Raw genomic sequence first — 112330 nt, forward strand, 5'->3', positions numbered from 1 at the left:
GGGCTCAGCGCCTGCGGAACAGACGCCGCCGGCGCCGAGGCTCGGACTCCGACGGCGGGGTGGATGCCGCCGCGGCGCGCTGCCGCCGGCGCTCGTGCCACGCGGCGACCTCGGCGTCGACGTCGCGGGTGGCCGTCACGACGGGCGGACCGCCCTGGAGCTGGCGGCGAGCCTCGACCACGCGGCGGTTGAAGTCCTCGACGTGGGCGCGCACGTCGGCGTCGCGCGTCAGGGCGTCGAGGGTCTGTGTGAACTCGGCATCCTCGGTGCGCAGCATCAGCGCGGCAGGACCGAGGCCGGTGAGGCGCTCGTTCTGGATCTTGCGGCGGATCCACCAGTCGGGGTCGTGGTGATCGCCGAGGCCTTCCAGCGGCTTGCCCGCGCCGGGCAGGTCGTCGAAGTCTCCGCGGCGGATCGCCTGCTGGATGGCCGTCTCGACGTACAACGCGCGTTCGTGGGCGGTGGGCGTGCCGTGCGCGCGCGGAGGTGCATCGTCGGCGCCGTCCGCGGCGGGATTGTCCCCGGACGCGCGGGCCTCCTGCCCGATCCGGTAGCGCGCCGCCTCCAGGCGCGGGTCCTCGCTCATGCGTCCACGCTCTGCGCCGGCGTGCTCAGACGGCCCGGATCGTCGCCGAGGCCGGGCCGTGGAGCTGGCCGTGAAGCCGTTCCATGCGGGCGTCGAGAAGGGATGCCGACTCGGCGGCCTCCTTGAGCTCGGCGAGCAGACCGTCGGGAACCGCGCCGGCGTACTTGTAGTAGATCTTGTGCTCGAGGCTCGCCCAGAAGTCCATCGCGATCGTGCGGAACTGCACCTCGACGGCGACGTCGACGCGTCCCGACGAGAGGAAGACGGGAACCTCGACGATCACGTGCAGGCTCTTGTAGCCGTTGGCCTTGGGGTGGGCGATGTAGTCCTTCACCTCCCGCACGGTGATGTCGTCCTGCTGCGTGAGCAGGTCGAACAGGCGGTAGGCGTCCTTCGTGAAGCTCGTCGTCACCCGGATGCCGGCGATGTCGGTGATCGCCGCGCGGATCGCGTCGAAGCTGGGGTCGACACCCTTGCGCGTGATCTTGTCGACGAGACTGTCGGCCGACTTCACCCGGCTGGAGACGTGTTCGATCGGGTTGTAGTCGTGCATCAGCAGGAACTCGTCGCGGAGGATGCCGAGCTTGGTCTCGACCTCCCGCAGGCCGAACTGGTACTCCAGCAGGAAGCGCTGGAACTCGTCGCGCATCATCCGCAGCTGCTCGGCGGAGAACGTCGCCACTCCCTCGTCGGTCGAGATGGACAGGGGGTGCGAGATCGCTTCCATGCTGTCGACCGTAGCGAGCGCTCCTCGGCGCGGGCTGTGCGAACCGGGCGAATCCGGCCGAGCGCCAGACGACAATGGAGGGATGCCGTCGTCCACTCCGCCCGCCCGCTTCGGTGACCGCGTGCGGGCCGAGGCGGCCCACGTCGCGCGGAGCCTTGCGACGTTCGGTCCTGCGCGCGGACGGCGCTGGCCGCTGGCGCTGCAGGCGGGGCTCGCGATGACCGTGCCGATCGTGGTGCTCGCGGCATCCGGCTACGCGAATCTCGCGCTGCTGTCGGCGACCGGGGCGTTCGCCGTCATCTACGGCGGCTGGCTGCGACCGCGAGAGCGTGCACGCGTGGCGCCCCTGCTGGCGCTGGCGCTGTGGGTGTGCGCCGCGTCGGGCACCCTCGCGGCCGCAGGCGGCGTGCCCTTCGTGCTCGGCGGTGTGCTGGTCACGACGGTCGTCGCGTCGGCGCTGGCCGGTGCCGTCTCGCTCGGGCCGCCCGGACCGGTGTTCTTCGTGCTCGTGTTCGGGTTGTCTGCACAGATCACCTCGCCCCATGGGGGCGTGCGTGTCGTCGACCCGGCGGTCTACCTCACCATCGTCGCCGCGTCGGGGGTGTTCGCGTGTCTGCTGGTCGCCGCGCCGTTGCTGTTGCCGCGGTACCGCCGGGAGCAGCCGCGTCCGCTCGGCGAGCTCTTTCCGCTGCGGTGGTCGGCGCTCGCGCAGACGCTGACGCTGCGCGCCGCGATCGTGGGTGTCGCGGGAGTGGCCGCCGCGGTGGTCGTCGACCCGGCGCGCTCGTACTGGATCGTCTGCGCGGGGCTCGCCGTGGTCGGGCTGCCGGTGGGGCGGAGGGATGCGACGACGCGCGGCATCCACCGCACTGTCGGCACGGTCGTCGGCGGCGGGCTGTATCTCGTGCTGGCGTTCATTCCTCTGCCCGTCTGGGCGCTCGGCCTGCTGCTGGGGGTGCTGCAGTTCGCGATCGAGATGGTCGTGGTGCGCCACTACGCGCTCGCGCTCGTGTTCATCACGCCGCTCGTGCTGCTGCTGATCGGCGCGGCGACGGGCGCGGCGGAGACATTGCCCCTCGCCGTCGAGCGCATCGTCGACACGCTCGTCGGCGCGGCGGTGGGAACGGCGGCGGCGCTCGCGGTGCGGCTGCGGTCCGAGGACTGACGACGGTCGGCGACCCTGTTGTCGCGGCGCCGGGGGAGTTTCCGCGTATGCATATACTGAGAAATCACATAATCGAAGGTCGGGGGAACGCGGATGTCGGTGCGTCAGAGCCTGTTGGCGATCCTCGATCAAGCTCCGTGCTACGGCTATCAGCTGCGCGCCGAGTTCACTCGACGCACCGGAGCGGCCTCGCTGAACGTCGGCCAGATCTACAACACCCTGGAGCGCCTGGAGCGCGACGGACTGGTCTCCAAGGATGACGTCGACGCCGAGGGTCACGTGTACTGGCGCATCACGGATGCCGGTTCCGCCGCCGTCCGCGAGTGGTTCGACTCTCCCGTGGAGCGGGTAGAAACGACCCGCGACGAGTTGGCGCTGAAGGTCGCGCTCGCAGCGACCCTGCCCGGCGTCGATGTGCTGCACCTGGTGCGCGCGCAGCGCGAAGCCTCGCAGGGGCGGCTCGACGAGCTGACGGCGCGCTACGTCGCCGTGGATGGCGGCGACCCGGCATCCGTGGTGGCAGCGCTGCCGCTGTCGGCGTCGCTGTTCGCCGCCGAGTCGGAGGTGCGCTGGCTCGCACACGTCGAGGACAGGCTCTCCGGCCCGTCGTCCGTGTCGCTCGCGCGGGGTCTCTCGTCCGACCGGCCCAAGCGGGGGAGACCGGCGAAGGCCGCCGTCGCCGCGCGGTGAGTGGTGCTCCGCGACGTGACACGTCTCACGTCGCACGCGTGACAGGGCCCTCCTGATCCGTGGTCCCCGCGCCGCCAGGCTGGGGGGTATGACGACCGAGCCCGTGATCCTCGCCCCGCCTGACTTTGCCCGCATGTCGCCTTCTCGCGAGATCGAAACGGTGCTCTGCCTCGACGGCCTGGAGCGCTCCTTCGGTCTCGGCGAGCGCGCCGTGCGCGCGGTCGACGGCGTCGACCTCACCGTTCACCGGGGCGAGATCGTGGCCCTGCTGGGACCCAACGGCGCCGGCAAGACCACGACCCTCGACATGCTGCTGGGGCTGGTCGAGCCGACCGCGGGCACGGTGCGGGTGCTCGGGCAGCGGGCGGCGGATGCCGCGGCATCCGGGCGCATCGCCGCCGTCCTGCAGACCGGGGGGCTGCTCGGCGACATCACGGTGCGCGAGAGCGTCGAGGTGATCGCCTCGCTGCACGGGCGTGCGGCCCGGCGACGGGTGCCGCAGGTGATGCGGCAGACGGCGCTCGAGTCGCTCGCTCGGCGTCGGGTGTCGAGGTGCTCGGGCGGTGAGCAGCAACGGGTGCGCTTCGCGCTGGCGCTCGTGGCCGATCCCGACATCCTCGTGCTCGACGAGCCGACCGCGGGCATGGACGTGACGGCGCGCCAGCGGTTCTGGGACGTGATGCGAGCGCAGGCGGATGCCGGGCGCACGATCATCTTCGCCACCCACTACCTCGAGGAGGCGGAGCACTTCGCACGCCGCACGGTCGTGATGCACCGCGGGCGGATCGTCGCGGACGCGCCGACGGCGCAGCTGCGCGCGAGCCTCGGCGCCCGCACCGTGGCCGCGACCCTGCCCGCCGACGGCGCCGCGCGGCTGATCGGCGTCCTGGCCGCGACCGAGGGGATCACCGACCTTCGCGAGGACGGCGGGCGCGTTCACTTGCGCGCCGTAGACGCCGACGCCGCGGCATTCACCCTGCTGCGCGCCGGCGCCCACGACCTCGAAGTGACGGCCCCCACGCTCGAAACCGCCTTCACGGCACTGACGGAGGACTGACCCATGGCTCATGCGCTCACGATCTCGCCCACGATGCTGCGCGTGGAGGCGCTGCGTCAGATGCGAAACCCCTACACGCTCGCCTTCACTCTCGCGATGCCGGTGGGGATGTACCTGCTATTCGGTGCCGGTGCCTCCTACGGCGGGGCGTCCGCCGGGCACGGCAACGTCCGCTTCTACGTCATGGTGTCGATGGCGGCCTACGGTGCGGCGGTGGCGATGACCTCGGCGACATCGACGGCGGCCGTCGAGGCGGCGCAGGGATGGGGACGCCAGCTGGCCATGACCCCGCTGCGCACCGCCGGGTACGCGGCGACGAAGCTGATCACCGCGCTGGCGGCGGCGACGCTCGCGGTGGCGCTCGTCTTCGTGGTCGGCGCCGCCACGGGAGCGGAGGCGTCGGACGGATGGCGCTGGGCCGCCTCCGCGGTTCTCGTTCTCGGCGGTGCGCTGCTGTTCGGGCTCTACGGGCTGGGGATGGGGCTCGTGTTCCGTTCGGACGGCGCGGCGACGCTCGCCTCGATCTCGCTGACCTTCTTCGGGTTCTTCGGCAACGTCTTCATGCCGTTGGACGGCACGATGCTCGACATCGCCCGGTTCACGCCGATGTACGGTGTGGTGGCGCTCGCGCGCTGGCCGCTCACCGACGGCGTCCTCACGACCGGCCAGAGCGACCAGCCGTGGGCGATCGCCCTCAACATCGTCGTGTGGCTGGTCGCGTTCGCTGCGCTGGTCGCCGTCGGTGTCAAGCGCTCTCGCGCCCGTCGGTAGGGTCGAGAGTATGAGTCGCGAGGCAGGGCGCGTGCGGGAGCGGGGCGCCGACTCGGTGTGGGAACGCTACGGCTGGGTCATGGCCGTCGTCTGGCTCGTCTTCCTCATCTACCCGATTCTCGGCCTGCTTCGATCGCCCGCCGACGCCGGCTGGGTCGTCACGGGCTGGGGTGCGCTCGTCGCCTTCGTGCTCATCTACATCGCGGCCTTCCTCAACGGGATGAGCGGCGACGGAGGGGGGCTGCTCACACCGCCGAAGCCGATCCAGTGGGTGGCGTTCGCCGCGCTGATCGTCTGCGCCGCACTGACCATTCCGGCGGTGTCGGGCAATGCGCTGAGCTTCGTGCCGTTCGTGATGTCCTTCGCCTCGTACGGGCTGACCCGCGCGGCGCACTGGGTCACGGTCGCCGCGGGGATCGCCGTCGCGGCGGCGACGGTGATCCTGTTGCCGGACGGCGTCGACTATGTGGCGGTGCTCGCGATCATCGTGCTCCTGGCCACCGTCAACACCGTCACCACGGCGCTCATCGTCCGCTCCGTCCAGGCGCAGCAGCTGGAGGTCGAGCTCGCGACGAGTGAGGGGCGGGAGGCCGTCGCGCGAGACGTGCACGATCTGATCGGCCACTCGCTGACGGTCGTGCGCGTCAAGGCCCAGCTTGCGCGACGACTCATCGCCACCGATCCCGAGCGCGCCGACGCCGAGCTCGCCGACATCGAGGCTCTCACCGCGGAGGCGCTGTCGGGGGTGCGCGAGACCGTTGCCGGCATCCGCAGTGCGACGCTCGCCGACGAACTGGCGACGAGCCGTGACGTGCTGCGTGCCGCGGGCGTCGGGTTCGCGGTCGATGGGGATGCCGAGGCGCTCTCGCCCGCGCAGGCTCTCACGGCGAGCTGGATCCTGCGCGAGGCGACGACGAACGTCCTCCGTCATGCGGCGGCGTCGGCGGTGTCGGTGCGCATCCGCCCGGGCGGCCTCCTCGTGGCCGATGACGGGCGCGGAGTGCGTGGCCCCGAGGGGAACGGTCTGCGGGGGATGCGGGAACGCGCCGCCATGTCCGGCGCGCGCCTGTCGGTCACCTCCGCAGGCTCGGGCGGCACGAGGGTGGAGGTGACGTGGTGAGCGTCGCGGACGCGGACGGACGCATCCGCATCGTCCTCGCCGACGATCAGGCAATGCTCCGTGGCGCGCTGGCCGCGCTGCTCGACCTCGAGCCGGACATGTCGGTGGTCGGGGTCGCCGGCGACGGTGATGAAGCGATCCGCCTCGTCGAGGCGGTGCGGCCCGATGTCTGTCTCATGGACATCCAGATGCCCGGCCGTGACGGGATCGAAGCGACTCTCGGCATCCGCGCCGCCAGCCCGCGCACCCGGGTGCTCATCGTCACCACGTTCGCCCGACCGGGGTATCTTCGTGCCGCGCTGGATGCCGGGGCCGCCGGATTCGTCGTCAAGGACGCGTCGGTCGAGCATCTCGCCGACGCGGTGCGGCGGGTGCACGCCGGGCTGCGAGTGGTCGACCCGGTGCTCGCCGAGGCGAGCCTATTCGAGGGCGCGAACCCCCTCAGTGAACGCGAGCGGCAGATCCTGCGGCTCGCCGCCGACGGCCGCGACGCGCCCGCCATCGCCGCCGAGGTGTTCCTGTCGGCGGGCACCGTGCGCAACAACCTGTCCGCCGCGATCGGCAAGCTGGGCGCGTCCAATCGCGCCCAGGCCGTGCGCATCGCGCAGGACAAGGGGTGGCTGTAGCCGACGCGCCCTCGCTTCGGTTGGCGCTCGCGCCGGGAACGGCGGCGTCATTCCCGGCGGACGCGCCAACTGAACCGCTCGCGCGCGGCTCAGACCTCGTCGCGCCAGGAGTGCTGCGGCGACCAGCCCAGCAGGCGCTGCGCCCTCGCGGTCGAGAACAGCGAGTCGTTGACGCCGAGCTCGCCGCGGATCTCGACGTCGGGAAAGACCTCCGCGACGAGTTCCGCGTTCGGGCGGCTCATGACGGTGTCGCCGGCCGCGATGAGGAAGTGGTCGAAGCCGGCGGGGGCCACCTCGAGCGCGCGGGCGATGACCGCGGCGCCGTCGCGGGCGTCGATGTAGCTCCAGAGGTTCCATTTGCGCTGCGTCGCGTCGGCGTCGAACGACGGGAACTCCGCATAGTCGGCGGGGATCATGACGTTCGAGAAGCGCAGCGCGGTGACCGACACCTCGGGGTGCCAGCGCACGAGCTCCTTCTCCATCGTCTCCTCGAGGTGCTTCACCAGGGAGTAGACCGATTCGGGACGCGCGGCGTAGGCCTCGTCGACGGGGATGTAGGGCGGCGGCACGTCGAAGGGCAGGCCCTGCACCGTCTCGCTGGACGCGGTGACGATGCGGGTGATCCCGAGGCGGATCGCCGCCCACATCACGTTGAACGTGACGGCGATGTTGTTGTGGAAGGTCGCGACGTCGGAGCGGATGCCGGGAGCAGGGATGGCCGCGAGGTGCACGACCGCGTCGAGCCCGTCGTGCTGGTCGTTGACGGCCTGCAGCGCGTCGACGGTCTGCCCGTAGTCGGTGAAGTCGACCTGCACGAACCCGGCGCCGCGGGCACCGACGACGTCCATCCCCACGACCTCATGGCCGCTCGCGCGCAGCTCACGGACGACGACGGTTCCCAGCTTTCCGGATGCTCCGGTCACGGCGATACGCATGGTCCCGAGCCTAACTGCGCGCGAACCGTCGCAGCTGCGCGGCGCCGACGAGCCCGAGCATGAGGAAGAGCGACGCGAGCAGCAGTGACCAGCGGGTCGCGTCGGCGAATCCTGCCGACAGTGCTTGCACGGCGGCATCCGTCTGCGATCCCAGCATGCTGGCGGAGCCCTCGGCGCGCAGCTGTGAGATCAGGGTGCCCGCCGAGGTGCGGGTCGCGTCGGCGAGCTGGGAGGCTGCGGGGCCGGTGATCCCGGCATCCGTCAACGCTCCGGGGAGGGTCAGCGCGAGCGAGACCGACAGGGCGGCACCGGCGAAGGCGGTGCCCAGCGCCGTGCCGATCTGGCGGACGGTCGACTGTGTCGCCGACCCTTGGCCGCTGATCTCCACCGGCACATCGCGCAGCACGGTTCCGGTGAGCTGGGCCGAGGCGAGGCCGAGGCCGAGGCCGTAGACGACGAGCGGCAGCGCGATGAGCCACCCCGGCGTGGTCGCCGTGGCGATCGCGGCGAGGATCAGGATGCCGACGACTTCCAGGGCCAGACCGATCAGCACGGTGCCGGGGGAGCCGAAGCGCGCGGCGAGGTGTCGAGCGGCCGCGCCCGAGGCGAACGCGCCGAACGCCATGGCGGCCAGAACCAGACCTGTCTGCATGATCGACAGTCCGAGCGCCGCCGTGAGGTACAGCGGCAGGACGAAGATGATCGCGAACTCGCCGACGGCCACCATGGCGGCGGTCACGTTGCCCCACGAGAAGGTGCGCAGCGAGAAGAGGTGCAGGTCCAGCAGAGCGTCGCGCTGCACGCGCTCGCGGTGCCGCTCCCAGATGACGAACAGGGTGAGCGCGACGGCCGCGACCGCGAGGCAGATCGGCACGATCGAGATCGGCGCCGTCGCGGGCCACACCCAGCCACCCAGCCGCAGGTCGGCCGTGGGTGTCCACCACCCGAGGTCGGGTCCCTCGATGACGGCGAAGACGAGCGAGCCGAAACCGATGGCCGACAGGAGCGCGCCGTCGACGTCGGCGCCGCGGCGGAACCCGGCACCGCGCGTCTCGGGCACCGCCCACAGCGCGAGGGCGAAGACGATGGCGCCCAGCGGCAGGTTCACGAGGAACACCCACTGCCAGGAGGCGTATTGGGTGAGCGCGCCGCCCACGAGCGGGCCGATCGCTGCGGCGCCCGAGATGACGGCCCCCCACACCCCGAAGGCCGCGGCGCGGTAGCGGCCGCGGAAGACGGCGTTCACCGTGGAGAGTGTCGAGGGCATGATGAACGCGGCCCCGACGGCCTGCACGGCGCGGGCGGAGATCAAGGCGCCACCGGTCGCGGATGCCGCCGCCCACACGCTTCCGCCGACGAAGACGATGATGCCCAGAAGGAAGAGGAGCTTTCGTCCGAAGCGGTCCGCGAGCTTGCCGGTGGACAGCAGCAGCGCGGCGAGCAGCACGGCGTACAGGCTCGAGACCCACTGCGCGTCGGTCAGGTCGAGTGTGAGGTCGCGGATGATGTCGGGCATGGCGACGCCCACGATCGTCCCGTCGAGCACGATCATCCCGAGTCCGGCGGCGAGGACCGCGAGCCCCATCCATTCGCGCCGTGACGGCGCCGCGTCGACGATACCTTCAGCCATACTGAAAGTATGCACCCGAGGCGCCCGTGTTGTCCATGGGGTGGTGCGGGGCCTGTTATCGATAACCCGTCGAAACCGGTGTCCAAAGCGTGAGGGCAGGCTTGCCGCCCCTTTGTGGTACCGGTAACATCGCGAACGTTCCATCCGAACGGGATGTCGGGGGCAGTGTCGCTCACCCGAGCGCCGCCGTCTTCGCACAGACCGGACGACTCCCCGGACGGGGATTGGGAGAGCGTGCATGCCGGCACGTTCTCGCGATGCACTTCGCGTGCGCCCACCGTCCGAGGAGTCGTCGGAGTGTTCCTGACTGTGCACGGGCGGCGAAGCCGCCTCGGTCTGGAACGGCGAAAGTGTACACCCCGCGAGGCGTGCTCACACTGAACGTCGAGGCTCCTGCCGATGGGCGCACCGAGGTACCCAATCAAAGGAGTCATCGACGTGAGTCATCACAAAAAACCACCCACACCCTCTCCGCGGCCGGCGCTGCGCCGACTCGGCGCACTCGCCGGTGTCGGCGCGCTGGTCCTGTCGGCGCTCGCGACCTCGCCGGCGACGGCTGCAACCACGCAGCTGTTGAGCAATGGCACGTTCGAAGCCGGCATCGCCGGCTGGAGCGCACCGTTCGGCGGCACGCTTGCGGCCAGCAGCGATGCCCGGACGGGCACCGGGGCCATCCAGATCTCCGGCCGGACGGGATTCCAGTCCGGACCGGCCGCGACCGTGACCGGGCAGCTGAAGACCGATCGCTCCTACGATCTGTCGCTGTCGATCAAATACACCGGCACCCCGGCGACGCATAACGTCAACGTGACCCTTTGCACGGCCTCGCGCAGCGCGTGCGCGCCGGTGGTCGGTGGCACGGCGACGTCGGGTGAATGGCTCACGCTCACGAAGACCTTCACCCCGGCCGTCGACACGTACGACTACCTCTTCGTCGAGACGCCGTGGGACACGGCCGTCGCCTCCTTCGTCGTCGACGATGCATCGCTGACGGTTCAGAGCACGACGCCGACGACCCCCACGGTGCCGGAAGTGCCGGTCGTTCCCGGCAACCTGCTGCCCGACGGTCGCTTCGTCGACGGCTTCACCGGCTGGCAGGCTTCGCGCGGCGGCACGCTGACGCTGACGACGGATGCCGCGAGCGGCCTGAACGCGCTGAAGGTCACGGGCCGCACGAACACGCAATCCGGTCCGTTCGCCAGTGTCACCGGCAAGCTCGAGGCCGGGGCGGGCTACCGCCTCAGCGCGAAGCTCAAGTACACCGAGGGCCCCGACACCCAGCAGTTCAACTTCACCTTCTGCCCGGCCAACTTCAATGGCTGCGACGATCGTGGTCAGAGCTTCGCCAAGGGCGAGTGGGGATCGTTCTCGAAGGACTTCGTCGCCGACCAGCGCCACCCCGGCATGGACTGGCTGTTCGTCGAGACCCCGTGGAACTCCAACGCGCTCCAGGACTTCCAGGTCGACGAGATCTCGCTCGTCAAGATCTCGGACGCTCCAGCCGGCCCCGGCTTCACCTCGCTGGAGAAGGTGCAGACCAAGCCGATCGGTGACCACAACCCGCTGGTGGGCCACAAGTTCGGCGCCGACCCGCACCACCTCATCTACAACGGTCGCCTCTACATCTACTCGACCAACGACACGCAGCAGTACGAGGCGAACTCGAAGGACGCCAACGGCCTGCCGACGGCGTCGAACGGGTACGGGGCGATCACGACGCTGAACGTCATGTCGACGACCGACATGGTCAACTGGGTCGATCACGGATCCGTGCCGATCGCTCGCGAGGGCGGCGCGGCTCCGTGGGCGCGCAACTCGTGGGCGCCCGCGGCGATCGAGAAGGATGGCAAGGTCTACCTGTACTTCTGCGACAGCGGCACCGGCACCGCGGTCGTCGTCGGCGGCTCGCCGCTCGGCCCGTGGACCGACCCGGTCGGCAAGAAGATCATCCCCGACAAGGTGTCCCAGAGCTACATCAACAACGGCGGGTTCCCGGCCGGTATGTGGCTGTTCGACCCGGAGATCTTCATCGACGACGACGGCCAGGCGTACCTGTACTTCGGCGGCAACGCGACCATCGGCTCGGGTGCCAACGTCCAGGGTCCGCAGAACCCCAAGTCGACGCGCGTCGTGAAGCTGAAGGACGACATGGTCACCCTCGACGGCGACCCGGTCGAGATCGACGGTCCCGGCATGTTCGAGGCGTCGTCGATGTTCAAGCACGACGGAAAGTACTACTACTCCTACTCGTCGAACTTCCAGGTGAACGAGGTTGCGGGGCAGTACCCGTCGCGCGGCGGCATCGCCTACATGATGACCGATGACCCGATGAAGCTGCCGGCCTCGACGTACGCCGGTGTGGCCTTCCAGAACCAGGGCACGTTCTTCGGAAACGGCAATGGTGGCAACAACCACTCCGACATGTTCACGTACAAGGGCGAGACCTACTTCACGTACCACGCGCAGACGCGCGGGGCCGCGTGGGCGCAGGCGCTCGGCACGTCGGGGCAGACACAGGGCTACCGCTCGGTGCACATCGACAAGCTCGAGTTCAATGCGGACGGCACGATCAAGCCCATCGTCGGTACCCGCGCGGGCGTTGCGCAGGTCGAGGACTTCGACCCGTACCGCACGTTCGAGGCCGAGACGCTGGCCTGGCAGCTCGGTGTGAAGACGACGGCGACGACCCAGCCGTCGGTCGAGTTCCCGGAGCACAACGGCAACGGCAACATGGCGCTGTCCAGCATCGACGACGGCGACTTCGCGGCGCTGTCGAAGGTCGCGTTCGGCGAGGGCGCGGCGACGGTGTCGGCGCACGTGAAGCCGCTCGTCGAGGGCGCCTCGGTGCAGGTTCGCCTGGACAACGTCGACGGCCCGGTCGTCGCGACGCTGCCGGTCGACGGAGCAGCCGGCGCGTGGACCACGGTCACCGCCGATGTCACCGGCGCGACGGGCACGCACGACGTGTTCTTCGTGTTCGCCCAGCCCGAGACCGCGGCCGTCACAGCCGCGGGCCCGCTGTTCGAGGTCGACAACTGGACGTTCACGGCGGCGCAGGCGCCCGTCGAGAACGACCCGTCGATCGCCCTCAGCGTGGCCTCGGTCCGCGCCGGCGACGCGCTCACCGTGACGGGCAGCGACTTCACCGTGCCGCGCGTCGAGGTCGGCGTGGCGAGCACCTACCGGGCGCTGGCCCAGGCGGATGTCGTCGACGGCGCGTTCTCCGCACAGGTCGTCATCCCGTCCGATCTCGAGCCGGGAAGTCACTCCATCCAGGTGCGGGTCGACGGTGAGGTGGTCGCCTCGGCGGCGATCACCGTGCTCGCCGCCGGGGATGCAGGCGGCGATCCGGGCGCGGGCACCGCGACGCCGGCGCCCGCGGCAGGCGGCGCCAACCTCGCCGCGACCGGCGGTCAGTCGGGTGTGCTGTTCGCGGGCGCGTTCGCCGGAGTGCTCCTCCTGTTGGCGGGCGGGGCCGTGATCTGGCGTCGACGCCACCTGAGTCGCATCTCGGGTTGATCCCCTGAGCGTGCGGGCGGATGCCGAAGCGTCGGTGTCCGCCCGTACGCGCACGCGCGTAACCTCGCTCCCATGAGCGTCTCTCCCCTCATTGCGCCTTCCGAGCTGAAGGCCCAGTTGAGCACCCCCACCCCGCCGATCGTCCTCGACGTGCGCTACCGTCTCGATGCCCCTGACGGCCAGGAGGCGTACCGGCACGGCCACGTGCCCGGCGCCGTCTACGTCCGCATGGACGGCGAGCTCGCCGTTCACGGAGCGCCGAGCGAGGGGCGTCATCCCCTTCCGTCCCCGGCGGATTTCGAGCGCTCCGTGCGCCGCTGGGGAGTCGAGGACGGCGACACGGTCGTCGTCTACGACGACTGGAACTCGTTCGCCGCGGCCCGCGCCTGGTGGATGCTCACGGATGCGGGCATTCCCGCCCGGGTGCTCGACGGAGGGCTGCGTGCCTGGCGCGCCGCCGGGGGAGCCCTCGAGACCGGCGATGTGACGCCCACGCCGGGCACCGTGACGCTGCACGCGGGACAGCGCCGAAGGCTCGACATCGATGCCGCGGCATCCCTCGCACAGGGCGGTGTGCTCCTGGACGCACGCGCCCCGGAGCGCTACCGCGGTGAGGTCGAGCCGCTCGACCCCGCCGCCGGACACATCCCCGGCGCCCGCAACGCGCCGACCACCGAGAATCTGGATGCCGAGGGGCGCCTCCTTTCCGCTGAGGTGCTGCGTGCCCGCTACTCCGAGCTGGAGGGGCAGTCCGTCGGCGTGTACTGCGGCTCGGGCGTCACCGCTGCCCACGCCGTTCTCGCGCTCGCCGTCGCGGGCCACGACGCGGCTCTGTACCCGGGCTCCTGGAGCCAGTGGTCGAATACTCCCGACCTGCCGATCGCCACCGGCGACCGGCCCTGACACTACGATGTTGACGATGCCACAGACACCTGCCCCGACGACCGCGTCCGTTCCCGTCTCGGGCACCGACCTCACCCTCCGCCTCGGAGCCTACGAAGCGCACATCGCCAGCGTCGGCGCGTCGCTGCGTGCGCTCACCGTCGACGGGCGCGACCTGGTCGTGCCGTTCGCGGCCGACGAGGTGCGTCCCGGCTACCGCGGCGCCACGCTCGCTCCCTGGCCGAACCGCGTCGTCGACGGCGCGTACTCGTTCGGCGGACACACGCACGAGCTCGCGCTCAGCGACATCGGCCGCCCGAACGCGCTGCACGGCCTCGCGGTCTGGCTCGACTTCGCGGTCGTCGACCGCACCGAAGATGCGGTGACGCTGGCCGCCGTGATCGTGCCGCAGTCGGGGTACCCGTGGCGTGTGCGCGTGGAGACGACCTACCGGTTGAGCGCAGACGGCCTCACCCAGACGGTCGTGGCGACCAACGAGAGCGCGGATGCCGCGCCGTTCGGTACCGGTCCGCATCCGTATCTGGTGGCCGGTTCCGCGCCGCTGGACGCGTGGACGCTGACGCTGCCCGCCGAGCAGGTGCTCGAGGTCACCGACCATCAGCTCGCCCCGATCGCGCTCGCCGAGGTCGCCGGCTCGGAACGTTTCGACTGGCGTGCGCCGCGGGTGCTGGGCGAGGTGGAGATCGATCACGCCTTCACCGGTCTCTCCCGCGTGGATGGCGTGGCGACCGTGCGACTGGTCGACCCGTCCGGAACCGGTGTGGAGATGGTCTGGGACCAGGCATGCCCGTGGGTGCAGATCCACACGGCGGACCGTCCGCCCCTGGCCGACGGCAGCCCCGACCCCGGTCATCGCGCCGGCCTCGCGGTCGAGCCGATGACGTGTGCTCCCGACGCCTTCAACGCCGGTCGTTACGACTACGACGCGGGGCTGATCGTCATCCCCGCCGGCGGGTCGGTCTCGGCCTCGTGGCGTATCGCCGCCGTGGACGCCTGAGCGCAGCCGCCGCCCTCTCACGCCGAAGGGCCCCGACACGGATGCGTCGGGGCCCTTCGGCGTGAGATCGGCGACTCAGTTGTCGCCGCGGATCTCTTCCTTGATCTCGTTGCGCTTGTGGACGGAGTCGCGCTCGGCTTCGGCCTTCTTGACCTCGGCATCGGCCTTCGCCTCGTCGATCTTGTCGGAGACACGGTCGACCGTGTCCTCGAAGCCTTCCTTGATCTTCCGGCCGGCCGTCTCGGCCGCGTCCTTCGCGTCGTCGATGAATCCCATGGCGACTCCTTTCATCAGGTCAGACCTCCAGGCTAGGGAGGGTCGCCGCGGCTCGAAAGGGCTTGCCGCCGGTGCGGTGGCCGTGATAACCGGATCGAACCCTGGTGGCCCGATGTTCACGGCCCCTAGGATGGCGCCGTGAACAACACCGGCACTCTGGACCAGTGGCAGGCGGCCTTCGGCGGCGGCACCGGTTTCACCCTCTTCGTCGTCTACTACGTGCTGCTCGCCGTGGCGATGTGGAAGGTGTTCAGCAAGGCCGGATACCCCGGCATCCTCGCCCTCATCCCTATCGTGAACTGGTTCATCCAGGTGAAGATCGCAGGATTCTCGGCGTGGTGGGGGCTGCTGGCGATCGTTCCGCTCGTCAACGTGGTCTTCTTCATCATCGTGGCGATCCGCATCGGCCGCGGTTTCGGCCACGGCGCCTTCTTCTCGATCGTGCTGCTGCTGCTGTTCGCCCCGATCGGATTCTTCATCATCGGCTTCAGCTCCGATCGGTACACGTCGCCGGCCTGAGCACCCGTCGCGCGTTCCACCGCGGCGTCGGTCTTCCCTAGGATCGAGGGGAGGGGATGCCGTGGCCAACGAGAAGCGCGTACGCACCCGTGACGTGGTCGCGGAGGGGCTGTACATCGCGTCCGCTGCGACGCGGCTGAGTCTGAAGAACACGATCCTCGTCCACATCCTCGCCGAGGGAGAGGACTTCGACCTCGATCGGTATCTTCCCGAGGCCAAGGAGGCCCTGGAGACCCTCGCCGCCGAAGCGGAGGAAGACGCGGCACGCACCGAACGACAGCGCCGCGCGGCCCGAGGCCGCCACACCGACTCCGATGGGACGCACGACTATCGCAGCCGCGATGTGCGCAACCTGCGCCGCCGCCAGAAGCAGTCGCTGCACGTCGCCCACGAGCTGCGCCGTCGCGCCGACGACGCCGAAGAGCTGCGCAGGCTCGTCCTCGACGCGCGGGATGCCGCGTGGACGGAGGTCGCGGGCAACATCGATCGGACGCTGCGGATCGAGGCGGCGCGCCCCGACCTCGATCCCGACTACGAGCGCATGCGCACGGCGCGGATGCAGGCCCTGCGGCTCGTGGACCTTCCCAAACTGCGCGCCCATCGACGCAGCGTCGCGGCTCAGCAGAAGCAGCAGGGCCTCGATTCGTCACATCCCGATGCGTAGGCTAAGCTGGTCCTCGGCCCTCGAAGAGGTGCCGGAAACTGCGCCCGTAGCTCAATGGATAGAGCATCTGACTACGGATCAGAAGGTTAGGGGTTCGAGTCCCTTCGGGCGCACACTGTGTTGAGACAGTAACCAGAAAGGCCCGCTGCATGCCGCGGGCCTTTCTGGTTCCCTGGCGGCAGCGGCGATCGCGCGTGCGTGAAGAAGTGTGACGATCCCGGCCCCGGCGCCTGCGCGGCGACCTAACGTATCTGCGTGGCCACTTCCGCTCCCGCCTCCGTCCGCCCCGCCGGTATCGATCCCCGGGGTCCGCGCTTCGCGGCATCCATCACCGCCCTGCTTCTGCTGGCCGGTACGTTCCTCGCACTGCTCGGGACGGCCGTTCGCGAGGGCACGACCCTCGCCGAGCGGGTCTCGGACCCCGCGTTCGTTCTGCTGCTCGTGGTCGATCTCCTGTTCGTGTGGGGGTTCGCTGCTCCGCGCACGGCGCCGTGGGGTGCGCTGTACCGCGTCGCCATCCGACCGCGCCTGCAGCCGCCGGTCGACCTCGAAGACCCGCGGCCTCCGCGCTTCGCGCAGGTCATCGGCTTCGTCGTCGTGACGGTCGGCCTCGTGCTGCACGTGGCCGGCGTCGCGTGGGCCCTGCCGATCGCCGCGGCCCTGGCGTTCGTCGCCGCGTTCCTCAACGCCGCCTTCGGCGTGTGCCTCGGCTGCCTGCTCTACCTCGCGCTCGCCCGGGCCGGAGTGTTCCGCCCGCGTGGCGGGCTGCTCGGCGCCTGAGACCCCTCAGGTCACACCCGTCAGACGGGCGTGACGCGCAGCCAGACGAACCCGTGCGGGCGTAGCGTGACGCCCTCGTCGAGGTCGACGCTCGCGTCGTGCACGGGGTCGAACGCGGTGCGCTCGAAGCCCGACAGTGTGAGCGGATCGATCGTGACCTCGGCATCCCCGACGTTCGCCAGCACCAGGAGCGTCGTCTCGGGCCCGGGGCGCTGGTAGCCGACGACGGCGGCGTGCGGCGTGTGGAACGGGATGAGGGTGTTTCCGGCGAGTTCCGGGGACTGCTGACGCACCGAGATCAACTTGGTGAGCCGGCGGAACACGCGTCCGGCCGGTGTGGTGTCGTCGCCGCGCTGCGCGTAGGCGTCGCGCGGACGATTGCCGCGGTGCAGCCAGCGGGTGTCGCCCCGGCGGACAGGGTCGTCGGCGTAGGAGTAGTCGTTCAGCTGGGCGACCTCGTCGCCGAGATACAGCAGGGGGATGCCGCCGGTCGACAGGGCGAGCGCGTGCGCGAGGATCACGCGATCCTCCCCGCCGGGGTCGCCGGCTTCGATGCCGGCCAGGGATGCCGTCGTCCCGGTGACGCGGGCATCGCCGGTGGCGGGGTTCTCCTGGAAGGCGACGCCCCGTGCGAACGTGCCCTCGTGGCGGCCCGTGTAGAAGCGGTTGAGGAACTGCCGGTGGGCGTAGCCGTCGATGCCGAACTCCGCGGCATCCTCGTCGGCGAACGTCCAACCGATGTCGTCGTGACTGCGGACGTAGTTCACCCAGGCGGTGCCGGGCGGCAGCTCGTGGCGACGATCCAGCGCCTGCTGCAACAGCCGGCCGTCGCGGGTGGCGAGAGCCTCCCACGTCAGCGCCATCTGCAGCGGGTTGTACGACAGTTCGCACTCCTCGGGTGAGATGTAGCTGACCACCTCATCGGGGTGGACGATCGCCTCGGATTTGAAGATCATGCCGGGGGCGGCCATCGCGAGCACCGCGTTGAACGCCTGCAGCAGCAGGTGGGCTTCGGGCAGCGACTCGCAGGAGGTCCCCAGACGCTTCCAGATGAAGGCCACGGCATCCATCCGGAGCACCTCGACGCCCTGGTTCGCCAGGAACAGCATCTCGCCCGCCATCGCGCGGAACACGGCCGGGTTCGCGTAGTTCAGATCCCACTGGTAGTGGTAGAACGTCGACCAGATCCAGCGGCCGTCCTCGAGCTGCACGAACGAGCCGCGGTGGTCGTCGGGGAAGATCTCCCGCGTGGTGCGTTCGTAGGCGTCGGGCATGTCCCGGTCGGGGAAGATCAGGTAGAAGTCGGCGTAGTCGGGATCGCCCGCCACGGCCTTCTGCGCCCACTCGTGCTCGTTGCTGGTGTGGTTGAAGATGAAGTCCAGCACGAGTGAGATGCCCGCCATCCGCAGCTCCGCCGCGAGCTCGGCCAGTTGCGCCATCGTGCCCAGGCTCGGATTCACGCGCCGGTAGCTCGACACCGCGTAGCCACCGTCGTTGTCGCCGAGGGGAGCGTCGAACAGCGGCATGAGGTGAAGGTAGGTGAGCCCGAGCTCGCGGAACGAGGGGATCAGCTCGCGCACGCCGGCGAGGTTGCCGGCGAAGCGGTCGACGTAGCAGACACCGCCCAGCATGCGCTCGGACTGGAACCACTCGGGGTCGGCGGCGCGCTGTGCGTCGTGCACCTTCAGATCGAGGGGACGCGCGTTCCACGAGGAGGATGCCGCCGCCACCGTCGCCGCCAGCTGCTCCCTGCCGTCGGCACGCTCGCCGTAGAGGCGGGTGAAGAGCTCGTGCAGCCGCGGGAACTGCTCGTCGAACCGGGCGAGGAACGCGTCATCCACACGCCCTGCCGCCTCGCAGGCCTCGAGTGCCGCGCCGCGATCGGCGTCGGACGTGGTCAGTGCGGTCATGGTGCCCCCTCCGTCTCAGCGTATCGGGCGGGGCCCGACGGGGGAGGCGGCGTAGGCTCACAAGTGTGAGTGCGTACGTCTCGGCGTTCGACCTGTTCTCCATCGGGGTAGGACCGTCGAGCTCCCATACGGTGGGCCCGCTGCGCGCGGCTCGCGATTTCGCGCGCCGCGTCGCCGATCTGCCGACCCTCGCCCGCGTGGAGTGCGCCCTCTACGGCTCACTCGGTGCCACCGGCATCGGGCACGGCACCCCCGACGCGGTCGTCGCCGGCCTGCAGGGGTACGTGCCCGAGACCGTCGATCCGGCTCACGTGCGCGGCGCCTGGACCGACTGGTCCGACGGCGCCCTCCTCCTGATGGACGGTCGTACGCCGATCCCCTTCTCGCGGTCGGACATCGTACTCGCGCCGCGGACGCGTCTTCCCGGACACCCCAATGCGATGACGCTCGTCGCGCGGGATGCCGCGGGGCTCGCACTGCACGAAGACACCTATTACTCGATCGGCGGCGGGTTCATCCGGCGCGAGGGTGAGCCGGCGGTGGTGGCCGCGGCATCCTTCCCGCTGCCCTACGCGACAGCGGCGCAACTGCTGGACGTCTGCGATACGTACGGGCTGACGATCGCGGAGATCGCGCGCCGCAACGAGGAGGCGCTGCGGCCCGAAGCGGAGGTCGCGGCCGGGCTCGATGCCATCTGGGACGCGATGGCCTCGTGCGTCGACGCCGGGCTGCACGCCGACGGGGTGCTGCCGGGAATGCTGAAGGTGAAGCGGCGCGCGGGCGCGATCCGCGCCCAGCTGGAGAGCGTCGAGGCGACCGGGCGCGAGCTGCCGGGGGAGTGGCTCGGTGCGTTCGCACTGGCCGTGAACGAGGAGAACGCCGCCGGAGGACGCGTCGTGACAGCGCCGACGAATGGCGCCGCCGGCATCCTCCCGGCCGTTGCGATGTACTGGTGGCGTTTCCTCGCGGATGCCGGCATCGGAGCGGAGAACGCGGTGACGCCCTACGGCGAGCTCGTCGGCTCGGCGCTACTCGGGCTGCACGGTCCGGACGGCCGCGAGGCGGGTGAGGCGGCGCACGGGTCGGAGGACATCGTCGCCACCGCGCAGGAGCTCGCCGAGGCGAACCGGCGCCGCGGCATCCGTCGATTCCTGCTGACGGCGACGGCGCTCGGCTCGCTGTTCAAGGCGAACGCGTCGATCTCGGGAGCCGAGGGCGGGTGTCAGGCCGAGGTCGGCTCGGCGTGCGCGATGGCGGCCGGCGGGCTGACCGCCGTGATGGGCGGCACCAACCGTCAGATCGAGAACGCCGCCGAGATCGCGATGGAGCACCATCTGGGGCTCACGTGCGACCCGGTGGGTGGGCTCGTGCAGATCCCGTGCATCGAGCGCAACGCGATCGCGGCATCCACCGCCGTCACCGCCGCGCGCCTCGCGCTGCGCGGCGACGGCACGCACTATGTGCCGCTGGATGCCGTCGTGGAGACGATGCGTCAGACGGGCATCGACATGTCGACCAAGTACAAGGAGACCAGCGAGGGCGGACTCGCCGTCAACGTCGTCGAGTGCTGAGCGCCGCGCGCGCCTGCCGCGGTTCAGTTGGCGTTCGCGCGGGAAATCGCGATGTGATTACCGGTGCAAGCGTCAACCGAGCGACCGGTCACGCGTGCCAACCTCGGCGTGCGAGGGCGGCGCGGACCAGCGCGACTCCCCGCGAGGGATCGTGTCGGATGTGCGCGGCGCTCAGGCGCACAACATCCCAGCCGAGGTTCGCATAGTCGGAGTACTTCTCGAGGTCGCGCACCCACTGGCGACGCGAGGTGCGGTGGTGATCGCCCTCGATCTCGACCGCGACCCGGTGCGCCACGAATGCGCCGTCGCTGATGCCGAGCAGTCGACCGTCTGGCGCGCGCACCTCCACGTCGAGCTCGGGCTCCGGCAGACCCGTCCCGATGAGCGACAGTCGCCAGTCCGTCTCGAGCGGCGACATGCTGCCGGTGCGCAGCAGGGGAAGCGCGGCACGGAGCTTCGCGATTCCGCAACGGCGGCCTGCGGCGACAGCCGCGGCCAGATTCTCGGGTCCGGCGTGTCGAGCGTCGGGCAGACGCCGCCCCCATCCGTCGCGGGGCACGCGGATGATCGCATCACCGATCACCACCAGGTCTCGAATCGTGTGCTCGCGGGCGAGCATCGCCCAGGCGGAGGCGGGCGTCGCGACCGGAAGGCCCGCCCGGACGGTGGTGTGAACGAGCATCGGGGTGATCTGCACGGCGGTGATGCCCGTCCGTCTGAGGGCACGGTGTGGCGCGGGAACGGCGACGTCGAGGTCGGCGGATGCCGCGGCATCCGCGTCGGGGAAGGGGAGCCCGTGGATCGCGAGCGCCGTCGTCCCGGTGTAGAACGCATGGGGCGGCAGCACGAGTGCGTGGGCGCGGACGCGACCCAGGATGTTGCGCCGGGCGATCTCGTCCGGCGTGTCCTCGCCGTCCGGTGCGGCGCCGTCCGTGTCGCGCCGAACGCGGACTCCGCGGAAGGGTGCGTCGAGGTCGCGAGCCGAGAGGCGCCCGCGAGTGACGCCGGCCGTCGACGCGTCGGCGGCGGTGAACACCTGCGGCAATGTCGGCGGAAGTGGTCGGGGTGGGCGCGGCATCCGCTCATGCTGGGCCCATCTCCTGATGTCGTGGACACCGTCCGCCGGCTCGTGGAGAACTTGCGCTGTTACCGCACGTGGGGAGGAAGGGTTCCGTGTGCTGAATGGGCGGCGGCGCCGGAAACAGCGGTGCGGCTTCCGGCGCGAGGGTCATGTGAACGGCGCGCGATCGCGCACGTTCGCTGTGCGTGAACCGTTGGCACTCTCCTGTGTCGAGTGCTAATCTGATGCTAGTTGAGTTGATGAGGCTCAACTTTGACAGACCCTCACAGTGACAAAGGACAAGGAGAGAAAAATGGCCACGTATGACCCGTTCCGTGACCTCGACCGCATCGCGTCGGGCCTCTTCGACACGCGCCGGGGACCCCGCCGGATGCCGATGGACCTCTACCGCGACGGCGACCACTACGTGCTCAGCGCCGACCTTCCCGGCATCGACCCGGGCTCGGTGGACATCGATGTGGACGGCCAGCTGCTGACCATCCGCGCCGAGCGCACGCTGAGCGAGGGCGACGGAGTGAAGTGGATCACGCGGGAGCGTGAGACCGCGAGCTTCCTGCGTCAGCTCAACCTCGGTCAGGGCATCGACACCGACGGCATCGCCGCGACGTACAGCAACGGCGTGCTGACGGTCACGATCCCCGTGAGCGAGAAGGCGAAGCCGCGCAAGGTCCAGGTCGTCGCCGACGGCGGTGCCCCCACGATCCAGGCGCACGAGTCGGCGCAGGAGCCGCACCCGGTCGAGCAGTAGTCCCGGCCCGCGCACCCGCGCGCAACCGCCCCGTGTCCGCGAGGACCGGGGCGGTTCGCGCCTGCGCGCTAGTGTCGAAGCACCCACCGGAAGCACCAGCACTCGGAACGTCAGCAAGGATGCCGATGACCGCACCCCCCGCCGCGCGCGAGCGCGAGCTCACCGAACCCGTCTCCCTCACCCGCCCCGACGGCCGCCTCAATCCGGCGGCGATCGGCTTCGCCCGCTCGCCGCTCGTCGACACCCGCGGCATCGGAGGTGGACGCTTCGTTCGATCGTGGGGGCGCAACAAGAGGTGGGAGTACTGGAACGTCATGACGCCCACGCACATCGTGTCGCTCACGGTGTCGTCGCTGGACTACGCCGCCGTGCACGAGGTGTGGATCCACGACCGGGCCACGACGCGTTCGTGGGGCCGCAGCGTCACGGTGCTGCCGTCGCGGGAGGTGTCGCTGCCCGCCTCGCTGGGCACCGGCATCACGATCGCGCGGCACGCCGACCTCGCCGCCACCATCACGCCGGCCGAGCGCGGGTCGCTCTGGCGTCTGCACGCCGAGATCCCGGACGCGTCCTTCGACATCACGGTGCGCCGCCCGCCCGGACACGAGCTGCTGGCGGTCGTGGTGCCGTGGTCGTCGCGGCGGTTCCAGTACACCGTGAAGGATGTCGCGCTCCCGGCATCCGGTGTGCTGACGCTCGACGGCGTCGACCACGAGGTGCCGGCGGGATCGTGGGCGGTGCTGGATCACGGGCGAGGACGCTGGCGCTACGACGTGTCGTGGAACTGGGGCGCCGGGTCGGGAACCCTCGCAGACGGACGCAGCCTCGGCATCCAGGTCGGAGGACGATGGACCGACGGGACGGGCTCGACGGAGAACGCCGTCGTGCTCGACGGCACGCTGCACAAGATCTCCGAGCCCGTCGCCTGGGACTACGACCTTGCCGCGCCGCTGCGGCCGTGGCGGGTGCGCGGAGGAGGGCTGGATGCCGTGTTCACCCCGTTCTACGACAAGGCCTCCGCCATGAACCTCGGCGTGGTCTCCTCGCGCACGGACCAGTGCTTCGGCACCTGGTCGGGAACGTTCGCCGTCGACAGCGGTGCGATCGCGTTCGACGGTATCGAGGGATTCGCAGAGGATGTCCGCAACCGGTGGTAGCCGGGGCGGCACGAGACGGTCAGGCGCCGCGCAGCTTCGTCGTCAGCCGCTGCAACTGTGCCAGCTCGTCGTCGCTGAGCACCGACATCCGCTCGGCGATCGATCGGCCGTGCACCGTCGCGAGTCGCCGGAACGCGGCCGCGCCCCGTTCGGTTGCGCGGACGATCGCGCCACGCCCGTCGAGCGGGTCGACGCACTTGCTGATGAGGTCGCGCGCGACCATGCGATCGACCAGCCGCGAGACGCTCGGCTGGCTGATGAGCATGTTGGCGGTCACGTCGCGCAGGCGCGCGCTGTTGTCTTCGCCGCGGACGACGGTGAGCAGCACGTCGTACTCTGCTTGCGTCAGCTCGTCCTCGCCGAAGTCGTCGCTGATCTCGCGCAGGATCTCGTGCTGCGCGCGAAAGAGACTCTCCCACGCGGAGATGGCGAGACGGCGGTCGGTCATGGCGTCAACTGTAGTGCGCCACTCGCACGGCGCCCCATAGGCTGAAGCCCATGGGGCGCGCGCGTGCACGGATCGTCGGAGTCGCACTCGCGATCGCCGGTGTCGCGGTCGCGCTGGCGGCCGGGACAGCGAGCCCCGCATGGGCTGGACCGGCGACGGCGGTCGCACAGGTCGCACCCCCGGCATCCGTCGCGTCCGTCGCCGCGGCGGGGGTCGACGACTTCTCGTTCTCGTCGATGACGGCCGACTACACCCTGACGCGGGCCGCCGACGGAACCAGCCGGCTGCGGGTCGTCGAGACGATCGTGGCGCAGTTCCCGGATGCGGATCAGAACCACGGCATCCGCCGGCAGATCCCCGATTCGTACAACGGTCAGCCCCTCCGCCCCGAACTGATCTCCGTGACGGACGGCGACGGCGCGCCGCGCCCGAGCGAGGTGGAGGATCAGGACGGCGTGTTCTCGGTCGTCTCGCGGTCGGACGAGTTTCTGCGCGGCGCGCAGACCTTCGTCCTCACGTACACGCTCGAGAACGTGACGTGGGTGTTCGGTGACTCCGGCCTCGAGTTCTACTGGGATGTGAACGGCGTCGACTGGGGACAGTCGTTCGGCCGTGTGACGGCTCGGCTGCACCTGGACGCGTCGTTGGCGGCATCCCTGACGGGGCGCATGTCCTGCTATCAGGGAGTGCAGGGGGCGAGCACGTCCTGCGCGTCGATCGCGTCGACCCCGGATGCCGCGATCAGCGGTTCGGGTACGGTCATCACCGCCGTCGCCGACGACGTGCAGCCGCACCAGACCCTCACGATCGCCGTCGGGTTCGCGGACGGCACGTTCGCGACCTTCGACTCCGGATATCTGGCCTCCCCGTTCGGCTGGGGGCAGCTGGGTGCGGGGCTGCTCGCCGTCGGCGCGGGTGCTCTGGGTCTGCGTGCGCGGAGACGCGAGCTGGCCGATGAGCCCGGTCGCCCGACGATCATCGCGGAGTACGACCCCCCACGGATCGTCGACGCGCTCGAGAGTGCCGTGCTGCTCGGGCAGTCGTCGAAGGCGATCCCGGCGGAAGTGCTGGAGCAGGCGGTGCGCGGGTCGATCCGCATCCTGGAGTCCGACGGGCGCGGCTGGGGCAAGCCGAAGCTGATCGCGGAGCTCGTCGACCGGTCGAAGGCGGACGGCGACGGGATGATGCTGTTGGACGGACTCTTCCCGGGCGGGGCGCCGGGCGCGCAGTACCAGTTCGGAAAGCAGGACACCAGGTTCTCCAAGGTCGCGCAGAAGATCCTTGCGGCGGCCGAGACGGAGCTGACCGCACGCGGGCTGCGGCGGGCGGTGCCGCTTCGCGCCCGCTGGCTGCCGATCCTGCTCGCCGTCGCGGGTGCGGGACTGGCTCTGGGGTTGGGGTTCGTGGCGATCGCGGCCTATGTGCAGCCCGTCGTTCCGTGGACGGTGATCGGCATCAGCGTGGCGATCGCGGTCGTGGTGATCGGGGTGTGCTCCCGCAAGCCGCTGACGGCGCTCGGGGCCGAGACCCGCGATCATCTGCGGGGACTGGAGGAGTTCATCCGCTGGGCCGAGGCCGACCGCATTCGGATGCTGCAGTCGCCGGCGGGTGCCGAGCGCGTCGCGGTGGATGTGAACGACCCGCGCCAGAAGCTGGATCTGTACGAGAAGCTGCTGCCGTATGCGGTCGTGTTCGGCCAGGAGAAGCAGTGGTCTGCGGAGCTTGCGGTGCTGTACACGGCCGTGGGCGCGACGGGACCGTACTGGTACTACGGCTCCGGGGCCTTCGACGCATCGTCGTTCTCCGCCGGGATCGCTTCGCTCTCGAGCGCCGCGATGTCGTCGTCGTCGAGCTCGGGTGGGTCCGGCGGAGGCGGTTCTGCCGGCGGTGGCGGTGGCGGAGGCGGAGGGGGCGGGGTCTGAGTCGCCGCCTGAGCCGCCGTCTGAAGAACCGGCGTCAGGCTGTGTCGTCGTCGTCGCTGGTGTCGGCCTCGAGGATGCTGCGGAGTGTCGCCACGTCTATGGTGGTGCGCTCGCCGTCGATCCGCTCGTGCAGGAGGAAGGGCAGGCCCAGCTCGTCGAGGTAGGCGATGGTCCTCTCGAGGCGGGGAACGACGTCGATGTGCTCGCGCCCGAACAGGGTGGCGATGAAGAGCGGCTCGCCCTGCTGGATGCTGCGGCGCAGCTCGATCGTCGAACGGCCCGTGATCCGATACAGCGCCTGCAGGATCGCGCTCGGAAGGTCGGGAGTGCCGTCGATGGTCAGGGAGATGGCGTCGTCGGGCATGGTGACATTCCATCACGCGGATGGGGTCCTCCCCGTTGTGAATCAGAACGGTGGTGGTTCGAACACGAGCGTGCGCGCGGGGCGGTCATCGTGCACGCGCCCGGTGGGGCTGGTCCATTCGAGGGTGCCGTCCGCCCGTTGGCGGACCCGCCAGGCGGAATGGTGTTTCAGGGTGTGATGTCGTCGGCACAGGTGCGCCAGGTTGGTCACCGCGGTCGGGCCGTCGTGTTCGCGTGCGACGGTGTGGTCGACGTCGCAGCGGGGGAGCGGCTGGCGGCATCCGGGGAAGCGGCAGTGCTCGTCGCGGGCGCGGAGCATGCGCAGTTGGTCGCGAGACGGGCGGTAGCGGTCGATCGCGAGGACGGCCCCCGTCGTCGGGCTGGTGAACAACCGATCCCACCCGGCGGCTGTGCCCGCGAGTTGCCGCGCGAGGTCGGGGTCGATCGGGCCGTATCCGGTCAGGTCGGCCGCCGCATCCGCGGCGCCGAGGAGACTCATCGCGGGAATCGTGACCTGGATGCGGGCACGGATCGCATCGGCCGCGGCGATGCTCTCGCTGCTCGCCTCGGCGGTGGCGTGTCCGTAGAGCAGGAGATCGAGTGCGACATCGACGCGAACCTGATCCACACGTCGCGTGTCGGGAGCCTTCGCGGAGGCGGGCTCCGCGGTGGCCATGATCGTGTCGTCGTCCGCTGCTGCGGGGCGAGGTGCGTCGAGGACGGCGCGTGCGAGCTGTGTCAGGCGGTCGTAGACGCCGTGAACGAGAGGGGCTGGGCCGGTGAGTCCGAGCTCGGCCATACCGTCGTCGCCGTCGTGGATCCAGACACGGCGCTGGCGGCGGGCGTCGTGGTGGCGCTCATCGATCGGCGTCGGATGAAGGGCCTCGGCGAGGCGGCGGGCGATGGGCCGCAGTCTGCCGACCGTCTCGCGTTCGGCCACCGGCAGGACCGCCGTCTCGTAGGCGGCGCGGGCGTCGTCGTCGGTCAGGCGGGCCCCGGCATCCGCGATCACCGCCGCGTGCGCGCGGCTGATCCGTCCGCTCGTGAGCGCATCGAGCGTCGCGGGAAAGCGCGTCACGAGGGTCGAGGCCTCATCCATCCGCGACTGGATCGTGCGATCGGACTGCCGTGTCGCCGCGCCGATCTCGGCGGCGATTGACCGGATCGTAATGTCGTCCGGAGCATCGTTATCGGCGCAGGCGGCGTTGCGCTGCGTGAGTGCATGCTGCTGCGCCGCGTGCAGCAGCACCGCCTCTTCGGCCTGCAGCGACGCGATGCGTCGACGCCTGTCGACGAGGGCCTCGATGATGTCGCCGACCACCGCGCGCTCCTCGCGTGCGGTGGGGGACTCGGTGGTGGCCATGACTCAATTCTGCCCTCGACCTCCGACATCAGAGCGGTATAAGGCCTGGTCAACGGCGCATTGTGGACAACCCTCGGATGCCTCTGTCTGGGGAGGAATCGGCGCAAGAGTAAGGGCCGGTCGGAGAGGCTTCCGACCGGCCCTTGTCCCTTGCACCAAGAGTGTCCTGCAATCACATGCCGGTAGCTGCCACAGCAAAACAACTACCGTGCGAGCACTCTATAACGACCAGATAACGGCCACAAGGGGTTTCCGTTACCTTTTCGTGACTTCATACGAAAGTCGAAAGGTGCTGGCGTTTGCCGCGGCGCACGGCGACGGCGAAGCCCTGCGCGAGGGGGTCGCGAAGCGCCGCGATGGGACACTGAGCCATGCCCGTCCGCCCCGACACCGTCTGCATCTGCGGCTCCTCGCGCTTCGTCGCCGAAATGCGCGACGCGAACCGTGACCTCACCCTCCAGGGCGTCATCGTCCTCGCTCCCGGCGAGATGGAGGGCGCCGTCAGCGCAGAGCAGAAGGCCGTCCTCGATGCGCTCCACCGGCACAAGATCGATCTCGCCGACCGTGTGCTCGTCGTCAATCCCGGCGGCTACATCGGTGCATCGACGGCGGCGGAGATCGCCTACGCGCAGGCAGCAGGCACGCCGGTCTCGTTCACCGACCCGCCGGTGGATGCCGCGGGCACGATGAGTGCGGAACCGTGATCGCCGTCATCCCGTTCGAGCTCGACGGTGTCGTCCGCCACGTCGAACCCCGAACCGCCGGTCATGCCGGCCGCAGGTCCAGCAGGATGTCGGCATCGGCCGCGCCGGCATCGGCTGCCCGCATCACGGCTCGATGCTCCCCGTCGATCGGTCGGGGTGAATCATCGGCGATTGTGCGCGCTCGCTCGACGTCGTCGGTCTCCATGGCGTAGACGATGACCGGGCCGTCTATGCCCTCCAGGATCATCGCCGTCTCATGACGGATGCCTTCCGCCTCAAGTGAGGCGAGCGCCTCTTCGCGACGCGGACCGTCGACGGTGCGTAACCACTCCACAACGCGTTCGCGCTGGTCGGGATCGATGCGCCGCGCGACGAGATGGATCATGTCCCCACCTTAGGTCGCCGAACCCATCCGATCTCCGGCCCGTGCCGAACAACACAGGTACCCCGACCCCGGCGGCAGGAGATCATCGTGACCACGCACACCGGCCGGCGCGCGTCGCTCGCCCTCGCCGCCCTCGCTGGTGTCGTCAGCGGGGCGGTGTTCCTCGGCGTCGCCGAGGTGCTGGCCCTGCTCGTCGCGCGCAGCGCCAGCCCGATCCTTGCAGTCGGCGGCTTCGTGATCGACATCGTCCCCCAGCCCTTCAAAGAGTTCGCGATTGCGACGTTCGGGGCGAACGACAAGATCGCCCTCCTCGCTGGGCTCGGTCTCGCCGTCGTCATCGCCTCGGCGATCGGCGGGGTGCTCGAATACCTGCGCAGTCCTCTCGGCGTGGTGGTCGTCGCGATCGCCGGCCTGCTGTCCACCGCGGCCGTCGTCTCGCGCACCGGGGTCACGCCCCTGTCGTTCGTTCCTCCTGTGATCGGCGCGGTCGCGGCATCCGTCGTCCTCGTCCTGCTCGGTCGCCGCCTGCGGCGCTGGCGGCGCCCCGTGCCCACCACAGACGCGATCGACGCCGCCCCGGACGACGCGCAGGCCCTCGGCCGGCGCGGCTTCTTCCGCCTCGCAGGCGTTGCGGGAATCTCCGCGGTGATCGTCGGTGTCACGGCCCGCGTCGTGACGGCAGCGACCTCATCGGTCGACGCGATCCGCGATGCGCTGAAGCTGCCCGCACCTCGTCGAACGCTGACGGTGCCCGCCGGCGCCGAGCTCGACGTTCCCGGTCTCTCGCCGCTGTTCACGCCGAACGCCGACTTCTACCGCGTCGACACGGCGCTCACCGTGCCGGCCATCGACCCGTCGACCTGGCGCCTCGTCGTCGACGGCATGGTCGACCGCCGCGTCGAGTTGAGCTTCGACGATCTGGTCGGTATGGGCCTGGACGAGTACGGCATCACCCTGACCTGCGTCTCGAACGAGGTCGGCGGCGGACTGGTCGGAAACGCGCGCTGGCTCGGCGTGCCGGTCCGCGACATCCTGCGAATGGCAGGACCGCAAGCCGGTGCCGACATGGTGCTCTCCCGCAGCATCGACGGCTACACCGCGAGCACGCCGCTGTCGGCACTCACCGACGACGGGCTCGACGCGATCCTGGCGGTCGCGATGAACGGCGAGCCGCTGCCGGCCGAGCATGGCTTCCCGGTGCGGATGATCGTCCCCGGGCTCTACGGATACGTCTCGGCGACGAAGTGGCTCACCGAGCTGAAGGTGACGACGTTCGCCGCCGACGAGGCGTACTGGACGCCGCGGGGATACAGCGCCGAGGCGCCCATCAAGCTCTCCTCCCGTGTCGACGTGCCGAAGGTCGGCAACCCCGTCGCCGCCGGCCGTGTTCCCGTCGCCGGCATGGCATGGGCCCAGCCGACCGGGGTCGCCCGCGTCGAGGTGAACATCGACGACACCGGCTGGATCCCGGCAACCATCTCCACGCCGGTGAACGACGAGAGCTGGGTGCAGTGGATGTACGAATGGGATGCCGCGCCCGGCACCCACTACATCGCGGTACGCGCCTGGAACAAGAACGGCCAGCTGCAGGAGCAGCAGCGTGCCCCGATCGCCCCGAACGGCTCGACGGGGTGGCACCGGGTTTTGGTCACCGTGTCGTCGTGACCGGCGGACCCTGTGCTCTCGACCGCTCGCGGTCCACAATGGGGCCATGACGCCTCGCTGGACACCCCTCGCGATCACCTACCTCGTGCTGGCGGTGGTCGGACTGGTCGGCACTTTCGCCCTCAACGTGTGGTCCGTCGTGCTCATGCGCAACTACGTGCTCGACCTCGTGCAGTCCGGCCCGGCCGTCGGCTCGATCGGGGTGGACATCATGGTCGCCGCGATCGCCGGCAGCATCCTGATCATCGTCGAGGGACGCCGGCTCGGCATGCGCCGTCCGTGGCTGTACGTCGTGGTGTCGCTGGTGACCGCGTTCGCCTTCGTCTTCCCGCTCTTCCTCGCCTTCCGCGAGCGCACGCTCGCGAAGCGGGCCGTCGGAGAGGGCTCCGGCATCCGCTACCATTCTGAGAATGGTTCTCAATAAGACGACGTCCAGCCCGATCGGAACGCTCGCCGACACGACCGTTCCCGTCACGGTCCTGTCCGGCTTCCTCGGCAGCGGCAAGACCACGCTGCTCAACCACGTACTCTCCAATCGCGAGGGGCGCCGCGTCGCGGTGATCGTCAACGACATGAGCGAGATCAACATCGACGCCCGGCTCGTCGACGGTCCGCTCCAGCTCGCGCGCGTGCCCGAGAAGCTCGTGGAGATGAGCAACGGCTGCATCTGCTGCACACTGCGCGACGACCTCCTCGTCACGGTCGCCGAACTCGCCGAGGGCGGCCGCTTCGACACGATCCTCATCGAGTCGACGGGCATCTCGGAGCCGATGCCCGTCGCAGCGACGTTCGACCTCGACTTCGCCGCGGGGCGCGTGCTCTCGCGCGTGGCGCGCCTGGACACGATGGTCAGCGTCGTCGACACCTCCACCTTCCTCGCCACGCTCGACGAGGCGAAGACCCTCGCCTCCGAGGGCATCGGCGTGAACGAGACCGACAATCGCAGCATCGCCGATCTTCTCATCGACCAGGTCGAGTTCGCCGACGTGCTCATCCTGAACAAGACCGACCTCGTGGATGCCGAGGAGCTCGAGACCGTCCGCGCGTTCCTGTCGCGCCTCAACCCGCGGGCACGTCAGATCACCACCGCGTACGGCCGGGTCGACCTCGACCAGGTGCTCGACACGGGGCTGTTCGATCACGACGTCGCCGCCGACTCTCCCGGCTGGCTGCAGGAGATCAACGGCGAGACCCACACCCCCGAGACGCTCGAGTACGGCATCGGCTCCACCGTCTTCCGCGCCCCGCGTCCGTTCCACCCCTACCGCCTCGGCGCGGAGATCTCCACCCCCTGGCCGGGACTGCACCGCGCCAAGGGCTTCTTCTGGCTCGCCAGCGCGCCGCACGCCGTGGGCCTGTGGTCGCAGGCCGGCGTCAACGTCCGCTTCGAGCCGATCGCCGACTGGCGCGACTTCGACGATCGCCCCGGGCAGGAGATCGTGCTGATCGGCGTGGGCCTGGACGCCGCGGATGCCGAGGCGCGCCTGAGCCGAGCCCTGCTCACCGAGGAGGAGTTCGCCGCCGGACCCGCCTCCTGGGCCCGGCTGCCCGATCCGTTCGCCGGTTGGGCGCAGACGGGCGTCAACTTCCACGTGAAGCGGCCGGGCGTCGCGCACGGCCAGCCGCGTCCGGTGCGGGCGCAACCGCACGACCACGAGGGGCACGACCACACCCACGACCCGCGTCGCGGTCGGTCGCGATGACAGCCGCCGGGGCGGGGCGGGAGGGGGCGGCATCCGGCTTCTGGCGGACGTCCGCGGACGAGCTGGCCGCACGGTTCCCCGGTCGCCGGGAGCAGATCCGCGCGCTGCAGCTGGCCGTGCTCGCGCGGGAGCACGTGTTCCTGCTGGGCCCGCCCGGCACCGGGAAGACCGCCCTCGTGCGGGCCTTCACCGCCGGACTCGAGGGGCGGCTGTTCGAGCAGACGCTCTCGCGCACCCGTCCCGACGCGGCGGTGCTCGGTCCGCTCGACATCCCGGCGCTGCGCGACGAGGGCCGCTACCGCCGCGCCATCGAGGGCTACCTGCTCGACTGCGAGTGGGCGTTCCTCGACGAGATCGGCCACATCTCGCCCGACCTCGGTCACGATCTGCTCGCGGCGCTCGGCGATCGCGTCCGGCACGACGTCGACGGCGGACGCAGCACCCACGGCATCCCGCTGCACACCGCCTTCACGGCGGGCAACGCGATCCCCGCCGGCGACGGCACCGACGACGCCCGGGCGCTCTGGGACCGTCTGCTGGTGCGCGTGCCGGTCGACTACCTCTCCCGCACGGACGCGCACGCGCTGCTCACCGCCGACCCGATGCGGACGGCGGATGCCGCGACCCGCCCGCGCGTGCGCTCGCGGGCGGAGCTGGCGGAGGACGTCGCCGCGGTCGGCCGCGTCCGCATCGCACCCGACGTCGTGGATGCGGTGCTCACCCTGCGCGAGCGGCTCACCGGTGCGGGCGATGTGTTCTCCGACCGCCGCTGGCGTGCCGGCCTCGGGCTGCTGCGGGCCTCCGCGTGGCTCGACGGCCGCGATGATGCCCGCCCGTCCGATCTGCTGGCGCTGCGCTTCGCCCTCTGGGACACCCCCGATCAGCGCCCGGCGGTGCTCGCCGAGTTGGCCCGGGTGGCCGATCCCGCCCTCGCCGACGCGCTCGCGCTCGTCGAGCGCGCCCGCCTGCTCGCCGACGTCTGCCGCGGGCGGGCCGGCGAGGACGCGGCCACGCGGCGAGCGTGGGCGCGGGAGGCACAGCGCAAGCAGCGGGTGCTCGTCGAGGCCGCCCGCCGCCTTGCGCCGCGCGCCGAGGCGTCCGACGTCGAGGGGCCGGATGTCGACGCCGCGCTCGCCGAGGCTGCGCGGGCCGTCGCCGCACTCGCCGCAGATCCCGACGACGCCGGGCGCGCGGGCGGGCCGGTGCCGATCGCCCGTGCGCGGATCGCCGGGTGATCGACGCGCTCCGTCCCCACCGCCGCGTGCCGACCACGAGCGCGATCGAGGATGACTGGCTCGTCGAGGAGTTGTGGCCCGCGGCGGCGGCGCGCATCGCTCACGCCGTGCCGCCGTCGCAGCGGGAGCTCGCGCGCGACGTCTTCGGCTATCTCCTCCTCGCGGCGCCCCGACTGCGTGCGGATGCCGCGACCGTCGCCCCCGCGCGGGCGCGGAGTCTCGCGCGCCTCGCGGTCGATCCCCGGGTGCGCGCCGTGCGCACCCTCACCGTGGGCGATGAGCTCGCCTGCGCGAGCTGGGTGCCGCCCATCGTCGCCGAGCTGGCCGCGGCCGAGGGGCCGGACTCCGTCTCGCCGCGCCCCGCGGAGAACGGGGATGCCGCCGCCCGCGCCGGCGGCGCCGATCTCGGCGTCGATCCGCGACGTTCCGGCGCCGGCGACCTCGTGGACGGCGGCGGCGCACGCGGCGGGCGCGGGGCGTCCTCGGCATCGGCGGCATCCGCAGCGCCGGACGAGGAGCTGCTCGCGCGCCTCATCGGCGCGGACGACCGTGCGACGCTTCGCCGCCTCGTCGCGGCGTGCCGGCGCGGACTCTCGTCGCACGCCGGGTTCGTCGCAGCGGTGCGCGGCGCGCGCGCCGCCGCGCCCCTCACCCGTGATCTCGCACGCGTCGCCGTCGACGCGTGGGGCGCGCTGGCGACGACCGAGACCGAGGTCGGGCTGTGGCGACGCTGGTCGCAGGGGGGTCTTCCCAGCGGCATCCTGCCGCCCGCATCGCCGCCGCCGCTGATCGTGCTCGTCGACGAGTCGGGATCGATGCAGCTCCTCCTCGACGGCGTCTACACGCGCCGCACCTGGGCGCTGGCGACACTGCTCGCGTGCGTCGAGGAGGCCGCGGCATCCGGCCGTGAGGTGGTCTATCTCGGATTCGCGGGCGACGGCGCGTGCTGGCGGCAGGACATCCCGGGTGCCGACCCGGCCGCAGCCCGGGCGGCGGTGGCGACCGTGTGCCGTCACTTCTTCGGCGGAGGGACCGCGTTCGAGGCCCCGCTGGCGGCGGCGCTCGACCTCCTCGGCGAGCCGCATGCGCGCGGTGCGCGCGTGCTCATCCTCAGCGACGGCGAGGGCGACGAGGTGCCCGACGCGCTCGCGGCGCGCTGGCGGCAGACGTGCGCGCGCGCCGGCGTCCGGTGCTGGGGAGTGCGCATCGGCGGTGCGCGGGCGACGGCACTCGAGGCGCTGACCGACGCGGTCGCCGCGCTGGAGGACTTCGCGCGGGCCGGCGTCGACGGCCGTTACCCGGCGCTGTCGCGGGCGGCCGTCCGGTCGCGGGTGATCGACTGAGCCAGCACCTGGCCGCCGCTGGTCAGCAGCGCGCGGCGCCACGGGAGCGTCCCCTCGATCTCGATCTGGATCGACATGGACAGCACCGTCCGGATCACGACGATGAGGCCGAGGATCAGAGCGTCCTCGATCGACGGCTTCGAGGTGATGGTGCGGATGAGGTCGGCGGCCACGAGCACCTCGAGCCCCAACAGGATCGCCGCCCCCAGCGTGGTGCGCAGCACCAGGTAGGCCGCGTGCGCCCGCCGCTCGCGGCGGAGCGTGCGCCACGCCAGCACGACCGCGATGACGAACCCGGAGACCATGGCCAGGGCACCGATCACCTCGAACACGATCGCGATGACGGTGAAGAACGGCTCGATGGATGCGGACATGATCGCCACTCTAGGGGGGAGCCCCTCCGGACGCAGTGCGACGCCCCCGCCCGACGGGGGCGGAGGCGTCGCGCGGGGGGAGGCTTACTTGAACGCGTCCTTGACGTCCTCGCCGGCCTTCTTCACGTGGGCTTTGGCCTGCTCGGCCTCGCCCTCGGCTTCGAGGCGCTCGTTGTGCGTCAGCTTGCCGACGCCCTCCTTGACCTTGCCGCCGAGGTCCTCGGCCGCGTTCTTGATCTTGTCGTCGAGACCCATGATGTGTTCCCTTCTCTGGCCTTCTCCGGACTCCTGACCTCGACGCTACGAGGGCCGCCGGCGCGAGGGCAGTGGGTTGACGGGCTGGGATCGAGGGGGTAAACGGGCTACGCGCGATGAGTGACGGGATGCCGCAGCATCCCCATCGGGCGGGCGCCCGGCACCCCGGTGATCGGACGCACCTCCTCGAAGCCGAGCCGTCGGTACAGGCGCCGGTTGACCGGGGTGGACGACTCGAGGTACGCGCTCTGGCGCATCGCGTCGAGGGCGTCCAGGTGAGTCGAGAGCAGGCGTCCGCCGACGCCGCGGCCGCGGGCGCGTGCCGTCACGCCCACCTCGGCCAGGTACCAGTGCGGGGAGTCGGGGCGTTGGCGCTCCAGGTGCGAGAACAGCGAGAGCGCGCGGGGGATGCCGCGCCATCCCAGGGCGCGCACGAAGTGCGGCGCCTGCCCGACGAGACGTCCGAGAGCGCCGTGCCGTGCATCCGGGCCCTCCCACACGGCGACCCCGAGGATCGAGCCGTCCCCGTCGCGGGCGAGGTCGACGGTTCCGGTCGTGAAGGCGCCGGCCGCCAGCATCCCGTGGAAGAGGTGCGCGAGCCGTGTGCGCCGACGGCCCGGCGTCGGCACGATCGCGGCGAGCACCGGGTCGGCCTCGAAGGCTTCGGCCAGCACATCTGCGGCGGCGGGGAGGTCGCCGCGGCGGGCGGGGGTGATGGTGATCTCCGGCATGTCTCCTCCAATTGGTCCGAGTGGATAAAACTAGTATGAGGGGAACCGCCGGCCCCGACCCTGGAGGACGCTGTGAACGAAGCGCCATCGCCCCGCGCCTACCTGGGCGTGGACGATCGCCGCCGGCAGCTGCTCGACGCGGCGTGGGAGGTGATCCGCGACGGCGGCGCGACGGCGCTCTCGCTGCGGACCGTCGCGCAGCGCGCCGGGGTGGCGCACCGCGTGGTCACCTACGCGTTCGGGACCAAGAGCGCGCTCGTCGCCGCGCTGCTCGAACGCGAGTCGGCGCGTGCGGTGGAGGCCGCCTGGGCGGCGCCGCTCGCCGAGGAGACGCTGGAGAGCGCGGTCGCCGCAGCGCTGCGTGCCTACCTCGACGACGTGCGGGCCGATCCGCGCCGGCACGAGTGCCTCGCCGAGCTGACGATCCTCGCGCGATCGTCGGGCGAGCCGGCGGATGCCGCCGCGATCGAGAGCGCCGCGGCGCTCGCCGAGATCGGTGCCCGCCTGGAGGCCTGGCAGTCCGCACGCCCGGCGGCATCCGTGCGGGAGCTCGACGTCGTCGCCGCGGCGATCCTCGCCACCGCCGACGGACTCGCGCAGTGGTGGCTCGCGACGCGCGACGACGCGCACGCCGACGCCGTCATCACCGTGCTCGCGAGAGCGTTCGTGACGGCGTGACGGCGTGACGGCGCTCAGGCGAGCGGGTCGTGCGGGAGCGTGTCGTCGGCGAAGGCGGGCCACGCCGGAAGGGGATCCTCCAGCCGCGCCCAGCCGGCGGCGCCCTGCTCCAGCTCGGCATCGGTGAGCAGCGCGGCGTCCAGGGTCGCGACGACGGCGCCCGTCATGAGATCGAGTCCCGTGAGGGCGAGGTCCTGCGCCGTGAGACTCGCCTCCATGCTCGCGTCCTGCGGGTCGATCCACATCGCCGAGCCGACCTGGTTCCACCGGGCCAGGATGCCGGGGCGCGTCGCCAGCCGGCAGAAGCCGGCAGAACGCAGCAACAGGCCGAAGCGACCCGTGTCGAGTTCGTCGAGGGCGGCGGCGAGGCGGGCCGGGTGGAACGGGCGCAGTCGTTCGTAGCGCACCGTCGACACCCGGGGATCGGTCATGTAGGGGTCGTGCTCGTCGTTCAGCGCCTGCACCCATCCGGGGCGCTCCAGCACGGAGCTCTCGTCGAACCCGCGAGGGTTGGAGCCGGCGAGGGCCTGGAGGTCCTCCGCCGGGCCGCGGGACAGGCGCACGCGTGCGCGCGGGGCGAGGTGGGAGGCGAGCGCCATGAGCACCGACAGCTCGGCGGTCTCCACGTGCTCCCAACGCACGAGACTGATGAGGGTCGCCGACTCGAGCAGCGTGACCGCGCGTCGCGCTCGCGCGCCCGCGTCGCCGTCGCCGTCGCGGCGGCGCTCATCGAGCGGACTCGGGTCGCGCAGATCGTCCAGCATGTGCCGGGCGTCGACGACGCAGACGATCGGTGCGGGCGGTGTGCGCGTGACGATGTCCAGGTGCAGCACGTCCACGTCGATGTCCGCATCGATCACGAAGCGCTCGACGTCGTGCCGATCCCGCTCGAGCGTCACCGCGACGGGATCGCTCGGCGCCGCACCCGCATCCGCATCCTCGCGTCCGGCCGAGACACGGAGCAGTCCGCGTCGGGTGGCGACGGCGAGACCGGCGGCGTAACGGCGCCGTTCGGGGGTGCACAGGCCGGCGACGATCAGGGGGGAGGGCAGCACGACGGGCCTGCTTTCACATTGACGGACGGGTCGTCCCACTCTAGCCTCTTATTGATAAAGATTCTCAGTAAGGAGTGGTCATGAAGGTTCGTGCGTCCCTCAAATCCCTGAAGGAGCAGCCCGGCGCGCAGGTCGTGCGCCGTCGCGGTCGCGTCTACGTCATCAACAAGCTGAACCCGCGCTTCAAGGGACGGCAGGGGTGACCGTCCCCGGTTGCGCGGCACCGGCATCCGTCGAGATCCGCCGCGCCGTCGAGAGCGACGTGGCGGCGGTCTGTGCCTTCGGCGCCGTGGTACTCCCCGCGCACTACAGGCCTCTCATCGGGGCCGATGCCGCACAGGAGCTGGTCACCGACTGGTGGAGCGCCCCCGCGACGCTCCGCGCCGTCGACGCCCAGGCGCTCTGGGTGGCACTCGATGCCGACGGGGAGATCGTCGGCGTCGGCGAGCTCGGCCGCATCGGCGACGATCCCGTCATCTACAAGCTGTACATCGGCGCCCACCGCCGCGGCGAGGGTATTGGCGCGCTCCTGATCGACCGGATGATCGCGACGCTCGCACCGCGCACTCCGCGCGTGCTGATCGAGCACGTCGCCGCCAACGACCGCGCCGCGGCGTTCTACGAGCGCCACGGGTTCGTCGTCGACCATGTGGACGTGATCGACCCGCACGCCCCCGAACGCGACGTCGTCTGGCGGGCCCGCGAGCTCGCCGCCTGATCGGGCGTCGCTCAGGCGAAGCGGCCGAGGTGGATGCCGGCGTACGCGAGTGCCGCGACGCTCTCGCCGTCGGTGATCTCGCCCGCGGCGATCATTCGCAGCGCGTCGGCGAACGGGACCCACCGGACCTCGTCTATGCCCTCCTCGTGCTGAGAGGCGTCGGCATCCGCACCTCGGGAGATGCCCTGCGCGAGGAAGACGAACTCGGGTGCGCGCGCGATGCCGTTGAGGGCGTTCATCCGCCCGAGCGCCGTCCAGCGTGCCGCGGTGATGCCGGCCTCCTCGGCGAGCTCTCGCTGCGCCGCGACGAGAGGGTCCTCGCCGTCCGAGCCGCCGGACGGGACCTCCCAGGAGGGGCCGGTGGTGTAACGCTCGAGCGAGACGAGACAGACGCGATCATCGTCATCGACGGCGACGACGAACACGGCGGGATGCTGCATCTCCACCACGCCGTAGATGCCCTCGCCGTGAGGGCTGACGACATCGTTCTCCTCGACGCGGATCCAACGGTTCTCGTACACGGTGCGCGATGCGCGCGTCTGCCACGTCATGCGCCCACCCTAGAACGAGCGAACGGCCCGGACGCGCAGTCCGGGCCGTTCGAGCGGGCGGTGGCGATCAGTACCAGCCCACCGACTCCGAGTGGTCCCATGCGCCGCAGGGCGTGCCGTAGCGGCCCGCGATGTAGCCCATGCCCCACGCGATCTGGGTTGCGGGGTTGGTCTCCCAGTCGGCGCCGGCGGAGGCCATCTTGCTGCCCGGGAGCGCCTGCGGGATGCCGTACGCACCGCTGCTGTTGGCGGCGTTGACACGCCAGCCCGACTCCTTGTTCCACAGCGACACGAGGCAGGCGAACTGGTCGTCGCCCCAGCCGTAGTTGGCGGCAGCCATCGAGCGGGCGATGCCCTGGGCGGATGCCGGGTCGACGTTGACGTCGACCGCGGGACGCGACGAGACCGACGCGGTCTTCGCGGCGGCCTCTTCCTCGGCCTTCGCCTTCGCGGCGGCTTCCGCGGCGGCAGCGGCTTCCGCGGCGGCCTTGGCCGCAGCCTCGGCGGCAGCCTTGGCGGCGGCCTCCTCGGCGGCCTTGCGCTGCACGGCGGCATCCAGCGCGGCGCGCAGCTGCGCGGTCTTGGCGGCGACGACCTCGGTCTCGGCCTTCGCGTCGGAGGTGAGGGTGGGGATCATCATGGCGGGCGTCACATCGAGTGCGCGCAGCTTCGTGATGAGGCCACCGAGCTTGTCGGTGTCGACGGTGGTGTCGGTGGTGCCGACGTCGAGGCCGGAGGCCGAGATGTCGATCGACACCTTCGCGGCGGCGGCGACGGCGCTCTGTGCGGCACTCATGGCGGTGACGCCGCCGGCGGTGATCGCGCTGAGCGGTGCGGAGGTGGTTTCGACGGTGACCGAGCCGGTGGAGGCGGCGGGGGCATCGCTCGCAGCGAAGGCCGGCAGGGCCCCCGCGGTGGTCGTGGCGGCGCCGATCACGAGGCCGAGGCCGAGGAGGGCGGATGTCACGGGGCGGTAAGGCAGACGGGGCATAAAGAGAGTACTTCCGGTGAATCAGCACCGCCCAGCCGCCGGAGCGCGAGCGGTGTGCGTCCTCGGGTGGACACGAAGGTCACAGCTTCACAACGTTTTCTGGACATCCCCGGCGCAGAACCTGAGTGATCCCTGAACGTCAACCGGCCGTCGGGGCGCATTTCCTCCGGGCCGTTTGCCACGGTCCGGGCCCTGTCCGCTGTCCTGACGGCGATATAGAGTCGCCTGCGACAGATCGTCATCGACAGGACGTCGCATAACGAAAAAGAGGCGAAAAAATGGCATCCACTTCGGCATCCGAGATCGTCGACGCCGTCGGCGGTCCCGGAAATATCGCGAGTCTGACCCACTGCGCTACACGATTGCGCTTCCAGCTCAACGACGGTGAGAAGGTCGACAAGACCGCCGTCGAAGCTATTCCGGGAGTGCTCGGCGCGGTTCCGCAGGCCGGCGACCGTTTCCAGGTCGTGATCGGCGGCGGCGTGCAGACCGTCTACAACGACATCATGGCGCTGCCCGTCATGGCCGGCGGCGCATCCGCCGGCGGCGGCGCGGACGAGAGCATCGCCGACATCAAGGCGCGCGAGCGCGCGAAGGGCCCCCGTGGCACCAACGCCTGGCTCGACTCGCTGTTCGAGTTCCTCTCGGACTCGTTCCGCCCCATCCTCGGCGCCCTCCTCGGCGCATCGCTGTTCATCACCTTCATGGCGCTGGCGGCGACCCTCGGCTGGATCCCGGCATGGAACGCGCCCGGCGTGGTGCTGCCGCCGTCGTGGGCGTTCGTCAACCTCATGTGGCAGTGCGTGTTCGTCTTCCTGCCGCTGATGGTCGCCTACAACGCGTCGCAGAAGATCGGGGCCGACCCGTGGGTGGGCTTCGCGATCATGGCCGTGACGATGCTCCCGGGCTTCGCCGGGCTCGGCAAGACCGCCGATGCGGTGCAGTCGACCTTCCTCGGCTCTCAGATCACGACGGTCCAGGTGTTCGGGATGCCGCTGACCATCTTCGACTACAGCTCCCAGGTCTTCCCACCGCTGCTCATGGCGGCGGTGCTCGGCCTCGTCTACAAGGGGCTGAAGAAGGTGATCCCCGAGAACATCCAGCTGATCTTCGTGCCGTTCATCTCGATGCTGGTCATGATCCCGCTGACGGCGTTCCTCATCGGCCCGATCGGCGTGTACGCCGGTGCGGCGCTGGCGAACCTGCTCAGCTCGATCAACTCGTTCTCGCCGTTCATCTTCGCGATCGTCATCCCGCTCGCCTACCCGTTCATGGTGCCGCTGGGCCTGCACTGGCCGATCAACGCGATCATGCTCCTGAACATCCAGACCCTCGGCTACGACTTCATCCAGGGCCCCATGGGCGCGTGGAACTTCGCGTGCTTCGGTGCGACCGCCGGTGTGCTGGTGCTGGCCTGGCGGGAGAAGGACAAGCAGATGCGTCAGACCGCGACGGGCGCGCTCGCCGCGGGCCTTCTCGGCGGCATCTCCGAGCCCTCGCTCTACGGCATCCACCTGCGGTACAAGCGCATCTATCCGCGGATGCTCGTCGGCTGCCTCACGGGCGGTCTCATCATCGGCATCGGTTCGCTGGTGCTGGGTCTTCCCCACGGCATCACGACGCAGGCGTTCGTCTTCACGTCGCTGCTGACGATCCCCGCCTTCAACCCGATCGGGCTCTACCTGGTCGCCGTTGCCGGCGCCTTCGTCGTCGCCATGGTGCTGGTCATCATCTCCGGCTACAAGAACCCGGAGCCGGCCGGTGCGGCCGTCGCGGCGGCCACTGCAGACGCGGCATCCGTCGCCCCCGGTGTGGCGCGCGACAGCATCCCGGCTGTCGCCGGCGGCGCTGAGCTCGCCGGTGTCGCCGGTGAAGGCGCGGCGACCGCGACCGCGACCGCCTTGGCAGACCGTCCGGCCGCCGTCGGGGAGCTGATCCAGCTCGCGTCGCCGTTGGACGGAACCGTCGTCGCGCTCGACCAGGTGCCCGACCCCGTCTTCGCCGGCGGTGTCATGGGCCCGGGCGTCGCGATCGAGCCCACCGGTGACACGGTCTACGCGCCGGGTGCCGGCACGGTGGTGGCCGCTCAGCCGACCGGACACGCGTTCGGCCTGCAGCTGGACAACGGCGCCGAGGTGCTGATCCACGTCGGCATCGACACCGTCAACCTGAAGGGCGAAGGCTTCGACGTCAAGGTCAAGAACGGCGACCGGGTCGAGACGGGCACGCCGCTCGTCACCTTCGACCGCGCCGTGATCGAGAAGGCGGGCTATCCGCTGATCACGCCGGTCATCGTCCTCAACGGCGACACGTTCGACACCGTCGACCCGGTCGCCCTCGGCCCCGTCACGCACGGGTCGCCGCTGCTGGACGTGCAGAAGAAGGCCTGACCGCCGCGCTCTGCGTTTCGACTCGCTGCGCTCTGCGTTTCGACTCGCTGCGCTCTGCGTTTCGACTCGCTGCGCTCGCTCAACGACCGGGAGGGATGACCCCGGTCGTTGAGCGAGGAGCGCAGCGACGAGTCGAAACGCGGTGACCCCCGCCGTCAGCGCACCGCGGCGACCGCGTCCCAGATCGCGTCGGCGACCTCCCGCTTGGTGCCCGCCGCATCCGACACGACGGTGCCGGCGGCATCCAGCAGCAGCACACGATTGTCGGTCGCCTCGAAGCCGTGGGTCTCATCGACCCGGTTCACCGCCAGCAGGTCCACGCCCTTGCGCTCTCGTTTGCGGCGTCCCCGTGCCAGAAGCTCCGCATCGTCGGCCGCCGTCTCGGCGGCGAAGCCGACCACGATCTGACCGGGCCGGCGTGCGGCGACGAGTCCTGCGAGCACGTCGGGGGTCGTCACCAGATCGAGGCGGGGCACGCCGTCCTCCTTGCGCAGCTTTTCGCGCGAGACCTCCGCGACCCGGTAGTCGGCGACCGCGGCCACCATCGCGATGATGTCGGCGGCGGGCGCGGCATCCGTCATCGCCGTCTCCAGCTCGGCGGCCGTGCCGACGCGCACCATCGTGATGCGCGTGTGGCGGGATGCCGACCCGAGCACCCCTTCGTCCACGTGAGCCGCCACGAGCGTGACGTCGGCGCCGCGGTCGGCGGCGGCGAGGGCGAGCTCAGTACCCTGACGGCCACTGGAGCGGTTGCCGAGGAAGCGCACCGGGTCGATGGGCTCACGGGTGCCGCCGGTCGACACGACGACCCGCAGGCCCGCGAGATCGGCGGGCGGCGGCGCGGCGATCGCCAGCGCCGCAGCGACGATCTCCTCCGGCTCCACCATCCGCCCGGGCCCGCTGTCGCCGCCGGTCAGCGGGCCGTCGGCCGGCCCCACCACGTGCACGCCGCGCGCCCGCAGCGTCGCGACGTTGGCCTGCGTGGCGGCGTGTTCCCACATCGCCGTGTGCATCGCGGGCGCGACGACGACGGGCGCGGTGGTGGCGAGCAGCGTCACACCGAGCAGGTCGTCCGCGATGCCCGCCGCCATCTTCGCGAGGGTGTTGGCCGTCGCGGGGGCGATGACGATGAGGTCCGCGGAGGTGCCGAGGGCGACGTGGCGCACGCGCGCGACGTCGTCGTGGACACTGGTCGTGACAGGATTCCTGCTGACGGCCTCCCACGTGGTCGTCCCGACGAAGCGCAGCGAGTCCTCGGTGGGAACAACGTGCACCTCGTGCCCGTTGGTGACGAGGGCGCGCACGAGGTGCACCGTCTTGTACGCGGCGATGCCGCCCGTCACGCCCACGACAACGAACATGGTCCGATCCTGCCACGCCCGACGGCGGGGCCACGAGGAGCGGACGGAGAGGTCTCGAGCAACCGTGTGTACCGTCATCGTCCACGTTCCGCACGACGACGGCGCACCCGTGCGGCTGCTCGCCGTCCGCGACGAGGATCCCGCGCGCTCGTGGGATCCGCTGGGCCCGTGGTGGCCCGAGCTTCCCGCTGTGCGAGGGGTGCGCGACCGTCGTGCCGGTGGAGCGTGGTTGGCCGCGGATGCCGAGCACGGCCGCGTCGCGGTGATCCTTAACCGCGCCGACGTGCTGGCTGCCGACCCCGACGGCGCGCCGCCCGTCTCCCGCGGTCGGATCGTCCTGGACGCCGTCGCGGGTCGTGGCCCGGATGACCCGCCGCACGCGCAGGGGTTCAACCTCGTCGAGGCGACGCCGGCCGGTGCCCGCGTCACCATGTGGGACGGCGGCGCGCTGCGGCACGTGGAGCTTGCTCCCGGCATCCACATGGTCGCGCATGACGACGTCGACGACGAGGCGACGGCGCGCATCGCGGCGTGGCGGGAGGCCTTCAGCGCGCCGGCTGCCATCGACGGGCACTGGTGGGAGCCCTGGCTCGACACTCTCGAGCTGACGAGCGGACTGGGACCCACCGACGATCGCGCCATCGTGCGCGACAACCGCCCCTTCGGGTACCCGACCCTGTCGCTGCTGGTGGTCGCGGCGTCGCTGGCTCCCGATGCCGTCGACGTGCGCTATTCGGAGTTCGACGAGCCGGGGCAGTGGAACCGGCCCCGGCTCGACTGAGCGTCTCGCGCCACCGCCGTCTCAGGCCCCGCGGCGGATGGCCGTGACCAGGGGTCGCGATGTGAGCAGCGACAGGCGCACCAGCAGGATCCCGGCGAGGAACGTCCCCACGATCACCACGATCGAGATCGGAGCGATCAGCACCGTCAGCCCCACCACGGGCAACGCCAGAGCGACGCCGACGAGTGCGCCGCCCACCGCCGCCCACCGCAGCGGCACCATGACGGTGAGTGCGCGGGCGCGACGCACCTCGCGCTCCGGCATCCCCAGACGATCCAGACCCACGATGAGCTCGCGGTCCTCGAGCACGGACGCAGCCTGGGTGACACCCACGGAGCAGGCGAGCAGCGCGAAGCCGACGGCGAGCGTCACGAGCACGCCCGTGCGCATGTCCGCGAACAGCACGGCCTGCGACCCCGTCTGCCCGTCGTTGCCGGCGAGGGCCACGAGGCTCGCTCCCGAGCCGCCCACCACCGCGATGACGGCGATCATCGCGATTCCCGAGACCCGGCGCCAGGCCGAGGCCGCGTGCGCCGACAGCTCACGCCCGGCGATGAGTCGCGCCGCAGACGACGTGGTGCGCGCGAGGCTGCGTCCGCGAGCGGCGACCAGCGGCGTGCCGACGACGTTCACGATCAGCAGCGCGACCCCGAACAGGCCCATCAGGACGACCAGTCCGACCGCGGCGCCCCAGACCTGCGCGATGGCGCTGATGTTCGACACCGCGGTCACGACGGCGACGATCGCGAGCACGCCGAAGACGAGCGCCGTCGTGCGCCGCCGTGGCGGGTCGGTGCGACGCGCCACGCCGAGCGGCGTGAGCTGCACCCGTCGGAGGCTCAGCGCCGCGCTCGCCGTGGCGACCACGACGACACCGCCCACCGCGCCGGCGGCCACACCCGCGCCGGCCCAGAGCGCCGCGGCTCCGACGGGGCCACCGAAGAACGGCAGCAGTCCCACCACGGGCAGCAGCGCCGCGTACAGACCGACGCCCAGGATGCCGCCGACCAGCGCGGTGGCCCCCGCCTCGGCGACCGTCATGGCGCTGACCTCGCCCGCCCCGGCGCCGAGGAGGCGCAGAGTGGCCAGACGGTCGTTGCGTCGGCGCGCCGACAGACGTGCCGCGGCCGCCCCCAGCGTCGCGATCGGCACCGTGAGCAGCACGAGCGCCAGTGCGCTGAGCACGCGGTAGATGATCTGCATCTCCCCGGCGGCGCGCGGGTCGGTGAAGAACATGCCGACGCCGCCGACGACGACCAGCAGCAGCGCGGTCGTGACGCCGAAAGCGACGATCGGCAGCACCAGCGCGGCGCGGCCTTGCCGCGACGGGCGCGCGAGCATCACGGTGAGGCGGACGGTGCCGGCGACGCTCATGCGGCGCCGCCCGTCGCGACCGTCGCCGAGCCCTGGATGCGCCCGTCGGTCATGTGCAGCGTCCGCGAGCAGCGCGCCGCGACGCCCGGGTCGTGGGTGACGACGACGAGGCTCCGCCCCTGCCCGGTCGTCGCGTCGAGCAACGCCGTCAGCACCTCCGCCGAGGTGCGGGAGTCCAGGGCGCCGGTGGGCTCGTCGGCGAACACGATCGGCGCGCCCGTCACCTGTGCGCGGGCGATCGCGACCCGCTGCGCCTGACCGCCGGAGAGCTGCCCGATGCGTCGCTGCTCCATGCCGGCGAGCCCGAGAGCCGCGAGCCACCCGGCGGCGCGGGCTTCGGCCTGGGCCCGCGGCGCGCCCTGCAGGAGAAGCGGCAGGGCCGCGTTCTCGACGGCGGTCAGCTCGGGCAGCAGCAGGTGCTCCTGGAAGACGAAGCCGAGGTGGGCGCGGCGGACGGCGGCGCGCTGATTCTCCGTCATGCCGACGAGCTCGACCGGGGTGCCGCTCGGTGGGGCGAGCACGACCGAGCCGGCATCCGGGGCGATGATCGCCGCCAGACAGTGCAGCAGTGTCGTCTTGCCGGAGCCGGAGGCCCCCATGACGGCGACGGACTCGCCGGGGCTGATCGCGACATCGACACCGGCGAGGGCGACGAGGTCTCCATAGCGTTTGACGAGGCCGGACGCGGACAAGACGGGGGCGTTCATGTCTTCCAGTCTTCGCGGCGGCCCCCGCGGCGTCATCGGCCCCGGGATGTATCGGCATCCGCCTCCCGGGCGATCTCTGTCGCGCGTCGGGGGTCGCTGCTAGCGTCGCGGCATGGGAGTGGACGGGAGCGAGCCGGTGTTCTTCGCGGATGCCGCGGCCTTCCGGGCATGGCTCGAAGCCCACCACGACACCGCGACCGAACTGTGGATGGTGCGCCGGCGCAAGGGTCATCCCGAGCAGGGGCTGCGCTGGGAGGACGCGGTCCCCGAGGCGCTGTGCTTCGGTTGGATCGACTCGACGAGTCGACGGCTCGACGACGACGCGCGCATCCAGCGGTGGACGCCGCGCACGCCCACCTCCACGTGGAGTGCGGTGAACATCGCCCACGTCGAGCGACTCACCGCGGAGGGGCGCATGCACCCGGCGGGCCTGGCGGCGTTCGAGCGGCGTCGACCGGAGCGCAGCGCGACCTACTCCTATGAAGTGCGCGAAGAGCTCGATACGGCCGAGTTGGCCGCCATCGCCGCGGTTCCCGCCGCCCACGCGTTCTGGGATGCCGCGACGCCCGGCTACCGTCGGGTCTGCGCGAACTGGGTGCACGGCGCGCAGCGCGCCCAGACGCGCGCTGACCGACTGAGCACGCTCGTCGCGGAGTGCGCGGCCGGGCGGCTCATCCCTTCGCAGCGATACGGCATCCCGCCCGCGTGGCTCGCGCGCGCCGCTGCGGTCGCGGCGGCGCACCCTCCGACGTAGGTCGCGGCGGACGACCGTCGCGCCCGCGTCGGTCAGCGCCGGCGCAGCAGCAGCACGCCGTCCTCGAGCGTTGCGGGCTCTCCGCCGGGACCGGTCGCGGTGCGCGTGCGGGTCTCCACGAGCACCGCCTCCCACGCCTGCGGATCGAGGTCGAGGAGTGCCCGCTCCTCCTCGGGCGGCAGGAGGCGCGGAGCGTGGCCGTCCTCGCCGTGGCGGGACCACGGCGGTGCCGACGCGTGCGACACGATCAGCAGATGCCCGCCGACGGCGACGCGCGCGGCGGCGCCGCGCAGGAGCGAGATCCGCGGGAAGTCCGGCTCCCAGGAGTGCAGGAAGCTCGCGCTCACCAGGTCGAACGTCCCGGTCGGCGCCGCGTCCGCACCGCTTCCCGCGAAGAAGGTGATCCGTTCGGCGAGCCCGCGGTCGCGCGCTGCCGCCGCGCCCCGGCGGATGGCCGTCTCCGACACGTCGACCGCCGTCACGGTCCAGCCGCGCTCGGCGAGCCACACGGCATCCGCCCCTTCGCCGCACCCGATCTCTAGGGCCCGGCCGACGGGGAGCGTCGCGGCGAGGTCGGCGAAGGTCGCATTGACGCGTCCCGACCAGACACTGTCACGCTCGGCGTAGCGCTGCTCCCACGTCTCAGCGCTCTCGCGGGCGCGCCGAGCCAGCGCCAGGTCGCCGTCTTCCAGGGCCAGTGCGGCGTTGGCCCCGGCGCCGGCCATCGATCCCGCCGCCATCGCGACGGGCACATTGCCGTGCGGCGCGACGACGTTGCCGGCAGCCCACACGCGCGGATGCGAGGTCGCTCCCCGGGGGTCTGCGGCGACCGGCGCCCCGGGATCGTCGGTGCGCGCCAGGCGAAGAGCGTCGGCGAAGGCGAGGTCGATCACCGGCGCCGGCGCGACGAACAGGGCATCGATCGCGTGCGTCTCGCCGTCGGCATCCCGCGCCGCGCGCAGCGCACCGCCCGCACCGTCGAGTGCGACGATCGGTGTCGGCACGATGCGGATGCCGCGCGCCTGCCAACGCACCCGCAGCTCGTCGTCGAGGGGTTCGATCGCACCGGTGAACGCCGTCACATCGTCGCTCCATTGCCGCACCAACTCGATCTGGTGCACGCTCTGCGGCGAGGTCGCGAGTACGCCGAGGCGAGCGCCGGCGACCTCGAAGCCGTGGCAGTACGGGCAGTGGAGCACGCTGTGGCCCCACAGCTCGTCGAGCCCCGCGACAGGGGGGAGCTCGTCCCGCACTCCGGTCGCGATGATGACCGCCCGAGCGGTGTCGACGGTGCCGTCGACGCGCGTCAGCCGCAGTACGGCGCCCTCATCACGGATGCCGGCGACAGCGCCCTTCTCGACGTGCACACCGTAGCGGTCAAGCTCGTCCCGTCCGCGTGCGAGCAGCGCCTGCGGATCGATCCCGTCGTGCCCCAGCACGGCGTGCATGTGCGCGGCGAAGCGATTGCGCGGGCTGCCCCCATCGATCACCAGCGTCCGTCGGCGCGCACGCCCCAGCATCTGCGCGGCGCTCAGACCGGCCGCGCCGCCGCCGATGACGACGGCATCCCACTCTCTGTTCTGCATGCCTCCACTGTGGAAGGCGGCGACGGCTATTGCAATCTGAATTGCATAATTGGCAAACTAGAGGCGTGCCCTACACGCTGGATCAGGTCGGCGCTCGTCTTCGCGCGGCGCGTCAGGCGCGCGGCTGGACGTTGGAGGAGCTGGCCAGACCCGCAGGCGTCTCGGTGAGCACGCTGTCACGGCTCGAGTCGGGCAAGCGGCAGGCCTCCCTCGAACTGCTGCTTCCGTTGACGCGTCGACTCGGCATCCGCATCGACGACCTCCTTCCCACCGAAACACCGGACCCGCGTGTGCACCGCGCCGTGGAGCGCCGCGACGGCATGGTCATCGCGCCCCTGACGCTCGAGCAGTCCCCGGTGCAGGCGCTGAAGATCGTCTATCCGCCGACGGATGCCGCGCCCGCCGCGCGCATCCACGAGGGCTACGAGTGGCTCTACGTGCTGAGCGGGCGGGTGCGGTTGGCCCTCGACGGCAGCGAGCACGTGCTCACTCCCGGGGAGGCCGCCGAGTTCGACACCCGCCTGCCGCACTCGATCAGCGCCACCGCCGAGGGGACGGCAGAGGTGTTGAGCATCTTCAGCGCCTCGGGTGAGCGCTTCCACACCCGCCTGCCCTGACCGGTCGCAGGCGCACCCCGCGGGAATCGGTGTCGCGATCGGTTGTGTGAGCCGGCGGGATGCCGCGGATCGCGCCCCCGATTCGCGGGTGCCGTGGGACTCGTGGGAGTTGGTGTCGCGGTTGCGTGAGCCGGCGGGATGCCGCGGATCGCGCCCCCGATTTGCGGGGGCCGCGTGCCTGGCGGGAGTTGGTGTCGCGATTGGTTGTGTTGGGTGGCGGGATGCCGCGGATTGCGCCCCGGATTTGCGGGTGCCGCGGGACTCGTGGGATTTGGTGTCGCGATTGGTTGCTTGAGCAGGCGGGATGCCGCGGATCGCGACCCCGATTCGCGGGTGCCGCCGGCCTGGCGGGAATCGGTGTCGCGATCGGTTGTGTGAGGCGGTGGGATGCCGCGGGTTGCGCCCCCGATTCGCGGGTGCCGCGGGACTCGTGGGAGTCGGTGTCGCGATCGGTTGTGTGAGCCGGCGGGATGCCGCGGATTGCGCCCCCGATCCGGGGCCTCGAATCCGGGGCTCCCGGATCGGGGGGCGCGACCTGCGTCAGCGGCGGTGCGTGCGGTAGTACGACAGGAGCGCCTGAGTCGAGGCATCCTGCGCAGCCGTCGCGGCCTCGTCCCCCTCGATCGCCGGGGCGATCTGCAGGGCGAGCTGCTTGCCGAGCTCGACGCCCCACTGGTCGAAGGAGTTGATGCCCCAGATCACGCCCTGCGTGAAGGTGATGTGCTCGTACAGGGCGACGAGCTCGCCCAGCACCCGCGGGGTCAGCGCCGGCGCGAAGATCGACGTCGTCGGGCGGTTGCCGGGGAACGTGCGCGCCGCCACGAGCGCACCGGTCGTGCCCTCGGCCTCGACCTCCTCGGCCCTCTTGCCGAAGGCGAGCGCCTTGGTCTGCGCGAGGAAGTTCGCCAGGAACAGGCCGTGCACGTCACGGCCGCCGTCGTTCAGGTCGTACGCGGGGTTCACGAAGGCGATGAAATCGGCCGGGATGAGGCGGGTGCCCTGGTGGATCAGCTGGTAGAAGGCATGCTGGCCGTTGGTGCCCGGCTCGCCCCAGAAGATCTCGCCCGTGTCGCTCGTGACGGGCGAGCCGTCCCAGCGCACGCGCTTGCCGTTGGACTCCATCGTCAGCTGCTGCAGGTACGCGGCGAAGCGGCTGAGCTGCTGGGCGTAGGGGAGCACGGCGTGCGACTGGGCCCCGAGGAAGTTCGTGTACCAGACGTTGAGCAGGCCCATCAGCACCGGGACGTTCCGCTCGAACGGGGTCGTCCGCACGTGCTCGTCGATCGCGTGGAAGCCGGCGAGCAGCTCGCGGAACGCGTCCGGTCCGAGCTCGACCATCAGCGACAGGCCGATGGCGGAATCGACCGAGTAGCGGCCTCCCACCCAGTCCCAGAATCCGAAGGCGTTCGCCGGGTCGATGCCGAAGTCGGCCACCTTGTCGAGGGCGGTCGAGACCGCGACGAAGTGGTGCGCGACGGCATCCTGCTTCTGCGCGTCCGACCCGTCGATCGCACCGGCGGCGGCCAGGCCCGCCCACAGCCAGTCGCGCGCGAGTCGCGCGTTGGTGAGCGTCTCCAGTGTCGTGAACGTCTTCGACGCGACGATGAACAGCGTGGTCTCGGGATCGAGGTCCTTCGTCTTGTGCGCGAGGTCGAACGGGTCGATGTTCGAGACGAAGCGCGCCTGGATGCCGGCGGTCGCATACGGCTCCAGCGCCGTCGAGATCATCGCGGGGCCGAGGTCGCTGCCGCCGATACCGATGTTGACGACATGCGTGACCGTCTTGCCGGTGATGCCCTTCCACGCCCCCGAGCGCACGCGATCGGCGAAAGCGCTCATCGCCTCCAGCACGGACTGCACATCGGCATCCACGTGCTGGCCGTCCACGACGAGCTCGGGCGTCGCTCCGGCCGGGCGTCGCAGCGCCGTGTGCAGCACGGCGCGGTCTTCCGTGGTGTTGATGTGTTCGCCGCGGAACATGGCCGCCAGACGGTCGGCCAGGTGCACGTCGTCGGCGAGGGCCAGGAGCGAGGTCAGGATGCCGTCGTCCACGAGGTTCTTGGAGAGGTCCACGTGCAGGTCGGCGGCGTCGAAGGTCAGCTGCTCGACCCGCGTCGGGGCGTCGGCGAACCAGGCGCGGAGGTCGGGGGCGAAATCCGCGGCGCGTGCGGACAGATCGGCCCAGGCGGGAGTGCGGGTGGCGTCGATGGGAGTGCTCACGCCTTTACGCTAGCGCCCGCGGGCCGGGTGCGCAGATGTGTGTCCTGTGAGAAAGGCACGGCGGGATGGCCTCGTCGCGCGAGGTCCGAAAACGACGGTGGGCCGGTCGCCCGAAAGGACGACCGGCCCTGCAATCCGTTGCACCACATTCGCAGGGGGAGAGTCCTGCGTCGCCTCGTCCGGCTCATGGAGTCGGGGTCCGGATTCGGCGATGACTCACGTTATAACGGCGAGAACACGGCGGCGGGATCGTCCGCCGAGTGCATATCGTTCGCATACCGTCCTGTCAGGAACCGATCCCGGCGTCACGACCGCAGCGAGACGAATCCCGCCGAGATGGTCACCGCGATCCGGTGCGGCGAACTCGGATCCACGCGCAGACGGTTCTCCACGTCTCCGGCGGCAGCGTCGGTGGAGACGGCGTAGGCGGCGTCGGGCAGCACGAGGGCGAGCCGGCCCGCGCTGAGGTCGGCCGTCAGCATCTGCGGCGCAGATCCGGTGAGACTGCCCTCGACGGATCCGGCGCTCAGCTTGAAGCCCGCGCGGTCGACGCCGGCCAGATCCATCACGAGCCGTCCGGCCGACACGTCGGCGGTGAGCTCTGCCGCTCGTCCCGACAGCTCCATCGATCCGGCACTGACGGTGACATCCAGCGCGCCGTACGTTCCCTGCACGCGCATTGCGCCGGCGCTGAGCGTGAGGTCGCCGTCGAGCGCGACGCGCTCCAGCGAACGCGGCAGTGTGAGCACCGCGGTGTCGCTGTGCCCGAAGGGGCGGATCGCGCTCCACCAGGAACGCTGCGTCGTCACCACGAGCCGGTCGCCGTCGCGACGCAGACGCCAGTCCGCGACGGCGCCGTCGACCTCGAGCGTGGCGCGGTCGCCGCCGTAGACGATGCTCACATCGGCGGCGGCCACATCGACATCAAGGGTGCGTACGCCCGCGGCATCCGCCGTCAGGGTGCCGTTGCCGCGCGTCGCGCCGGCGATCGCTCCGAGAGCCGAGGCGCCGAACGCGCCGAGGATCAGGGCGGCGCCGAGCACGATCGTCAGGATCGCCACGACACGCGCGGCCGGGCGGGGACCGGTCGGACGCGACGGTCCGTGCGCACTGCCGCCGGACAGTCCGCCGGCGCCGGTGGTCGGCGGAGGGGGTGTGAGGGTGGTGGTCATCGGTTCGTTCCGTTCTCCCAGTGGATGAGGGCGGCCAGCACCCGTCGGTTGCCGTGTTCGTCCTGCTCGAGGTCGAGCTTCTGGAACAGCGAGGTGATGTGCTTCTCGACGCTCGCCTCGGTGACGAACAGCGTCTGTGCGATGGCCTGGTTGCTCTTGCCCTCGGCGATCAGGGCCAACACGCTGCGCTCGCGTTCGGTGAGGCGTTCCATGCGTGCATCGCGTCCGCGGCGGGTGAGAAGCTGGGCGATCACCTCCGGGTCGAGGACGGTCGCGCCGGCTCCGATGCGTTCCACGGCGTCGAGGAACTCGCCGACATCGGCCACGCGATCCTTCAAGAGGTAGCCGAGTGCTCCGGTCTGCGTCGTGATCAGCTCGCCCGCGTAACGCTCCTCGACGTACTGGCTGAGCACCAGCACGGCCAGATCGGGTCGCGCGGCGCGCAGGTGCACCGCGGCGCGGATGCCTTCGTCGGTGAACGTCGGCGGCAGTCGCACGTCGAGGATGCACAGATCCGGGGCACAGCCGGCCACGGCATCCATCAGCGTGCCGGCGTCGGGCAGCGCCGCGACGACCTCGTGACCGGCGTCGTCGAGCAGACGCACGAGGCCCTCGCGCAGCAGAGCGGAATCCTCGCAGATCAGGATGCGCACGGCACACTCACCTCCAGAGCGGTCGGACCGCCGTGAGGGCTGTCGAGGCGGCTCACGCCGCCGGCGGCGGCGATCCGGTGCGCGATGCCGTCGAGGCCGCCGCCGGGAAGCACGCGCGCCCCGCCGACGCCGTTGTCCTCGACGCGGGCCCAGAGCATCGGTACGCCCTGATCGGCGCCGTCGCGACGGCGCACCGTCACGCGCACCTCGCTCCCGCGGGAGTGCTTGGCCGCGTTGGTCAGCGACTCGGCGATGGCGAAGTAGACGGCCGCCTCGGCGGTGCGGCTGCACCGGCCCGATGCGCCCGCGGAAGGATCGGGCAGGCGCACGTCGAGCGTCACGGGCACATGCGAGCGCGCGGCGAGGGCGCTGAGCGCGGCATCCAGTCCCCGGTCGTCGAGGACGGAGGCGTGGATGCCGCGGGCCAGCTGGCGCAGCTCGGTGATCGCCGCCTTGGTGGAGGTGTGGGCCTCGTCGATCAGAGCCTTGGCCGCCGCCGGATCGCTGTCGATCTTCTGCTGCGCGAGCCCCAGCGTCATCCCGACGGACACGAGCCTCGGCTGGACGCCATCGTGGAGGTCGCGTTCGATGCGCGTGCGCTCCAGTTCGCCGGAGCGCACCGCGCTCTCGCGCTGCGTGCCGGCGGCGCGGGCCTGCTCCACGAGCACGGCCTCACGGCTCGGCACGAGCACCGCGCGGGTGAGCACGGCATGCAGGAGCGCGGCGCCGATCAGCAGCGCGAGGCTGACGATGATGCCCACGATGCCGACCGGGATGGCCGCCTCGACGCCGATCTGCACATCCGTGGCGGGGATGCGCGCGGCATCCTCGCCGATCAGCGGCGCGAACAGCAGCACCACGCTCGAGGACAGTGCTCCGACGATCGGCAGCACGATCAGCCCGAGGATCGTCGAGATGCCGGCCGAAGCGACGCCGCGCCACATGGGGCCGTCGGTGAACTGCTGCCAGAGCGTCCGCAGCCATCCGGAGAACCCGGGCCGGGCGCTGTGGCGCACCGTCAGCGCGGGCAGGTCGTAGCCGTAGAGGCCTTCGACCCGGGCGTACTCGAGCCACGCCGTGGCCCACGTCGCGTAGACGAACACGACCAGGAACAACGCCCCGACCCCGAGAGCGGGAAGGAGCCCGACGCCGAGGCTCAACAGCAGCAGAAGCAGGCTGAAGATCGCGGTGCCCGCCAGCCCTATCGCCGCCAGCTGGGCGATGGCGCCGAGATGGGCGAGAAGTCCGACGCGGCGCGCGGGCGCCGTCGGCGCGGGCGAGGGGGGTGAGCCGTGCGGCACGGATGCCGAGGGCAGGGTGGCGGTCTCTGACATGACTCCACGCTAGGGCGCGCCGCCACACGGACGCAGGGGAGTGGTCCCCCGAACCGGGGTGGGGTTATCCCGACCGGCCGAGCGCGGCACCGGGCACCCGTGCGGAAGGATGGAGGCATGAGCGTCCGCGACATCCGCCTGATCGCCGTCGACATGGACGGGACGCTGCTGCTGCCCGACGGATCGGTCCCCGACGGACTCTGGCCGCTGCTGGGCCGGCTGCGCGAGCGTGGCATCGCGTTCGCCCCGGCCAGCGGTCGTCAGCTGGCGACGCTGCAGCAGACGTTCGCCGCCGTCGACGGCGAGCTCGACTACATCGCCGAAAACGGCGCGTATGTGGTCCGCGGCGACGTCGAGGTCAGCTCCGACGCGGTGGATCCGGCGGTCGCGGCATCCGTCGTCTCGCGCCTGCGTGCCGCCGTCGCGGAGGGGACCCTCCGCGCCGGACTCGTGCTGTGCGGCAAGAGGTCGGCGTACGTCGAGGACACCGCTCCTCGCTTCCTCGCGGAGGTCGAGAAGTACTACGCGCGTCGGGAGGTCGTGGCCGATCTTCTCACCGTGGACGATCAGATCCTCAAGCTCGCGATCTACGACCTCGACGGCGGCGAGGAGCACTCCGCGCCCGCGTTCGCCGATCTCGCCCAGACCCACCGGGTCGTCGTCTCCGGTCACCACTGGGTCGACATCATGAACGCGACCGTCAACAAGGGGGTCGCGCTGCGGGCGCTGCAGGAGGCGCTCGGGGTGACGGCCGAGCAGACCGCCGCGTTCGGCGACTACCTCAACGATCTCGAGCTGCTCGGTGCTGCGCACTGGTCGTACGCCATGGCCGACGCCCACCCGGATGTCGCGGCCGTCGCGCGGTTCCGGGCGCCCTCGAATGCGGATGCCGGCGTGCTGACGGTCATCGAGGAGCTGATCGCACCGTGAGCGTGCGCCGGGCGTAGCGTGGAGGCATGGTCATGATCCCCACGGTCGCGCTCAACGACGGCACGTCCTTTCCCGAGCTCGGTTTCGGCACCTACAAGCTGCAGGGCGAGGACGGTGTCGCCGCGATCGAGGCGGCCATCGGCGCGGGCTACCGCCTGCTCGACTCGGCCGTGAACTACGAGAACGAGACCGAGGTCGGCGAGGTGGTCCGCCGCAGCGGCATCCGCGACGAGCTCATCGTGACGACGAAGGTCCCGGGCCGCGACCACGGCTACGACCAGGCGATCCGCAGCGCCCACGCGTCGCTCGAGCGTCTGGGCCTGCAGCGCATCGACCTCTACCTGATCCACTGGCCGAACCCCAGCGTGGACCGCTACGTGGAGACTTTCCGTGCCATGGTCGATCTGCAGAGCGATGGTGCGGTCGGCTCGGTCGGTGTCTCGAACTTCACGGAGCAGATGCTCACCCGACTGATCGAGGAGACGGGCGTGGTGCCGGCGGTCAATCAGGTCGAGATGCACCCGTACTTCCCCCAGGCCGCGCTGCGCGCCTTCCATGCCGCTCACGGCATCCGCACCGAGAGCTGGAGTCCGCTGGCCCGGCGCAGCGAGCTGCTCGGCGAGCAGGTGGTCGCCGATGTCGCCGCGGCCCATGCCGTGACACCGACCCAGGCCGTGCTGCGCTGGCACACCCAGCTCGGCTCGACCCCGATCCCGAAGTCGGCGACGCCGGCGCGTCAGCGTGAGAATGCGGATGTCTTCGGCTTCACGTTGACCGATGACGAGATGGCGGCACTCAGCTCCCTGGAGCGGGGTCGTCTGTGGGGCGGGGATCCCGAGACGCACGAGGAGATGTGAGCTTCCGCGCGAGCAGGCGGTCGCATCCCACGACGACATAGCCGACCGCGACGAGCCCCACGGTCAGCCCGCCGATCCACAGCGCGACGCCGCCGACTCCGTGTTTCGCGACGTTCATGAACGGGTACGGCACGCTCGTGCCGCCCGCGAACCGGCCCCCGACGGCGCTGTAGGTGTACGCGAACGCGACATACGCGAACGGGATGAGCGCCCACAGCAGCGGGTCGTGACGGCGCAGATGGCCCTTGGGGACGAACAGCGCCCAGTCGATGATCACGAGGATCGGCGTGACGATGTGGACGAGATCGTCGGTGAGGGTGAACGGCCGGTACGCGCCCGGCTGGGTGAACAGCGCGGGCGCGAGCACGAAGAGGTAGATCAACATCGTGACGGTGATCGCGTGCATCACCGCCGCCGCCCACCGCGGCGACGGCGTGGATGCGCCGATCCACCCGTCACGCTGTGCGTCGCGGAGGGTGGTGATCGCCGACAGCACCATCCACGCCAGGCACAGCACGTTGCTGAGCACCGTGTAGTAGAGGAAGGCCGACCACGTGGGAGTCGCCGTCCACAGCCCCGACACCCGGGCGATGCCGATCACGATGACGAGCGACGCCACCGCGCGGTAGCCGAAAGCGAGGATGCGGGAGCGCGCGATCATTCGCTCATGTTAGGGCTCACGCTCACAGCTGCGCGCCGTCGTCCCATGGATCGTCGAGCTCGGGTGTGCGCCCGCGCCAGGATTCGTACGCGATGAGCCAGCCGATCGAGACGATCACGGCCAACAGCACACCGAGCAGCACGTTCTGCATGATCAGCCCGAACAGCACTCCCGCGCCCAGCAGCACCACGGTGCCCATCAACCAGCCGATCCGGCCGCGTGGCCATCCTCTGTGGGTCATGGCACCAGCGTAGAAGGTCGGCCCGGGATCGCCGCCCGATCACCGCCGGCGGTGGTCCTCCGGTGCGAGGCGGGGACCCCGGCGCGGTTCGAGCCGGCCGCTCAGCCCGATCAGTCTGATCACGCGCTGGCGATGACCGCGCCACGGCTCCAGCAGCTCCAGCATCCCGTCGTCGTCGACGCGGCGGCCGGTGAGCGCATAGCCCACCTGATGCGAGAGGTGGTAATCGCCGACGCTCACGGCGTCGGGGTCTCCGAAGGCGCGAATGCGCGTCTCCGCACTCGTCCATGCCCCGATGCCGCGAAGGCTCGTCACCGCGCGGTCGGCGGATGCCGGATCGCGGGCGGCCCGCTCGATCGATGCGCGCCGCGTCGCCGCCTCCACGATCGTCCGCGACTGCGGCGGCTCGAGTCCGGCGCGGTGCCACGTCCAGCTGGGGATCAGGTGCCAGTCGGCCGGGGGCGCGAACATCGGTCGGGGGGTGGGGCCGGGCGCGCGCTCGCCGCACCAGGTGAGGATCATCCGCCATGCGCCGAAGGCCTGCAATCCGGTCACCTTCTGCTCGAACACGGCGCTGATCAGTGCGTCGAAGACGAGGTCGGTGCGGCCCAGTCGGAGGTCGCCGTGCCGGTGGTGGGTGTCCGAGATGAGCGGATGCCGGTGGGGTTCGAAGCCGGTCGGGTCGTCGTCGGCGCCGCACAGTCGCGGCAGCTGCTGCAGTGCCCAGTCGGCACCGGCACCCCAGGCCGCTGCGCGGACGAGCCCGCGCTCGATGCGCAACGCCAGCGTCGCGACGCCCTCGGGCGTGCGCGTGGCCCGCCAGATGACGCCCTGGTGCTCGAGCTGCGACGGATCGTGGGCGCCGCGCTGCTGCGGGCGCACGGCGCGCCCGACGTCGGTGGGCACACGCGGCCGGTACTCGCTCTCGAGGGGTCGCGGTGAGGGCCGTCGCGGGTCGCGCGTCGCCGGCTGCGCAGCGCGCGGCGGCATCCTCTCGCGCGTGGTCATGCCGTCACCCTATGTCAGGGCCTCCGACATCACGACGCGCTGGCGTGGATGCGGATCAGAAGCGGTCCGGCGACGGCGTGCCGTGGCCGTAGCGGATGACGACGTCGGCGTGGCGGTCGAAGCGGTAGCCGATGCCCCGAACGGTGCGGACGATGTCCTCGTAACGGCCGAGCTTGGAGCGCAGGCGGCGCACGTGCACGTCGATCGTGCGCTCGCCGGGTGCCTCGTCGGCGTCGGCGTGGCTCCACAGCGACGAGACGAGTTCGGTGCGTTCGATGGTGCGGCCCTCGCGGAGCACGAGGTACTGCAGCAGTTCGAACTCCTTGAAGGTCAGCTGCGCGGCCTCGCCCTCGATGTGCACGCGTCGGCGGGAGATGTCGATCGTCACCCCTCCGGGCACGTGGTCGTCCTCGGGCTCGTCCTGCTTGGTGCGGGCGACGGCGCTCGGCTCGTGGAGCGCCAGGCGCACGACGTCGACGTCCCGGCCACCGGCGGACGCGGGCGCCAGGGCGACGGTGGCATAGGTCTCGGCGTGCGGGGCGAGTTCGCCGAGCGTGCGGCGCAGGGCCTCGACGAGCGTGGAGAGCGAGACGCCGTCCGCGGCTGCCTTCGCCTCGTCGATGCCGACGTAGAGGGCGAATCCGCGCGGCGCGGTGCCGACCGGGACGGTGCCCGCGGCGGGAGGGGTTGCGCTCGCGGCCGGTGCGGCCACGGCGCGACGCGGCGGCACGTCGGGGACGGCGCGCAGGTGACGGACGGGAGCGGGCGAGGCAAGAAGAGCGGTGTTCGACACGGGAATGTCCTTCGGGGTGGAACCCGGGGCGTGCGGCCCAGGAGCGGGTTCGGGTGTGTGTTGCGTGGGGCCCGGTGCGAGATCAGCATCGGATGGGATGCGAGGGCCTGTGCGAGACAGCCGACGTTCGCGTTGTGCGCGGCGCGGTGCTCGGGGGGTGGCGGCCGGCTGACGGAGGTGGGTCAGCGACGGCGGGCGCACCCGGCGGGGTTCACCGTCAGTGGCACATTCGGCAACACATGGCAACGCGCGGCATCATCATGATGCCGGCATGTCCGTTCGCCTCCAGGGCGGACAGAGTGCGTGCGTTGTCAGTCATGGGCCTGATTATGACGAACCGCGTCGCGATGTGTCAAACCGCACGGATGCCGCCGTCACAAGATGACGGAATGTGACAGAGTGCATGGTCGTGAGCTCCCCGACCCACCCGCCCGCGCGCATCCGCATCGTGGGGACGTCGGGATCGGGAAAGTCGCGACTGGCCGAGGAGGTCGCGGCGCGCACACGCCGTGCCCGGCTCGAGCTGGACGAGGTCTTCTGGGACGCGGGGTGGACGTATCGCGACCTCGCCGAGGCGCAGGCGCGCGTGCGTGCGTTCCTCGCGGCACACCCCGAGGGGTGGGTCGCGGACGGCAACTGGAACTCACGGCTGGGCGGTCTCATGGAGCCCGGTACCCCCGGCGGGGCCGACGTCGTGGTGTGGGTCGACCACCCGCGTCGCGTCGTGATGTGGCGGGTGCTCCGGCGAACCCTTCGTCGCGGCATCCTGCGCGAAGAGCTCTGGCACGGCAACCGCGAGCGCGTGCGCTCGTGGCTGAAGTGGAAGCCGGAGGACAACATCCTCCGCTGGGCCTGGACGAGCTATCCGACGATGCAGCGCCGGATGGAGGCGCGCATCGCCGCGGGCGATCCCGTCGTGCGACTGCGTGGGCAGCGCGAGGTCGACGAGTGGGTGCGCTCGCTGTCTTCCGCGTAGCGTCGCCCCACCCTCTGCGTGGCGGCGTAGCGTAGGGATATGACCGGAACCGCCGACGAGCTGTCGTTTCGCAACGAGCCGGAAGCGTCGCGGTACACGCTGCGCCGGGGCGAGCAGATCGTGAGTGCGCTGGACTACCGCGACGACGGCCACACCGTCGCGATGACGCGGGCCTACACCGTGCCCACGTTCCGCGGTCACGGGTACGCGGCCGACATCGTCGCGCGCGCCGTCGAGGAGGTCGCCGGCCGAGGCGACCGCGTCATTAGCCCGGTCTGCTGGTACGTCGCCGACTGGTTCGCGGCCCATCCCGAGCACCGATCGCTGTTGGCGCCTCCGCGAGGGGCGTGACCGATCGTCTCCTAGCTTCCCACCGCCGGCCCCGTCAAGGGTCTGGCCGGTCGCCGCGCGGCCCCGCACAGTGGGGACGACCGATGTGAGGAGAAGCCATGAGCACCGATCGAGATGAACTCCCGGACGGCGTGATCAATGCCGAACCGGCCGGAGGCTGGGAGAGCGGGGCCGTCGCCGACGCCGAGACGCGCGAGGCCTCGGCGCGGGCCGAAGAGCCCGTCGACGGTGTGCCCGACGGGTTCGTGGAGAGCGCGGAGATCCAGGCCGGACTCGATCCCGACCTGCGCACCGACGAGCAGGTTCGCGACGACGAGGAGACCCAGCGATGAGCGACACGGACGACACGACGCCTGCGGAGACGCAGGACGAGCCCCGGCTCGACCTTCACCAGACATCGGATCAGGAGCGCCTGGACGGGCTGATCGCCCAGCTGCGCGCCGACGTCGCCGGTCAGAACGCGGCCACCGTGGACAAGGCCGTTCGCGGTCGCCTCGCCGAGACGGGGGTTCCCGCCGAGGAGGAGGTCATCCTCGCGCTGATCGCTGAGCTCGCAGCGGACCAGACGACCGACTGAACGACGTGCCTTCTCAGCGGCAGCGTTGCGCGGCGTAGCCCACCTCGAGTGTCGAGTTGCTCCCCTCGCGCGTCACGGCCGCGGAGACGTTCCCCGCCGGCATGCTCCCGAGGCGCGTCGAGAATGCCGACGATGCCGTCGTTCCCGGCGCCAAGGCGATCGTCCTCGCGCCATACGGCGTCGTCACGGAGACGGTGGCCGGGGCGCCGTCCTCGTTCGCGGCGGTGACGACCAGAACGACGGCGCCTGCGACGCAGCGTGACGTGGTGGAGACAGTGACCTGGACGACGCTGGTCACCGTGACGGTGGCCTCCACCGGCATCCGGGAATCGTCCTGGGCGACGCCGCGCACCGTGAAGGTCCCCGGCTGCGCGTAGGACGCGGGGGCGACGGTGTCCCACGCGACGTCGACCGTGCGCTGCTGACCGCTCACCGTCGTGAGCGTCGCCTGCGGCAGGGTGGGCGCGGTGCCCACCGTGGTCGAGAGGTCTATTGCTGCGACGGAGGCCACCGCGATTTCGGGCGCATAGGCGGTCAGCACCCGCTGGTACTCGGCGCGCGTGATGGGCAGCACCGTGCCGTGGCGCGGCTTGCCGCCGTCCGCGTTCTGCGGCAGGCCTTGGCGAAGCTTCTCACCGAGCGGCTGCCACGCAGCGCCCTCGAGACCGGTCGTTCCGAAGGGCACGTAGTGATTGGGTCCGCCGTGGTAGTTCGGCTGATCGATGAACAGGAACCAGCGCTGTCCGTTCACATCGCCCTCGTTGGCGGGGAAGATGTTCGGTCCTTCGCCGCTGGAGTAGGTCCCGCCGGGCTCGCCGTTGGGCAGGCCGCTGGCCACTCGATCCTGGACCAGCGTCCACTGGTCGTCGGCCCCGGTCGTACCCGGCAGCGACCCGCTGACCGTCGACAGGAGGTTCGTGGACTTCTCCTCGCGGATGGTCATGCTCGCTTCGTCCTTCGTGAAGCGGTAGTAGACGTCGCCGACCTTCGCCACGGTCGAATCGATCGCTCCGAGTCCCGCGCCGCGGCGCACGTCGATCCACGGCTTCGCCTCGGAGAACGTGACGAAATCGTCGGTCGTCGCGTACATCATGCGGTTGTAGGTGACGGCGGTGCGGTCGGCCGGGTCGGTCGTGGGGTAGAGGTTGGAAGCCCAGTAGACGACGAATGTGTCGAGCTCGTCGTCCCAGAACGCCTCCGGCGCCCAGGTGTTGCCGGCGTAGTCGCTCGACACCTTCACGTGGCGCTGGTCCGACCAGGTCACGAGGTCCGTGGACTCCCACACCTCGATGTAGCGCGAGCCGGAGATCTGTGCGGTGGTGAAGCCCCCGGCCAGCCCGTCGACCTTGAGGTCGGTGGCGATCATGTAGAACTTGTCACCGTCGGGTGAGCGCAGGATGAACGGATCACGCAGGCCCTGCGTGCCCACCGTCGAGGAGAAGAGCGGCTGTCCGTTGTTGAGAGTGTTCCAGCTGAGCGCGTCATTGCCCTTGGATGCCGCGATGCTGACGCGTTCGGCGCCCTGGCCCTCGCCGGTGAAGAAAGTCCAGAAGTAGGCCTCGGTCATGGCTGAGCCGCCCGGCATCGGCTGCACGCGTGCCGTGAAGGTGCGGGTCGCCGAGGCGTCGCCGCTGCGAGCGACAGCGGTCAGTTCGACGGTGGCGGCTGCGGCGCTGGCCGCCGGACGGGAGACGGCGACGGTGCGCGAATCGGGGCGGACACCGTCGCGCACGGTGGCCATGTTGGTGCCCGCGATCACCGTCCAGGTGATCGTCGAGCCCTGTGCGCCGGTGGCGGGAACGGAGAAGTTCGTGCGGACGTCGTCGAGATTCGACAGACTCACGGCCGCGATGTCCTGGGACACCCGCTGCTGGTCGGTCAGCTGCTGAGGAACCGTGACCGAGTAGGCCTTTTCCCGGGTGGCCGTGCCGGCGGTGAAGGTCGCGGTCAGGGTGACGTGTGCGTCGCCGCTACCTCCCGCGGGGCGGCTCACGGCGGCGGTGCCTCCGGAGACGACGATGGCGGCGGCATCGGATCGCCAGCTCACCGCAACACCCGCGCTCGTCGTCGGCAGGGCGAAGTCGGCGGTCGCGGTGGCGGGAACGGCGACGCCGGCGACAGCGCGGTCGAGGGCCTGCCCGTTATACAGCGACTGCACGTCGGCGTCGCTCATCGCCTGGCCGTAGACGGCGAAGTCGTCGATGAGCCCGCTCCAGTTGGCGTCGTTGTATGTCGAGCGGCCCAGCGTCGCGGTCAGCGCGTCGCCGAACGAGGCGACCGAGCGGGAGATCGCGTTCTGGGTGATGCGGGTGCCGTTCACATACACCCGCAGCTGCCCGTTCGTGCCGTCGATCACCGTCGTGTACAGGCTGAGGCCGGCCGGGGTGCGCAGACCCGTCGTCGCCGCCGCGGTCGCCCCAGCGCCCACCTCGGTGGTCCAGGGGGCGCCGGCATCGGTGGCGTTCGTGACGACCGACTTGACGTAGCCTGCGGGGTTCGTCGGGTTGAGCAGCCAGTAGCCGGAGGAGAACGACGCTCCACCGGTGAGCGGGGTGCCGATGAAGGCGGCCGCCGTATTGGCGGCGCCGGTCTTCGGGGACAGCCACGTCGAGATGGTGAGGTCCTTCTTGCCGACCAATGCCGTCGTCGGAATGTCAAGGTAGGCCCCGGTGTCGCGCGATCCCCCGGGCAGCGAGAGCATTCCGTCGGCGACCTCTCCGCCACTCTGGCGGAGGGTGGCGTCGTTGCCGTTGCCGCTCACGTCGGAGATGGTCGTGCCGGATGCCGTATCGAACGAGTAGTGGATGACGGGGGAGGGCTGGCCATCAGCGCGCGCGGCGACGGGAACGGCGGTGCTCGCGAGTGTCAGACCGACGGCGACGGCGAGGGCGCCGATGCGTGCCCGGGTCGGTGACAGTGGCTGCAGATGCTGCGGCTGGCGCCAACGGCTTCGGGCTCTCTGAGGCGTGGTCATGCGCGCTCTCCTCGCTCATCTCGGCTGGGCGACATCGCTGCTTGCGCCAGAGACCTCTCCGTCTCGGTGCTGAGCCCTGCGTCATCGCGTGGGGGTTCGAATCGCTGATCGCGTTCAAGGGTGTTACCGGAAACATGCCCTCGCGGCTCACGCTAGGTGGCGCTCCGGCGGCGTGTCAAGTGCGCAGTCGACGGGTACATGCTCGTGTCGGCATCCCCAGATCTCGGGAACGGGGTCGTTACTTTTTCGTTACATCTCCATCGGTCCGTTATCGCTAACATTTCGGAAGTCGTGAGCCCATCGACGGGTCGACAGCATCGGGCCGGCACAGATGCCGGGCTGAGACGGGAGAGACACCATGACGATGAACGTCGCCCTTGCGCGCGTTGCAGCCGGACTCCTCGGGTGCGCGCTCGTCGTCGGCGGAGCGGGAGCCGCTCTCGCCGACGAGAATCGCACGCAGCAGCGAGATGCAGAAGGTCAGGCCGCGCCGGTCGGTGCTCTCACCCTGAGCGTCGCCTCGACGGCGACCACCCTCACCGAGGTCCCCTCCTCTGATGCGAACGTCCGTCAATTCACAGGGTCGCTGCCCGAGGCGACCGTCACCGACGATCGGGCGATCATCCCGTCCGGTGCCGTCTGGTACGTGACGGGTCAAGCCAGTTCCCTGACCTCCGGCAGCCGCAGCATCGATGCGGGTCACCTCGGCTGGGCGCCGAAGGTGATCACGACGAGCGGTCACGGGGAGGTCGCATCCGGCGACGTCGTCAACACGGTGCTCGATGCCGCCACCGCCGACACTCCGCTCAACGACGGCCTCGCGAGCGCGCACTTGCTGGCGCTGTCGGTCGACTCCCGCGCGTCTGCCGCGGTCGGAAGCTGGACGGCGGGTGCGGACCTGTTCCTCAGGGTGCCCCGAACGGTCGAGCCGGGTGCCTATTCGGGCACGATCACTCTGACGCTGTGGGAAGAGGCTCAGCCGCAGTGATTCCCCTCGTTGCGCGTCGGCGTCCCCGAGCGGCATGGCGACCTCCCGTCGCCGTCGCGGTCGGGGTGCTGCTCGCGGCCGCCCTGTCGATCGCCCCGGCTGTCGGCCCGCTGGCCGCCGCGCGCGAGGCCGCACCCGCATCGGCGGGCGTGCGGTGGTCGGTCGTGCCGTCGGACGGACGAGGTCCCGACGGTCGGTCCGCCGTCGAGGTGGGCGTGCGACCCGGCCAGACGGTCGAGGATCACATCGCCGTGCGCAACGCGAGCGACGCGGCGGTGACGTTCCGGCTGGCGGCAGCCGACGGTTTCACTTCGGCATCGGGCAGATTCGATGTGCGTGCAGAGGGAGAGTCTTCCGTCGATGCGGGCTCGTGGATCTCCCTGCCGGCGCGCGTGACGGTTCCCGCCGGCGCCACCGTGGTCGTCCCCTTCTCGATCGCTGCGCCCTCCGGTGCGGCGCCGGGAGACCATTCGGCGGGCATCACCGCCTCCGTGCTGTCGACCGCTCGCGCCGATGGCGGGGCGAGCGTGGGCGTGGACACCCGCGTCGGCGTGCGCGTGCTGGCCCGTGTCGCGGGGCAGCTCGGCCCTGCCGCCTCGCTGCACGACGGCGGGGGATCGTACGCGGTCACCTGGAACCCGCTGCGGCCGGGATCGGCGATCGTCAGCTTCGACGTCGTCAACGATGGCAACACGAGGCTCCTGGCGAGTGGCACGGTCTCCGCTGCCGGCCAGGACACCCCCTTCCCCGCCGCCGGTGAGCCGGTCATCGACCTCTTGCCCGGCGATCGCCGCACCGTGCGCGTCGTCGTCGATGACCTCTGGCCGTCGATCCTCGTTCCCGTGGACGTGACTCTCCGCCCGCGGGGGATCACGATCGATGGGCAGACCCCCATCGCCGCTGCGTCGTCTCTGCAGACCTCGCTGTGGGCGATGCCGATCTCGCAGCTGATCGTGCTGACGGGAGCGGCCCTTCTGATCTTCGCGGCGCCGTGGGGTCGGCAGCGTTCCCACCGCCGCACCGATCGACTCGTCGCAGACGCGCACGAGCACGACCGACCCCCGGCGGCAGCCGCACTCACAGAGGAGAGCACCAGTGCCTGACGATTCCCCCTTCGTTCCCGACGCCATCTCATCGCCCGGTTCGTCCGTGCAGGTCGCGGTCACGATCGCGCCGCTGCCGGGGTCCGCGGACCCTTCCCCGCTGGCCCTGACCGGTGGCACCGTGCCCGTGGGGCTCGCCGTCGTCGCCACCGTCGTCGTCGCGGCCGGATTCGTCCTGGTCCAGCGGGCGCGCCGCCCCGGCGCGCGTCTGCGCCCGTGAGCCTGCCCGGGGCGATCGTGGCGCTCACGGGGCGGACAGCCACCGATCCAGTTCACGGGCGGTCGGTTCTGCCGTGCGGATGAGCGTCTCGTGACGGTGCCCCTCGACGACGAAGGCGTGGGAGTCGGGGATGGCGGCGACGACCTCGTCGAACCACTCGCGGGGAACGACGACGTCGAGTTCTCCCCGCACCACGAGGGTGGGCGCCGACACCCGTGCGTAGACGCCCTCGGGCCGGTGGCTGAGCATCGCCCGCATCTTGCGCCTCAGGTGCGGTCCCGCCCGCACGTACTCGCGGGCGCCGAGCAGCAGCACCTTCGGGCTCTCGCCCCAGAGATCGCGCGCCAAGCGCCACACCTGGTGCAGCGCGCGGCGGCGATGGCGGTCGACGGTGGGAGCGACGAGGACGAGCCGGTCGACGGTGTCGGGGTGACGGACGGCGGTCTCGGTGACGACCTGGGTGCCCATCGAGTGCCCGAGCAGCACGACCGGGCCGCGTCCCAGATGGCGCAGATACGCAGCGACGAGGTCGGCCATCCGTTCGATCGTGGGCGTGCGTGTCGGCTCGGGAGCGTCGCCGTAGCCGGGCAGATCCAGCGCGACGACCAGTGCCTGCCCATCGAGGTGCTGCACCAGGTCGCCGAACACCTTGCGACCCATGCCGATCCCGTGCACCAGCACCACGGTGCGCGCCGACGCGGCATCGCCGCGACGTTCGGCCACGATGCTCGCACCGCCGTGTGCGAAAACCTCGATGCGCCCGTCATCGGTCGGCACGCCCGTGATCTCGTCGATCGCGCGATCGACGGCATCCGTCAGCTGCGAGACCGCCTCCGCGGCGGCATCCACGGGAGACTCGGGCGTTCGATCGGCGGAGTGCATGGATAGAGAGTAATGATGCGCGGCGCGTGCTGCCGGCTCCCGGCGGATGGAGTGTGAAACGATGGGGCATCCGCTCCTGAGCGCGTGAAGACTCCGTCGGAACGGTCACGTCGACGCAACATCGGTGCGGAGCTTGCCAGGGGAAAGGCGCAGATGGCTGATCAGTCCGGCCGAGGGTGGGCCAAACCCAGTATCTACGACGTGGCGAATCACGCCGGCGTCTCGCACATGACCGTCTCGCGCGTGCTCAACGGTCACCCCAACATCCGCGAGTCCACGCGCGTGCGCGTGCTGCAGGCGATCGACGAGATGCAGTACACGCGCAGTTCCATCGCTCGCGCCCTCGCGACGAGCAAGTCCATGCGCATCGGTGTTCTCGTCGACAGTCCGGTGCAGTGGGGGCCGAACAGCACCCTGCGCGCGATCGAGGAGGCCGCCCGCGCCAGCGCGTACTCGGTGAGCGTCTTCTCGACGTCCGACGAGGATGCCGCGACGATCTCGACCGGCATCGCCGATCTCGTCGCCCAGGGCATCGACGCCCTGTGCGTCATCGCGCCGCGCTCTTCGGCGCTGGAGCTGTTCCGTGAGCACAGCTCGAACATGCCCACGCTCGTGATCAAGGCCGAGCCCGATCCCCACCTGCACACGGTGGCCGTCGACCAGTACACCGGCGCGCGCACGGCCGTCGCGCACCTCATCGGACTCGGCCACCGCACGATCGCTCACGTCGCGGGTCCCCTGGACTGGTACGACGCGCGCGCCCGCTGGCAGGGGTGGCGCGATGAGCTGGAGGCGGCAGGGCTGGGGGAAGGCCCGATGGTGCAGGGGGATTGGACCTCTGACCGCGGCTATGAGATCGGACGGTCCCGCCAGCTCGCCGGGGCCACGGCCGTCTTCGCCGCCAATGACCAGATGGCTCTGGGGACCGTGCACGGCCTCGTGGAGCGGGGTCTACGCGTTCCCGAGGACATCAGCGTCGTCGGATTCGACGACCTGCCCGACGCTCGTCATTTCCTGCCGCCGCTGACGACGGTGCGGCAGGACTTCGCGTCGCTCGGTGCCCTCGCGCTCCGGCTGATCATCGCCGCCATCGACGGGGACGACACCGCGATGCATGCCCTGATCGCTCCGGAGCTCGTGCTGCGCGCATCGACCGCCGCCGTCGTCGTCCGCTGAGGCCGTCTGCCTCCGCCGCGGGGCGTTACTGTTCGCGGTAACAAAAAAGTAACGAAACCCTCGGGGGAGTCGATGCCACTTGTGCTCCGGAATTGTTAGCGCGCACAATCGGTGTGCAGCATCCCATGCGCCCCCCGGGGCACCACACACATCCACCGCAATCGTCGCGGGGATTCTCAAGGAGGAGAAAGAATGGACATCAGCAAGCGCGGATTCCGTGGACTGCTCACGGTCGCAGCGGCCGGCGCCATGGTCGTCGGGCTGAGCGCGTGCTCGGGTGGCGCAGAGCCGACCGGCAGCGGAAGCGCAGCGGCCGGTGGCGACAAGCCCATCACGGTCGGCTTCGTCGCGGTCGGTCCCGAGGGCGGCTGGCGCAACGCCAACGAGCAGGCCATCAAGGACGCGTTCACCAAGGACGCCGGCTTCGACCTCAAGTACGCTCCGGCGGCCAGCCCCAGCGACCAGAAGTCGCAGCTCGACGCGTTCTCGACCTTCGTCAACGACGAGGTCGACGTCATCCTCCTGACCGCCACCGAGGCCTCCGGCTGGGGCGACGAGCTGAAGAAGGCCAAGGAAGCCAACATCCCGGTCATCCTGCTCGACCGCGGTGTCGACGCCTCCTCGGACCTCTACGTCACCCGCATCGCGCCCGACAACAAGCAGGTCGCCAAGTCGGTCGGCGAGTGGGCCGCCACGACGTTCCCGAGCGGCGCGAACTACTTCGTGCTCGAGGGTGTTCCGGGCTTGTCCGTCGTGAACGAGCGCAACGAGGGCTTCGATGCGGCCATCGCCGGCAAGTCGGGCTGGAACAAGGTCGGCGCGCAGACCGCCAACTGGAAGACCGACGAGGGCAAGTCCGTCATCGAGACGGTCCTCAAGGCCAACAACAACAACATCCAGTTCATCTTCGCCCAGAACGACGAGATGGGCATCGGCGCGGCGCAGGCCGTGAGCGCGGCCGGCCTCAAGCCGGGCACCGACGTCAAGATCGCGACGATCGACGGCACCAAGGGTGCGCTCGAGGCGCTGGCGAAGGGTGACCTGAGCTTCGTCGCCCAGTACAACCCCTTCTTCGGCACCGACGCGGTCGACGCCGTCAAGAAGGCCCTCGCGGGCGAGAAGGTCGACTCGACCATCATCGTCAAGAGCGCCACGTTCGACTCGCCCGAGGCCGCTCAGACGGCTCTCGACAAGGGCCTCGGCTTCTAAGCACGAGCAGCAGTCACCCCGAGCCCGCTCGGACAGAACGGGGACGGGGATCGCCACCTGCGGCGGTCCCCGTCCCGCCATCCGCCCTGCACGGGCGAGCCCACCCGATTCAACGAGGAAGTCTGCAGTGGTCACTGAACCCCTCCCGATCGTCGAAGTCCGCGGCGCGTCGATCACGTTCCCGGGCGTCAAGGCGCTTGATGACGTGAACTTCCGCCTCCTGCCCGGTGAGGTCCACACCCTCATGGGCGAGAACGGCGCCGGAAAGTCGACGCTCATCAAGGCGTTGACCGGCGTCTATCAGATCGACTCCGGATCGATCCTCGTCTTCGGCGAGGAACGGCGCTTCTCCGGCACCGCGTCGGCGCAGGCCGCCGGGATCTCCACGGTGTACCAGGAGGTCAACCTCTGCACCAACCTCACCATCGGTGAGAACGTCATGCTCGGCCACGAGAGCCGTTCCCTCTTCGGCATCGACTGGCGAAAGACCCACGCCCGTGCCCACGAGGTGCTGACAGAGATGGGTCTCGGCGACCTCGACCCGCGCGCCCCGCTGCAGTCGATCTCGATCGCCCTGCAGCAGCTCGTCGCGATCAGTCGGGCCATGGTGACCAAGTCGAAGGTCCTGATCCTCGACGAGCCGACCTCCAGCCTGGATGCCGCGGAGGTCGAGACCCTCTTCGGCGTCATGCGCCAGCTGCGCGACCAGGGCGTCGCCATCCTCTTCGTCTCCCACTTCCTCGACCAGGTCTACGCGATCAGCGACCGCATCACGGTGCTCCGAAACGGCGGGTTCGTCGGCGAATACCTGAAGAACGACCTCGACCGCACCGAGCTCATCTCCAAGATGATCGGCAAGGACCTCGGCGCCCTCCGCGCCCTCGGCTCCAACCGCCAGGTCGACGAGCGCGACCGCACGCAGACGCCCGTCTACGCGGCGGACGGCATCGCCCGCAAGGGGGCGCTGGCCGCCACCGACATCGAGATCCACAAGGGCGAGGTCGTCGGCTTCGCGGGTCTGCTGGGCTCGGGTCGCACCGAGCTCGCGCGCCTGATCGTCGGCGCCGACAAGCCGGATGCCGGCACCGTGCGCCTGAAGGGCAAGAAGGCCAGCATCACCTCGCCCGTGTCGGGCCTGGCGAACCACATCGCGTACTCCACCGAGAACCGTCGTGACGACGGCATCGTCGGCGACCTCAGCATCCGCGAGAACATCATGCTCGCCGTCCAGGCTCAGCGCGGATGGCTGCGGCGCGTTCCCGCCAAGGAGGTCGACCGGCTCGTCACCATGTACATGGAGCGCTTCAGTGTGCGCCCGAACGACCCCGACCGCCCCATCCGCCTGCTCTCGGGCGGAAACCAGCAGAAGGTCCTTCTCGGGCGCTGGCTCGCGACCGATCCCGAGCTGCTGCTGCTGGACGAGCCCACCCGCGGCATCGACGTCGGCGCCAAGGCCGACATCCAGGAGACGGTCGCCGAGCTCGCCGAGGGCGGGATGAGCGTCGTGTTCATCTCGTCGGAGCTGGAGGAGGTCGTCCGCCTCTCCGAGCGCATCGTCATCATGAAGGATCACCAGAAGGTCGGCGAGGTCGTCAACGGTCCGGACGTCACGGCGGAGCGGATCGTCTCGATCATCGCCGCGGACTCCGAGGCCGCCGCCGAAGCGAACGCGGAAGCGCTCGCCGACGAGGTCGAAGGAGAACAGGCATGACCCGTCTGAGGGCGCTAGTGCGCACCCCCTGGTTCTGGGGCATCGTCGGCATCGTCCTGCTGCTGGCGCTGAACACCCTGAAGGACCCCACCTACCTCGCTCTGGGGGTGAACCCGACGACGGGTCAGCTCTCGGGCAACCTCCTCGACATCCTGCGGGTTTCGGCGCCGATCGTGATGATCGCGCTGGGCATGACCTTCGTCATCGCCACCAGCGGCATCGACCTGTCGGTCGGCTCCGTGATGGCGGTCGGCGGTGCGGTCGCGATGGTCACCCTCAGCGGCCTCGGCCAGCCCACCTCGGTCGGGGCGATGTTCGCGGCGATCGGCCTCGCCGTGCTGCTGGGCATCGTGCTCGGCGCGATCAACGGTCTGCTCGTCGCCGTGATCGGGCTGCAACCGTTCATCAGCACGCTCGTGATGATGCTCGCCGGTCGTGGCATCGCCCGCGTCATCACCGGCGGCCAGAACACCAACGCCGAGAACGCGCCGTTCCGTGCGCTCGCGAACGGCCAGTTCCTCGGACTGCCCTTGAGCTTCGTGCTCGCCATCGCCATCGTCGTGCTCGTCGCCCTCGTCATGCGGCGCACCGCCCTCGGGCTGATGATCGAGTCGATCGGCATCAATCCGCAGGCGAGCCGTCTCGCCGGCATCCGCCCCCGCCCCATCCTCATCGCGGTCTACGTGCTGTCGGCGGCGCTCGCCTCGATCGGCGGCCTGTTCACGGTGTCGGAAGTGATGACCGTCGACGTCTCGGGCACGGGCTACCAGATGGAGCTCGACGCGATCCTCGCGGTCGTCATCGGCGGCACCTCCCTCGCCGGCGGGAAGTTCTCTATCGTGGGCTCGACCATCGGGGCGCTGTTGATCGCCACGCTCAACAAGACCGTCCTCTTCCTCGGGGTCTCGGCCGCAGCAACCCCGGCCTTCAAGGCGATCGTCATCGTCGTGCTGGTGCTGCTGCAGTCCGAGCGCATCCGTTCGCTGGTGCTGCGGCGCGGCAACCGCCCCCGCACGCCCGCGGCCCCCCTCTCCGAGTCCACGCAGCCGAAGGAGGTCGTCGCATGAGCGACGCGTCCACCACTCGCGAACGCCCCACGCCCCCGTCCGCCGGGCAGACCGCCGCGATCGCCACCCCTCGCGGCACCGCGTGGTCGCGTGTCTGGGGTCGCAGCCAGTCGCTGATTCCGACGCTCGCCGCGGTCGTGCTGTTCATCAGCATGCTCGTGTACGCCGAGACCGCCTACGGCCGCGTCTTCCACCTCGGCACGATGTCGAGCCTGCTCGTGAGCTTCGCGCCGACGATCATCCTCGCCGTGGCCATGACGATCGTCATCCTCTCCGGCGGCATCGACCTGTCCGTCGGCGCGGTGGTCGCGTTCACCTCGGTCGCGGGCGTCATGCTCATGAGCGCCGGCGTCAACGCGTGGCTCGCGATCGTCATCATGATCGTGCTCGGCGGGCTGTTCGGGCTCGTGTCGGGCGTGCTCATCCAGTACTTCAACGTGCAGCCGTTCATCGCGACGCTCGCGATGATGTTCCTCGCCCGCGGCCTCGCCTCGATCCTCTCCACGGTCCCCGTGCACGCACCGGACGATTCGCCGATCCTGCTGCTGGCCACCGACTTCAAGCTCATCGACGGTCCCAAGACGAACGACCTCGTGCTCACGCCGGGGTTCTTCATCGCCGTCATCGTCGTGATCGCCGCCGTGTTCTTCCTGCACCGCACCCGGACGGGACGCACGATCTACGCGATCGGCGGTGCCGAGTCGTCGGCGCAGCTGATGGGTCTTCCGGTCGCTCGCACCCGGGTGTGGATCTACATCCTCAGCGGGGCGCTGGCCGGACTCGCCGCGGTGGTCTACACGGCAGAGGTCGGCGGCAAGGCGCAGAACGTGACCGGCATCGGCTGGGAGCTGGACGCCATCGCCGCGGTCGTCATCGGTGGCACGCTGCTCACCGGTGGCGTCGGCTACGTGCTGGGCTCGGTCGTCGGCACGCTCGTGCTCGCCGCGCTGTGGATGATCATCACGAAGGACGGCTCGATCAAGCCCGAGTACCTCACCATCATCACGGGCGGGATCCTCCTCGCCTTCGTGCTGCTGCAGCGGGTGCTCACGAAGCGGAGGAGCGAATGAGCGCGCAGGCAGGCAGCCCGATGATCGACGAGCAGCTTCAGCAGCGCATCGACGCGGTGCGGGCGGATGTCGCCGCCCTCCACGCGGAGCTGGTGCGGTACGGGCTGGTGGTCTGGACGGGAGGCAACGTCTCCGGACGCGTGCCGGACAGCGATCTCTTCGTGATCAAGCCGTCGGGCGTCTCCTACGACGACCTCGCCCCCGAGAACATGATCCTCTGCGACCTCGACGGTGCCGTCGTCCCGGGAACCCCGGGCAGCGACCGCAGCCCGTCCAGCGACACGGCGGCCCACGCCTACGTGTACCGGCACATGCCCGAGGTCGGCGGTGTCGTGCACACCCACTCCGACTATGCGGTGGCGTGGGCGGCGCGCGGCGAGGAGATCCCCTGCGTGATCACGGCGATGGCCGACGAGTTCGGCGGACCGATCCCGATCGGGCCGTTCGCCATCATCGGCGACGACTCCATCGGTCGGGGCATCGTCGAGACCCTGCGCGGTCACCGCAGCCGTGCGGTGCTCATGCAGAACCACGGGCCCTTCACGATCGGCGTCAACGCCAAGGACGCCGTCAAGGCCGCCGTCATGTGCGAGGACGTCGCCCGGACCGTGCACATCGCGCGCCAGGGCGGCGAGCTGATCCCGATCCCGCAGGAGCGGATCGACGCGCTCTACAACCGCTACCAGAACGTCTACGGGCAGGGAACGGACGAGCGGCGATGAGCGGGGCGGTGGTCGACGCGATCCGCGCGGGTCGCACGAGTCTCGGCATCGAGTTCGGCTCGACGCGCATCAAGGCCTGTCTCGTGGATGCCGACGCGCCCGCGACCGTGCTCGGTGTCGGCTCCCACGCGTGGGAGAACCGGCTCGACGACGGTCTGTGGACGTACCCGCTGGAGGCGATCTGGGAGGGGTTGCAGGCCGCATATGCCGACCTCGTCGCCGATCTCGAGCGCACCCACGGCGTCTCGGTGGAGACGGTCGGCTCGATCGGTGTGTCGGCGATGATGCACGGCTACCTCGCGTTCGACGGCGCCGGCGAGCTGCTCGTCCCGTTCCGGACGTGGCGCAACACGAACACCGCGGTGGCGGCGGCGGAGCTGTCGGAGCTGTTCGGGGTCAACATTCCGCTGCGCTGGTCGATCGCGCACCTGCGGCAGGCGGTGATCGATCGCGAACCGCACGTGTCGCGAATCGCCTCCGTGAACACGCTCGCCGGTTACGTGCACGAGCGGCTGACCGGCCGCCGCGTGCTCGGCGTCGGTGACGCATCGGGCATGTTCCCGATCGCCGCGGGCACCGCCGACTACGACGAGCGTCTCATCGCGCGCTTCGACGCGCTCGCGCCGGGAGAGATCCCCCCGCTGCGTGCCCTGCTGCCCGAGGCGCTGCCCGCCGGCGCGGACGCCGGCACCTTGACGGTGAACGGTGCGGCTCTGCTCGATCCGAGCGGCCGACTGCGTCCCGGCATCCCGCTGTGTCCTCCGGAGGGCGATGCGGGCACGGGCATGGTCGCGACCGGCGCCGTCGCGCCCCGCACCGGCAACGTCAGCGCCGGCACCTCCATCTTCGCGATGGTCGTTCTGGAGGGGCCGCTGGCCGGCCGGCACCACGAGCTCGATCTCGTCACCACTCCCGCCGGAGACCCCGTCGCGATGGTCCACTGCAACAACGGGGCGAGCGAGTTGGCGGCGTGGGCGGGCCTGTTCCGACGGTTCGCGGCGGCATCCGGCACCCCATTGGACGACGACGAGGTCTTCGGCGTGCTGCTGCGCGAAGCCCTCGAAGGCGACGCCGACGCGGGCGGACTGCTCGCCTACAACCATCTGGCGGGGGAGCCGATCGCCGGTCTCACGGCGGGACGCCCCCTCTTCGTGCGAACCCCGGAATCGACCCTCAGTCTCGCGAACGTCATGCGCGCACAGGTCTACGGCGTGTTCGGCACGCTGGCCCTCGGCATGCAGGTGCTCTCCGCAGAAGGCGTGGCGCTGGATCGGATGTACGCGCACGGCGGGGTCTTCCGCACCGCCGGGGTCGCGCAGCGCTTCCTCGCCGCGGCCCTCGACGCGCCCGTCGCCGTCGGTGAGACCGCCTCGGAGGGCGGGGCGTGGGGCATCGCCGTCCTGGCGGCGTTCCGCCGCGCGGTGGCCGAGGGACGCGGCGCGACGCTGGGCGCGTACCTCGAGGAGACCGTGTTCGCGGATGCCGCGGCATCCGTCGTCGACCCCGTTCCCGCCGATGTCGCGGGATTCTCCGCCTACCTCGACCGCTACCGGGCCGGCCTCGCCGTCGAGGCCGCCGCCGTCCACTCACTCTGAGGCCGCCCCGACATTCGGGCTTCTCACTCTCACCGACCGGAAAGACAACATGACCCTCCCCACCACTCTCGACAACTACACCGTCTGGTTCGTCACCGGCAGCCAGGGGCTGTACGGCGAGGAGACTCTGCGACAGGTCGCGGCGCAGTCGCAGCAGGTCGCCGCCGGGCTGGGAGGCCTCCCCGTGCGGGTCGAGTGGAAGCCGGTCCTCACCGATTCGGACAGCATCCGGCGCCTGGCCCTGGATGCCAACAGTGACGACTCCGTCATCGGTGTCGTCGCCTGGATGCACACGTTCAGCCCGGCGAAGATGTGGATCGCCGGCCTCGACGCCCTGCAAAAGCCCCTGCTGCACCTGCACACGCAGGCCAATGTGGAGCTGCCGTGGGAGGACATCGACTTCGACTTCATGAACCTCAACCAGGCCGCCCACGGCGACCGTGAGTTCGGCTACATCCAGACGCGCCTCGGCGTGCCGCGCAAGACCGTCGTCGGCCACGTCTCCAACCCCGCCGTCCTGACGCAGATCGAGCACTGGCAGCGCGCCGCCGCCGGCTGGCAGGCCGCCCGCACGCTCAAGCTCGCCCGGTTCGGTGACAACATGCGCTACGTCGCCGTCACCGAGGGCGACAAGACCGAGGCGGAGCTGCGCTTCGGTGTGCAGGTCAACACGTGGGGCGTGAACGAGCTCGCGGATGCCGTCGCGGCGGCATCCGAGGCCGACATCGACGCCCTGGTGCAGGTCTACCTCGCCGAGTACGAGGTCGCCGACGAGCTGCTGCCCGGGGCCGAGCGCCATCAGTCCCTGCGCGACGGCGCCGCCATCGAGATCGGCCTGCGGACGTTCCTGGAAGCCGGCGGCTTCGGCGCCTTCACGACGTCGTTCGAGGACCTCGGCGCCCTGACGCAGCTGCCCGGACTCGCCGTGCAGCGCCTCATGGCCGATGGGTACGGCTTCGGGGCCGAGGGCGACTGGAAGACCGCCATCCTCGTCCGCGTGGCCAACGTCATGGGTGCCGGGCTGCCCGGTGGGGCGAGCCTCATGGAGGACTACACGTACGACCTGGTCGCGGGCGACGAGAAGATCCTCGGCGCGCACATGCTCGAGGTCTCGCCCTCGCTGACGACGCAGAAGCCGCGGCTGGAGATCCACCCGCTCGGCATCGGCGGCAAGGACGATCCGGTTCGCCTCGTCTTCACCGCCGACCCGGGCCCGGCCGTCGTGGTCGCGATGAGCGACATGCGCGACCGGTTCCGTCTCGTCGCCAACGTGGTCGAGAACGTCGACGCCCCCGACCTGCCGAAGCTTCCCGTGGGTCGCGCGATCTGGAAGCCGGCACCCGACTTCGCCACCAGCGCCGCCTGCTGGCTCACCGCCGGCGCCGCCCACCACACCGTGATGACCACCGCCGTCGGCATCGAGGTGTTCCGCGACTTCGCCGACATCGCCGGCACCGAGCTTCTCGTCATCGACGAGGACACGACCGTGCGCGCATTCCAGAAGGAGCTGCGCTGGAACCAGGCGTACTACCGCCTGGCCCAGGGCCTCTGACCCCGACCTCCCCCCCCCACCCGAAACAAGAGGACGTTTCTCGATGATGAGATCACCACGGCTTCCGCGCGCCTCGGCGCCGGGGCGTACCCCCCGCCGAGCACTCGCCGCGACCATCGCCGGAGCGCTCGCGCTCACCGGCGTCGGCCTGGCAGTGCCCAACGCGGCCTCGGCCGCCGGCGTGCCCGCGCCGAGCGCGCACTACGACATGTCGCACAGCGGTTCGACCCTGCTCGACGTGTCGGGCAACGGTCGCAACGCCACGCTGACCGGTCTGACCGACGCGTCCTTCGCGGATGCCGCGGGAGATGCCGTGCTGCGCTTCCGCGCCGACGGCTACGCGTCGTTGCCGTCGGGTGCGATCACCGGATCGGACAACAACTTCACCGTCGAATACACCGTCTCCACGCAGACATCCGCCAACCACTTCGGATGGGTCATCGGCGACGGGGTCGGCCCGTGGAACACCACGCAGCTCGGCAACCACATCTTCCTCAGCCCGCGCTCGGCACAGGGCGGCTACACCGATCAGGTGCTGGCGGCGATCCGTGTCAAGAACGGCAACAGCAACGGTGAGACGCGGATGCCGGCCGGCGGCGGCCTGAACCCCGGCTTCACGACGCTGACGATGGTCGGCTCCGGCAACACGCTGACGCTGTACCGCGACGGCCAGCAGATCTCGACCCTCACCCACTCTCTCTCGCTCAGCTCGATCATTCCGACGGGTGCGGTGATGGGCTACCTGGGCCGCTCGCTCTACCAGGGCGACCCGCTGCTGCGCGCGGACGTGTCGGACGTCAAGTTCTGGGACGTCGCGCTGACGTCCGGTGAGGTCTCGGCGAGCATGCCGACCGCCGACCAGAAGAAGGCGACCACGGCGGCACTGCTGCGCGGAGACGTGCTGGCGCAGATGCTCGGGGCGAACTCCGCGCTGACGAACGTCACCTCCAACCTGACGCTGCCGGCGACGGTCAACGGCGTCGGACTGACGTGGTCATCCTCGGATCCCTCGGTCGTGTCGACCTCGGGCGTGGTGTCGCGGTCGATCTCCGCCGACACCCCGGTGACCCTGACCGCGGTCAGCGCGTTCGGCTCCACCATCACGTTCGACGTGACCGTCATCGCGCCGACCGTCTCGGCGGACCTCGACGCGATCGTCCTCGCGAAGCGCACCACCGAGAACCTGCCCCTCGTGACGACCGGCGCCGTCAACGGCGCGACCATCACCTGGACCTCCTCGGACCCGGCGCTGGTGACCGCGACGGATGCGGCATACACCGCGCCCGCCGTCGGCCTTGCCGACCCGTACCGTGGCGGCGGCATCGTCGCCCGACCGGCATATGGCGCCGGCGACCGTGAGGTGACCGTCACCGCGCACGCCGTTCTCAACGGGATGCGCGACGAGCGCAGCTTCACCGTCACGGTGGCCGAGCACGGTCGCACCGCGCCCGACGCGGGCTACGCCGCGGCCTACTTCAAGTCCGACAGCGACGAGAAGATCTACCAGGCGGCGACCAGCGGCAACGATTTCTTCACGTTCTCGCCGGTCAACGGCGGCAACCCGGTCATCACCTCGACGACCGACACGAAGGGCCTGCGCGACCCGTACATACTGCGCTCGAAGGACGGCGACAAGTACTACATGGTCGCGACCGATCTGTGCATCGGGTGCGGCACCGGCTGGGGCCCCGCCCAATCCGCCGGCAGCCTCAAGATCGAGGTGTGGGAGTCGACGGACCTCGTGAACTGGAAGCGCACCAACGGCGAGGACAGCGGCATCACGGTCAACCAGCCCGCGGCGGGGATGACCTGGGCGCCGGAGGCGTACTGGGACGACGCGCTCCAGTCGTACGTCGTGTTCTTCGCGTCGCGGCTGTACTCCGACGCGAGCCACACGAACAACGACAACCTGTATGCGCGGATGTTCGCTGTGCTCACTCGTGACTTCCGCACCTTCACGGCACCCCCGGCGAGCTGGCAGGACACGGGATACGCCCGTATCGACTCGACCGTCACGAAGATCGGGGACTACTACTACCGCTTCACGAAGAACGAGGAGGGTGGCGCCGCCGGCCCGCTCGAAGCAGGGAAGGACATCTTCCTCGAGCGCTCGAAGGTGCTGACGGCTCCGACCACGGTATCCAGCTGGACGGCCGACCCGTCGACCACCTGGCAGCTGCTGGACACGCACATGACCTCGCTCGAGACGGGTCAGGCCGGTGAAGGCCCTGAGATCGTCAAGCTCAACGCGGGCGACCCGAACAACGCCGGCGACGGCTACGTCTTCCTCGTGGACAACTACGGCGCCGGCGGCTACCGCGCGTTCGTGACCACCGGAGACGCGATCGCCTCCAGCACGCAGAGCGACCGCCTGTCGCAGCGTTCCGACTGGAACGTCCGCGCTCCGGGAGGTCTGCCGGAGAGCCCTCGTCACGGCGCCTTCGTGAGCGTTCCGCAGACGGTGCTGACCGCCATGCACGACTGGACCGGCGTGAGCGCGGTCGCATCGACCACGTCGCTGAGCGCGCAGGAGCGCACGGTCACCGCGCGCGTCGTCGCCGCCGATGGCGGAGACGTCGCCGGAACGGTCACGTTCACCGGCGAGACCGGCACCTCCTCGCTGGCGCGCGCCAGCGCGTGGTCGGCGCAGGTGCCCGTGTCGGGTGGTGTGGCGAGCGTGGTCGTCCCGGCAGGAATCCGCACCGTCACGGCACAGTACGACGGTTACCGCGATCAGCTCGTGCAGGTGTCGAGCTCTGACGCGGTGACGCTGGCCGACGTCGTCGTGACGCCGGACCCGGAGCCGTCGCCGGTTCCCACCGATGGGGCGGGTCAGAGCGGCACGGGTCAGGGCGGCACGGGTCAGACCGGTGCAGGTCAGAGCGACCCCGGCGCGGCCTCGCTGGCCACGAGCGGTCAGAGCCCGGTGCTGATCACGGCGGCGAGCATGCTCGCAGCGCTGCTGCTGGTGGCCGGAGCCGTCCTGCTGATCGGACGCCGCCGCATCCGAAACGGCTGAGTCCGCACCCACCGCGACGGGCGGCTCGGAGACGGTCTCCGAGCCGCCCGTCCGCTGTGTCGTGGGACGGTGGCCACGCGTGAGGGGGCGATAACGTGGACGGATGACCAGTCCGGGTACCGCGAGCATCTCCCTCAACGGCGGGCAGCGCTGGCGCGCGTTCTGGGTCTGCGTGTCCGTCGCGGCGCTGACGATCCTCGATCTGAGCAAGGTGAACGTCGCGCTGCCCTCGATCGAGAAGGCGCTGGGGGCCGGTTCGACCCAGCTGCAGATCGTCGTCTCCGGCTACGTGCTCATGTTCGGCCTCGCCCTCGTGCCCTTCGGGCGCCTCGGCGACCAGCGATCGCGCAAGGCCCTCTTCCTCGTCGGTCTGAGCCTGTTCCTCATCACCAGCGTCGTGTGCGCCCTCGCGCCCACGATCGAGGTGCTGATCGCCGCCCGGCTCGTGCAGGGCCTCGCCGCCGGAATCCAGATGCCACAGGTGCTGGGGACCATTCAGCAGATCTTCGTCGGCAAGGAGCGCGGACGCGCGTTCGGACTGTTCGGAGCCACGATCGGCGTCGCCACCGCCATCGGCCCGACATTCGGGGGCCTCATGATCGCCGTCGGCGGGGTGCAGGACGGCTGGCGATGGATCTTCTGGATCAACGTGCCGCTGTGTGCGCTCGTGATCGCCGGAGTGCTCGGCCTGCTGCCGCGAACGCGGCGCGCGACCCCCGGGCGTCTGCAGCTGGATCCGGTGGGTCTCGTGCTGCTCGCGTTCACGATCGTGACCCTCATGTGGCCCTTCCTCTTCACGACGGGCGCGCCCACCGACGATCCCCGCCGGTGGTGGAGCCTCGTGCTCTTCGTCGTCTTCGTGACCGCGTTCACGTGGTGGGAGCGGCGGTACGCGGCATCCGGTCGTTCACCTCTCGTGCCGTTCTCCCTCTTCTCGATCTCGTCGTTCCGCAACGGCACCCTCGTCGTCACCACCTACTTCACCGCGATCCCGGCGATGTTCCTGCTGACCACGCTCTTCCTGCAGATCGGCATCGGCACCGAACCCGTCTTCGCCGGGATGGTCTCCATCGGCTTCGCCGTGGCCAGCGCCATCACCGCGTGGTTCGGCGGCTCGCTGGTCGGCAAACTCGGCCGCCCGCTCGTGGTGGGCGGACTGATCGTGGTGCTCGTCAGCGTCGTCGCGCTCGCCGTCGTCGCGTACACGGTGCCGGCCGGTGTCGTGGAGTACGCGATGGCGGGGGTCATGGTCCTCGCCGGCGCCGGCGCCGGCCTCGTGGTCGCACCGAACCAGACGCTCACGCTCGCCGAGATCCCCACGCGCGAGGGAGGGCTCGCCGGCTCGGTCGGCCAGCTGGGCCAGCGCGTCGGGACGGCGGTGGGCACCGCGATCGGGCTTTCTCTCTTCTACTCGACGGTCTACCGCGAGAAGGACGGCGCGACCGACGCCCTCGCGGTCTTCCACGATGCGTACGCGTACGGAATGGTGGCCGTCGGCGTCTTCCTGGGCATCGCGCTGCTGATTGGAGTCATCGACCTCGGCGCACGGCGCAGAGCCGCCCAGGACTGAGCCCACCCGCGGGCCTTCCGTGCGATGTCGGCGGCTGCGCCTACCGTGGAGCCATGCGCATCCTGCATACCTCCGACTGGCACATCGGGCGGACCTTCCATGGTCATTCGACGCTCGATGCGCTGCGGGGTGTGCTCGAGACGCTCACCGAACAGGTCCGCACCCACGCGGTCGACGTCGTCATCGTGGCCGGCGACGTCTTCGATTCCGCGACGCCGGCCGCCGCCTGCTACACGCTGCTGTCCGAGACGCTGCGGGCACTGGCCGACACCGGCGCGCAGGTCATCGTCACCAGCGGCAACCACGACTCCGCGGCGCGGCTCGGCTTCCAGGCGGCGCTGCTGCGCGACGGCATCCACGTGCGCACCGACCCGGCGGCGATCGGCGAGCCGATCACGGTGTCGGACGAGCACGGTCCGGTGCACTTCTACGGCATCCCTTACCTCGAACCCGCGCTCGTGCGTGCGGTGTGGCCCGGGGTGCGTACGCAGGCCGATGCGCTTCGCCGTGCGATGGACGTCGTCCGCGTCGACCACGCCTCCCGCGGCGGACGGACGGTGGCGATCGCGCACTGCTTCGCGGCCGGCGTCGAGCCCACCCCGCACCTCGAGCGCGATATCCAGCAGGGCGGTCTCGACGTCGTGCCCCTGTCTGCCTTCGACGGTGTGGACTACGTCGCCCTCGGTCACATCCACGGTCGCCAGAAGCTGGCTGAGCATGTGCGCTACGCCGGCGCGCCGCTGCACTACAGCTTCGGTGAAGGGCACAAGCCGCGCGGGTCCTGGCTCATCGAGATGGATGCCGAGGGAGCGACGGAGGCGGTGTGGGTCGAGCTGCCGGTATCTCGACGCCTCGTCACCCTGCGCGGGCCGTTCGAGGAGATCCTGGCCGCGACCTCGTCCGACGACGATGCTCGCGACGCGTGGGTCAGCGTCGAGTACACCGATGATCTTCCGGTGCGCGATCCGCTGCGCCGGCTCCAGCAGCGTTTTCCGTACTGCGCGAAGGTCGTGCACGTGCCGGCCGTCACGCGCGAGAGCGACGGCCGGGGGTACACCGATCGTGTCCGCGGCGCCCGCAGCGATGTCGAGCTGATCGACGCGTTCCTGTCGCACGTGCGCAGCGGCGAGGGGCTGACGGAGCAAGAGCGCGAGGTGCTGCGCGAGGTCATCGACGAGCGCGCCGTCGTCGAGGCGTTCGCATGAAGCTCCACCGCTTGGAGCTCACCGGTTTCGGACCCTTCCGTGACACGCAGGTCGTCGACTTCGACGCGTTCGACGCCGACGGCCTGTTCCTGATCTCGGGGCGTACCGGCACCGGCAAGTCGAGCATTCTCGACGGGGTCAGCTTCGCCCTCTATGGCAGCGTGCCCCGCTACGACGGCGGCGAGAAGCGTCTGCGCAGCGACCACGCCGGTCTCACGGACCCGACCGAGGTGCGGCTGGAATTCACCGTCGGCGAGCGACGCTGGCGCGTGACGCGGGCGCCGGAGTACGACCGTCCCGCCAAGCGCGGCGGCGGGCTGACGACCGAACCGCCGCGGGCGGAGTTGGAGGAGCAGGTCGAGGGGCGCTGGGTCGGCCGCGCGGCGAAGCCGCGCACCGTCGGCGAGGCGCTCGGTGAGATCCTCGGGCTGAACGCGCAGCAGTTCCAGCAGGTCATCCTGCTGGCGCAGAACAAGTTCTCGCGGTTCCTGCTCGCCTCCGGCGAGGAACGCCAAGGTCTGCTGCGCACGCTCTTCGGCACGCGTCGCTTCGAGCAGTACCGTGATGAGCTCGACCGGCGGCGCCGAGAGGCCGAGGCGGCTCTGGCGGCGGTGGTGTCCCGCGCCGGCACGCTCGTCGAAGAGGGGGAGAGGCTCGCGCGAGCCCACGACCTCGACACCGCGGAGGCCCACGACGACTCCGGAGCCCTCGGGACGGCCGACGCGCCCGGAACGAACCCTGATGCGACGCGCGCAGATCAGGCGACGGTGGCGACCCGGCGTGAGGATCTCGCCCGGGCGTACCAGCGTGCGCGGTACCGCGTCGAACAGTCCGAGCTCGCGCGCACCGCGGCAGAGGAGCATTTCGCCACGGCCACCGCCGCCCATGCCGCAGTCGTGGCCGCTGCCGAGCGCGCGCGGGAACGGCAGGCGCTGCGCGACCGCCTCATCGAACTCGAGGGCCGTGCCGAAGAGATCGGACGTGCGCGTCGCCGACTCGACGACGCGCGCGCCGCCGCGGTGCTGCGCGCGCCGCTCGACACGCTCGAGCGGGCCGAGCGCGCTGCCCTGGCGGCGGCGGACGAGGCGGCGGCGGCACGGGACCGGTGGCGTGCGGGTGGCGCCGACGTCTCGATCGACGCCGCTCACGCGGTCGAGCAGCTCACCGGTGACCTCGCCCGGTGGGAGATCGCCGCCGCCCAGGAGCGGGACCTCGTCGCGCGCCGTGTCGAGCACGAGACCGCGGTCGCGACGATCGCGACGCTGCAGGACGACCTCGCGGAGATCGACGCCCGCCGTGCCGCCCGCCCCGCCGAACGCGCGGAGATCGACGCCGAGATCGCCGACCTGTCGATGCGTGCGACGCGTCTGGAGGATCTGCGGGCCGAACACGTACGTCTGCGCGAGAGCGTCGCCGCCGCGCGCCGTGCCGCCGATCTCTCGGCTGCGCTCACCGCGGCCGAGGCGGCGTATGCAGCGGCGGTGGCGGACTCGGAGGCCGCCTCGTCCGCGCTCGGCGCGCTGCTGCGTCGACGCGTTGCCGGTGTCGCGGGCGAGCTCGCCGCCTCTCTCGTGCCCGGGGAACTCTGCCCGGTGTGCGGCTCCGTCGACCACCCGCATCCCTCGCCGCCCGCCGACGACCCCGTCACCGATGAGCTGCTGGCTGCGGCCGAGCGCGCGCGAGACGACGCCTCCGCCGCCGACGTCGACGCGCGCGAGCGCGCGGCGCTCGCGCGCGATGCTCTCGCCGAGGCCCGCATCGCCGCCGGAGGACTCGACAGTGCGACGGCCGAGCACCGGCTCGCCGCGGCGGCCGTGGCGCAGTCCGAAGCCGAGCGCGCGGCCGCGGCCCTCGCCCTGCTCTCGCAGCGCCGGGCCGCGGCCGATCAGGCCGCGGCGGCCGATGACGAGCGGCGTGCGGCCTGCGTCGAACAGCTCGCGATCACGCGCGAGCGTGCCCGCGCGGCCGAGTCTGACATCTCGCGGCTCGAAGAAGTCGTGACCGCCGCACTCGGGTCGTTCTCGACCGTTGCAGCGCGCATCGCTGCGGTCGCGGCGGAGCGCGACCGGGCGCGCGCGGTCGTCGCGGCGGACGCCGCACGCGATGAGCGCGCGCGTGCCCACCGCGACGCGCGGCATGAGCTCGACGCGCGGCTCGCGGCCTCCGGGTTCGACGATCTGGACGCCGCGCGGGCGGCGCTCATCTCCGAGGATGAGATCGAGGCGATCGACATCGTGATCGCCGACCATGCGGCACAGCTGTCGGCGACGCGTTCGCGACTGTTCGAACTCGAACTCGATGCCGGCGGCGATGACGCCTCCGACGGCGATGTCGACGCCTCCCGCCAGACGGTGGAGATCGCCGATATCGCCCGCACCGAGACGATCTCCGCGCACGCCGGAGCCGTTCGCACGGCTGAGGCGCTCGATGACCTGCTGCAGCAGGTCGACCAGGCGCTGGCGGCGGTGCAGGAGAGCGCCGACGAGACCGCCGGGGTGATCCGTCTGGCCGACAGTGTGGCCGGGCGGGCGCCGAACACGATGCGGATGGACCTCGAGACCTTCGTGCTCGCCGCTGAGCTGGAGGAGATCGTCGCGGCCGCCAACGTCCGGCTGGCGGAGATGTCGTCGGGACGCTACACCCTGCATCACTCCGACGCCCGCGCCGCACGGGGGCGCGCGTCGGGCCTGGGCATCGACGTGCTCGACGCCCACACCGGCCGGCTGCGTCCGCCGCAGTCCCTGTCCGGCGGCGAGACCTTCCTCGCCTCGCTCGCCCTCGCGCTGGGTCTCGGCGAGGTCGTCACGGCCCGCGCCGGTGGCATCCGTCTGGACACGCTCTTCGTCGACGAAGGGTTCGGATCCCTCGACCCCGAGACGCTCGAGCTGGCGCTGCGGACCCTCGACGACCTGCGCACCGGCGGGCGCACCGTCGGTGTCATCAGCCATGTGGAGGCGATGAAGGAGCAGCTGCCGGCCCAGCTCCGTGTCGCATCGACGCCGGAGGGTCCGAGCATCATCCGTCAGGATGCCGCTCGAGCCCTCGTGGTCGACCGTGCGCGCTGACCTACTGCAGGTAGGTCCGCGCGGAGGTCAAGATTTCGCCGTAGAGCGTGCGCAGCATGTCGGCGGAGCTCTCCTCAGCTCCCACACTGGTGATCGTCTGCTGCACGAGGTCGTCGATTCCCGCCTCGCCGGTCGTGAGCAGCGTCTCGCCGATGAGGATCAGCGTTTCGTCGGGGAGGACCTGCTCGATGATCTCGGGCGTCGCCGTCGGGTCGACCTCCGTGAGGATCTGGTTGACCTTCGGGCGGACATCGGCGATGAACTGCTGCTGCGCCGCCGACTCCGTCGCCGTTGCCGAATCGTCGCCCTCGCCGGGCAGGATGTCGCCGGGGCTGACCTCGACGGAGGGGATGGGCGTCGGGGTGCTCATCATCTCGTCGATCGATGAGCCCGCCGAAGAGACGCCGACGAGGATGATCGACCAGATGAGAGCGAACGAGCCGATCGTCGCGCCCACCAGCGACAGCACGAGGGCCGTGATGCTGAGGGGCTTTCCGCCGTAGCGCTTGCCCGCGAGCCCGACGATGGAGAAGATGAAGCCCGCCAGCAGCAGCAGACCGCCGATCAGCACGGCCACCAGACCCACCCACGGCACCGGCACGATGCCGATGATGCTGAGGAGCGTGCCCCCGGCGGCGAGGCCGAGTGCCGTCCACGCGATGGCCTTCGAGCGCGTGTCGGGCACCGGCGGGCCCGAGGGTGCGAGGTACGGCGGGGTCGGCGCGCCGTAGGGGGCGGTGGGTGCGCCGTAGGGCACGGTGGGCTGGCCGGCAGCGGGCGGGAGAGGGGGCGCCGTCGGTGCGACGTAGGCATCCCCGTAGCCGCCGGTCGGGGCAGGCGCGGCAGGCGGGGCTGCGGGCGGGTAGACCTCGGTGGGGGTGGAATCCACCGCGTCGGGAGCGACCGCGTCGGGGACGTCGGCGGCCGAGCCGTCCGGATCCTGAGGATTCGTGGGCGGGGGTGTCGACATCTGTTCTTCCTTCGTTGTGTCCGATCATCGCGGGGCCTGGTCCGGGAGACGTCGGCGCGGCGGCGGTATGTCGACCCTATCGACTCACTGTGACTTTGTTCTCGGTGAGCCGTCCGCGACGTTTCTCACGTCGCATCCGATGACCGCGACATGCCATCCTGAGACAGGATGGGAGCACGCGGCATCCCGCCGGTGCGAGCACGCGGCGGGACGCCCGATGAAAGGGACGCCATGACACTCACCTCGGTTCTGCTCGACACTCCGCCCTCGGTGGCCGCGCGACTCGGCTGGGACCCGGCCACGACCGTCCACGATCGTCGCCGCATTCTCGCGAAGGAGCTCATTGCCGCTCGCCTCGGCTGTGACGTCAACGACATCCGTATCGAGCGCGAGGCGCCGCGCGGCTTCGGCTACCACACGCGCCTGATCGCCTCGCGTGACGGTGAGGAGCTGCCGATCGCCATCGTCACGGCGAGCTTCCGCGCCGCGACGATCGTCGCCATCTGCGACCCGGGCCTTCCGCTGGGCATCGACATCCGTGACATGACACCGGAACCCGCCGACATCCGCTTCATGCAGAAGCACTCGCACCTGTTCGACCCGGACAACATCCCCGACCTGCTCCAGCACTGGGTGCGGGTGCAGGCGGTGCTCGAGGCCGACGGTCGCGGGGTGCGCGTCGCGCCCGACAACGTGCGGCTGGACATGGGGCGGCTGAAGGGATGGATCCCGGACCGCAACATGAAGTACACGCTCGTGGACGCCTCGCGCGACAGCTGGGTGATCACGATCGCGATCGGAACGCTTCCCGCGGCCTGAATCCCGTGTTCATCCGTCCCTTGCTGCCGCATCCGTCGGGCTGAAGCGACCACAGCGGACGGACGAACGCCGCGGGGCGCGGGTGGGCTCAGGCGGCCGGGAAGGCGCGGTCGAGCTCGGCGAGCCACACCGCGGCGTTGCCGTCGCTGGGCGCTCGCCAGTCGCCGCGCGGCGAGAGCGACCCCGATGGAAGCACCTTGGGCCCGTTGGGGATCGCGGTGCGCTTGAACTGCGCGAAGCCGAAGTAGCGCGTCAGGAAGACGCGCAGCCAGCGCACGATCGTCTCGCGGTCGTAGCTGTAGCGGTCGGATGCCGGGAAGCCCGGCGGCCACGCCCCGGCATCCGCGTCGCGCCATGCGTGCTCCGCGAGAAAGACGATCTTCGACGGCCGGAAGCCGTAGCGCAGCACGTGATGCAGCGCGAAATCGTGCAACGCGTAGGGTCCGATCGTGTCCTCGGTCGACTGCACCTTGCCGTCCTGGCCGGCGGGCACCAGCTCGGGGCTGATCTCGGTGTCCAGCACCGCCTGCAGCACCTCCTTCGCCGCATCAGACAGGCTCGTGCCGTCCTCGCCCGCGTGGGCGATGACCCACCGGATCAGGTGCTGGATGAGAGTCTTGGGCACCCCGGCGTTCACCGCGTAGTGGCTCATCTGGTCACCGACGCCGTAGGTGGCCCACCCCAGGGCGAGCTCCGACAGGTCGGAGGTGCCCACGACGAATCCGCCGTTCTGATTCGCGAGTCGGAACAGGAAGTCGGTGCGCGCCCCGGCCTGCACGTTCTCGAACGTCACGTCGTACACGGGCTCGCCGTTCGCGAAGGGGTGGCCGATGCCCGTCAGCAGCTCCGTCGCCATGGGGCGGATGTCGATCGTCTGGATCGACGCGCCGATCGCCTCGGCGAGGGCGATGGCGTTCGACTTCGTGTGATCGCTCGTCGCGAAGCCCGGCATCGTGTAGGCGAGGATGTCGCTGCGCGGGCGACCCATGCGGTCCATCGCGCGGGCGACCACGAGAAGAGCGTGGGTCGAGTCGAGCCCCCCGGACACGCCGATCACGGGCTTGGGTGACCCGATGGCGCGCATCCGCTGCGCGAGGGCGGACACCTGGATACTGAACGCTTCGTAGCAGTCCTGGTCGAGGCGTGCCGGGTCGTCGGGCACGAAGGGGAAGCGGTCGAGCGGGCGACGCAGCCCGATGTCGGATGCCGGGGGATCGACCGTGAACGACACCGTGCGCATCGCCGCCGCTGCCGGGGCGACCGCGCGTCGGTTGTCGTCGAACGTCCCCTGCCGGAGCCGGTCCTGGCGGATGCGGTCGAGGTCGACGTCGGCGATGGCGCTGCGCGGGCCGTCCGGGAAGCGCTCGGTCTCGGCCAACAGGGCGCCGGACTCGTAGATCATCGTCTGGCCGTCCCACGACACGTCGTTCGTCGACTCGCCGAGGCCCGCAGCCGCGTAGGCGTAGACGGCGTTGCAGCGGAACGACTGTGACTTCGCGAGCAGGTGACGGTCATCGGCCCGCGCGACGGTGATGGGGCTGCCGGAGAGGTTCAGGAGAACCGTCGCGCCGGCGAGGGCCGCAGCGGAGGACGGCGGGACCGGCACCCACATGTCTTCGCACACCTCTGCGTGCACGACCAGGCCCGGCACATCGTCGGCGGCGAACAGCAGATCGGTGCCGACGGGCACCTGCTGTCCGGCCAGGACGGCGGTCGCCGGCGCGCCGGCGCCCGCGGCATACCAGCGGGCCTCGTAGAACTCGCGGTACGTCAGCGGGTAGCTCTTCGGGACGACGCCGAGCACGCGTCCGCGGTGGATCACGACGGCGCAGTTGTAGAGGCGGGCGCCCAGCAGCAGCGGCGCGCCGACGACCAGCAGCGGCCGCAGATCGTGCGACGCCGAGGCCAGGGTGCCGATCGCGGCGTCGACGGCGTCGAGCACGGCATCCTGCATGACGAGGTCGTCGATGGCGTATCCGCTCAGGCAGAGCTCCGGGAAGACGGCGACGGCGACGGCGTCGTCGCTGAGCGCGCGGGCCGCATCGATGACCGCCTCGGCGTTTCGCGCCGGGTCGGCGATCGCGACGGGGATGGTGCACGCGGCGACCCGGGCGAACCCGTGCCGGTAGGCGCTCTCGAACGGCAGGTTCTCGCTCACCCCTCCAGTCTGGCAGGTGCACCGGCGCTGGGCGATGTCGGCGGCGCCGACTAGCGTCGAAGGCGGAAGGGTGACATGCGATACATCGAGGACACCGGCGACGGCGCGCGCATCGTCTGGAGTGCGAGCGACCTGAAAGCAGCCGCCGAGTGCGAGTTCGCGTGGCTGCGCGCGATCGACGCCAAGCTCGGACGGGTGCCGGCGGTCGTCGAGCCCGAAGACCTCACCCTCGAGCGCGCCGGGCGGCTCGGCACACAGCACGAGCTGCGCCAGCTCGATCTGTACCGCGCGCAGTACCCCGGACGTGTCGTCGAACTGCCCGAGACGCGATCGTCGGATGCCGTCGCGGTCGCCGCCGCGGTCGCGGTGACCTCGGCGGCGCTGGCCGACCCCTCCGTCGCGGTCATCTATCAGGCGGTGTTCGCGACCGCGGAGTTCGTCGGGTTCGCCGACTTCCTCGTGCGCGAAGATCCCGCTCGCATCGTCGACGGCTCCGAGAACCCGTGGGTCGTCCAGGACACCAAGCTCGCGCGCCACGCACGCGTGACCGCGTTGATGCAGTTGGCGGCATATGCCGACCAGCTCGACCGTCTCGGCGCGCCGCGCAGCGGCCGGGTGGAACTGCTGCTCGGCGACGGCACGACCTCGACGCACACCGTCAGCGACCTCATGCCCGTCTTTCGGTTGCGCCGGCAGCGACTGCGCGCGCTCATCGCCGACCGTGACATCGCGGCCGGTGTCGACGCTGCCCCGATCGGGTGGGGAGATGACCGCGGCGAACTGAGGATCGTCGCGTGCGGGCGGTGCGCGACGTGCGATGCGGAGGTGGTCGCGCACCGCGACCTGCTGTTGGTCGCGGGAATGCGTCCCGTGCAGCGCGATCGGCTGCGTGCGGCCGGTATCCGCACCATCGACGACCTGGCCACCGCGACGGAAGCTCCCGAGCTGATGTCGGGCGACACGTTCGCCGGACTGCGCACGCAGGCGCGTCTGCAGCTGGAAAGCCCCGCAGGCGGCGTGGGCGAGACGGCGACCGCGGACACGCCGCCGGTGCCGACCTTCGAGGTGGTCTTTCCGAAGGCGATCGGCGCGCTGCCCAGGCCCGACCGCGGCGACCTGTTCTTCGACTTCGAGGGCGATCCGCTCTACACCGAAGCCGCCGACGCGGGGGGAGCGTCGTGGGGCATCGACTACCTGTTCGGGTGGGTCGACGACGACGAGCAGTACGCGGCACTGTGGGCGCACTCGTTCGCAGAGGAGAAGCGGGCGCTCGAGGATTTCCTGGATGTGGTCGCGCTGCGCCGTCGCGCCCATCCCGGCATGCACATCTACCACTACGCGCCGTACGAGCCGACGCACCTGCTGGCGATGGCCGCGCGGTACGGGGTGCGCGAGGCCGAGGTCGACACGCTGCTGCGTGAAGGCGTCTTCGTGGACCTCTATCCGATCGTCCGGCGCGCCCTGCGTGTGGGGTCGCGTTCGTACTCGATCAAGAAGCTCGAGCCGCTCTACATGGGCGCCGAGGTGCGCACGAGCGACGTGCAGCGCGGCGATGATTCGATCGTCAAGTACGTCGAAGCGCGCGAGCTGATGGCGGCGGGGGAGGATGCCGCGGGAACGGCCATCCTCGATGACCTCGCCGACTACAACCGCTACGACTGCGTCTCGACGCGGCGCTTGCGCAACTGGCTCGTGGAGCGGGCCCGGGAGGCGAAGCTCCTGCCCTCGGCCGATGTCGACGCCGCGGAGCGTCCGTACGAGCCCTCGCCGCGTGCCGAGGCGCTCACGCGGATGGCGGGCGTCGCCGACACCGACGACGCGCCCGACGAGGCCGCGGTCACCGCGCTGAAGCTCGCCGCGGCGGCGATCGACTACTACCCCCGCGAGGCGAAGACGTTCTGGGCGACGCATTTCCTGCGGCTGCGGGAGCCCGTCTCGATCTGGGAGGACACCCGCGACGTCGTCGTCTTCGACCATGATCGCTGCCGGGTCCTGACCGACTGGCACGTGCCGGAGGGCGGTCGCGTCCAGCGCCGGGTGCTCGAGCTGCGCGGCGACCTCGCGCCGGGAACGAAGCTGTCCGCGGGGGGATCGGTCTTCCTGCTGTACGAGCTGCCGACACCGTTCCCGATCGACACCAGCCCGCGATGGATCCACGCCGCGCGGTCGGTCCGCGTCGTCGACGTCCTCGATGACGGAATGGTCCTGGAGGAGAACTCCGTCCACGGATTCACCTGGCAGGAGCTGCCGATCGCCTCGACCCCGCCCGCGCCGCCTCAGGCCGGGTCGCAGCAGGCGGCGATCGATCACTGGGCCGACACGATCATCCAGGCGGCGCCGCTGCGCTCGGCGGACTTCCCGTTCGACCCCGCGACCGACCTGCTGCTGCGCAGAGTCCCGCGCACGCGCTCGGGTACGCTCGCGCGCGGCGACGGTGACGCGGTCGACGAGATCGCCCGCGCCGTCGACGATCTCGACCGCAGCTATCTGGCCGTGCAAGGCCCGCCGGGCACCGGCAAGACCTACGTCGGTTCGCACGTGGTCGCGCGCCTGGTCCGCGAGAAGGGATACCGCGTCGGCGTGGTGGCGCAGTCGCACGCGGTCGTGGAGAACATGCTCGCGCGCATCGTCGATGCGGGGGTGTCGGGTGAGCGCGTCGCGAAGGCGACGAAGGGCGCGGCATCCGGTGCGGAGAGTTTCACCGCCATCGCGAAGGACGGCTATGCGGCTTTCGCCCAGGCCCACCCGGATGGGTTCGTCATCGGCGGTACGGCATGGGACCTGAGCCACCCCGGACGTGTGCCCCGCGCGAGTCTGGACCTGCTCGTCATCGACGAAGCCGGACAGTTCTCGCTCGCCTCGACCATCGCGGTGTCGGTCGCGGCGCAGCGACTGCTGCTGCTCGGCGATCCCCAGCAGCTGCCGCAGGTGAGCCAGGGCACCCATCCCGAGCCGGTCGACACCTCCGCACTCGGATGGGTGATGGACGGCGTCGCGGTCGTCCCCGATGATCGCGGCTTCTTCCTCGCACAGACGCGGCGGATGCGCCCCGAGGTCGCCGCTCCCGTCTCCGAACTGTCCTACGACGGGCGACTCGCGGCGCATCCGTCCACCTCGGGGCGTCACCTCGACGGCGTTGCGGCCGGCGTCGTCCCCATGCCGCTGACCCACGCGGGCAACGCCACACAGTCGCCGGAGGAGGCCGACGCCGTCCTCGCCCTCGCCCGCGACCTCCTCGGGCGGGCGTGGACGCCATCCGAACAGGCGCGCCCGCGACCGCTCACGGCCGCGGATCTGATCGTCGTCACCCCGTACAATGCGCAGCAGGTGCTCGTCGAGTCCGTGCTGGCAGCGGCCGGGCTCGGGGAGATCCCGGTCGGAACGGTCGACAAGTTCCAGGGTCAGGAAGCTGCCGTCGCGATCGTGTCGCTCGCGGCATCCAGCGGCCGTGATGCACCGCGAGGGCTCGAGTTCCTCCTGCTGCAGAACCGTCTGAACGTGGCCATCTCGCGCGCCGAGCACACCGCGTTCGTGGTCTACGGCACGGGGCTGCTCGACGACCTGCCCCGCACTCCCGACGGTGTCGCCCGCCTCAGCGCCTTCGCCCGTCTCGTCGGCGCGGACGCGCCCTAGACTCGGCCTATCGGTCGACGCGCACCGGTCGAGTTCCGCGGGGCGACGCCTCCGCGACGTGGCGAACAGGAGCACGACATGAGCGATGAGATGCCCCGGCAGTTTGAGATCGATCTGCCGCCGGAGGTGATCGCCGGCAGCTTCGCCGACTTCGCCAACGTGTGGCACACGCCCGACGTGTTCGTGATGGACTTCGTCTCTCTCGTGCGGCCTCCGCAGGCCGGGGCGGATGCCGACGGTGCGCCCGTCACGGTCGTGCCCGCTCGGGTGGTGCAGAGAGTGCGCATCCCCCCGCAGCAGGTGTTCGAGCTGGCGAAGGCGCTCACCCAGCAGCTGGAGTTCTGGGAGCAGGAGACCGGGCGGCGCGCCGAAGGGTGACGACACCGTCACCCGGGGCCGCGACCGGTCTAGCTACCTCGCCGGTCATCTTCGGGGGATATACTCCCCGAGGCTCGTCCCCGTGCATCCGACCATGACGAGCCGCGATCAGAGGCGGTGAGACACCATGGCAGACGATAGTAGCCGCGCCGCGGTGGTCGCCGCCGGCATCCTCTCGTTCTGAGGCCGGCGCACCCGCGGCGTTTTCGTGCGTGCCGTCCCCTCGGCACGCTCCGACGTGCGCGCGATCCTTCGTGCGTGCCCGCCCGCGGCGCTCGGCGACCGCGTGTCCACGAGGAGAGACCCATGACCCTGATCGACAACGCCGTGTACAAGGACGGGGTGCGCGTTGCCACCCCCGCCTCGCTCGACGAGGCCTATGCCCTCCAGGAAGCCCACACGGGCTTCGCGTGGATCGGGCTGTACCGTCCGTCGGACGATGAGCTGGCCTCCGTCGCGACAGAGTTCGAACTGCACCCGCTCGCCATCGAGGATGCGGCTCTGGGGCACCAGCGCTCCAAGGTCGAGCGTTACGGCGACACGCTGTTCGTGGTGCTGCGCCCCGCCCGCTACGACGACGAGCGCGAGGAGCTGGACATCGGCGAGCTGCACCTGTTCGTCGGCCCCGACTTCGTGATCACCATCCGTCACGCCGAGTCCCCCGATCTCGGAGCGGTGCGGCGGCGCCTCGAGCAGCAGCCGGAACTGTTGGCGCTGGGATCGGAGGCCGTGCTGTACGCCGTGCTCGACCGCGTCGTCGACGAGTACGAGCCGCTGGTCGCCGGCATCGAGAACGACATCGACGAGATCGAGGACGACCTGTTCGGCGACGCGGACGACGATGCGCTGTCCCGCCGCATCTACGAGCTGTCGGGCGAGCTGAACCGCTTCGCGCGGGCCACGCACCCGCTCGTCCCGATCATCGAATGGCTGCAGCGCGGCCACGACGCCTACCACGTCGACATCGAGCTGCAGCGGCGGCTGCGCGACGTCCGCGACCATGCCCTCCGCGTCACCGAGCGCATCGACGGCTTCCGTGCGGTGCTCGACAAGGCGCTCATCGTGCACTCCGCGCTCGTCTCCCGGCGGCAGACCGAGGTGAACCTGGCGCAGAACGAGCAGGTGAAGAAGATCTCCTCGTGGGCGGCGATCATCTTCGCGCCCACGCTGATCGGCACGGTCTACGGCATGAACTTCGACGTGATGCCCGAGCTGCACTGGGAGTACGGCTACCCCGTCGCTCTCGGCGTGATGGTGGCCTTCCCCACCGTGCTCTACCTGATCTTCAAGCGGCGGCGGTGGCTGTGAGCCTCGTTCGTCCGTCCCGTTGCGTCACTCTCGGCATCCGATAGCGACGACACGGGACGGATGAAGCCGCTCAGACCGTGCCGTAGAGGCGGTCGCCGGCGTCGCCGAGGCCGGGCACGATGTAGCCCTTCTCGTTGAGGCGCTCATCGAGCGCCCCGAGCACGAGGGTCACGTCGCGGTCCCCGACGAGCTCCTCGATCTTCGCGACGCCCTCGGGCGCGCCGAGGATGCAGATCGCGGTGACGTCCTGCGCGCCGCGGGCGAAGAGGAAATCGATCGCGGCGCCGAGCGAGCCGCCGGTCGCGAGCATCGGGTCGAGCACGAAGCACTGGCGGTCGCTGAGATCGTCGGGAAGGCGCTCGGCGTACGTGTACGGCTGCAGCGTCTCCTCGTTGCGCGCCATGCCCAGGAAGCCGATCTCGGCGGTGGGCAGCAACTTCACCATGCCGTCGAGCATGCCGAGGCCGGCGCGGAGGATCGGCACCACCAGCGGCCGCGGCTCCGAGATGCGCACGCCGGTCGTGGTGGTCACCGGGGTCCGGATCTCGACCTCTTCGACGCGCACACCGCGGGTCGCCTCATACGCGAGCAGGGTCAACAGCTCCTCGGTGAGCTGTCGGAACACCGGAGACGGTGTGCGCTCGTCGCGCAGCACGGTGAGCTTGTGGGTGATGAGGGGGTGATCGGCAACGTGCACGCGCATGATCTCAGCCTACGCTGAAGGCATGAGCCTGCCCGTGCGTTCCGACGACGAGACCGCGATGCGTCGTGCGCTCGCCCTCGCGGCTCGCGCGGCGGACGCGGGAGAGATCCCGGTGGGCGCGGTCGTCGTGGATGCCGGGGGCGCGGCGATCGGTGAAGGTCTCAACCTGCGGGAGGCGACCGCCGACCCCACCGCCCATGCGGAGGTCGTGGCCCTCCGGCAGGCCGCGGCATCCGTCGGGTCGTGGAACCTCGAGGGGTGCACGCTGACCGTGACTCTCGAGCCGTGTCTGATGTGCGCGGGCGCGATCCTGCAGGCCCGCGTCGGCCGGGTCGTGTTCGGCGCGTGGGACGAGAAGGCGGGCGCCGCGGGATCGGTGTACGACGTGCTGCGTGACCGGCGGCTGCCGGTGCGGGCCGAAGTGGTCGGCGGTATCCTGGAGGACGAGGCTCGGGCACTCCTGCGCGCGTTCTTCGACGCCCGTCGCTGAGAAGGCCCCCTGCCTCAGTCGGAAGAGCTGAGGATGATCGCCTCGGTGGGCGGGGCGGGGTCGGCCCGACGGCCGATGTAGCCGATGTTCTCCAGCAGGGCGCGGCGGAACTCCGCGGGGCGCTCCAGGTGCGGCGCGTGGCCGACGCCCTCGAAGACCAGTTCGGTGACGGCGCCCCCGGCCGCGCGGTAGGCATCCAGCACGTCCCGGGTCTGCGACACCATCTCCTGCGCGGGTGCGGACTCGGCGCCCGGCCACCCCGGGATCACCCCGAGGGCGCCGAGGTGGTTGATGTCGAAGAAGGAGGCATCGGAGACGATCGCGTCGGCCGAGCCGCGCACCCAGAGGACGGGAGGCTTGGGGGTGATGTCCACGATGCTCGAGGTGTCGAAGTACTGCGGCGCCATGGTGTTCAGCACGCCCAGGCGTCCGGCGGCGAACCCGGGCCAGTTCTCGCTGGCGACGCTGTCGCCGGGGTAGTTGCCGGTGGCCGTGGAGGTGGTGTTCATCGACTCCACCCAGATGTCCTCGTGCGCGCTCGTGTATCCCGGTGCGACATAGCCGGAGCGGAAGACGCTGCGCGGCGACGTCGGTGCCTCGTCGGTCACGTCGCGGTCGGTGAGTCGCTGCACGAAGTCGGGGTTGGCGCCGCCCGCGCCGCAGCCGGCGTCGTCGGCGGTCACGCGCGATCCGTCGCGGCGGGTGCCCCCGAAGCCGTAGGGCGAGACCGGCGCCTGCAGGGTGAGCGAGCGCACGGGGTGGTCGATGGCGTACTGCATGACCACACCTCCTCCCATGGACCAGCCGACGAGGTGCGCCGTGTCGATGCCCAGCACCTGCAGCGTGGCGAACACGTCGTCGCTGAAGTCGCGGACGCCGCGCGTGGCGTCGACGGGCGCGCTCTCGGTATCGCCGAACCCGCGCAGATCGACGGCGACGACCCGCAGATCGCTGGGCAGATCCTGCATGAGCTCCTGCCAGAACAGGCTCGACGACACGTTGCCGTGCACCAGGATCACGGTCTGGTCCGCGGTCGCGGCCGGGTTGTCGCCGACGCGTTCGAGGATGCCGACGCGCAGGCGCTCTGTGTCGATGATCCGGGAGGTGATGCCGTCGAGGAGCGTCATGACCGCATCCTACTCCGACGACCTGTCGTCATGAACGGGCTTTCAGGTGAAGAGTCGGAGAGCGCCGAGGGGCGGACCTGACCACACCTTTCCGCGGTCTCGCGGCGCGTACGGCCCCGCCGTACTCGTGCGCTTGCCGAGGGCGACGAGGCTCTCCGCCCACCGGACGGCAGCGGCCACCCCGTCGATCACGGGTACCCCCAGCCGGCGCTCCAACTCGGCATCCAATCCGGCGAAACCGGCGCAGCCGAGCACGAGCACGTCGGCGCCGTCGGCGAGCACGCGGGCAGTGGTTTCTCTGCACGCCGTGCGTTCCTCTGCGAGGATGAGGGCATGGCTTCCCCCCTCCCTTCGATCGCGATCCTCGGTGCCGGCTCGATGGGAGGCGCGATCTTGCAGGGTCTCGTCCGCTCGGGTGATGCCCCCGCGATCACCGTGACCAACCGCACCGCTGCGCGCGCTGAAGCCTTGGTGGGACTCGACGGCGTCACGAGCCTCTCGCTCGAGGCCGACGGCGACGCGAACACGGCCGCCGCCGCAGCCGCCGACATCGTGCTCATCGGCGTGAAGCCCGTGATGGTGCCCGATCTGCTTCGCGAGATCGCGCCCGTGCTGCGTCCGGGGACGATCATCGTGAGCCTCGCCGCGGGTGTCACGATCGCGACATTCGCGTCCATCGTGGGCGAGGATGTCTCGGTGATCCGCTCCATGCCGAACACCCCCGCGGTGGTCGGCAAGGCGGTGACCGGCCTGTCGGCGGGCCCCACGGCATCCGCGGACGAGCTCGCACTGGTGCGCCGGCTGTTCGAGACGTGCGGGGCGGTCATCGAGGTGCCCGAGTCGCAGATCGACGCCCTGTCGACGATCTCGGGGTCGGGTCCGGCCTACTTCTTCCTGCTGGTCGAGGAGCTCACCGAGGCCGCGCGCGGCAAGGGCTTCTCCGACGCCGACGCGCGCCTGATGGCCGAGCAGACCTTCATCGGCGCCGCGGCGCTGCTGGATGCCACGGGGGAGGACCCCGCCGAGCTGCGGCGGCGCGTCACCAGCCCCAAGGGCACCACCGAGCGGGCGATCGCGGTACTGCAGGGCGCCCGCCTGGACGGCGTGTTCGCCGAGGCGACCGACGCCGCCCTCGCCCGCGCCAAGGAGATGGCCGCCGGCGCCTGACCCCGCCCGCCCGCCCGCCCGCTTCGCCCGCCCGCCCGCGAGAAACCACCTTCGGCACGAGAAACCACCACTTCAGGTGTGTGTCGTCGCCGTTGTGGTTTCTCACTGCGGTCGGTGAGGGAGAGCGCGGGACGTCTGGCGCAGACTCGCCAGTCCGGCCCGGTCCCGCGGGCGGACGAGCCGGACGGCCGCGCGCTGCAGGGCGGTCGCCAACGGCTCGACCCGCACCGCGTCCGCCATCTCCCAGCGTGCGACCGGATGCCCCGCGCGGCGCAGACGGTCCTCGCGGCGCTTCTCGTCGCGGAAACGCCGCGCGGCCGTCGCGGGCGCGTCGCCGTCGTCGATGCCGTACTTGCCCCAGCCGTCGCTCTCGCCCACCGTGCGGCTCGACGGGAACAGGAAGTCCGCGCGGTCCGTGACCCCCTCGTAGCGGAACTCGGCCTGCAGCACCGGGTCTTCGAAGCCGCACCAGCGGATGACGGCGCGGCTCACGCTCTCGCCGGGCGACTCGGCGCGCGCATCCGCGTGGGCCCAGGCCCACGCCAACCGCGTGACGCCCCGGCGGGAAGCCTGCGACGCGGCCCGCTCCCGGAGGTCGTCGACGACGAGCACGCCGCCCTGCCGGGGCGAGATCGCGGCATCCACGACGGCGAGCGCCTGCGCGGGCGGGAGCACGCGGGCGAGATCGATGACGGCATCTGTCGGCGACGTGCACAGGATGCCGTCGACGCGCACGACCTCCCGCGCGTCCGTGCTGGTGTGCACGCACACGTCGCCGAACCGTCGCGACGCCGTGCGGTCAGGATCGAACACGTGGATGTCGCGCGCCTCGCCGAACAGCGGCAGGCCGAGCAGCACCGCGGCGGACTCCAGGCACAGCACGGCATCCGGGTGGACGAGCGCGAAGGCGTGCACCCGCAGCGCATACCGCTGCCACGGTGCCAGCCGCGCCGCCGCGGCGGCATCCACGTACACGCCGCGGCGCACCCGCACGAAGCCGGGGCCGGCCACCGCCAACCGCAGCACGCGGGCCTCGGCGGAGGTGACGAGCGGAAGCGGTGGCCGGGTGGTGGCACGGTCCGTCGGCAGGTGCGGCATCCGCAGATCATGCCCCGCCGCCCGCGCCGCCGCGGTCTCATCCCCACCCTTCCCGCGGCCATCCCCTCCCGCGCCGCCTGGGGAGGAGCCCCCGTGCGCCGGCGAGAAACCACCGGCGAGCCGAGAAACCACGCGCGGCAGGGTTTCTCGCGCCGCAGATGGTTTCTCGCGGGCGCGGCGGGCGCGGCGGCCGCGGGTGCCGCGGTCAGCGGTCGAGCGAGGCGAAACGCTCGATGTCGCTGTTGGTGCCCGACACGATGATCAGGTCGTGGTTGGTGACCACGGTGTCGGCCTCGGCGTAGCGGAACGGCTTGCCGGGGCTCTTCACCCCGACCACGGTGACGCTGTATTTGGTGCGAACGCCCGATTCGTTCAGACCGATGCCGCGGATGAACTTCGGCGGATACATCTTGGCGAGCACGAAGTCGTCGTCGAAGCGGATGAAGTCGAGCATCCGGCCGCTCACCAGGTGCGCGACGCGCTCGCCCGCCTCGCGCTCGGGGTAGATGACGTGATTCGCGCCGACGCGGGCGAGGATCTTGCCGTGGCTCTGCGAGACGGCCTTGGCCCAGATCTGCGGCACCTTCAGATCGACGAGGTTCGCCGTGATGAGCACCGAAGCCTCGATCGACGAGCCGACGGCGACGACGGCCACCTGGAAGTCCTGGGCGCCGATCTGCTTGAGCGCCTCGATGTTCTTGGCGTCGGCCTGCACCGTGTGGGTGACCCGCTCGGACCATTTCTGCACGAGCTCGAGGTTGTCGTCGATCGCGAGGACTTCGCGATCGAGGCGGTCGAGTTCGCCGGCGCACGCGGCTCCGAAACGGCCGAGGCCGATCACCAGGACGGGAGCATCGCTCCGGATCTGCTCAACCAACGATCGGCCTTTCGACGGGCAGCGAGTAGTGCTGCGATCGGTTCGTCGCGGCGACGGCCGCGGCGAGAGTGACGGTACCCACGCGCCCCATGAACATCGTCGCCGCCATCACGTACACGGCGGCGTCGGGAAGGTCCTGCGTGATGCCGGTGGACAGCCCCACGGTGGCGAACCCCGAGACGACGTCGAAGAGCACGTACTCCACCGGATACCGGGTGATCTGGGCGATCGTGATGGTCGAGACCGCGACGATCGTCGCGCCCCACGCGACGACCGAGAGGGCGACCCGCTGCACGTCGCTGGGGATGCGGCGGCCGAAGGCCTGCACGCTCGGGCGTCCCTTCGCCTCGGACCACACGGCGAGGGCGAGCACGGCGAGCGTGGTCACCTTGATGCCGCCGGCCGTGGATGCCGAGCCGCCGCCGATGAACATGAGCATCGAGCCGACGACCAACGACGATCCGTGCAGTTCGCCGATGTCGACGATCGAGAAGCCGCCCGAGCGGGTCATCGCGGACAGGAAGAACGCCTGGAAGGTGGTGTCCCAGGCATCCATCCCGCCGAACGTCTTGGGATTGTCGTACTCGAGCGACAGGAAGACGGCCGCGCCGAGGACGAAGAGGATCACCGTCGTGATGAGGGTCAGCTTCGCGTGCAGCGACCAGCGGCGCACGTGCAGGTGGTGGCGCCACAGGGCGAAGATGACGGGGAAGCCGATCGAGCCGAGGAAGACGCCCGCCATGAGCAGCGTGAGGAACAGGTAGTTGGTCGCGAACGGCGCGATGCCCTCGGCGTTGGGGGAGAAGCCCGTGTTCGTGAACGACATCGCCGCGTAGTACGGCGCCTCCCACAGTGCGCTCAACGGATCGACACCGCTCGCGAGCAGCGACGGATACAGCAGCACCGCGAGTCCCGCCTCGATCACGAGGGTCGACAACGCCACGGTGGCCAGGAGCTGGCCGACCTCGCCCAGGCGCACCGCCTGGCCTTCGTTGACGGGTCCGCCGTGGGCGCGCAGGGGGTTCGTGTCGCCGGCGGCGATCAGCTTCGCCCGCAGGCCCAGGCGCTTGGAGATCACCAGGCCCAGAATGGATGCCAGGGTCAGCACCCCCATCGCGCCCACGTTCACGCCGATGTAGACGATCAGGTGACCGAACGCGCTCCAGTGCGTCCCCATGTTGACGGTCGAAAGCCCCGTCACGCAGATCGTCGACACCGCGGTGAACAGGGCATCGGCGAACGGCGTGACCCGACCGTCGGCGGATGCCGCGGGCAGCGAGAACAGTGCGGTGAACAGCAGGATCAGCGCGAGGAAGATGCCGACGGCGAACCGCGACGGCGAGGCCGTCGTCGCGTCACGCAGTCGATCACGGGTGGCTGCGAATGAGGTGCGCAGGGAGCGCCATGCACGGGCACCCGCGGTGTCGCCCGTCATGGTCCGCCCCTCTCTGACGAAGAACCGTTGACATGGTACTCCGCGCCGCGACGCGGGCTAACCTATCGTCATGGCGGACATCTTCGACGTGATCGCCGACGGTACCCGTCGGGACATTCTGCAGCTTCTGCGCGAGCGCGCGTCGGCGGGCGAGCATGGCACGAGCGTGTCCCACATCGTCACCGACCTGGGCGTCAGCCAGCCGACGGTCTCCAAGCACCTCAAGGTGCTCCGTGAGGCGGAGTTGGTGACGGTGCGCGAAGAGGGTCAGCACCGCTATTACAGCCTGTCGCCGGCGCCGCTGGACGCGGTCGATGACTGGCTCGTCCCCTTCTTGGACGAAGATCTTCTCCCCGCTCCTGCGGGCCCCTCGACGCTTCCCGAGCCCGCGGTCGCGGCGGCCGACCTGGTCGGGCGTGCGGCGGCATCCGCGAAGCATGCGTGGGACAACGCCTTCAAGCGCTTCCCCGGTCGGTGAACACACGAGTCACACCGATCACACGGGTTTACATGCGGCGCACAGAGACCCTAATGTTGGTTCACAGCAATGCGGAGGCACCGCATCGGGTATCGGTGGGGGAATGGGATGCCGGACCTTTCTGACGTGCGTTTTCTGACGGTCGCGGAAGTGGCCGAGATCATGCGCGTGTCGAAGATGACCGTGTACCGCCTGGTGCACGCCGGCGAGCTGCCGGCCGTGCGGTTCGGTCGCAGTTACCGCGTGCCCGAGACGGCCGTCACCGAGGCCGTGCAACGTCCTATCGCCGACGTCGGCTAGACTGATCCGAGGGCATTTTTCGAGATGCCCGTTCCCGGACGCGGCCACCCGCGTCCAGACCCCTGACATAGTGAGGTTTTCCGTGGGTTCTGTCATCAAGAAGCGCCGCAAGCGCATGGCGAAGAAGAAGCACCGCAAGCTGCTTCGCAAGACTCGCCACCAGCGCCGCAACAAGAAGTAATTCGTCGCGGCACGCTGCAAACGACACCGAGCGCCTGTCTCCGAGATCATCGATCCGGGATGGGCGCTTCGTGTTCTCCGGCAGAATGGATGCCGTGACCACCCTCACGATCATCTCCAAACCGGACTGCCATCTGTGCGATGTCGCACGGGAGATCGTGGAGAGCGTGGTCGCTGACCTGCCCGAAGACGCCGTCGACGTCCAGGAGCTGTCGATCATGGATGACCCCGCGCTGTACGCGCAGTGGTGGGAGAAGATCCCCGTCGTCCTGATCGACGATCGCCTGCACGCTCATTGGCGTCTCTCGCCCGAGCGCCTTCGCACCGCGCTCGCCGCCCCCCACCGAGAGGACACGTCCCGATGACCCTTCGCCATGTCGTCGCCTTCCGCATGGCCGCCGCCGATGCGGCCGACCGTGCCGCGCACGCCGCGGAGGCGGCCCGCAGGCTCAACGCCCTCGCGGGCGTGGTGCCGACGCTGCGGGCGATGAGCGCGGGCGCCAACATCCTCTTCCCCGGCCAGAACTGGGATCTCGTGCTCGTCGCCGACTTCGACGACGTCGCGGGTCTCGACGCGTATCAGGTGCACCCCGCCCACGAGGACGTCGCGGCGTTCATCGGCACGATCCGCGCCGAGCGGGTCGCCGTCGACGTGGAGATCTGAGCCGGCGCCTCAGCGGAAGTCGCGGTCGCTGAACTCGCCGGCGGGCCGTTCGACCGATGCGGCTTCGGCCGCGCGCAACTCGACGCGGCGGATCTTGCCCGAGATCGTCTTCGGGAGCTCCTCCACGAACTCCAGACGACGCACGCGCTGGTAGGCCGACAGGCGGGCGCGCGCATGCGCGAAGATCTCGCCGGCAGCGGCGCGCGGGTCGCCGGCGGCCGCTGCGCTCAAGCGCACGAAGGCCTTCGGCACCGCGAGGCGAAGCGGATCGGGACTGGGCACCACGGCGGCCTCGGTCACCGCCGGGTGCTCCAGCAGCACCGACTCGAGCTCGAACGGCGAGATCTTGTAGTCGGAGGCCTTGAACACGTCATCGCTGCGCCCGACATACGAGAGGTAACCGTCCTCGTCGCGGGACGCGATGTCGCCGGTGTGGTACAGCCCGTCGTGCAGGGCGCGAGCAGTGCGCTCCGGGGCATCGTGATACCCGTCCATCAGCCCCAGGATGGGCGTGGACACGTCGAGGCAGATCTCGCCCTCGTCCACGCCGCGTTCGCCGGTCTCGGGATCGACGAGCACAACGGGGTAGCCGGGCAGAGGCCGTCCCATCGACCCGTCCTTGACCACCTGGCCCGGTGAGTTTCCGATCGCGCACGTCATCTCGGTCTGACCGTATCCGTCGCGGATCGTCGGGCCCCAGGCGGCGCGCACCCGCGAGATCACCTCGGGGTTCAGCGGCTCCCCGGCCCCCAGTAGCTCGCGGGGCGGCTTCGTGAGCAGGCCGAGGTCGGCCTGGATCAGCATCCGCCACACCGTCGGCGGGGCGCAGAAGGTCGTCACTTGGTGGGTGTCCATCACCTGCATGAGGGTGGCGGCGTCGAAGCGATCGTATGTGTAGACGAACACCGTCGCCTCGGCGAGGAAAGGCGCGAAGAAGTTGCTCCAGGCGTGCTTGCCCCAGCCGGGCGAGGAGATGTTCATGTGGACGTCGCCGGGGCGCAGCCCCAGCCACCAGAGCGTCGAGAGGTGGCCCACCGGGTAGGAGACGTGCGTGTGCCGCACGAGCTTCGGGGTGGCGGAGGTGGTGCCGGAGGTGAAGTACAGCAGATTGAGGTCGTCGGCCGGTGTCGGCCCCGGCGGGACGAACGCCGCCGTGACCGCACGCGAGCCGTCGAACGAGACCCAGCCCGCCGGCGCGTCGACCCCGACGGCGATGCGCAGGATGCCGGCGGTCGCGGCATCCACCGCGCTCGCCGTCTCACCCGGGGCGATGACCGCGCGGGCGCCGCTGTGCGCGATGCGGTAGGCGAGATCGTCGGACGAGAGGAGGGTCGTGGTGGGGATGGCGACGGCGCCGAGCTTGGTGAGGCCGAGCATGACCTCCCACAGCTCGATCGTGTTGCCGAGCATCAGAATGACGTGATCGCCGCGCTGGAGTCCCTGCTGTGCGAGCCAGACGGCGACGGCGTCGGAGCGGCGGGAGAGCTCGCCGTAGCTCCACGAGCGCGCCGTGAGGTCGGCGTCGACGATCGTGACGGCGGCGCGGTCGGGGTGCTCGCCGGCGACCACGTCGAACCATTCCAGTGCGAAGTTGAAGGCGGACAGCGCCGGCCAGGCGAAGCCGGACACGGCGCCGTCGTAGTCGTCGCGGTGCGCGAACAGGTGATCGCGTGCGGCGCGCACCTTCTCGGTGGCGTCGGTGGCGGGTCGGATGGGGGAAGTCGTCATGTCATCCGCGTGAGGCACTCGGTCAGGCTACGCCCTGAGGGATTCGTCCGGCGGCATGCGACCCCCGCGACGCGCGGGGGCAACTCGTCAGGCGGGGCGCTCGGCGCCGTCGTCGGCGGCGCCGGGGACGATGGGGATCGCCTGCGTGAACGCGCGGGCGCGCTGTTCCGCCTCGGGGGATCCGGTGAACAGTCCGGTCGAGCCGGTGTCGGGGGCGGCATCGTGCTGTGCCGATGCGGCCGGCGGGGTCTCGGCATCCTCGATCAGCACACGCTGCACCGGGAGAGCCCCGGGCGTCTCACGTTGCACCCAGTCGACCAGGTGCTCGCGCACGTAGCAGCGCAGGTCGAACAGCGTCGGCGCATCGATCGCCGTGACCAGCACCCGCACGCGGACGAATCCGTTCGTCGCATCGGTGACCTGCAGAACAGACGCGCGCCGGTCCCACAGCGGAGTCTGATCGAGAACCCGCGCGAGCTCCTCGCGCATGCGCGCCGGCGACACGCGCCAGTCCAGGTCGAGCTCGACGGAACCCAGCAGCTCGCTGCCGGTGCGCGTCCAGTTCTGGAACGGCTTGGTGGTGAAGTACGTGCAGGGAAGCACGAGCCGGCGGTCGTCCCAGATGTCGACGACGACGTAGCTGAGCGTGATCTCCCCGATCCGGCCCCACTCTCCCTCCACCACGACGACGTCGTCCACGCGCAGCGCATCGCTGAAGACGAGCTGCACTCCGGCGAAGATGTTAGCCAGCACCGACTGCGCGGCCAGTCCCGCGACGACCGAGGCGATGCCGGCCGAGGCGAGCACACTCGCGCCGACGGCGCGGACGGCGGGGAAGGTCAGGAGCATCGCACCGATCGCGATGATGACGATCAACGCGATGGCCAGCCGGCGCAGGATGAGGACCTGGGTCCTGATCCGCCGGGCGACCCGGTTGTTCGGGACGTCGATGCGGTAGCGTCCGAGCGCGAGGTCGCCGGCGAAGGCGACCACCCCGGCGAGCAGCCAGGCGCTGGCGAGGATCGAGGCGATCGTGAAGAGCTGGCTGGCCAGCGGCATCCATGTGGCGTCGCCGGGAGCGACCACCGCGACCGCGATCCACAGCGCGAACACCAGGATGAGCACGCGGAACGGCCGTCGGCCGTGCCGGATGAGGCGCGTCGGCCAGTCGGCGCGCCGTGCCATCAGGCGAACGATCAGCGTGATCGCGACGGTGAACAGCAGCGCGGCGACCACCGCGATGGCCACGGCGATGGCGAGTTCGAGCCAGTTGTCCCACATGGAGGTCTCCTTCGGTGGGGGAGCATCCAGGCTAGGCGCAGCGCCGGGGTGCGAGGGGCATCCGGCGCGGGCTGTCGGTCAGGGGGCGAGGCGCGTCGGCCCGCGGAAGAGGAACGTCACCTCGCGGATCGAGTCCTGGCCGAGCATGAGCATCAGCACGCGCGCGAGGCCCATGCCGAAGCCGCCGTGGGGCGGGATGCCGTAGCGGAAGAAGTCGAGGTAGTGCTCGAGCCCCTCCAGCGACAGGCCCTTCTCGAGCGCTTGGGCCTCCAGAACCTCGATGCGGTGCTCGCGCTGTGCGCCCGTGGTGATCTCGGTGCCCTGGAACAGCAGGTCGTAGCTGTTCGTGAGCCCGGTCTCGGGGTTGCGCATGTGGTAGAACGGGCGGATCTCGGGGTGGTAGTCGGTGATGAACACGAACTGGTGCCCGTAGGTCTCACGCACGTGGGCCGAGATCTGACGCTCGCCCTCGGGGTCGAGGTCGCCGTCGGTGCGGGGGATGTCGTAGCCGCGGGCCTTGACGATCTCGCGCGCCTCGGCGAGCGGAATCCGCGGGAAAGGGAGCGTCGGCACGACGACGTCGATGCCGAACAGCTCGGCGATCTCGTCGCCGTGCTTGTCCTTGACGGCCTGGAAGGCGGCGGCGAGCAGCTCCTCCTGCATCGCGGCCACGTCTTCGTAGGAGTCGATCCAGCTGATCTCGGCGTCGATCGAGGTGAACTCGGTCGCGTGGCGGCTCGTGAAGCTCGGGTCGGCGCGGAAGACGTCGCCGATCTCGAACACCTTGCCGAAGCCGGCGGCCTGCGCCATCTGCTTGAAGTGCTGCGGGCTCTGCGCGAGGTAGGCCGTCTGGTCGCCGAAGTACTCCAGAGCGAACAGCTCGGCGTTGCCCTCGGCGGGGGTCGACATGAGCTTGGGGGAGTGGATCTCGACGTAGTCGCGCTCCACCCAGTAGGTGCGCATCGCGTGCTCGAGCGTCGTCTGGATGCGGAAGACGAGGTTGTTGCGGCGCTGACGCAGGTCGATGAAGCGCCAGTCCATGCGCTTGTCGAGGCCGCTGTCGGCGGCGATCGGCGTCTCGGGCAACGCCGCGGCGGCGATCTCCAGGGTCGCGATCTTGATCTCGACGCCGCCGAGCTTGACGCGCTCGTCGTGCTTGAGCTCGCCGGTGACCGTCAGGAAGGTGCCGGTGGACAGTTCCGAGATCAGCGCGGTGAGCGCGAGAGCCGCGGCATCCTGCTCCGCCCCCTCCGGGTCGGGACGGGTCGCGGGGTTCACGAGCTGGACGGCGCCGGTCTCGTCGCGGAGGATGACGAACTGCACCTTCTTCTGATCGCGGACGGTCTCCACCCATCCGGACACCGAGACGGTGCCGTCTTCGCGGGACTGCAGCTGGCTGACGAGGGTGCGTTCACTCACGAGGGACCAGTCTACGTGGGTGGGGTGTCCCGGCATCCGCCCAGGTTCTCATCACCCGCCCTCGCTACCGTCGACGTATGGCGATGGCATCGGACGGCTCCTGGCTCACCACCCTCGTCGACGCCGTCGTCGGTCTCATGAACCTCATCGGCGCCCCGGGCGCGGGGCTGGCGATCGCCCTCGAGAACCTGTTCCCACCGCTTCCCAGCGAGGCCATCCTCCCGATGGCGGGCCTGGCCGCCGCCCGCGGGTCGTTCACCCTGTTCGAGGCGCTGGCGTGGACCACCGCCGGCTCGGTCGTGGGCGCCTTCGCGCTCTACGCCCTGGGCGCGTGGCTCGGCATCGATCGCCTCCGCGCGCTCGTGCGACGGATGCCGCTGCTGAAGGTCGATGACGTCGACCGCACCGTCGCGTGGTTCCAGCGCCACGGGGGCAAAGCGGTGTTCTTCGGGCGGATGCTGCCGATCTTCCGCAGCCTCATCTCGATCCCCGCGGGCGTCACGCGCATGCCGCTGTGGCGCTTCGGCCTGCTGACCTTGGCGGGATCGTTCATCTGGAACGCCGTCTTCGTCCTCTCCGGCTATCTGCTGGGCGATCAGTGGCACATCGTCGAGGAGTACGCGGGTGTGCTGCAGTACGCGGTGATCGCGGTCGCGGCGACGGCCCTCGTCTGGTTCACCGTGAACCGCGTGCGCCAGCTGCGCGGCGCGTCGGCCGACAGCGACCCGGCCTGACACGGAGCCCCCGGGGCGGTTCCGCTCTCAGCCCGGCCACAGATGTGCCCCGCGTAGACTGGCGGGGTGCCCGCTGACCGCCTCCACCTCGTGCGCCACGGCGAGGTCCACAATCCGGGGCGGGTGCTGTACGGACGACTTCCGAACTTCCGGTTGAGTGCCGCGGGGCGCGAGATGGCCCGCAGCGCCGCCGCCTATGTGCAGGGATCGGGCCGGCCGGTGAGCGCCCTCTACGCCTCGCCGTTGCAGCGCACCCAGGAATCGGCGGAGCCCTTCGCCGAGGCCTTCGCGCTCGACCCGATCATCGATGAGCGCGTCATCGAACCCACCAACGTCTTCGAGGGCAAGCGCATGACACGTGCCGTGCTCAATCCCCTCAACTGGCGACACCTCGCGCGCCCCGAGATCCCCAGCTGGGGCGAGCCGTACGCCGAGGTCGTCGCCCGCATGGATGCCGCGATGAACGAAGCCTGGAACGACGCCGACGGGGGCGATGTCGTCATCGTCTCCCACCAGCTGCCGATCTGGGTCACGCATCTGTCGGTGGCCGGTCAGCCGCTGCGCCACGACCCGCGCAAGCGCCGCTGCGCCCTCTCGAGCATCACCAGTTTCGAGCGCGCCGGCGGCGGCTGGCGCGAAGTCGACTACGCCGAGCCGGCCTCGACGGCTCACGCGGTGGATGTGGGAGCGGTATGAAGCATCGGACGATCGCTCGCGTCGCGGCATCCCTTCTCGCCCTGGCGCTCGGCGCGGGCCTGGCGGGGTGCAGCAGCGCGAATGACGACCTCGCCAACCAGTACAAGCAGGGCGATGGCAAGGGTTACATCTCCGGCGACGGCAGCGTGCAGGAGATCGCGCCCGCCGACCGCGGCGGTGCGGTCTCGTTCAGCGGCACCGCGGTCGACGGTGCAACCGTCACCAACGCCGACTACGCCGACAAGGTGCTGGTCCTCAACTTCTGGTACGCCAACTGCGGCCCCTGCCGCGCGGAGGCGCCGACGCTCGAGAGCACGTACCAGGCGGTACAGCCCGCGGGCGCGCAGTTCCTCGGTGTGAACATCTACGACGGCCCCGAGGGCGCGAAAGCCTTCGACGAGAAGTACGGCATCACCTACCCGTCGCTGCTCGCCAAGGACGACGCCGACCTCAAGCTCGCGTTCGCGTCGTGGACGCCGCTGCAGTCGGTGCCGATCACCCTCGTGCTCGACCGGCAGGGCCGCGTCGCGGCGCGATTCATCGGCCGCGTCGAGAGCGAGTCGATCCTCAAGACGATCATCAACGACGTCGTCGCGGAGACCACGTGAGCGACGTCGTCTTCAGCGGCGCGCTCTGGCTCGCGATCCCCATCGCGATGCTCGCGGGTCTCGTGTCGTTCCTGTCGCCGTGCGTGCTGCCGCTCGTTCCGGGCTACCTCGGGTTCCTCGGCGGGGCGTCGGGCAGCGTGGGCAGCCGCGGCGGTCGCCCCACCCGCACGGGCCGCGGCCGGTTGCTGCTGGGGGTGGTGCTGTTCATCGCCGGGTTTACGGTCGTCTTCGTCGCGATGGGAGTGCTCGCCGGAACCCTCGGCCGCTTCTTCCTCCAGTACGGCGAGGTGCTCACCCGCGTGCTGGGCGTCGTCGTCATCGTCATGGGGCTGGTATTCCTCGGGCTGTTCGGCTTCGCGCAGCGCACGATGAAGCCGCAGGTGCGCAGCGGCCTGGGACTGGTCGGCGCACCGCTGCTGGGCGTCGCGATGGGCATCGGGTGGGCGCCGTGCATCGGCCCGACCTACGCGGCGATCCTCTCGATCTCCCTCACCCAGGCCGACCCGACCCGCGCTGTGCTGCTCGCCGTCGCCTACTCGCTGGGACTCGGCATCCCGTTCCTGCTGCTCGCGGTGGGCTTCGGCTGGGCGACGCGCTCGGTGGCGTTCCTGCGCCGCCACATCCGCACCGTCAACATCGTCGGCGGCGTGCTTCTGATCGTGCTCGGCCTGCTCATGGTCACCGGGCTCTGGACCGCGGCGATGTCGCAGCTGACGGGGGTGATCGGCGGTGTCGAACTCCCGCTCTGACGGCACGGGCGCCAGCGACCCGCTGCGCCCGGCGGACCACGCGGATGCCGAGGTTCCCGCCGCGGGCATCGCCCAGCCGCAGCTGGGCGTGATCGGCTGGCTGCGGTGGGGTTGGCGGCAGCTGACGAGCATGCGCACGGCGCTCGTGCTGCTGCTGCTGCTCGCCATCGCGGCGATCCCCGGCTCGATCGTGCCCCAGCGCACCGCCGATCCGAACGGCGTGCTGCAGTACAAGACCGACAATCCGGGCCTGTTCCCGATCCTCGACGGCCTGCAGCTGTTCGACGTGTACTCGTCGGTCTGGTTCTCGGCGATCTACATCCTGCTGTTCATCTCGCTGATCGGCTGCGTGATCCCGCGCACCAAGCACCACTTCAACGCCCTGCGGGCCCGGCCGCCGCGCACGCCCGCCCGCCTGTCGCGTCTGGACGACCACGCCGAGGCGGAGCGCATCGTCGCTCCGGGGCAGGATGCCGAGGCGGCCGCCGTCGCCGCCGTCGAGCTCGCGCAGGCGCAGCTGCGCAAGGCCGGATACCGCGTCGAGCGCTACGACACCGCCGCGACGGCGAAGCGGCCCGCGACGGCATCCGTGTCGGCCGAACGCGGCTACGCCCGTGAGACCGGCAACCTGGTCTTCCACGCCGCGCTCGTCGGCGTGCTCATCTCGGTCGGCGTCGGGGGCGGCCTCACCTACACGGGCCAGACCGTCATCGTCGAGGGCGACAGCTTCGTCAACTCCCTCGGCCTCGGCTACACCTCGTTCAACCCCGGTCGCTTCGTCGACACGAACGCGCTGCCGCCGTATTCGCTCACCCTCGACAGCTTCGACGTGAACTACGTGCCCATCGGGCAGGCCGGTCAGGGGCAGGCCGGGGACTTCGCCGCGAACCTCACCACCCGCGAGCCGGGACACGACCCGCAGCAGCAGACCGTGCGGGTCAAC

General features: G+C 70.7%; 108 protein-coding genes and 1 tRNA gene (1 of these 109 only partly in view). 67 read left to right on the plus strand and 42 right to left on the minus strand.

Features of this window, described 5'->3' with window-relative positions; genetic code table 11:
- Nucleotides 1-4 precede the first annotated feature (4 nt).
- Together DEU37_RS02165 and DEU37_RS02170 are read right to left on the minus strand one after the other, a co-directional pair.
- Nucleotides 5-586 (minus strand): DUF1992 domain-containing protein, encoded by a 582-nt coding sequence (locus tag DEU37_RS02165; protein WP_121189045.1) that lies wholly within the window; start codon nucleotides 584-586, stop codon nucleotides 5-7.
- A gap of 25 nt (nucleotides 587-611) precedes the next feature.
- Nucleotides 612-1313, minus strand: coding sequence for a GTP pyrophosphokinase family protein (locus tag DEU37_RS02170; protein ID WP_121189046.1), 702 nt, complete (start codon nucleotides 1311-1313; stop codon nucleotides 612-614).
- A gap of 82 nt (nucleotides 1314-1395) precedes the next feature.
- Here DEU37_RS02170 and DEU37_RS02175 point away from each other — a divergent pair, with 82 nt between their 5' ends.
- From DEU37_RS02175 to DEU37_RS02200, 6 genes are all read left to right on the plus strand, one after another.
- Entirely contained in the window at nucleotides 1396-2478 is a 1083-nt protein-coding gene (locus tag DEU37_RS02175; protein WP_121189047.1) for an FUSC family protein, read from the plus strand.
- 93 nt (nucleotides 2479-2571) lie between these two features.
- A complete protein-coding gene (locus DEU37_RS02180; RefSeq protein ID WP_121189048.1) occupies nucleotides 2572-3168 on the plus strand; it encodes a PadR family transcriptional regulator in 597 nt (198 codons plus the stop codon).
- A 133-nt stretch (nucleotides 3169-3301) separates the two neighbouring features.
- The gene (locus DEU37_RS02185) at nucleotides 3302-4225 is read left to right on the plus strand and encodes an ABC transporter ATP-binding protein (RefSeq protein WP_121189615.1); all 924 of its coding nucleotides are present in this window, start codon (nucleotides 3302-3304) and stop codon (nucleotides 4223-4225) included.
- A gap of 3 nt (nucleotides 4226-4228) precedes the next feature.
- Complete coding sequence (locus tag DEU37_RS02190; protein ID WP_121189049.1) at nucleotides 4229-4996, plus strand: ABC transporter permease; 768 nt, start codon at nucleotides 4229-4231, stop codon at nucleotides 4994-4996.
- A gap of 10 nt (nucleotides 4997-5006) precedes the next feature.
- On the plus strand, nucleotides 5007-6116 hold the full coding sequence (locus DEU37_RS02195) for a sensor histidine kinase (RefSeq protein WP_121189050.1): 1110 nt from the start codon (nucleotides 5007-5009) through the stop codon (nucleotides 6114-6116).
- Complete coding sequence (locus DEU37_RS02200) at nucleotides 6110-6742, plus strand: response regulator transcription factor (protein ID WP_121189051.1); 633 nt, start codon at nucleotides 6110-6112, stop codon at nucleotides 6740-6742. The genes DEU37_RS02195 and DEU37_RS02200 overlap by 7 nt, the downstream gene beginning before the upstream one ends.
- A gap of 89 nt (nucleotides 6743-6831) precedes the next feature.
- On the opposite strand, the gene DEU37_RS02205 is transcribed toward DEU37_RS02200, so the two are convergent.
- Together DEU37_RS02205 and DEU37_RS02210 are read right to left on the minus strand one after the other, a co-directional pair.
- The gene (locus DEU37_RS02205; protein WP_121189052.1) at nucleotides 6832-7677 is read right to left on the minus strand and encodes an NAD(P)-dependent oxidoreductase; all 846 of its coding nucleotides are present in this window, start codon (nucleotides 7675-7677) and stop codon (nucleotides 6832-6834) included.
- Nucleotides 7678-7687: 10 nt separating this feature from the next.
- Entirely contained in the window at nucleotides 7688-9307 is a 1620-nt protein-coding gene (locus DEU37_RS02210) for an MFS transporter (RefSeq protein ID WP_183043558.1), read from the minus strand.
- Nucleotides 9308-9745: 438 nt separating this feature from the next.
- Between DEU37_RS02210 and DEU37_RS02215 the strand changes: the two genes are divergently transcribed.
- The 3 genes from DEU37_RS02215 to DEU37_RS02225 all read left to right on the plus strand — a co-directional run bounded on the left by DEU37_RS02215 (nucleotide 9746) and on the right by DEU37_RS02225 (nucleotide 14726).
- A complete protein-coding gene (locus DEU37_RS02215; RefSeq protein ID WP_259457105.1) occupies nucleotides 9746-12826 on the plus strand; it encodes a family 43 glycosylhydrolase in 3081 nt (1026 codons plus the stop codon).
- Between the two features lie 72 nt (nucleotides 12827-12898).
- Nucleotides 12899-13729 carry a sulfurtransferase gene (locus tag DEU37_RS02220; RefSeq protein WP_121189053.1) on the plus strand — a complete coding sequence of 277 codons (831 nt, stop codon included), beginning with the start codon at nucleotides 12899-12901 and terminating at the stop codon, nucleotides 13727-13729.
- A gap of 16 nt (nucleotides 13730-13745) precedes the next feature.
- Complete coding sequence (locus tag DEU37_RS02225; RefSeq protein WP_121189054.1) at nucleotides 13746-14726, plus strand: aldose 1-epimerase family protein; 981 nt, start codon at nucleotides 13746-13748, stop codon at nucleotides 14724-14726.
- 75 nt (nucleotides 14727-14801) lie between these two features.
- Here the strand turns inward: DEU37_RS02225 and DEU37_RS02230 are convergent, their stop codons facing one another.
- Entirely contained in the window at nucleotides 14802-15002 is a 201-nt protein-coding gene (locus tag DEU37_RS02230; RefSeq protein ID WP_036288227.1) for a hypothetical protein, read from the minus strand.
- Between the two features lie 138 nt (nucleotides 15003-15140).
- Here DEU37_RS02230 and DEU37_RS02235 point away from each other — a divergent pair, with 138 nt between their 5' ends.
- The 4 genes from DEU37_RS02235 (at nucleotide 15141) to DEU37_RS02250 (ending at nucleotide 16965) form a co-directional block, all read left to right on the plus strand.
- Nucleotides 15141-15521 carry a DUF5684 domain-containing protein gene (locus DEU37_RS02235; RefSeq protein ID WP_121189055.1) on the plus strand — a complete coding sequence of 127 codons (381 nt, stop codon included), beginning with the start codon at nucleotides 15141-15143 and terminating at the stop codon, nucleotides 15519-15521.
- Nucleotides 15522-15582: 61 nt separating this feature from the next.
- Nucleotides 15583-16185 (plus strand): asparagine synthase, encoded by a 603-nt coding sequence (locus tag DEU37_RS02240; RefSeq protein WP_121189056.1) that lies wholly within the window; start codon nucleotides 15583-15585, stop codon nucleotides 16183-16185.
- Nucleotides 16186-16225: 40 nt separating this feature from the next.
- A tRNA-Arg gene (locus DEU37_RS02245) sits at nucleotides 16226-16298 on the plus strand.
- A gap of 142 nt (nucleotides 16299-16440) precedes the next feature.
- The gene (locus DEU37_RS02250; RefSeq protein WP_121189057.1) at nucleotides 16441-16965 is read left to right on the plus strand and encodes a DUF4395 domain-containing protein; all 525 of its coding nucleotides are present in this window, start codon (nucleotides 16441-16443) and stop codon (nucleotides 16963-16965) included.
- A 20-nt stretch (nucleotides 16966-16985) separates the two neighbouring features.
- Here the strand turns inward: DEU37_RS02250 and DEU37_RS02255 are convergent, their stop codons facing one another.
- A complete protein-coding gene (locus DEU37_RS02255; RefSeq protein WP_121189058.1) occupies nucleotides 16986-18875 on the minus strand; it encodes an amylosucrase in 1890 nt (629 codons plus the stop codon).
- A gap of 65 nt (nucleotides 18876-18940) precedes the next feature.
- Between DEU37_RS02255 and DEU37_RS02260 the strand changes: the two genes are divergently transcribed.
- Nucleotides 18941-20446, plus strand: coding sequence for an L-serine ammonia-lyase, iron-sulfur-dependent, subunit alpha (locus DEU37_RS02260; protein WP_121189059.1), 1506 nt, complete (start codon nucleotides 18941-18943; stop codon nucleotides 20444-20446).
- Nucleotides 20447-20534: 88 nt separating this feature from the next.
- On the opposite strand, the gene DEU37_RS02265 is transcribed toward DEU37_RS02260, so the two are convergent.
- A complete protein-coding gene (locus DEU37_RS02265) occupies nucleotides 20535-21524 on the minus strand; it encodes a hypothetical protein (protein WP_147424841.1) in 990 nt (329 codons plus the stop codon).
- Between the two features lie 295 nt (nucleotides 21525-21819).
- Here DEU37_RS02265 and DEU37_RS02270 point away from each other — a divergent pair, with 295 nt between their 5' ends.
- Both DEU37_RS02270 and DEU37_RS02275 read left to right on the plus strand, forming a co-directional pair.
- Nucleotides 21820-22275, plus strand: a complete 456-nt coding sequence (locus DEU37_RS02270; protein WP_121189061.1) for an Hsp20/alpha crystallin family protein — start codon at nucleotides 21820-21822, stop codon at nucleotides 22273-22275.
- Between the two features lie 125 nt (nucleotides 22276-22400).
- On the plus strand, nucleotides 22401-23432 hold the full coding sequence (locus DEU37_RS02275; RefSeq protein ID WP_121189062.1) for a DUF2804 domain-containing protein: 1032 nt from the start codon (nucleotides 22401-22403) through the stop codon (nucleotides 23430-23432).
- Nucleotides 23433-23451: 19 nt separating this feature from the next.
- On the opposite strand, the gene DEU37_RS02280 is transcribed toward DEU37_RS02275, so the two are convergent.
- Entirely contained in the window at nucleotides 23452-23880 is a 429-nt protein-coding gene (locus DEU37_RS02280; protein WP_121189063.1) for a MarR family winged helix-turn-helix transcriptional regulator, read from the minus strand.
- A gap of 50 nt (nucleotides 23881-23930) precedes the next feature.
- Here DEU37_RS02280 and DEU37_RS02285 point away from each other — a divergent pair, with 50 nt between their 5' ends.
- Nucleotides 23931-25802: a DUF2207 domain-containing protein gene (locus tag DEU37_RS02285; protein ID WP_121189064.1), complete on the plus strand. Its 1872-nt coding sequence runs from the start codon at nucleotides 23931-23933 to the stop codon at nucleotides 25800-25802.
- A 34-nt stretch (nucleotides 25803-25836) separates the two neighbouring features.
- On the opposite strand, the gene DEU37_RS02290 is transcribed toward DEU37_RS02285, so the two are convergent.
- Both DEU37_RS02290 and DEU37_RS02295 read right to left on the minus strand, forming a co-directional pair.
- Nucleotides 25837-26166: a hypothetical protein gene (locus DEU37_RS02290; protein WP_121189065.1), complete on the minus strand. Its 330-nt coding sequence runs from the start codon at nucleotides 26164-26166 to the stop codon at nucleotides 25837-25839.
- 42 nt (nucleotides 26167-26208) lie between these two features.
- Nucleotides 26209-27528, minus strand: a complete 1320-nt coding sequence (locus DEU37_RS02295; RefSeq protein ID WP_121189066.1) for an HNH endonuclease signature motif containing protein — start codon at nucleotides 27526-27528, stop codon at nucleotides 26209-26211.
- 371 nt (nucleotides 27529-27899) lie between these two features.
- On the opposite strand from DEU37_RS02295, the gene DEU37_RS02300 reads away from it, so the two are divergent.
- Entirely contained in the window at nucleotides 27900-28232 is a 333-nt protein-coding gene (locus tag DEU37_RS02300; RefSeq protein WP_121189067.1) for a hypothetical protein, read from the plus strand.
- A gap of 61 nt (nucleotides 28233-28293) precedes the next feature.
- Here the strand turns inward: DEU37_RS02300 and DEU37_RS02305 are convergent, their stop codons facing one another.
- Nucleotides 28294-28617, minus strand: coding sequence for a DUF6176 family protein (locus tag DEU37_RS02305; RefSeq protein ID WP_121189068.1), 324 nt, complete (start codon nucleotides 28615-28617; stop codon nucleotides 28294-28296).
- 87 nt (nucleotides 28618-28704) lie between these two features.
- Here DEU37_RS02305 and DEU37_RS02310 point away from each other — a divergent pair, with 87 nt between their 5' ends.
- Genes DEU37_RS02310 through DEU37_RS02335 form a run of 5 tightly spaced genes read left to right on the plus strand, consistent with a single transcriptional unit; the run spans nucleotide 28705 to nucleotide 34563 of the window.
- A complete protein-coding gene (locus tag DEU37_RS02310) occupies nucleotides 28705-30282 on the plus strand; it encodes a molybdopterin-dependent oxidoreductase (RefSeq protein WP_121189069.1) in 1578 nt (525 codons plus the stop codon).
- Nucleotides 30283-30328: 46 nt separating this feature from the next.
- Nucleotides 30329-30706, plus strand: a complete 378-nt coding sequence (locus DEU37_RS02315) for a DUF2834 domain-containing protein (protein WP_121189070.1) — start codon at nucleotides 30329-30331, stop codon at nucleotides 30704-30706.
- A complete protein-coding gene (locus DEU37_RS02320) occupies nucleotides 30693-31985 on the plus strand; it encodes a GTP-binding protein (protein ID WP_121189071.1) in 1293 nt (430 codons plus the stop codon). Before DEU37_RS02315 ends, DEU37_RS02320 begins: the two co-directional genes overlap by 14 nt.
- Nucleotides 31982-33220, plus strand: a complete 1239-nt coding sequence (locus tag DEU37_RS02325) for an AAA family ATPase (RefSeq protein ID WP_121189072.1) — start codon at nucleotides 31982-31984, stop codon at nucleotides 33218-33220. Before DEU37_RS02320 ends, DEU37_RS02325 begins: the two co-directional genes overlap by 4 nt.
- Nucleotides 33217-34563 carry a VWA domain-containing protein gene (locus DEU37_RS02335; RefSeq protein WP_147424842.1) on the plus strand — a complete coding sequence of 449 codons (1347 nt, stop codon included), beginning with the start codon at nucleotides 33217-33219 and terminating at the stop codon, nucleotides 34561-34563. The genes DEU37_RS02325 and DEU37_RS02335 overlap by 4 nt, the downstream gene beginning before the upstream one ends.
- Here DEU37_RS02335 and DEU37_RS02340 read toward each other — a convergent pair.
- The 3 genes from DEU37_RS02340 to DEU37_RS02350 form a co-directional block, all read right to left on the minus strand.
- Nucleotides 34515-34937 carry a DUF1622 domain-containing protein gene (locus DEU37_RS02340; RefSeq protein ID WP_121189618.1) on the minus strand — a complete coding sequence of 141 codons (423 nt, stop codon included), beginning with the start codon at nucleotides 34935-34937 and terminating at the stop codon, nucleotides 34515-34517. The genes DEU37_RS02335 and DEU37_RS02340 overlap by 49 nt on opposite strands.
- A gap of 84 nt (nucleotides 34938-35021) precedes the next feature.
- Nucleotides 35022-35192: a CsbD family protein gene (locus tag DEU37_RS02345; RefSeq protein WP_036290850.1), complete on the minus strand. Its 171-nt coding sequence runs from the start codon at nucleotides 35190-35192 to the stop codon at nucleotides 35022-35024.
- A 107-nt stretch (nucleotides 35193-35299) separates the two neighbouring features.
- Nucleotides 35300-35923, minus strand: a complete 624-nt coding sequence (locus DEU37_RS02350) for a GNAT family N-acetyltransferase (RefSeq protein WP_121189075.1) — start codon at nucleotides 35921-35923, stop codon at nucleotides 35300-35302.
- Between the two features lie 72 nt (nucleotides 35924-35995).
- On the opposite strand from DEU37_RS02350, the gene DEU37_RS02355 reads away from it, so the two are divergent.
- Nucleotides 35996-36601: a TetR/AcrR family transcriptional regulator gene (locus DEU37_RS02355; RefSeq protein ID WP_121189076.1), complete on the plus strand. Its 606-nt coding sequence runs from the start codon at nucleotides 35996-35998 to the stop codon at nucleotides 36599-36601.
- 14 nt (nucleotides 36602-36615) lie between these two features.
- Here the strand turns inward: DEU37_RS02355 and DEU37_RS02360 are convergent, their stop codons facing one another.
- The gene (locus DEU37_RS02360; protein WP_121189077.1) at nucleotides 36616-37656 is read right to left on the minus strand and encodes a GTP-binding protein; all 1041 of its coding nucleotides are present in this window, start codon (nucleotides 37654-37656) and stop codon (nucleotides 36616-36618) included.
- 80 nt (nucleotides 37657-37736) lie between these two features.
- Here DEU37_RS02360 and ykgO point away from each other — a divergent pair, with 80 nt between their 5' ends.
- Both ykgO and DEU37_RS02370 read left to right on the plus strand, forming a co-directional pair.
- Nucleotides 37737-37859 (plus strand): type B 50S ribosomal protein L36, encoded by a 123-nt coding sequence (ykgO, locus tag DEU37_RS02365; RefSeq protein ID WP_036290846.1) that lies wholly within the window; start codon nucleotides 37737-37739, stop codon nucleotides 37857-37859.
- Complete coding sequence (locus DEU37_RS02370) at nucleotides 37856-38374, plus strand: GNAT family N-acetyltransferase (protein ID WP_121189078.1); 519 nt, start codon at nucleotides 37856-37858, stop codon at nucleotides 38372-38374. Before ykgO ends, DEU37_RS02370 begins: the two co-directional genes overlap by 4 nt.
- A gap of 11 nt (nucleotides 38375-38385) precedes the next feature.
- Here the strand turns inward: DEU37_RS02370 and DEU37_RS02375 are convergent, their stop codons facing one another.
- Together DEU37_RS02375 and DEU37_RS02380 are read right to left on the minus strand one after the other, a co-directional pair.
- Nucleotides 38386-38925 (minus strand): NUDIX domain-containing protein, encoded by a 540-nt coding sequence (locus DEU37_RS02375; RefSeq protein ID WP_121189079.1) that lies wholly within the window; start codon nucleotides 38923-38925, stop codon nucleotides 38386-38388.
- 67 nt (nucleotides 38926-38992) lie between these two features.
- A complete protein-coding gene (locus DEU37_RS02380) occupies nucleotides 38993-39916 on the minus strand; it encodes a lytic transglycosylase domain-containing protein (protein WP_121189080.1) in 924 nt (307 codons plus the stop codon).
- A gap of 278 nt (nucleotides 39917-40194) precedes the next feature.
- Here DEU37_RS02380 and DEU37_RS02385 point away from each other — a divergent pair, with 278 nt between their 5' ends.
- On the plus strand, nucleotides 40195-42306 hold the full coding sequence (locus tag DEU37_RS02385; RefSeq protein ID WP_121189081.1) for a glucose PTS transporter subunit IIA: 2112 nt from the start codon (nucleotides 40195-40197) through the stop codon (nucleotides 42304-42306).
- Nucleotides 42307-42461: 155 nt separating this feature from the next.
- Here DEU37_RS02385 and coaBC read toward each other — a convergent pair whose 3' ends face one another.
- Nucleotides 42462-43667 (minus strand): bifunctional phosphopantothenoylcysteine decarboxylase/phosphopantothenate--cysteine ligase CoaBC, encoded by a 1206-nt coding sequence (gene coaBC / locus DEU37_RS02390; protein WP_121189082.1) that lies wholly within the window; start codon nucleotides 43665-43667, stop codon nucleotides 42462-42464.
- 64 nt (nucleotides 43668-43731) lie between these two features.
- Between coaBC and DEU37_RS02395 the strand changes: the two genes are divergently transcribed.
- Nucleotides 43732-44448, plus strand: coding sequence for an NRDE family protein (locus DEU37_RS02395; protein ID WP_121189083.1), 717 nt, complete (start codon nucleotides 43732-43734; stop codon nucleotides 44446-44448).
- Between the two features lie 21 nt (nucleotides 44449-44469).
- On the opposite strand, the gene DEU37_RS02400 is transcribed toward DEU37_RS02395, so the two are convergent.
- Together DEU37_RS02400 and DEU37_RS02405 are read right to left on the minus strand one after the other, a co-directional pair.
- Nucleotides 44470-45822, minus strand: coding sequence for an FtsX-like permease family protein (locus tag DEU37_RS02400; protein ID WP_121189084.1), 1353 nt, complete (start codon nucleotides 45820-45822; stop codon nucleotides 44470-44472).
- Nucleotides 45819-46529 (minus strand): ABC transporter ATP-binding protein, encoded by a 711-nt coding sequence (locus DEU37_RS02405; RefSeq protein ID WP_121189085.1) that lies wholly within the window; start codon nucleotides 46527-46529, stop codon nucleotides 45819-45821. The genes DEU37_RS02400 and DEU37_RS02405 overlap by 4 nt, the downstream gene beginning before the upstream one ends.
- A 112-nt stretch (nucleotides 46530-46641) precedes the next feature.
- Here DEU37_RS02405 and DEU37_RS02410 point away from each other — a divergent pair, with 112 nt between their 5' ends.
- A complete protein-coding gene (locus tag DEU37_RS02410) occupies nucleotides 46642-47283 on the plus strand; it encodes a YdeI family protein (RefSeq protein WP_121189086.1) in 642 nt (213 codons plus the stop codon).
- Between the two features lie 32 nt (nucleotides 47284-47315).
- On the opposite strand, the gene DEU37_RS02415 is transcribed toward DEU37_RS02410, so the two are convergent.
- Entirely contained in the window at nucleotides 47316-48869 is a 1554-nt protein-coding gene (locus DEU37_RS02415; protein WP_121189087.1) for a bifunctional NAD(P)/FAD-dependent oxidoreductase/class I SAM-dependent methyltransferase, read from the minus strand.
- Between the two features lie 65 nt (nucleotides 48870-48934).
- Between DEU37_RS02415 and DEU37_RS02420 the strand changes: the two genes are divergently transcribed.
- Nucleotides 48935-49486, plus strand: coding sequence for a helix-turn-helix domain-containing protein (locus DEU37_RS02420; RefSeq protein ID WP_121189088.1), 552 nt, complete (start codon nucleotides 48935-48937; stop codon nucleotides 49484-49486).
- A 540-nt stretch (nucleotides 49487-50026) separates the two neighbouring features.
- On the opposite strand, the gene pgi is transcribed toward DEU37_RS02420, so the two are convergent.
- The 4 genes from pgi to DEU37_RS02440 all read right to left on the minus strand — a co-directional run bounded on the left by pgi (nucleotide 50027) and on the right by DEU37_RS02440 (nucleotide 54865).
- Nucleotides 50027-51706 carry a glucose-6-phosphate isomerase gene (gene pgi, locus DEU37_RS02425; protein WP_121189089.1) on the minus strand — a complete coding sequence of 560 codons (1680 nt, stop codon included), beginning with the start codon at nucleotides 51704-51706 and terminating at the stop codon, nucleotides 50027-50029.
- Between the two features lie 305 nt (nucleotides 51707-52011).
- A complete protein-coding gene (locus tag DEU37_RS02430; protein WP_121189090.1) occupies nucleotides 52012-52878 on the minus strand; it encodes a hypothetical protein in 867 nt (288 codons plus the stop codon).
- Nucleotides 52875-53531, minus strand: a complete 657-nt coding sequence (locus DEU37_RS02435; protein ID WP_121189091.1) for a response regulator transcription factor — start codon at nucleotides 53529-53531, stop codon at nucleotides 52875-52877. Before DEU37_RS02435 ends, DEU37_RS02430 begins: the two co-directional genes overlap by 4 nt.
- Nucleotides 53519-54865, minus strand: coding sequence for a histidine kinase (locus tag DEU37_RS02440; protein WP_121189092.1), 1347 nt, complete (start codon nucleotides 54863-54865; stop codon nucleotides 53519-53521). Before DEU37_RS02440 ends, DEU37_RS02435 begins: the two co-directional genes overlap by 13 nt.
- 117 nt (nucleotides 54866-54982) lie before the next feature.
- Here DEU37_RS02440 and DEU37_RS02445 point away from each other — a divergent pair, with 117 nt between their 5' ends.
- Both DEU37_RS02445 and DEU37_RS02450 read left to right on the plus strand, forming a co-directional pair.
- Nucleotides 54983-55795, plus strand: coding sequence for a Cof-type HAD-IIB family hydrolase (locus DEU37_RS02445; protein WP_121189093.1), 813 nt, complete (start codon nucleotides 54983-54985; stop codon nucleotides 55793-55795).
- 26 nt (nucleotides 55796-55821) lie between these two features.
- Nucleotides 55822-56652 (plus strand): aldo/keto reductase, encoded by an 831-nt coding sequence (locus tag DEU37_RS02450; protein ID WP_121189094.1) that lies wholly within the window; start codon nucleotides 55822-55824, stop codon nucleotides 56650-56652.
- On the opposite strand, the gene DEU37_RS02455 is transcribed toward DEU37_RS02450, so the two are convergent.
- From DEU37_RS02455 to DEU37_RS02470, 4 genes are read right to left on the minus strand one after another with little or no spacing between them, the layout of a single operon-like run.
- Nucleotides 56591-57313, minus strand: coding sequence for a Pr6Pr family membrane protein (locus DEU37_RS02455; protein ID WP_121189095.1), 723 nt, complete (start codon nucleotides 57311-57313; stop codon nucleotides 56591-56593). The two genes, DEU37_RS02450 and DEU37_RS02455, sit on opposite strands and share 62 nt — an antisense overlap.
- A gap of 22 nt (nucleotides 57314-57335) precedes the next feature.
- Nucleotides 57336-57554, minus strand: coding sequence for a hypothetical protein (locus DEU37_RS02460; RefSeq protein ID WP_121189096.1), 219 nt, complete (start codon nucleotides 57552-57554; stop codon nucleotides 57336-57338).
- Between the two features lie 39 nt (nucleotides 57555-57593).
- The gene (locus DEU37_RS02465) at nucleotides 57594-58562 is read right to left on the minus strand and encodes a DNA-3-methyladenine glycosylase (protein ID WP_121189097.1); all 969 of its coding nucleotides are present in this window, start codon (nucleotides 58560-58562) and stop codon (nucleotides 57594-57596) included.
- A gap of 55 nt (nucleotides 58563-58617) precedes the next feature.
- Nucleotides 58618-59355 carry a winged helix-turn-helix domain-containing protein gene (locus DEU37_RS02470; RefSeq protein WP_121189098.1) on the minus strand — a complete coding sequence of 246 codons (738 nt, stop codon included), beginning with the start codon at nucleotides 59353-59355 and terminating at the stop codon, nucleotides 58618-58620.
- A 403-nt stretch (nucleotides 59356-59758) separates the two neighbouring features.
- On the opposite strand from DEU37_RS02470, the gene DEU37_RS02475 reads away from it, so the two are divergent.
- The 4 genes from DEU37_RS02475 (at nucleotide 59759) to DEU37_RS02490 (ending at nucleotide 61259) form a co-directional block, all read left to right on the plus strand.
- Entirely contained in the window at nucleotides 59759-60331 is a 573-nt protein-coding gene (locus DEU37_RS02475; protein WP_121189099.1) for a toxin, read from the plus strand.
- A gap of 39 nt (nucleotides 60332-60370) precedes the next feature.
- Nucleotides 60371-60682, plus strand: coding sequence for a GNAT family N-acetyltransferase (locus tag DEU37_RS02480; protein ID WP_039413629.1), 312 nt, complete (start codon nucleotides 60371-60373; stop codon nucleotides 60680-60682).
- Between the two features lie 98 nt (nucleotides 60683-60780).
- Complete coding sequence (locus DEU37_RS02485; RefSeq protein WP_121189100.1) at nucleotides 60781-61014, plus strand: hypothetical protein; 234 nt, start codon at nucleotides 60781-60783, stop codon at nucleotides 61012-61014.
- Nucleotides 61011-61259, plus strand: coding sequence for a hypothetical protein (locus DEU37_RS02490; protein ID WP_121189101.1), 249 nt, complete (start codon nucleotides 61011-61013; stop codon nucleotides 61257-61259). The genes DEU37_RS02485 and DEU37_RS02490 overlap by 4 nt, the downstream gene beginning before the upstream one ends.
- A 13-nt stretch (nucleotides 61260-61272) precedes the next feature.
- On the opposite strand, the gene DEU37_RS02495 is transcribed toward DEU37_RS02490, so the two are convergent.
- Entirely contained in the window at nucleotides 61273-64233 is a 2961-nt protein-coding gene (locus DEU37_RS02495) for an immunoglobulin-like domain-containing protein (RefSeq protein WP_121189102.1), read from the minus strand.
- Nucleotides 64234-64591: 358 nt separating this feature from the next.
- Here DEU37_RS02495 and DEU37_RS02500 point away from each other — a divergent pair, with 358 nt between their 5' ends.
- The 3 genes from DEU37_RS02500 to DEU37_RS02510 are packed head-to-tail and all read left to right on the plus strand — an operon-like array spanning nucleotide 64592 to nucleotide 66544.
- On the plus strand, nucleotides 64592-65221 hold the full coding sequence (locus DEU37_RS02500; protein ID WP_121189103.1) for a hypothetical protein: 630 nt from the start codon (nucleotides 64592-64594) through the stop codon (nucleotides 65219-65221).
- Nucleotides 65218-66324, plus strand: a complete 1107-nt coding sequence (locus DEU37_RS02505; RefSeq protein ID WP_183043559.1) for a WxL protein peptidoglycan domain-containing protein — start codon at nucleotides 65218-65220, stop codon at nucleotides 66322-66324. Before DEU37_RS02500 ends, DEU37_RS02505 begins: the two co-directional genes overlap by 4 nt.
- Nucleotides 66317-66544 (plus strand): hypothetical protein, encoded by a 228-nt coding sequence (locus DEU37_RS02510; RefSeq protein WP_121189105.1) that lies wholly within the window; start codon nucleotides 66317-66319, stop codon nucleotides 66542-66544. The genes DEU37_RS02505 and DEU37_RS02510 overlap by 8 nt, the downstream gene beginning before the upstream one ends.
- A 24-nt stretch (nucleotides 66545-66568) precedes the next feature.
- On the opposite strand, the gene DEU37_RS02515 is transcribed toward DEU37_RS02510, so the two are convergent.
- Nucleotides 66569-67426 carry an alpha/beta fold hydrolase gene (locus DEU37_RS02515; RefSeq protein WP_259457106.1) on the minus strand — a complete coding sequence of 286 codons (858 nt, stop codon included), beginning with the start codon at nucleotides 67424-67426 and terminating at the stop codon, nucleotides 66569-66571.
- A gap of 201 nt (nucleotides 67427-67627) precedes the next feature.
- Here DEU37_RS02515 and DEU37_RS02520 point away from each other — a divergent pair, with 201 nt between their 5' ends.
- The 12 genes from DEU37_RS02520 (at nucleotide 67628) to DEU37_RS02575 (ending at nucleotide 86387) form a co-directional block, all read left to right on the plus strand.
- A complete protein-coding gene (locus DEU37_RS02520; RefSeq protein ID WP_259457107.1) occupies nucleotides 67628-68602 on the plus strand; it encodes a substrate-binding domain-containing protein in 975 nt (324 codons plus the stop codon).
- 192 nt (nucleotides 68603-68794) lie between these two features.
- Complete coding sequence (locus tag DEU37_RS02525) at nucleotides 68795-69811, plus strand: ABC transporter substrate-binding protein (protein ID WP_121189108.1); 1017 nt, start codon at nucleotides 68795-68797, stop codon at nucleotides 69809-69811.
- Nucleotides 69812-69938: 127 nt separating this feature from the next.
- On the plus strand, nucleotides 69939-71522 hold the full coding sequence (locus tag DEU37_RS02530; RefSeq protein WP_121189109.1) for a sugar ABC transporter ATP-binding protein: 1584 nt from the start codon (nucleotides 69939-69941) through the stop codon (nucleotides 71520-71522).
- On the plus strand, nucleotides 71519-72589 hold the full coding sequence (locus DEU37_RS02535) for an ABC transporter permease (protein WP_005049755.1): 1071 nt from the start codon (nucleotides 71519-71521) through the stop codon (nucleotides 72587-72589). The genes DEU37_RS02530 and DEU37_RS02535 overlap by 4 nt, the downstream gene beginning before the upstream one ends.
- Entirely contained in the window at nucleotides 72586-73659 is a 1074-nt protein-coding gene (locus DEU37_RS02540) for an ABC transporter permease (protein ID WP_121189110.1), read from the plus strand. The genes DEU37_RS02535 and DEU37_RS02540 overlap by 4 nt, the downstream gene beginning before the upstream one ends.
- Complete coding sequence (locus tag DEU37_RS02545) at nucleotides 73656-74381, plus strand: L-ribulose-5-phosphate 4-epimerase (RefSeq protein ID WP_183043560.1); 726 nt, start codon at nucleotides 73656-73658, stop codon at nucleotides 74379-74381. Before DEU37_RS02540 ends, DEU37_RS02545 begins: the two co-directional genes overlap by 4 nt.
- Nucleotides 74378-75976 (plus strand): xylulokinase, encoded by a 1599-nt coding sequence (locus tag DEU37_RS02550; RefSeq protein WP_121189112.1) that lies wholly within the window; start codon nucleotides 74378-74380, stop codon nucleotides 75974-75976. The genes DEU37_RS02545 and DEU37_RS02550 overlap by 4 nt, the downstream gene beginning before the upstream one ends.
- 49 nt (nucleotides 75977-76025) lie before the next feature.
- A complete protein-coding gene (araA, locus tag DEU37_RS02555; protein WP_121189113.1) occupies nucleotides 76026-77528 on the plus strand; it encodes an L-arabinose isomerase in 1503 nt (500 codons plus the stop codon).
- 43 nt (nucleotides 77529-77571) lie between these two features.
- On the plus strand, nucleotides 77572-80547 hold the full coding sequence (locus DEU37_RS02560; protein WP_121189114.1) for an immunoglobulin-like domain-containing protein: 2976 nt from the start codon (nucleotides 77572-77574) through the stop codon (nucleotides 80545-80547).
- Between the two features lie 103 nt (nucleotides 80548-80650).
- On the plus strand, nucleotides 80651-82117 hold the full coding sequence (locus tag DEU37_RS02565; RefSeq protein WP_121189115.1) for an MFS transporter: 1467 nt from the start codon (nucleotides 80651-80653) through the stop codon (nucleotides 82115-82117).
- Between the two features lie 53 nt (nucleotides 82118-82170).
- Nucleotides 82171-83322, plus strand: a complete 1152-nt coding sequence (locus DEU37_RS02570) for an exonuclease SbcCD subunit D (RefSeq protein ID WP_121189116.1) — start codon at nucleotides 82171-82173, stop codon at nucleotides 83320-83322.
- Entirely contained in the window at nucleotides 83319-86387 is a 3069-nt protein-coding gene (locus DEU37_RS02575; protein ID WP_121189117.1) for an AAA family ATPase, read from the plus strand. Before DEU37_RS02570 ends, DEU37_RS02575 begins: the two co-directional genes overlap by 4 nt.
- Nucleotide 86388: 1 nt before the next feature.
- On the opposite strand, the gene DEU37_RS02580 is transcribed toward DEU37_RS02575, so the two are convergent.
- A complete protein-coding gene (locus DEU37_RS02580) occupies nucleotides 86389-87357 on the minus strand; it encodes a hypothetical protein (RefSeq protein WP_121189118.1) in 969 nt (322 codons plus the stop codon).
- 231 nt (nucleotides 87358-87588) lie between these two features.
- Between DEU37_RS02580 and DEU37_RS02585 the strand changes: the two genes are divergently transcribed.
- Nucleotides 87589-88176, plus strand: a complete 588-nt coding sequence (locus DEU37_RS02585) for a hypothetical protein (RefSeq protein WP_036287519.1) — start codon at nucleotides 87589-87591, stop codon at nucleotides 88174-88176.
- 88 nt (nucleotides 88177-88264) lie between these two features.
- On the opposite strand, the gene DEU37_RS02590 is transcribed toward DEU37_RS02585, so the two are convergent.
- Entirely contained in the window at nucleotides 88265-90334 is a 2070-nt protein-coding gene (locus tag DEU37_RS02590) for an NAD(+) synthase (RefSeq protein ID WP_121189119.1), read from the minus strand.
- A gap of 75 nt (nucleotides 90335-90409) precedes the next feature.
- Here DEU37_RS02590 and DEU37_RS02595 point away from each other — a divergent pair, with 75 nt between their 5' ends.
- The 3 genes from DEU37_RS02595 (at nucleotide 90410) to DEU37_RS02605 (ending at nucleotide 95653) form a co-directional block, all read left to right on the plus strand.
- Nucleotides 90410-93967, plus strand: coding sequence for a bifunctional RecB family nuclease/DEAD/DEAH box helicase (locus DEU37_RS02595; protein WP_121189120.1), 3558 nt, complete (start codon nucleotides 90410-90412; stop codon nucleotides 93965-93967).
- A 78-nt stretch (nucleotides 93968-94045) separates the two neighbouring features.
- Nucleotides 94046-94345 carry a DUF3467 domain-containing protein gene (locus DEU37_RS02600; RefSeq protein ID WP_005049773.1) on the plus strand — a complete coding sequence of 100 codons (300 nt, stop codon included), beginning with the start codon at nucleotides 94046-94048 and terminating at the stop codon, nucleotides 94343-94345.
- Between the two features lie 306 nt (nucleotides 94346-94651).
- Nucleotides 94652-95653, plus strand: coding sequence for a magnesium and cobalt transport protein CorA (locus tag DEU37_RS02605; RefSeq protein ID WP_121189121.1), 1002 nt, complete (start codon nucleotides 94652-94654; stop codon nucleotides 95651-95653).
- Between the two features lie 70 nt (nucleotides 95654-95723).
- On the opposite strand, the gene upp is transcribed toward DEU37_RS02605, so the two are convergent.
- Nucleotides 95724-96356, minus strand: coding sequence for a uracil phosphoribosyltransferase (gene upp, locus DEU37_RS02610; protein WP_005049775.1), 633 nt, complete (start codon nucleotides 96354-96356; stop codon nucleotides 95724-95726).
- A gap of 22 nt (nucleotides 96357-96378) precedes the next feature.
- Here upp and tadA point away from each other — a divergent pair, with 22 nt between their 5' ends.
- Nucleotides 96379-96846, plus strand: coding sequence for a tRNA adenosine(34) deaminase TadA (gene tadA, locus DEU37_RS02615; RefSeq protein ID WP_121189619.1), 468 nt, complete (start codon nucleotides 96379-96381; stop codon nucleotides 96844-96846).
- 14 nt (nucleotides 96847-96860) lie between these two features.
- On the opposite strand, the gene DEU37_RS02620 is transcribed toward tadA, so the two are convergent.
- Nucleotides 96861-97973, minus strand: a complete 1113-nt coding sequence (locus tag DEU37_RS02620) for an alpha/beta hydrolase (protein ID WP_121189122.1) — start codon at nucleotides 97971-97973, stop codon at nucleotides 96861-96863.
- 42 nt (nucleotides 97974-98015) lie between these two features.
- Nucleotides 98016-98255, minus strand: a complete 240-nt coding sequence (locus tag DEU37_RS14970; protein WP_121189123.1) for an aspartate/glutamate racemase family protein — start codon at nucleotides 98253-98255, stop codon at nucleotides 98016-98018.
- 51 nt (nucleotides 98256-98306) lie between these two features.
- Here DEU37_RS14970 and proC point away from each other — a divergent pair, with 51 nt between their 5' ends.
- Entirely contained in the window at nucleotides 98307-99140 is an 834-nt protein-coding gene (gene proC, locus DEU37_RS02630) for a pyrroline-5-carboxylate reductase (protein WP_121189124.1), read from the plus strand.
- A gap of 102 nt (nucleotides 99141-99242) precedes the next feature.
- On the opposite strand, the gene DEU37_RS02635 is transcribed toward proC, so the two are convergent.
- From DEU37_RS02635 to DEU37_RS02645, 3 genes are all read right to left on the minus strand, one after another.
- A complete protein-coding gene (locus DEU37_RS02635; RefSeq protein WP_121189125.1) occupies nucleotides 99243-100238 on the minus strand; it encodes a hypothetical protein in 996 nt (331 codons plus the stop codon).
- Nucleotides 100239-100443: 205 nt separating this feature from the next.
- The gene (locus DEU37_RS02640; RefSeq protein WP_121189126.1) at nucleotides 100444-101115 is read right to left on the minus strand and encodes a TrkA family potassium uptake protein; all 672 of its coding nucleotides are present in this window, start codon (nucleotides 101113-101115) and stop codon (nucleotides 100444-100446) included.
- Nucleotides 101108-102550 carry a TrkH family potassium uptake protein gene (locus tag DEU37_RS02645; RefSeq protein ID WP_121189127.1) on the minus strand — a complete coding sequence of 481 codons (1443 nt, stop codon included), beginning with the start codon at nucleotides 102548-102550 and terminating at the stop codon, nucleotides 101108-101110. Before DEU37_RS02645 ends, DEU37_RS02640 begins: the two co-directional genes overlap by 8 nt.
- Before the next feature lie 70 nt (nucleotides 102551-102620).
- Between DEU37_RS02645 and DEU37_RS02650 the strand changes: the two genes are divergently transcribed.
- The 5 genes from DEU37_RS02650 to DEU37_RS02670 all read left to right on the plus strand — a co-directional run bounded on the left by DEU37_RS02650 (nucleotide 102621) and on the right by DEU37_RS02670 (nucleotide 104172).
- A complete protein-coding gene (locus tag DEU37_RS02650; protein WP_121189128.1) occupies nucleotides 102621-103028 on the plus strand; it encodes a helix-turn-helix transcriptional regulator in 408 nt (135 codons plus the stop codon).
- Between the two features lie 108 nt (nucleotides 103029-103136).
- The gene (locus DEU37_RS02655) at nucleotides 103137-103328 is read left to right on the plus strand and encodes a helix-turn-helix domain-containing protein (protein WP_005049784.1); all 192 of its coding nucleotides are present in this window, start codon (nucleotides 103137-103139) and stop codon (nucleotides 103326-103328) included.
- A gap of 82 nt (nucleotides 103329-103410) precedes the next feature.
- Nucleotides 103411-103509 (plus strand): 30S ribosomal protein bS22, encoded by a 99-nt coding sequence (locus tag DEU37_RS02660; RefSeq protein WP_003792170.1) that lies wholly within the window; start codon nucleotides 103411-103413, stop codon nucleotides 103507-103509.
- 85 nt (nucleotides 103510-103594) lie between these two features.
- The gene (locus DEU37_RS02665; RefSeq protein WP_121189129.1) at nucleotides 103595-103873 is read left to right on the plus strand and encodes a glutaredoxin family protein; all 279 of its coding nucleotides are present in this window, start codon (nucleotides 103595-103597) and stop codon (nucleotides 103871-103873) included.
- Entirely contained in the window at nucleotides 103870-104172 is a 303-nt protein-coding gene (locus tag DEU37_RS02670) for a Dabb family protein (protein ID WP_121189130.1), read from the plus strand. The genes DEU37_RS02665 and DEU37_RS02670 overlap by 4 nt, the downstream gene beginning before the upstream one ends.
- A 9-nt stretch (nucleotides 104173-104181) precedes the next feature.
- On the opposite strand, the gene DEU37_RS02675 is transcribed toward DEU37_RS02670, so the two are convergent.
- The 3 genes from DEU37_RS02675 to aspS all read right to left on the minus strand — a co-directional run bounded on the left by DEU37_RS02675 (nucleotide 104182) and on the right by aspS (nucleotide 108600).
- Nucleotides 104182-105900: an AMP-binding protein gene (locus DEU37_RS02675; protein WP_121189131.1), complete on the minus strand. Its 1719-nt coding sequence runs from the start codon at nucleotides 105898-105900 to the stop codon at nucleotides 104182-104184.
- An 87-nt stretch (nucleotides 105901-105987) separates the two neighbouring features.
- Nucleotides 105988-107181, minus strand: coding sequence for a mechanosensitive ion channel family protein (locus tag DEU37_RS02680; protein ID WP_121189132.1), 1194 nt, complete (start codon nucleotides 107179-107181; stop codon nucleotides 105988-105990).
- 78 nt (nucleotides 107182-107259) lie between these two features.
- The gene (aspS, locus tag DEU37_RS02685; protein ID WP_121189133.1) at nucleotides 107260-108600 is read right to left on the minus strand and encodes an aspartate--tRNA(Asn) ligase; all 1341 of its coding nucleotides are present in this window, start codon (nucleotides 108598-108600) and stop codon (nucleotides 107260-107262) included.
- A 77-nt stretch (nucleotides 108601-108677) separates the two neighbouring features.
- Here aspS and DEU37_RS02690 point away from each other — a divergent pair, with 77 nt between their 5' ends.
- The 5 genes from DEU37_RS02690 to DEU37_RS02710 all read left to right on the plus strand — a co-directional run.
- The gene (locus DEU37_RS02690) at nucleotides 108678-109334 is read left to right on the plus strand and encodes a DedA family protein (protein ID WP_121189134.1); all 657 of its coding nucleotides are present in this window, start codon (nucleotides 108678-108680) and stop codon (nucleotides 109332-109334) included.
- A gap of 66 nt (nucleotides 109335-109400) precedes the next feature.
- A complete protein-coding gene (locus DEU37_RS02695; RefSeq protein ID WP_121189135.1) occupies nucleotides 109401-110030 on the plus strand; it encodes a histidine phosphatase family protein in 630 nt (209 codons plus the stop codon).
- Entirely contained in the window at nucleotides 110027-110638 is a 612-nt protein-coding gene (locus tag DEU37_RS02700) for a TlpA disulfide reductase family protein (protein ID WP_016464310.1), read from the plus strand. Before DEU37_RS02695 ends, DEU37_RS02700 begins: the two co-directional genes overlap by 4 nt.
- A complete protein-coding gene (locus DEU37_RS02705; protein WP_121189136.1) occupies nucleotides 110635-111387 on the plus strand; it encodes a cytochrome c biogenesis CcdA family protein in 753 nt (250 codons plus the stop codon). Before DEU37_RS02700 ends, DEU37_RS02705 begins: the two co-directional genes overlap by 4 nt.
- Nucleotides 111368-112330, plus strand: the 5' portion of a protein-coding gene (locus tag DEU37_RS02710) for a cytochrome c biogenesis protein ResB (RefSeq protein ID WP_121189137.1). 807 nt of this gene lie beyond the right edge of the window; only the first 963 of its 1770 coding nucleotides appear in the window; its start codon is at nucleotides 111368-111370; its stop codon lies off the right edge, out of view. The genes DEU37_RS02705 and DEU37_RS02710 overlap by 20 nt, the downstream gene beginning before the upstream one ends.

It is taken from the genome of Microbacterium sp. AG790, assembly GCF_003634765.1.
GTDB lineage: Bacteria > Actinomycetota > Actinomycetes > Actinomycetales > Microbacteriaceae > Microbacterium.

Bases quoted from the DNA above. Each gene is read 5' to 3' on its own strand.
- upp (WP_005049775.1), bottom strand. From the start codon at position 96,356: ATGCGCGTGCACGTTGCCGATCACCCCCTCATCACCCACAAGCTCACC.
- DEU37_RS02430 (WP_121189090.1), bottom strand. From the start codon at position 52,878: ATGACCACCACCCTCACACCCCCTCCGCCGACCACCGGCGCCGGCGGA.
- DEU37_RS02165 (WP_121189045.1), bottom strand. From the start codon at position 586: ATGAGCGAGGACCCGCGCCTGGAGGCGGCGCGCTACCGGATCGGGCAG.
- DEU37_RS02455 (WP_121189095.1), bottom strand. From the start codon at position 57,313: ATGATCGCGCGCTCCCGCATCCTCGCTTTCGGCTACCGCGCGGTGGCG.
- DEU37_RS02205 (WP_121189052.1), bottom strand. From the start codon at position 7,677: ATGCGTATCGCCGTGACCGGAGCATCCGGAAAGCTGGGAACCGTCGTC.
- DEU37_RS02275 (WP_121189062.1), top strand. From the start codon at position 22,401: ATGACCGCACCCCCCGCCGCGCGCGAGCGCGAGCTCACCGAACCCGTC.
- DEU37_RS02525 (WP_121189108.1), top strand. From the start codon at position 68,795: ATGGACATCAGCAAGCGCGGATTCCGTGGACTGCTCACGGTCGCAGCG.
- DEU37_RS02190 (WP_121189049.1), top strand. From the start codon at position 4,229: ATGGCTCATGCGCTCACGATCTCGCCCACGATGCTGCGCGTGGAGGCG.
- DEU37_RS02675 (WP_121189131.1), bottom strand. From the start codon at position 105,900: ATGACGACTTCCCCCATCCGACCCGCCACCGACGCCACCGAGAAGGTG.
- DEU37_RS02665 (WP_121189129.1), top strand. From the start codon at position 103,595: ATGGATGCCGTGACCACCCTCACGATCATCTCCAAACCGGACTGCCAT.
- DEU37_RS02185 (WP_121189615.1), top strand. From the start codon at position 3,302: ATGTCGCCTTCTCGCGAGATCGAAACGGTGCTCTGCCTCGACGGCCTG.
- DEU37_RS02405 (WP_121189085.1), bottom strand. From the start codon at position 46,529: ATGAACGCCCCCGTCTTGTCCGCGTCCGGCCTCGTCAAACGCTATGGA.
- DEU37_RS02655 (WP_005049784.1), top strand. From the start codon at position 103,137: ATGCCGGACCTTTCTGACGTGCGTTTTCTGACGGTCGCGGAAGTGGCC.
- DEU37_RS02230 (WP_036288227.1), bottom strand. From the start codon at position 15,002: ATGGGATTCATCGACGACGCGAAGGACGCGGCCGAGACGGCCGGCCGG.
- DEU37_RS02415 (WP_121189087.1), bottom strand. From the start codon at position 48,869: ATGCAGAACAGAGAGTGGGATGCCGTCGTCATCGGCGGCGGCGCGGCC.
- DEU37_RS02605 (WP_121189121.1), top strand. From the start codon at position 94,652: ATGACCCTGATCGACAACGCCGTGTACAAGGACGGGGTGCGCGTTGCC.
- DEU37_RS02540 (WP_121189110.1), top strand. From the start codon at position 72,586: ATGAGCGACGCGTCCACCACTCGCGAACGCCCCACGCCCCCGTCCGCC.
- DEU37_RS02595 (WP_121189120.1), top strand. From the start codon at position 90,410: ATGCGATACATCGAGGACACCGGCGACGGCGCGCGCATCGTCTGGAGT.
- DEU37_RS02280 (WP_121189063.1), bottom strand. From the start codon at position 23,880: ATGACCGACCGCCGTCTCGCCATCTCCGCGTGGGAGAGTCTCTTTCGC.
- DEU37_RS02320 (WP_121189071.1), top strand. From the start codon at position 30,693: ATGGTTCTCAATAAGACGACGTCCAGCCCGATCGGAACGCTCGCCGAC.
- DEU37_RS02635 (WP_121189125.1), bottom strand. From the start codon at position 100,238: ATGCCGCACCTGCCGACGGACCGTGCCACCACCCGGCCACCGCTTCCG.
- DEU37_RS02380 (WP_121189080.1), bottom strand. From the start codon at position 39,916: ATGCCCCGTCTGCCTTACCGCCCCGTGACATCCGCCCTCCTCGGCCTC.
- DEU37_RS02670 (WP_121189130.1), top strand. From the start codon at position 103,870: ATGACCCTTCGCCATGTCGTCGCCTTCCGCATGGCCGCCGCCGATGCG.
- DEU37_RS02345 (WP_036290850.1), bottom strand. From the start codon at position 35,192: ATGGGTCTCGACGACAAGATCAAGAACGCGGCCGAGGACCTCGGCGGC.
- DEU37_RS02220 (WP_121189053.1), top strand. From the start codon at position 12,899: ATGAGCGTCTCTCCCCTCATTGCGCCTTCCGAGCTGAAGGCCCAGTTG.
- DEU37_RS02550 (WP_121189112.1), top strand. From the start codon at position 74,378: ATGAGCGGGGCGGTGGTCGACGCGATCCGCGCGGGTCGCACGAGTCTC.
- DEU37_RS02650 (WP_121189128.1), top strand. From the start codon at position 102,621: ATGGCGGACATCTTCGACGTGATCGCCGACGGTACCCGTCGGGACATT.
- coaBC (WP_121189082.1), bottom strand. From the start codon at position 43,667: ATGTTCGTTGTCGTGGGCGTGACGGGCGGCATCGCCGCGTACAAGACG.
- DEU37_RS02645 (WP_121189127.1), bottom strand. From the start codon at position 102,550: ATGACGGGCGACACCGCGGGTGCCCGTGCATGGCGCTCCCTGCGCACC.
- araA (WP_121189113.1), top strand. From the start codon at position 76,026: ATGACCCTCCCCACCACTCTCGACAACTACACCGTCTGGTTCGTCACC.
- DEU37_RS02500 (WP_121189103.1), top strand. From the start codon at position 64,592: ATGACGATGAACGTCGCCCTTGCGCGCGTTGCAGCCGGACTCCTCGGG.
- DEU37_RS02375 (WP_121189079.1), bottom strand. From the start codon at position 38,925: ATGACGTGGCAGACGCGCGCATCGCGCACCGTGTACGAGAACCGTTGG.
- DEU37_RS02600 (WP_005049773.1), top strand. From the start codon at position 94,046: ATGAGCGATGAGATGCCCCGGCAGTTTGAGATCGATCTGCCGCCGGAG.
- DEU37_RS02545 (WP_183043560.1), top strand. From the start codon at position 73,656: ATGAGCGCGCAGGCAGGCAGCCCGATGATCGACGAGCAGCTTCAGCAG.
- DEU37_RS02565 (WP_121189115.1), top strand. From the start codon at position 80,651: ATGACCAGTCCGGGTACCGCGAGCATCTCCCTCAACGGCGGGCAGCGC.
- DEU37_RS02485 (WP_121189100.1), top strand. From the start codon at position 60,781: ATGAGCACCGATCGAGATGAACTCCCGGACGGCGTGATCAATGCCGAA.
- DEU37_RS02440 (WP_121189092.1), bottom strand. From the start codon at position 54,865: ATGTCAGAGACCGCCACCCTGCCCTCGGCATCCGTGCCGCACGGCTCA.
- DEU37_RS02340 (WP_121189618.1), bottom strand. From the start codon at position 34,937: ATGTCCGCATCCATCGAGCCGTTCTTCACCGTCATCGCGATCGTGTTC.
- DEU37_RS02460 (WP_121189096.1), bottom strand. From the start codon at position 57,554: ATGACCCACAGAGGATGGCCACGCGGCCGGATCGGCTGGTTGATGGGC.
- DEU37_RS02535 (WP_005049755.1), top strand. From the start codon at position 71,519: ATGACCCGTCTGAGGGCGCTAGTGCGCACCCCCTGGTTCTGGGGCATC.
- DEU37_RS02680 (WP_121189132.1), bottom strand. From the start codon at position 107,181: ATGTGGGACAACTGGCTCGAACTCGCCATCGCCGTGGCCATCGCGGTG.
- proC (WP_121189124.1), top strand. From the start codon at position 98,307: ATGGCTTCCCCCCTCCCTTCGATCGCGATCCTCGGTGCCGGCTCGATG.
- DEU37_RS02450 (WP_121189094.1), top strand. From the start codon at position 55,822: ATGGTCATGATCCCCACGGTCGCGCTCAACGACGGCACGTCCTTTCCC.
- DEU37_RS02175 (WP_121189047.1), top strand. From the start codon at position 1,396: ATGCCGTCGTCCACTCCGCCCGCCCGCTTCGGTGACCGCGTGCGGGCC.
- DEU37_RS02270 (WP_121189061.1), top strand. From the start codon at position 21,820: ATGGCCACGTATGACCCGTTCCGTGACCTCGACCGCATCGCGTCGGGC.
- DEU37_RS02475 (WP_121189099.1), top strand. From the start codon at position 59,759: ATGGTCGTGAGCTCCCCGACCCACCCGCCCGCGCGCATCCGCATCGTG.
- DEU37_RS02400 (WP_121189084.1), bottom strand. From the start codon at position 45,822: ATGAGCGTCGCCGGCACCGTCCGCCTCACCGTGATGCTCGCGCGCCCG.
- DEU37_RS02295 (WP_121189066.1), bottom strand. From the start codon at position 27,528: ATGGCCACCACCGAGTCCCCCACCGCACGCGAGGAGCGCGCGGTGGTC.
- DEU37_RS02305 (WP_121189068.1), bottom strand. From the start codon at position 28,617: ATGATCCATCTCGTCGCGCGGCGCATCGATCCCGACCAGCGCGAACGC.
- DEU37_RS02300 (WP_121189067.1), top strand. From the start codon at position 27,900: ATGCCCGTCCGCCCCGACACCGTCTGCATCTGCGGCTCCTCGCGCTTC.
- DEU37_RS02195 (WP_121189050.1), top strand. From the start codon at position 5,007: ATGAGTCGCGAGGCAGGGCGCGTGCGGGAGCGGGGCGCCGACTCGGTG.
- DEU37_RS02225 (WP_121189054.1), top strand. From the start codon at position 13,746: ATGCCACAGACACCTGCCCCGACGACCGCGTCCGTTCCCGTCTCGGGC.
- DEU37_RS02265 (WP_147424841.1), bottom strand. From the start codon at position 21,524: ATGCCGCGCCCACCCCGACCACTTCCGCCGACATTGCCGCAGGTGTTC.
- DEU37_RS02410 (WP_121189086.1), top strand. From the start codon at position 46,642: ATGGGAGTGGACGGGAGCGAGCCGGTGTTCTTCGCGGATGCCGCGGCC.
- tadA (WP_121189619.1), top strand. From the start codon at position 96,379: ATGAGCCTGCCCGTGCGTTCCGACGACGAGACCGCGATGCGTCGTGCG.
- ykgO (WP_036290846.1), top strand. From the start codon at position 37,737: ATGAAGGTTCGTGCGTCCCTCAAATCCCTGAAGGAGCAGCCCGGCGCG.
- DEU37_RS02570 (WP_121189116.1), top strand. From the start codon at position 82,171: ATGCGCATCCTGCATACCTCCGACTGGCACATCGGGCGGACCTTCCAT.
- DEU37_RS02690 (WP_121189134.1), top strand. From the start codon at position 108,678: ATGGCGATGGCATCGGACGGCTCCTGGCTCACCACCCTCGTCGACGCC.
- DEU37_RS02290 (WP_121189065.1), bottom strand. From the start codon at position 26,166: ATGCCCGACGACGCCATCTCCCTGACCATCGACGGCACTCCCGACCTT.
- DEU37_RS02560 (WP_121189114.1), top strand. From the start codon at position 77,572: ATGATGAGATCACCACGGCTTCCGCGCGCCTCGGCGCCGGGGCGTACC.
- DEU37_RS02575 (WP_121189117.1), top strand. From the start codon at position 83,319: ATGAAGCTCCACCGCTTGGAGCTCACCGGTTTCGGACCCTTCCGTGAC.
- DEU37_RS02385 (WP_121189081.1), top strand. From the start codon at position 40,195: ATGGCATCCACTTCGGCATCCGAGATCGTCGACGCCGTCGGCGGTCCC.
- DEU37_RS02255 (WP_121189058.1), bottom strand. From the start codon at position 18,875: ATGACCGCACTGACCACGTCCGACGCCGATCGCGGCGCGGCACTCGAG.
- DEU37_RS02350 (WP_121189075.1), bottom strand. From the start codon at position 35,923: ATGCCGGAGATCACCATCACCCCCGCCCGCCGCGGCGACCTCCCCGCC.
- DEU37_RS02210 (WP_183043558.1), bottom strand. From the start codon at position 9,307: ATGGCTGAAGGTATCGTCGACGCGGCGCCGTCACGGCGCGAATGGATG.
- DEU37_RS02490 (WP_121189101.1), top strand. From the start codon at position 61,011: ATGAGCGACACGGACGACACGACGCCTGCGGAGACGCAGGACGAGCCC.
- DEU37_RS02325 (WP_121189072.1), top strand. From the start codon at position 31,982: ATGACAGCCGCCGGGGCGGGGCGGGAGGGGGCGGCATCCGGCTTCTGG.
- DEU37_RS02180 (WP_121189048.1), top strand. From the start codon at position 2,572: ATGTCGGTGCGTCAGAGCCTGTTGGCGATCCTCGATCAAGCTCCGTGC.
- DEU37_RS02515 (WP_259457106.1), bottom strand. From the start codon at position 67,426: ATGCACTCCGCCGATCGAACGCCCGAGTCTCCCGTGGATGCCGCCGCG.
- DEU37_RS02585 (WP_036287519.1), top strand. From the start codon at position 87,589: ATGACACTCACCTCGGTTCTGCTCGACACTCCGCCCTCGGTGGCCGCG.
- DEU37_RS02445 (WP_121189093.1), top strand. From the start codon at position 54,983: ATGAGCGTCCGCGACATCCGCCTGATCGCCGTCGACATGGACGGGACG.
- DEU37_RS02465 (WP_121189097.1), bottom strand. From the start codon at position 58,562: ATGACCACGCGCGAGAGGATGCCGCCGCGCGCTGCGCAGCCGGCGACG.
- DEU37_RS02170 (WP_121189046.1), bottom strand. From the start codon at position 1,313: ATGGAAGCGATCTCGCACCCCCTGTCCATCTCGACCGACGAGGGAGTG.
- DEU37_RS02315 (WP_121189070.1), top strand. From the start codon at position 30,329: ATGACGCCTCGCTGGACACCCCTCGCGATCACCTACCTCGTGCTGGCG.
- DEU37_RS02480 (WP_039413629.1), top strand. From the start codon at position 60,371: ATGACCGGAACCGCCGACGAGCTGTCGTTTCGCAACGAGCCGGAAGCG.
- DEU37_RS02620 (WP_121189122.1), bottom strand. From the start codon at position 97,973: ATGACGCTCCTCGACGGCATCACCTCCCGGATCATCGACACAGAGCGC.
- DEU37_RS02285 (WP_121189064.1), top strand. From the start codon at position 23,931: ATGGGGCGCGCGCGTGCACGGATCGTCGGAGTCGCACTCGCGATCGCC.
- DEU37_RS02700 (WP_016464310.1), top strand. From the start codon at position 110,027: ATGAAGCATCGGACGATCGCTCGCGTCGCGGCATCCCTTCTCGCCCTG.
- DEU37_RS02580 (WP_121189118.1), bottom strand. From the start codon at position 87,357: ATGTCGACACCCCCGCCCACGAATCCTCAGGATCCGGACGGCTCGGCC.
- DEU37_RS02495 (WP_121189102.1), bottom strand. From the start codon at position 64,233: ATGACCACGCCTCAGAGAGCCCGAAGCCGTTGGCGCCAGCCGCAGCAT.